Here is a 115,343-nt window from a genome sequence, read left to right on the forward strand (position 1 = left end):
TCCACACGTACCCATCCCGAACACGACCGTTAAGCCCTCCAGCGCCGATGGTACTTGGACCGCAGGGTCCTGGGAGAGTAGGACGCCGCCAAGCACACATAAGACACTATCGATGAAATTCGATAGTGTCTTTTTTTTGCTCGAGAGCTTAAACATAAAATATTTTCTTAAATTTAGTACCAAGTACTAGTACCAGATGATATAATAAGGATACTAACTGTAAGGAAGGTGAACAGGATGTATCAATCAAAGGCGAAAATCACGGCAATAGGCACTTATGTACCGGAGAAAATATTATCTAACGAAGATCTCGAAAAAATGGTAGATACTAATGATGAGTGGATTGTACAGCGTACAGGCATGCGAGAACGAAGAATAGCTGCAGAGAACGAGTATACGTCTGATCTGAGCTATAAAGCAGTTTCAGACATGATTAAACGCTACGCTGTTGATGTAACGGATGTAGATATGATTCTGGTTGCCACTAGTACAGCTGAGTATACTTTTCCGAACGTCGCTTCCCGAATTCAACAGCATTTTAATATTAAACAAGCAGGTGCTATTGATCTAGGCTCAGCTTGTGCTGGATTTGTTTACGGATTGCAGCTGGCTGATGGAATGGTATCCAGTGGTATTCACAAGAAAGTGCTTGTAGTTGGTGCTGAGACTCTTTCCAAAATCACAGACTATACAGACCGATCTACCTGTATCCTCTTTGGGGATGGGGCTGGAGTTGTGTTGATCGAAAGAGATGATGAGCATCCTGGCTTTATAGCGTCGATGTCCGGCACCCATGGCAGTGGTGGAGGTCATTTATATAGAAGAACATTTGCTACCGAAATTGATGGGATGAATATTGAGAAGGATGCATTTCTTGTTCAGAACGGACGGGAGGTCTACAAATGGGCAGTACGTCATGTACCTGAGGCCTCTAAACAGCTTATTGAGCAATCAGGGCTGCAGCCGGAGGATATTCATTGGTTTGTACCGCACAGCGCGAATTTAAGAATGATTGAATCCATTTGTATGAAAGGTCCGATTCCTATTGAGCGTACGTTGACTAGTGTGGAGTTTAGAGGAAATACCTCGGCTGCCTCGATCCCCTTGGCAATTCAGCTCGGACTTGATGATGGGCATCTTAAATATAATGATAAGATGTTATTGTTTGGATTTGGTGGAGGCCTAACGTATGCAGGAGTCATTATGCGCTGGACCGTACCGGATAGCAATTAAGAGATAGGAATGGGGAGATTGTCCTCATTCCTATCTTAGTCTTACATAATTAATTTGAGTATCCAGAGACCTGCAATGAATTTGCAGCATGAGTAAATAAAATCTATTATGAAATAATGACATATCCCTCACTTATCTTTTGGAATGTATCTTCATCCGCGATAATAAATAACTTAGCTTGTTCTGGAATGATGGCGTTAGGTCTTCTTATAATACTAGTATCATCATGATCAGCAATCAACAAGGCCCCCATTGCTTTTATATCCTCGAAGGCGTCATTGTATGTTATCCATTCTTTCTTTTTGTTAATAACATATATTTTCTCGCCACTCTCTGTGCTGAGCAGATTCATAAAAAGCTTGGAAGAACCTTTATGTACACTTGCATGGGCGATCAGATAGGAGATAGACTGCTGTGAAAGGATGAGCTCATCTACCTTCGCATGCCTAAAGTTCATAAGGTGATTCTCCTTAAGAATCTCTGCTATGGTGTATATATGGCGGTTCACTTTCTCACCGTAGCTTTCGATTGTTGTGGCAATCAGCAGTGTCTGTCCATCTGCATATTTGGCCGGCACTCCTTGAGGAGAAAAGATAATAACCGCTTTTGATTTGGCCACGTTTGCACGATCAAGTGTCTCGTATTCTGTCGGCTCGCCTTGTATGTAATGGATTTGACTATGGTCTATGGGACTCGAAGGAAGATCAGCGATAAGAACGATGTTATGAACACTGTCGCTGTTCAGCATTTCCTTAATGGTATCCTTGATCTTATCGTCAGACCAGCCAATAATGACATAATGATCCTCACCTCTGTAATCCATTTTTCCTTCCTCCTTCATTTTGATCCATTTAATAAATCGTTCAGAAATTTTAGCGATGAGTGTCCCGATGAGAAAAAGCCCTGTAAAAATAACAATCGTACCGAAAATCATCCCAGGTGTGGTTTCAGGGAAGTAGTCCCCATAACCGACCGTTGTGGTCGTAACAATAACCCACCAGAGTCCTTTGATATAGGTAGAGAATTTCTCAGGCTCTAGAATATGAATGATAATCGGGCTAATGAAGAAAAAGGAGAGTGTAAAATAGAGGAGCGTTATATTGCTCATTTTAAACATTTTCTCGAAAGCCTTGCGCCAAAAAAGCATAGCCCACCTCATTTTTAATTTATGTAACGCAGCTGGATTATGGCATTTATTTACGAGTTAAACAAAACTGAGTTCCACTACATTCAAAATATTTACAGTGAGTTCTATTATATAAAACTTCTTGCCGCTCGGCTATCTAAATCATTTCCCTGAAAAAAGAGCACATACCGGCAGGTCGGCATGTGCTCATCATATGAAATCGTTATGTGTCTGTTAAGCAACACGTATAACTACTCGGATAACATGGGGGCTTTACGGTGCTGTGTTCCCTGCTCGTAGCTGTAAGCGAGCTTGATGAGCTTACCTTCATCATAGGCTCTGCCAAGGAATTCAATCCCGACAGGAAGTCCGTCCTTGGTGAAACCTGCTGGAACCGTGATGGCGGGGAATCCAGAGAAGGCGCTAAGCCGGTTATTACCGCCGGCATTTTGAGGCTCACCTATTACCGCAGCAGCCGCAGCTGTACTAGGATACACAATGGCATCCAGGTCATGGTCTGCCATCACTTTTAGAAGAGAGTCCTTGGCCAGCTTCGTTCGCTTCAGCACGATATCTTTATACTCCTCGGTTTCCAATGTTTCACGGGCATCGCGGGACTTCATTGATTGCTCTTGGTCTAAATCATAATTGCCGGATGCAATGATCTCAGACAAGGTGGTGTATGGAGCATCTTCACCAAGTCCTTCAAGGTAATCATTAAGCTGGAATTTGAACTCATAGCTGCTGAGACTTGGATACTTAGAGAGCTCGGCCAAATTAGGGATCCGGATCTCTACAGCAGTAGCGCCAAGCCCTTCAATTTCATTAATTGCATTATAAATAATGGAGGAAGTTTCTTGTTCCGCATCACTGCTGGTGGAGAAGAGCTCAGAAGCTACGCCGATGCGAGCGCCTTGCAGGCCTTGTGGGTCCAATTCATCGAGATAGCTCTCTGGTATTCGTCCGACGCTTGCTGCGGTGCTTACATCCTCAGGGTCATATCCTGCAATAGCATCCAGCATGATCGCAGCGTCTTCAACGGTGCGTGCCATAGGTCCGCCTACATCCTGTGTGAGTGCAAGCGGAATAATGCCGTCACGGCTTGCCAGTCCAATCGTTGGACGAATCCCTACAAGACTATTAAAACTGGAAGGGATACGGATCGAGCCTCCGGTATCTGTGCCTAAGCCTGCAGCTGCAAAGTTGGCGGCAATCGCAGCACCCGTTCCCCCGCTTGAACCGCCGGGATAGTGATCAAGTGCATAAGGGTTTAAGGTTTGTCCACCGAGAGAGCTGGATGTTGTGATGCCGAAGGCAAATTCATGCAGATTTGTTTTGCCCAAGATGATTGCACCGGCTTCTTTCAATCTGGCGATTTGCTCTGCATCTTCATCGGGAACAGAATCTTTGAGGCATAGGCAGCCTGCTGAGGTTGGCATATCACTCGTATCATAATTATCTTTGACCAGAATCGGGATTCCATGAAGATCACTGCGAGGTCCTGTACTTGTACGTTCCTTATCGAGTTCAGCTGCGATATCAAGAGCATCCTCGTTAATCGTGAGCACTGCATTTAGAGAAGGACCTTGATCGTCATACTGTTCAATCCGATCCAGATACATTTGCACAAGCTGGACGGAGGTCAGCTTGCCTTGTTCCATCGCTTTTTGCATATCTGAAATGGTAGCTTCCTCTACTTCAAAAGGCTGTATGTATTCTAATACACGATCATAGATAAGCTGGACATCTGAAACGGTGAGTGGGGTTCTGGGAAAGAAGGATTCTTTGCTGTAGCCTGTCATAATTCCAGCTTGAGCTACAGCACTAATCGCATCAGCATAGGAGCTGTTCTGAGGGATATCTTTAAATGTATGATCCGCTGCAGGCAAAGAGAGCCAATCCTGAATCGCTTGGGCTGCCGCTTGTCTTGATATCACGGTGCCGGTAGCTTTCTCCAAGGTAAAAGGAACGCCCGCCGTCTCTGCAGCCCGTTTCATTTGATCGTAAAAATAGGTGGTGCCAGCCGGCTTGTTAGGGCTGATCTCAGCAGAGGAAGTACCAATTGAATTCGTTCCATCTGCTGCTGATACTGTATAGGCTGGAAGGAGGAAGGAGCTGGTGAGGAGTGCAGCTGCAAGCAAGGCTTGTCCACTTTTTCTCCACCGATGTAACGGCTTGTCCACTTTCATATAAACACTCTCCTTGTAAGTTAATCTTGAACTCAGAGTCGATAGCATATCCTAACTCGTGTAAGTTAGATCATATTTAATGTCATAAATTCTTACAAGTACAGTGGACATCGAATAAAGCGATTACATCACTTGTTTACTGGATAATGCTCATTATTTTGATTGAATATATCCATGAAAATAAATTGAGTAAGGAGTCATAAGACTATTATCATAGAAGAAATGTTATGTTACATGACATAATACGTAGTGCTAACGCTCCTCGTTGGTCTCTCTCGTATACATCTACATCTATCTAATATGTTAAAAGAGCTGGGTCCTCTCACTTTTTTTGGTTTTCTATTTCTTACTCCACTCCGTATTTTGAATTCTCTTCGTGTCATCGTTCATAATGAATGTTCTTGGTATGTAAGGGCTTGTTCTTTCGCAGGTACTTTAAAGGAATGATATAATGAAGGATGTTATAGAAAGGAGAGTTCCATGAAAGTACTTGTTCTAGCCGAAAAACCTTCCGTGGCAAGTGAGATTGCCCGTGTAATGGGAAGCAGAGAGAAGCATAAGAGTTATTTTGAAGGACCTAAATATGTAGTAACTTGGGCTTTGGGCCATCTGGTCGGACTGGCTGAGCCTGAGGATTATGATCATAAATATGCAACTTGGAATCTGGCTGATCTGCCGATTCTACCGAAGCAGACGAAGCTGAAGGTACTGCGTGAAACCCAGCATCAATATAAATCTGTACAGCAGCTAATGAAGAGACAAGATATCAAGGAGCTCGTCATTGCAACAGATGCTGCCCGTGAAGGTGAGCTATTGGCCCGCTGGATTATGCAGATGGCGCATTTCAAGAAGCCTTTTAAACGCTTATGGATCTCGTCTCAGACGGACAAAGCCATCAAAGAAGGGTTTGCGAATTTGAAGCCGGGTCAGCAGTTTGATCGGTTGTATGAATCCGCACGCTGCCGTGCTGAGGCGGACTGGATGATCGGTCTGAATGTCACCCGTGCCCTTACGGTCAAATATAATGCCCAGCTGTCTGCAGGACGTGTCCAAACCCCGACTCTCGGCATGATCATGAATCGGGAAAAAGAAATAATGAACTTCCGCTCAGAGGAATACGAAACGTTGTCTGCTGATTTTGGCAGCTTCCAAGCGATGTGGCGAGCGCCTCAGGGAGACTCTCGTATTTTTGATAAAGCCCGGACAGAAGAGCTTAAGCGCAAGCTTGAAGGACGCTCTGGCAAAGTTGTTCAAGTGAAAAAAAGCGAGAAGGTTGAAGCCCATCCGCTGGCATATGACTTGACCGAGCTGCAGAGAGACGCCAATAAGCGATATGGTTTCTCAGCGAAACAAACCTCTAATCTTCTGCAGAAATTGTATGAGCAGCATAAGCTTGTCACTTATCCACGGACAGACAGCAGATACTTGCCCTCGGATATGACAGAGACGTTCAAGGAGCGCCTGGAGAGTGTAGCGGTAGGCCCTTACAGTGGATTAGCAAGACCGCTGCTTCGTACCAAGCTTCCAATTACGAAGCGTGTGGTGGATGACAGTAAAGTGAGTGACCATCATGCCATTATCCCTACAGAGCAAACGGTTCTGCTCAATCAATTGTCTACGGAGGAGCGCAAGCTCTACGATCTGATTGTAAGGCGATTTATAAGTCTGTTCTATCCGGCAGCAAGATATGATGCGGTGCAGGTTAAGATTGAAGCAGAGAATGAAGCTTTTATTGTGAAAGGAACAACAGTCAAAAATCACGGCTGGCGTGAAGTATATGGCGCAGAAGGTTACAGCGATGAGGATGAGGAGACTTCAGAGGATGCCTCCGATTCAAGAGGAACGGGGCAGGATCTCCCTGAGCTTCGCGAAGGGGAGATCATCAAGATACAGCGATGTATCATTAAATCTGCCCGTACAATGCCCCCGAAACGCTATAACGAAGCAGCATTGCTGGCTCAAATGGAGAAGCATGGTCTGGGTACACCTGCGACCAGAGCTGATATTATCGAGAAGCTTGTCAGCAGTGACACCATTGAGCGTCAGGGCAATGTGATGCACCCAACCGGCAAAGGAAAACAGCTGATTGAATTGGCAGCACCACAGCTTCGTACACCTGAGCTTACTGCCAAATGGGAGTCAGAGCTGGAGCGCATCGCCAAAGGACAGGGCTCTCCTGAACCGTTCTTAAACGGAATTCGGAAAATGGCTGATGAACTTGTACGCAGTGTCAAGAATAGTACCACGGAATACAAGCCGCATAATGTATCTAACAGCCATTGTCCAGATTGTGGTACAAGACTGCTAGAGAAGAAATCCAAGCGAGGCAAGTTCCTGGTGTGTCCTGCGGAGGATTGCAGCTACAAGCGATCGGCAGAGAAGCGTTTGTCCAACCGGCGTTGCCCGCAATGCCATAAGAAGATGGAGCTTAAAGAAGGCAAGGCAGGAATGTATGTGCAGTGTCTGCCATGCGGCATCACGGAGACCGTGGACAAGGACAAGCAGCGGGTTAATAAACGTGAGCAGCAGAAGCTCGTTAAGCAGTTTGAGAAAAAGGAGCCAATTGGCTCTAACCTCGGTGATCTGCTGAAAGCAGCACTGGAAAAGAAAGAAGGCAAATAAGCAGTGTGAGGCGGAATATGAAGTGTTCGTATAATGCGCCTCCGAAGATGACAATCTATGTCTTAGGGGGTGAGCGACACATGCCTTATCATAAACCGCTGAAAATTAAAAACCAGCAAAATAAGTCTAGTGTGCTAGAGGAAAGCAGAACCATTCGTCCAGCCAAGGCCGCCCACACTCCGCCAAGCTTAAACGGCATTCCTAAGCAGGAATCCTAAGCGGAAACTTGCTCTTTGCAGTGATAAGCTGGCAGCATGAGAACCAGATTCAATATCGAATCTGGTTCTTCTGTATGTTTCAAGCGCAGCATGAAGTTATGTAACGCATAGAATAATGCCCATATAGATACACTAAATTCAGCCGACTACACCTGAGCCTGCCCGCACTCATTGTCACTCTGTTTCTTCAGAAGCTATAATGGAGTGGGGAATGTGATCCCTAAAGAAAGGGGAATTGCCAATGCGGACAGGCATCATTCTATGGTTTGTTTTTATAAATGTGGTAGCCTATCTTGTGATGTCAGAGGATAAGAGAAGAGCACAGAAAAGACGAGACCGGGTTCCGGAAAGAACGCTGTTTTTACTTGCTGCGATCGGAGGTTCACTCGGCATACTGATTGCAATGTACCGGAAGCGGCACAAAACAAGGCATGCCAGCTTTACCATTGGCGTACCTGTTCTTCTCTTCGTTAATGCGATACTATATGGCTATTTTTTGAGCTGAGGTTCGCTTAAGACGCAGTGTAGCTTACAGACAGCTTGTTGATTCAAACAAATCCGTAATCGGTTAAATATAAGTACATACAGAAAGGTGGCGTTCCTCATGACTTTTTCCAATATTCTACTTGCATACGACGGATCAGAGTTAGCGAACAAAGCGTTTGAGCGCGCAGTGGAGTTAGCCAAATTATCTGAAAATACACAGCTGCATATTGTTCACGTATACGATTTCCCGCGGGTATTTATCGGCGAAGGTCTGGCCCCAATCCCGCCATCGGTAAATAGTGATGTATATGAGCTTGCTGAAGAGACTGTAGACGAGCTTAAGAGACGTCTAGTCAATGAGCAAATTGGAGCCAAGGTTGAACTCATTCAAGGGTCTCCAGTGGATGTCATATTGGAGTATGTGAAACAGAACGATATGGATCTCATTGTAATCGGCAGCAGAGGACTGAGCGGAATACGCGAATTTGTGCTGGGCAGTGTAAGCCATCGTGTAGTTCAGGAAGCAGACGTGCCTGTACTCGTTGTGAAATAAACAATATGAAACAGATCATTTGTTCGAGAAAAACCAGTATCTTTCCTGTACTTCATGGAAGCTGCTGGTTTTATTTATGTTTTTAGTTTATTAATATCCGAACATTAAATATGGTAAAGATTAAAATGTTCGTCTTTAAGTTGACATCGGGTGTAGGGGATTGTTAAACTGTTAAAGGTAAAAAGAATAAACTCGAAAATCAAAGAAATAAGTAAACTGTAGAGCAAAGAATCCATTTCAAAATACCGATGTTTGTCGTATTAATGAAATCGATTCGTCCAAAATATAGAATGATCTCGTATAGTACCGGGAATACGGCCCGGAAGTTTCTACCCGAAAACCGTTAATTTTCGGACTACGAGGATATCAATGTTGAGAGCAGCGGGTTGATGCCGGAATTCATGTCCATGCTTTTTCAAAGCCAACATCAAAATCTTTAAGCATGGGGTATCTTGTTTATAGGTGAGCTTGAGCCGCCGCTAAAGACAGGGTCTGGCTTGTGTGGAAGCACATCCATGGTGGTTTATTGTTTCTCCCGTAAGGCTGCAGCTCTGATATCTTCATATCGTCCGGAATCCGTATAGTGTCATCATAACTCGAGGATTTCGGTTTTTTTTCGTCAATTGAAGGTGCTTGTTGATCAAATTCAAGGGAGTGGATATCATGTCAGTGCAAGTTGCCGTAATTATGGGGAGTACATCAGATTGGGAAACGATGAGACATGCCTGTGAAGTGCTGGACGAGCTGGACATTGCTTATGAGAAAAAGGTCGTCTCTGCTCACCGTACGCCGGATCTTATGTTTGAATTCGCAGAGGGCGCGTATGACCGCGGAATTAAAGTGATCATTGCTGGGGCAGGAGGAGCCGCTCATTTGCCTGGAATGGTCGCATCCAAAACCTTGGTTCCTGTGATCGGTGTCCCTGTTCAGTCGAAGGCACTGAATGGTCTTGACTCGCTGCTCTCTATCGTGCAAATGCCTGGCGGTATTCCGGTAGCTACGGTCGCGATCGGCAAAGCGGGAGCAACGAATGCAGGACTGCTCGCTGCACAGATCATCGGTGCATTTGATCCTGAGGTTGCGGGCAGAGCACAGGAACGCAGAGATCGAATCCGCAAAGAAGTGCTAGAAAGCAGTGATACGTTATGATAAATAAGCTAATCAGCGAGAGCATAAAGGTCTTCCCTTCTGGAGCTACGATCGGAATACTTGGAGGCGGACAGCTTGGGCGGATGATGACATTATCAGGTACAGCCATGGGATACCGGTTTATTACACTGGAGCCGACCGAGAATTCACCTTGCGGGCAAGTCGCGCGGCAGATTGTGGCAGGTTACGATGATCAGAATGCAGCACGCCAGCTTGCAGAAGAGTGCGATGTAATCACTTATGAGTTTGAAAATGTGGATGCCGATGTGGCAGCCTTGCTGGAGAACGAAGCGTATGTCCCTCAAGGAAGCAGACTGCTGTATACGACTCAGCATCGTCTTCGGGAGAAGCGTGCCATTGAAGCGGCGGGTGTGCCGGTTGCTCCTTATCGGGAAATTAAGAGTGCGGAGGACATGAGCGCAGCGGTTGAGGCGCTAGGCGTTCCTTGTGTGCTTAAGACCGTAACTGGAGGCTACGATGGCAAAGGCCAGCGCGTGATTCGTGACAGAGAGGCAGCCCTTGCGGCTTACGAAGAGCTGGCGGGCCTTGGCACAGAGCTCGTATTAGAGCAGTTTGTCTCCTTTGACTGCGAAATATCTGTTATTGCTGCACGTAATCCCCAAGGAGAGATTCGGACATTTCCTCCAGCTGAGAATGTGCATGTTAATAACATATTGCACACTTCCGTTGTACCGGCAAGAGTGTCATCAGAGCTCCAGCTCGAAGCGCAGCAGCTCGCAGCTAAGATCGCCGAATCGATGGGAGCCGTTGGGCTGCTGGCTGTCGAGATGTTCGTGACAAGAGATGGACAGCTGTATGTTAATGAATTGGCCCCTCGGCCTCACAACTCAGGTCATTATACGATGGAGGCGTGCAGTACATCGCAGTTTGAGCAGCATGTAAGAGCAATATGCGGTCTGCCGCTTGCAGATACATGCCTGCTGAGCCCTGTTGTGATGGTCAATGTCCTGGGAGAACATATCGAAGCCGTTATTGATCGATTTGCCAAAAAGGATGCAGACGCAGATGAACTGGGCGTCGTGCCTAAGCTTCACCTGTACGGCAAAGCCGAAGCCAAGACCGGACGTAAAATGGGACATATCAACCTGTTATGCCATGATGTGCAGCATGCACTGGATTGGATAGACAAAACCAATATATGGAGGAACGAATAGAAATGATTGAACGTTATAGCAGACCCGAAATGCGGGCGATATGGACGGAAGAGAATAAATTTAAGGCTTGGCTGGAAGTTGAAATTTGTGCCTGTGAGGCATGGGCAGAACTCGGCGTTATTCCCAAAGAGGACGCAGCTGTCCTACGTGAGAAAGCAAGCTTTGATATTGACCGGATCTACGAGATTGAGCAGGAGACACGTCATGATGTCATTGCCTTCACACGTACCGTATCCGAAAGTCTTGGAGAGGAACGTAAATGGGTGCATTACGGTCTGACTTCTACAGATGTGGTTGATACAGCGAACGGTTACCTGCTTCGTCAGGCGAACGAAATTCTTGAGAAGGACATTCTGAACTTCATTCAGATCCTTAGAGACAAAGCGATTGAATACAAGCACACTCCAATGATGGGACGGACACATGGTGTACATGCGGAGCCAACAACCTTTGGTCTGAAAATGGCACTGTGGCATGAAGAGATGAAGCGCAACCTCGAACGCTTCCGTCATGCTGCCGACAATGTCCAGTATGGCAAAATCTCAGGTGCGGTAGGAACGTATGCCAACATTGATCCTTTCGTTGAGGAATTCGTATGTAAGAAGCTGGGCACGAAGCCGGCTCCGATCTCAACGCAAACATTGCAGCGTGACCGCCATGCTGAATATATGGCAACCCTCGCACTGATTGCGACTTCCCTGGACAAATTCGCGACCGAAGTACGTGCACTCCAGAAGAGTGAATTCCGTGAGGTGGAAGAGGCTTTTGCTAAAGGTCAAAAAGGCTCTTCTGCTATGCCGCACAAGCGCAATCCGATCGGCAGTGAGAACATTTCCGGCTTGTCCCGTGTCATTCGCGGACATATGCTGACAGCTTATGAGAACGTAACGCTGTGGCATGAGCGTGATATCTCGCATTCCTCAGCAGAACGCGTCATCCTGCCAGATGCAACGATGCTGCTGAACTACATGCTGAACCGTTTTGGTAACATCATCAAGAATTTGACGGTGTTCCCTGAGAACATGAAGCGCAACATGGCCCGTACCTTCGGTGTTCCGTTCTCCGGACGCATTATGACGAAGCTGATTGATAAAGGCTTCAGCCGTGAAGAAGCGTACGATACAGTTCAGCCTCGTGCGATGGAAGCATGGGAGACACAGCGCCAATTCCGCGACATCGTGGAAGCAACGCCGGCGATTACGGAAGTGCTCAGCACAGAGGAGATCGAGGACGCCTTTAATCCGGCATGGCATCTGAAGCATGTGGATACGATTTTTGACAAATTAGGATTGAACTAGTCCAGCAAGATATCTAAAGGGCTGATACGGCTTAAAAAATAATAAAACGTGGAGTGATTAACGTTATGGCTTTATCCACCGCAGCAGAGCTCATTAACGCACCACTGTTATACAAAGGCAAGGTTAGAGAGTTGTACGATTTGGGTGAGCATTTCCTGATCGTCGTAACAGACCGGATTTCAGCATTTGATTATGTGCTGGAGCCGGCTGTTCCGGAGAAAGGCAATGTACTCAATACAGTTAGTGCTTTCTGGTTTGACCAAACCAAGGAATGGATGCCAAACCACGTTGTCCATACCAATGTAGAAGAACTGGGAGATATCGTGCTGGATAAAGAAGCGCTGAGGGATCGGATTATGGTCACGAAAAAAGCCGAGCGCATTGATATCGAGTGCGTTGTTCGCGGATACATTACCGGCAATGGCTGGAGACAGTATCAATCCTCTGGAACAGTTAACGGGATTAAGCTTCCGGAAGGACTTCGTAAAAATGCGAAGCTGGACAAGCCGATCTTCACGCCGGCGGCCAAGAACGATGTTGGCCATGACGAGGATATCTCCATGGAGCAGATGAAATCGGCGGTTGGCGAGGAGCTTGCACTTGAGCTTGAAGCGAAGAGTCTTCAGCTGTATGAGTTTGCGAGAGACTATTGCGAGCAAAGAGGTATTATTTTGGCAGATTGCAAGTTTGAATTCGGGATCGTGGATGGCGAGGTCATTTTGATCGACGAGATCTTTACGCCGGATGCCTCCCGGTTCTGGGCCAAGGAGAAATACGCGCTGGACATCGAGATCGACAGTATGGATAAAGAGCCGGTAAGAGCCTATCTGGCATCCACGGATTGGGATAAGAACAGCCAGCCGGAGCCGCTTCCTGAGCATGTAGTAGAGGAAACGAGCAGACGCTATAAAGAGATTAAGGACAGGCTGACCCGTTAATTTAAGATGTGGTACATGGGAAGTATTCATAACCCCATTATGGAAACTTAGCAGATAAAAGCTTCATATTAGCAATCATTATCATCATTAATAGTCCAAACCTTAAAAACATTCCTTAGGAGGAACTTCCGATCATGATAAAAGCTACTGTATACGTTACGATTAAACAAAGCGTACTTGACCCTCAAGGCGTTGCCGTACAAGGCGCGCTCCATTCCATGGGCTTCAGTGAAGTAGAAGGGGTACGCATCGGCAAATATCTGGAGCTGACACTGGATACAAGTGATCGTAATGAAGCAGAAGAACGCGTTAAGGTCATGTGTGAAAAGCTGCTCGCAAATACGGTTGTCGAAGACTACCGCTTTGAATTGGAGGTTTAATTCATGAAATTTGCAGTTCTCGTGTTTCCTGGATCCAACTGTGATATTGACTGCTATAAGGCAGTAGAAGAAACGATTGGACAGCCCGTGGACTATGTATGGCATACGGCAACAGACCTGTCTGCCTATGACTGCATCATCGTTCCCGGCGGCTTCTCTTACGGTGATTATTTAAGATGCGGAGCAATCTCCAGATTTGCTCCTGTGATGAACGAAGTAGCCAAGGCTGCAGAGCAAGGCAAATACATTATCGGGATCTGCAACGGATTCCAAATCCTGACGGAAGCAGGGCTTCTCCCTGGCGCATTGCTGCGCAATACAGGTATGAAGTTTGTGTGCCATGACTCCGTACTCCAAGTGGAGAACAACAACACCCCTTTTACAAGCGAGTATGCACTTGGGGAAGAGATTATTATCCCGATCGCGCATGGGGAAGGCAACTATTATTGTGATGAAGAGACGCTTGAGAAGCTTAAAGCAAATAATCAAATCGTCTTTACTTATAAAAACAATCCGAACGGCTCCTTAAATAACATCGCCGGCGTAAGTAATGAGCGCGGTAACGTGGTAGGCATGATGCCTCACCCGGAACGTGCGGTGAACGAAGTGCTTGGAACGACGGACGGCAAACGCATGTTTACATCGATTTTGAACTCCTGGAGGGATCAGCATGACACAGCAAGTATCCGCTAAAGAACCAACCGCAGCACAGATTGCCGAGCATAAACTTTATCAGCAAATGGGCGTATCTGACAGTGAATATGACCTGATCGTGTCCTTCATGGGACGTCAGCCAAACTACACGGAGATCGGTGTATTCAGTGTTATGTGGTCAGAGCACTGTGCTTATAAGAACTCCAAGCCGCTGCTGCGTCGTTTCCCGACAACAGGCGAACGTGTCCTGATGGGACCGGGTGAGGGTGCAGGGATTGTCGACATCGGAGATAACCAGGCGGTCGTATTTAAGATCGAGAGTCATAACCATCCTTCTGCGGTTGAGCCTTTCCAAGGTGCAGCTACAGGGGTTGGCGGAATTATCCGCGACATTTTCTCCATGGGTGCAAGACCGATCGCATCCCTTAACTCCTTGCGCTTCGGCAAGCTGGAAAGCGATCGTGTGAAATATTTGTTTGAACACGTCGTATCCGGTATTGCAGGCTATGGTAACTGTATCGGTATTCCAACGGTAGGCGGAGAAGTGATGTTCGATGAGAGCTATGACGGTAATCCGCTCGTAAATGCCATGTGTGTAGGTCTTATTGATCACGACAAAATTCAGCGCGGAGTTGCTAAAGGGGTAGGTAACCCGGTGTTTTACGTGGGACCTCCAACAGGACGTGACGGTATTCACGGAGCAACCTTTGCTTCGGTGGAGCTGACAGAGGAATCTGAATCCAAGCGTACGGCGGTACAGGTCGGCGACCCGTTCATGGAGAAGCTGGTTATGGAGGCTTGTCTTGAGCTGATTGATACTGGCATCGTGCTCGGTATTCAAGATATGGGTGCTGCGGGTCTTACGTGCTCCAGTGCGGAAATGGCAAGTAAGGCAGGAAACGGACTGGAGCTGTATCTGGACCAAGTGCCTCAGCGTGAAGAGGGCATGACACCATACGAGATGATGCTGTCTGAATCTCAAGAACGCATGCTGTTCGTCGTTGAGCCTAAAGACGAAGCACAAGCGCGTGAAATTTTCGAGCGTTGGGGCGTGATCTGTGCAAAGGTCGGCAAGGTTACAGATGACGGACGACTGAAGCTGTACCATCACGGTGAAGTCGTTGGCGACATGCCGGTAACGGCATTGGTTGACGAATGTCCGGTATATAACAAACCATCCTCAGTTCCTGCTTATTATATTGAAAATGAAAAAATCGACACCCTGCGTTATGAAGAAGTGTCGGACCTGACAGGAGCCTTGAAAAAGGTGCTGTCCTCCCCGACTGTATCCAGCAAAGCTTGGGTGTATGACCAATATGACTATATGGTGCGGACCAGCACTGCCGTTCGTCCAGGATCGGATGCGGCGGTAGTAACGGTGCATGGCACTCGTAAAGGTCTTGCAATGACAACAGACTGTAATGGCCGTTATGTGTATCTTGATCCTGAAGTGGGCGGCAAAATTGCAGTCAGCGAAGCTGCCCGTAACATCGTTTGCTCCGGGGCAGAGCCGCTGGCAATTACAGACAATCTGAACTTCGGTTCGCCGGAGAAGCCGGATATTTTCTGGCAGATGGAAAAAGCGGTAGATGGAATGGCTGAGGCATGTACAGTACTGGGTACGCCGGTTATCGGCGGTAACGTGAGCTTGTACAACGAGAATGCCAAAGGTGCAATTTACCCAACGCCTGTCGTTGGTATGGTTGGACTTGTGCATGATACAGACCACATTACGACACAAGGCTTCAAGAAAGAAGGAGATGTTATCCTGCTGCTTGGGGATACACATGCTGAGCTTGGCGGCAGCGAGTTCCAATATGCGGTTCATGGCTTGACGGAGGGACGCCCTCCACAGCTTGATCTTGAAGTAGAGAAGAAGCTTCAGGAAGTGGTACTGGGTGCTATTCAAAAAGGTCTCGTACAATCTGCACATGACTTGTCTGAAGGCGGACTTGGCGTGGCACTGGCCGAGAGCTGCATCAGCGGCGGTATTGGCGCGAGCGTGAACTTTACTACGGAGCTTCGCGGTGATATTGCTCTATTTAGTGAGAGCCAATCCCGTATTCTGCTGACAGCAGACCAAGCACAGGCAGAGGAACTGGAAGCGTTCGTGAGAAACAGCGGTGTTCCGGTTCAAGTGATCGGACAAGTAACAGGAAGCAATCTTAAATTGGAGTTGAACGGCACATCAGCTGTGGACGAACCGGTAGCGGTTCTGAAACAGGTCTGGGAGGATGTTATTCCATGTCTGATGAAGTAAAGACCCCGCAGTTTTGGACCGGCGATTATTACAACGAGGGTTCGGGCAAAGAGGGACTGTTTGATAAATTGAAAGAGGAGTGCGGGGTGTTCGGGGTGTATAGACACCCCGACGCGGCCTCCTTGTCCTATTACGGACTGCATGCATTGCAGCATCGCGGCGAGGAAAGTGCCGGAATGTGTGTCAGTGACGGCAGTGAGTTTCACTATCACCGCGGAATGGGACTTGTCAAAGAGGTGTTTACCAAGGATCTCATGGCTTCCCTCTCTGGTGATATCTCTATCGGTCATGTGCGTTATTCAACCAGCGGCGACAGCAAGCTGACGAATGCGCAGCCGCTCGTATTTAAATATCGTGACGGCGATCTGGCGGTTGCGACGAACGGAAATATCGTGAACGCGCCAGAGATTCGCAAGGAGCTGGAGCAAGGCGGTTCGATTTTTCAAACGACGAGTGATACCGAGGTTATTGCACACTTGATCGCTCGTTCACCTAAGGATTTGGTTGAGGCGGCAAAAGATGCATTCCGCCGGATTGTCGGAGGCTATGCCTTCCTGATCATGACCAACGATCGTCTGATCGTTGCATCGGATGCTCATGGACTACGTCCACTGACGATGGGCAAACTGGGCGATGCTTATATTTTTGCTTCCGAAACATGTGCACTGGAAACGATCGGTGCGGAGCTGATCCGAGATATTGAGCCAGGAGAAATGCTGGTTCTCGACAGCGATGGGCTGCATGAAGACCGCTTCGAGGAGAAAAAGCACCGGAAAGCGCTGTGTGCGATGGAGTATATCTACTTTGCGCGTCCGGACAGTGATATGAATGGAGCAAATCAGCATGGTGCACGGAAGCGGATGGGCAGCCGGCTAGCTATTGAATCGTTTGTGGATGCTGATGTCGTAACAGGTGTTCCCGATTCCAGTATTTCCGCGGCAATAGGTTATGCTGAGCAGACGGGTATTCCTTATGAGCTGGGGATGATCAAGAACAAATACACTGGACGTACCTTTATTCAGCCAAGTCAGGAGCTGCGTGAGCAGGGAGTGAAGATGAAGCTGAGTGCGGTGCGCCGGGTAGTCGAAGGCAAGCGGGTTGTCATGATCGATGATTCTATCGTGCGCGGTACGACATCACGCCGGATCGTGAACATGCTCCGGGATGCAGGAGCGACTGAGGTGCATGTACGCATAACTTCACCACCGTTCAAGAATCCATGCTTCTACGGGATTGATACCCCGAACCGGGATGAGCTGATTGCTTCTTCCAAATCGATTGAGGAGATCTGCCGCGAGATTAATGCTGACTCTCTGTCATTCCTCAGTCCCGAAGGTTTGATCTCTTCTATAGAAGGAAACCACCAGGATGAATATAAAGGCGGCCTATGCCTTGCCTGTTTCGATAATGACTACCCAACGACGCTGGACTTCAAGGATGCGAAGGCGGGCTGCGGCTGTTAATACGCCGCAGTAATCAATTGCTCCATGAAGAGCCGCCCTACATTTGCGAAGCAAACAGGGGATGGCTCTGATGAAGCAAGGCGCGCAGCGCCAAGGGCACCGCAGTGGACCCGGCACATTTGCCGAAGGCAAACAGCAAGAGGTCCCAGCGGAGCCACCACGCGCAGCGTGCCAGAGAGCTTCCCCGCGAGCCCCAGCGCATCTGCCGAAGGCAGACAGCGGGAAGGCTCAAGGGAAGCAAGGCGCGCAGCGCCAAGGGCACCGCGATGGACCCAGCACATTTGCCGAAGGCAAACAGCAAGAGGTCCCGGCGGAGCCACCACGCGCAGCGTGCCCGAGAGCTTCACCATGAGCCCCACGCATTTGCCGAAGACAAACAGTGGGTAAGCTCGGGTGAAGCCCCCGCGCGCATAGCGCAATCAGCAGTAGAGCGTGTCTGCAAGACGAAAGCGAATCCCAGCACTACAGTAACCATAGCAGGATCCAACCAAACTCCGGTCCGCGATAACATTTTGCGGGTGTCCAGAGGGGCCGCGGCCTCTTTGGGGTCCTCCCTGTCAGGGAGGATTTAGGAGGGTGAATTTATATTTGAGGGACGGTGACCAAGTTGTCAGAAGCATACAAAAATGCAGGCGTCGATATCGCGGCAGGCAACGAAGCGGTTGAGAAAATGAAGAAACACGTAAAACGTACATTTCGCCCTGAAGTTATGACCGATCTTGGCGGATTCGGTGCCTTGTTCGGATTGAACAAGGATAAATACGATGAGCCCGTACTCGTGTCTGGCACAGATGGTGTCGGAACGAAGCTGAAGATTGCATTTGCGATGGATCAGCATGATACGATCGGCATTGATGCAGTGGCCATGTGTGTGAACGACATTGTCGTACAAGGTGCAGAACCATTGTTCTTCCTCGACTATCTGGCATGTGACAAGGTCGTACCTGACAAGATCGAAGCGATTGTAGCCGGTATTGCTGAGGGATGTCATCAGGCTGGAGCTGCGTTGATCGGCGGAGAAACAGCCGAAATGCCAGGCATGTACAGTGAAGGGGAATACGATATTGCCGGCTTTACGGTAGGGGTCGTGGACAAAACGAAGATCATTAACGGCAGCACGATTGCACCTGGCGACACGGTGATCGGTCTTGCTTCCAGCGGCGTGCACAGCAACGGCTTCTCTCTGGTTCGCAAATTGCTGCTGGAGCAGTCGGGATACAGCTTGCAGGATGAGATTGCAGAGCTTGGCGGAACACTGGGCGGTACGCTGCTTACGCCGACCAAGATATATGTGAAGCCAGTCCTCGCACTTCTGGATGAAGTGAAAGTAAAAGGCATGGCGCATATTACAGGCGGTGGATTCATCGAGAACATTCCGCGGATGCTTCCTGAAGGCGTGAACGTGGACATCGATCATGGCTCTTGGCCGGTTCTGCCGATCTTCAAGCTGATGCAGGACAAAGGCAGCATCTCTAATCGCGATATGTTCACAACCTTCAATATGGGAATTGGTCTTGTCCTTGTTGTCAGTGAAGCGGATGCGGAGAACACACTCGCAGTCCTTCGTGCGAATGGTGAGGAAGCTTACACCATCGGCCGTGTGACCGAAGGCAGCGGAATCGTGACCTTTACAGGAGTGGAAGTCTAATGCCTGGCTATCGCATTGCCGTGTTTGCTTCGGGACAGGGCAGCAATTTTCAGGCATTGGTGGATGCTGCAGCGAGCGGTAAGCTGGATGCAACGATTGAGCTGTTAGTCAGTGATCGACCACAGGCTCCAGTAGTGGAGAAGGCGGAAGCCGCTGGAATTGAATGCCATGTGTTTAAGCCTAAAGAGTATGCTTCAAGAGAAGCCTACGAGCAGGAGATTGTCGCCAAGCTGGAGGAGCGCGAGATTGATCTTGTAGTCCTTGCCGGTTATATGCGGCTCTTAACCTCTGTTGTCGTTGACCGTTATGCAGGCAGGCTGATTAACATTCATCCTTCCCTGCTGCCCGCGTTTCCGGGTAAGGATGCCATTGGACAAGCTCTGGATTACGGAGTAAAGATGACGGGGATTACGGTGCACTTTGTGGACGGAGGAATGGACACAGGAGCTATTATAGCCCAGAGAGCCATTACGGTTTCACCGGAGGATACAACAGAGACACTTGCTGCTTCGATTCATGAATTGGAACGTGAGCTGTATCCAGAGGTCGTATCTTGGTTCACCAAAGGGCTTGTCACGCTGGATGGACGCAAAGTTACGATTGCGGAGAATGATGTCAGAAAGTAAGAGGCTGGACTCGGAAAAGTAACATTTTGCGATATTACTCATTTGTTCGCTGCAAGATATGATATTTCTCGGGAAATAAAACAACAATTTTTAGCACCAAAATGGGATGAACAAGAGGAGGATCTTAATCGTGGGTATTAAAAGAGCGCTGGTTAGCGTTTCGGATAAAACGGGTATCGTGGATTTTTGCCGTGAGCTGTCTAATTTGGGTGTGGAAATTATCTCGACAGGAGGAACAAGCAGCCTGCTGTCGAACGAAGGCGTTCCTGTGATCGGGATATCGGACGTAACCGGTTTTCCTGAAATTATGGATGGACGCGTCAAGACACTGCATCCTGCGGTGCACAGCGGACTGCTGGCAGTTAGAGACAATGCTGAGCATCAGCAGCAAATGAAAGATCTGGGTCTGGATTACATTGACCTCGTTGTCGTTAATTTGTATCCATTCCAAGAGACCATTGCGAAGCCGGGCGTTTCTTATGAGGACGCGATCGAAAATATCGACATCGGTGGTCCGACTATGCTTCGTTCTGCAGCCAAGAACCATGCTTTTGTCAGTGTGGTTGTCGATGCAGCTGACTATGAGCAGGTGCTTGCTGAAGTTCGTGAGAGCGGTGATACGACTCTTGAAACTCGTAAACAGCTTGCGGCAAAAGTTTTCCGTCACACGGCGGCTTATGATGCCCTTATTTCTGATTATCTGTCTAATGTCAACGGAGATCCACTACCAGAGCGCTACACCGTGACTTATGAAAAAATCCAGGATCTGCGCTATGGGGAGAACCCGCATCAGCAGGCTGCCTTCTACCGCAAACCGCTTGCACCGAACGGGACACTCACTACTGCAGAGCAATTGCATGGTAAAGAGCTGTCCTACAACAATATCAACGATGCGAACGCAGCACTGCAGATCGTGAAGGAATTTGATGCGCCGGCTGTAGTCGCAGTTAAGCACATGAATCCTTGCGGCGTAGGTACAGGTGAGAATATCTATGAAGCCTACATGAAAGCCTACAATGCAGATCCAACTTCGATCTTTGGCGGCATTGTTGCAGCTAACCGGACAATTGACCGTGATACAGCTGTAAAGCTCAGTGAAATTTTCCTTGAGATCGTCCTTGCTCCGGACTTTACACCGGAAGCACTGGAAATCTTGACCAAAAAGAAAAATATCCGCTTGCTGAAAATGGGTGAGCTTGGCTCTGCGAAGGAGCGTACAAGCCAGTTTGTTGTCACTTCCATTGACGGGGGTATGGTCGTGCAGCAAAGTGACATTCACTCCATCGATGAAGGTGATCTTCAAGTTGTAACGGATCGTGCACCTTCTGCCGAAGAAATGAAGCAGCTGCTCTTTGGCTGGAAAGTCGTTAAGCATGTGAAATCCAATGCGATCGTGCTTGCAGCCGATGATATGACGGTGGGTGTAGGCGCTGGTCAGATGAACCGCGTCGGTGCAGCCAAGATTGCGCTTGAGCAAGCGGGAGACAAAGCCAAAGGGGCGGCACTTGCATCTGATGCATTCTTCCCGATGGGCGATACGGTTGAACTTGCTGCAAAACACGGCATTACAGCCATCATCCAGCCTGGCGGATCGATCAAAGACGAGGAATCCATCAAGGCTGCGAATGAGCATGGCATTGCCATGGTCTTCACGGGCGTACGTCATTTCAAACACTAATCAATAGATAAACAATTGAATAGAGGATTCGAGCGTTATCCGCACAAAAGATCAAAAAGGGGATTTGAACGGACAAGCGGAGCGTGATCAGATCCTTATCTTTACCCAGAAAAAGAAGCTGAGGGCTTAGCGATAACTTGTCGCCGGTCCTCAGCTTTACACTAGATAGAAGCTTTTTTTATAGGATGATATTAAGGAGGAACCTAACCTATGGATATTCTCGTTATTGGCGGCGGCGGCCGCGAGCATGCCATCGTATGGGCTTTGTCGAAATCGGAAAAGGCTGACAAGATCTACTGTGCACCGGGAAATGCAGGAATCGGTCAGATTGCGGAGTGTGTGCCGATTGCAGTGAGCGAGTTCGAACAGTTGACCGCTTTTGCGCTGGAAAAAGAAATCGGATTGGTCGTCGTTGGACCGGATGATCCGTTGGCCGGCGGAATTGTGGATGCATTCGAAGCGAAGGACATTCCTGTATTCGGACCACGCAAAAATGCAGCAGAAATCGAAGGCAGCAAAACGTTCATGAAGGATCTGCTTCGGAAATACAACATTCCTACGGCAGCCTACGAGAAGTTTGGTGACTATGAACAGGCACTCGCTTATTTGCGCTCACGCACGGCTCCAATCGTCATCAAAGCCGATGGACTTGCTGCGGGCAAAGGGGTAACCGTAGCTTATACGATGGAAGAAGCCGAAGAGGCGCTTCGCAGTATAATGCTGGACAAGGTATTTGGTGATGCCGGTACTCAAGTCGTTATTGAAGAGTTTCTGGAAGGGCAGGAAATGTCCATTCTTGCATTTGTGGATGGAGAAACGGTACGCTGCATGCCGGCAGCACAGGATCACAAGCCGGTGTATGATGGAGATAAAGGGCCGAATACAGGCGGAATGGGAACCTATTCTCCGCTTCCTCATATTGATCAAGCCATTATTGACAAGGCCATAGAATCCATAGTCATTCCTACCGCAAAGGCAATGGTAGAAGAAGGACGTCCATTCCGTGGAGTGCTGTTTGCCGGGCTGATGATATCTCCCGATGGAACACCAAAGACAATAGAGTTCAATGCACGTTTTGGAGATCCGGAAACGCAAGTCGTGCTCCCTAGGCTGAAGACCGATCTGCTCGAGATCTTCCTGGCCGCCGTCAACGGAACGCTGGCAGATATCGACATCGAGTGGAGTGAAGAAGCTGCCGTGTGTGTCGTCCAGGCATCGGGCGGCTACCCGGCTTCTTACCCTAAAGGAATTGTTATTTCAGGACTGGATGAGGTATCAAGCGGGGAGTCTGCGCTTGTATTCCATGCGGGAACGGCGAAGAACGAGGCGGGAGAATGGGTAACCAACGGTGGACGCGTACTGGGTATCGTCGGACGTGGTGCCACTATTAAAGAAGCGAGAGCGGTAGCCTATGCAGCAGCGGAAGGCATTGATTTCGAAGGAAAGCATCAGCGGACCGATATTGCGGCCAAAGCACTGGTATAAGTTTCAGCACAGGAATAACTAAACCATAACGGCTTTTTTGTATGCAGAACTTCATTATTGTTCATCATACAAAGAGGCCGTTTTTTTGTGTTGGAAAACAATAGGAAATATCCTCTTGCAAATTCGTTGTGGAGGGTTTATGATAAGGACATAGAAATTATCTTAAATTTAAGATATTATAATTTGAAATGTTTTACAAAGCTTAGCAGCTCAGATATAGATTGGAAATGTATATACCAAAATTCATTAATGGAGTGGAGGAAATTAACATGTTACAAACTGCAGGGATTCACCATATTACCGCTTTTGTGAGCGATGCTCAGCGCAATGTCGATTTTTATGCCGGTGTGCTCGGACTTCGCCTGGTGAAGAAGACCATTAACTTCGATGCACCGGAAGTATATCACTTCTATTTCGGAGATGAGAAAGGAAGTCCGGGTACAATCATCACCTTCTTCCCGCAGGCTGGTGCACGCAAAGGTGCTGTCGGAGGCGGGCAAACGGGAGTAACCGTATATGCAATTCCACCGGGCAGCATGGATTTCTGGAAGGAAAGACTGACTTCATTTGATATCCGTTTTGAAGAAAAGCATCGTTTTGGCGAGAGCTATATTCGGTTTCTGGATAACGCAGGACTTGTCCTTGAGCTCGTTGAACGTGAGGCGGGGGATTTGAATACCTGGTCCTTCAATGGGGTTCCGTCAGATAAAGCGATCAAAGGCTTTGGCGGTTCTGTATTGTTCAGTCTGGCTCCGGAGCAAACGATCCGGGTGCTCGAATATTTCCTTGGGCTGACGAAAGTAGCTGAAGAGGAAGGATGGGTTCGTTTCGAAGGAACAGGAAATTTGGGTAATATTATTGATATCAATAAAGTGAAAATGGCTCCTGGACGCGGCGGCTCTGGGACAGTCCATCATATTGCCTGGCGTGCCAAAGATTTCGAAGAGCATGAAGCTTGGCGGAACATGGCCGTAGAGGCTGGACTTCATCCAACAGGCATCATTGACCGTCAATATTTTAACGCTGTATATCTCAGAGAACCGGGCGGCATCCTGTTTGAGATCGCCACAGATCCTCCTGGGTTCGCAAATGATGAAACACCTGATAAACTGGGTGAGAAGATCATGCTTCCATCCTGGTATGAGCCTCACCGTGAAGCAATCGAAGCAAATTTGCCGGACGTCATTGTCCGTAATATTGAAGGAGGAACTAAAGTATGAAGATGAAGCATATCTATCGTGAAGGCAGCAACCCCTCAGCACCAACGATCCTATTGCTCCACGGCACAGGAGGAACAGAAACCGATCTTCTTCCGCTTGCAGAGCTGGTATCTCCAGAGTCCAATGTACTTGGGGTGAGAGGAAACGTAAGCGAACACGGAATGCCCCGATTTTTCCGCCGTCTGGCTGAAGGGGTATTTGATATAGAGGATCTGATCTTCCGTACACGAGAGCTGCATGAATTCCTGGATGAAGCGGCAGAGCAGTACGGCTTTGACCGCCGCAATATCGTGGCCATCGGCTACTCTAACGGTGCCAATATTGCAGGCAGCCTGTTGTTCCATTACGCGGATTCGCTGCGTGGGGCGATACTTCACCATCCCATGGTACCTCTTCGGGACGTTGTGCTTCCGGATTTGGCAGGTGCTCCGGTATTTATTGCCGCAGGAAAAAACGACCCGATGTGCGCTCCGCAGGAATCGGAAGAGCTTGAAGAGCTCCTTACCGGCGCCGGTGCCGACGTGAAGATGCATTGGGAGAATAACGGTCACCAGCTGAGCCGTAATGAAGTCATTGCTGCCGCTGCCTGGTTCAAGGTTCAATTCAAAGCTTAAAATATTAATCAAATAAATGATGGTGTTAAACGGGGAATACGGAGTCAGTCACGATCATTGTGACTACTCGCGTATCCCCGTTTTTTTGCGGTATAGAAGCGGGGTTATTCCTGTCCACTTATTGAAGATTCTCGTAAAATCACTCTTCCGAGGAACAGCTCGAAGATCTCATTGGCAAACTGAATGCACTGGATCAATAACAAGCACCAATGATGTGAAGATGATCAACTTCATATTTGTTATAGAACATCGTCTATGTATAGACGGTGTTTTTTTATGTATCTTTAGCGTTTCTTTAACGATTCTTTAGATTGGCTTGAACGTAAATTTAACGCGGGTCTGTAAGATATGAAATGTCAAGAAGTTATCCTAAATCAGAAAGGATGGAGATTATACGGATGCTCATTCAGTTCAATCCTGTCATTGTTATTCAGAGCATTGAGGTTCATTTTGGAGATCCCGGATATGAGTAGCTCGGTGTTTAAGCATGACGAGGCAATGCGATGGGGAGGCTTCATCAAGTCCGTCTACAGTGCAGATCGAACAGTCAGTGATGCGAACGCACTCCTCGAGATTGAACTGCCGAACTGGAAGATCATCGCGGGGATTTCAATTGAGCCTTCTCTATTCAAATGGCATTCCGAAGAATGGGTTGGCTGTGTTATGGAATCCTTGACCGACCCTTCCCGTAAGGGAATCGTGTATCGGGGAACGGAGACAGACCTGGAGTGGATTGATGATTTTGAATTCTTCCTGCTGTCCTACACGGAACCTGGAGGCGTTGGCAAGGTGGAAGAAGGGTTCGCCAGAATGTACCGCTCCCTTAAGGTTCACCTGCTTGAAGGAGACAAATCCCTGCTCATGACAGAGTATACCCAGAATCTCCAAGCAAGCAGCCTGACTGTTGCGGGGCATAGCCTCGGTGGAGCATTGACTGTACTGACGGCGTATGCGGCCGCCTTTTGCGGGATGGAGACAGAGGTATACACCTTTGGTTCTCCCATGGTCGGAGATCGGACTTTTACGTCCGCCTATGAGAAGTTGGTCCCCAGTACATGGCGTATCTATAATGCGCCGGATATTGTGCCAAAGCTTCCTGCTAGTGAGCTTGGATTCGCTCAGCCGGAAGTCGGCATCCAGGTAAACTCCTTAGATATTCCTGGGAGCGGGCGAGGACTGGCCGAGTACCACAAGATGGATACGTACTTAATGTGTATTTCTCAGCAACAGACTAATGATTCAAACTCAAATAATGAGAAGGTGGGATAGGTTATGCCAATTTTTTATCCAGACAACGACAATAGAAAGAGAAGATTGATTGAACTCGCTACGGACACTGAAAATTTCTTGTATGATGCAACAGCGAATTATAACGATTTTAAAGCTCTGTGTACTCAAGTCAATGCTCAAATCGTAAGTGTGTATCAGGAAGCCGGATTGAAGCAGCCGGATATCAGCCAGATTAATGTCATCAAGCAGGCAGATCCTTCTACGGATATTAACACGGAGGAGACGGTTGTTGCGATTGCAGAAGTCATTGTTGATGTAGCCGGGTTCATCGGTTCGGTTAAATATCTAGCTCCAGCGGCTACCAAGATGCTGGTCAGAGCAGGGCTTATGACAGAGGAAACGGCCGCTAAGGTCTTGACCAAATTTACGGTACCACTCATCGACAGAGAAGTAGAGATTACTGCGGGAGACCTGGCAGGGAGCATCCTGGGGGGGATCGCCGGAGGCGTTGCCGTTGCTGGAATTGATCTGGGTATCGATGCGATCGAAGGCTCCATTGCCAAAAACAAATTAAGAACAGGGCTGCATCAGATTTACCCGATGAGACAAACGGCAAAAATGTCACTTGATCAGACCAAAGAGCTGAAAAACTCCATTCAATCCGTGAAGACGACGCTGGATGCAATTACGGGTGCAGGCATCGAGCTGAATGAACAGATCATCACCAATCTGATTACGAAAGACGTGCTGCCAAGTGTGCAAAAAGCACAGGCTATTACGCTTGATGTAGTCAACGCTGAACTGAGCGGACTGGACACTGACCGCAAATCCTGGACAAATGAGGATACGAATTAATGTCGATCTTTTTTCCGGACAATGAGAAGCGGCAGGCGAGACTCATTGAGCTATCTTCGGATACACAGAACTTCTTGAATCAGTTAAAAAATAACTATGCCGAATTTACGCTGCTTAACCAGGAGATTAATGCAAAGATAGCAGATTTGTATACGCAGCATGGTCTGACTGTTCCCGATATTACGAGCTTCGATATCCTGCAGGCAAGCGGAGCGGTTCATGATGTCTCAACAGGCGATACAGCTGTAGGGATCACCAATATTTTAGTGGATGTAGCGAGCTTTCTTATCACCGTGCAATATCTTGCTCCAGGAGTAACCGCCATGTTGGTCGATTCGGGCATCATGGCAGCGGAGACGGCTGCAACGGTGCTTGGCTCTGTTCTCGGTGTCGAGATTGCTGTCGGAACACTTGCAGGCGGACTCATTGCTGGAGTCATTGCGGCGGTTGTCGTTGTAGGTATCGGGCTAGCCATTGATGCGATCGAAGGGGCCATCCTACGAAGCAAGCTGCGGCATGGTATACATCAGATGGATCAAGTGCGCGGTTCATTGAAGCTCTCTCTCGATAAAGCCATCATCATGGTGGAGTCCATGAAGAGCATTCAGCGGGCTCTGGATTCTCTTCAGCAGAGCAATATTGAGATCAGTGATGCAGTTGTGCGCAATATTGTGCAAAAAACAGTGGAGCCGGCTCTGGCTCAGGCCGATGCTGTGACACTGCAGAACGTCATTGCTGAGCTGAATCAGCTCGATCAGCAGCGTGGATCATGGACAGCAGAAGACGAAGTACCTTCGGAATCTCCTGGGCCTCATAAGGTCTTCTTGATAGCCAAAGCCCCTGAAAGTACACTGCCTGCTATTCCATCGGATTTGAAGCCGACATGCTTGGCTTCTCCAGATACGCTTCAACCGAATGCGATATATCCGATCATTAAATCGGACGGTTATACCTACTGGCCGCTGAGCTATATAGATAATCGGGTAGGAATGGCAGTCGTGGCGTTCGATCCAAGCGGACATCTGGTGAAGCGATGGGATAAGATCGGGGCTAGATACATCGTAGACATTACGGCAGATCCAAACAGCAATTCAATAATCTTCAAGGGTCAGGCTAATCAATCGTTTAGCATGCCTTGGTCTGAGCTCGGTACGCTGTAATTGCGTAATTTGATTATCAAAGCCATCATTGGATGTTTATATTATCTAGAGTTAAAGACACTCTTCTTCAATATTGAGAAGGGTGTTTTACTTTTTTAATAAAAGGAACACTTGTTCCTAGTTTGGTTTACATTTACAATAAGGGTGTATTCCAAGTTATTTATAGGAAGAGGAATTAGAGATGCAAAGAAGGAATGTAGTCTACTCCTTAATTATGGATGATACCTGCTCTAAGGTGCTCATGGTTCAAAACATGGATAACGGACGCTGGTCACTGCCCGGCGGGGCGGTAGAAGCGAATGAAACATTGGAGCAAGCTGCAGTTAGAGAGGCAAGAGAAGAAACAGGCCTTTTCATACAAGTAGGAGAGCTTGTCGGGGTAAGTGAGTGCATTATTGAAAAACGCGGCGAGCATGTTCTGTTCTTTACTTTTCTCGGTGAAGTGATCGAAGGAGAACAGCAAATCACATCACCCGAGGAGATTGGGGATATTGCCTGGATTGATATTGACACTGCGGAGCAGCTAATGCCATTGCCTTCTTATAAAGGAGGACTTAAGGAGATAGCTGCAAGGCAAGCAGGAATTACATACGTAGACGAAGGAACGGCTTAGGCGGCTTGAGGAACAGATGATTTAAATCTAGAATAGATTAGATTCTTTGGAGGAGACGGGATTACAATGAGTGTCTTTGCACAAGCACAGGACAATTTAAGAGCAGCAAATCAGATACTAGGTCGGTCCGAATCTATGAAGCCGTCGTGGATTATGGGGTCAGGACGCTGCGAGAGCTCAAGGTGTGGTGTGGACAGCATGTTCAGGAGGGGCTTACCTTCTGGAAACCCCGTAATTAGAAACTATAGATTATAACAGAACTTCTAATTCACTCTAACGTCTAATGATATAGCCGATCTTCAAGCTGTGGTCAAGCATTGAATAGGCTGGAACATATTATAAGGCAGAGGATGAAGAGACGAAATGAAGCCGACCGTAGCAGACATGATGAAGGCTTATGCTGAAGACGCTGTTGAGTTAGCTGAGAAGCTGGGTCAGAAGCTTGATTACAGTGAAGATAGCATCAAGAGCCTGGAAGGGATATTACAACGCTATCATGAAGAATTGCCCCGAGGTGTGAGAAAGATATTTAGAAGGGGCCCTTCAGAACACGAGAAGATTCAGATGTCCAAGGCTTGGGGCGGTTATTTGGGAGAAACGATCATCAAACACTTGGGGGGAGAATGGCAGCAAAGCAGTGTATCGGAGGATACGATTGCTCTTGTCGTGAGCAAGGTGATTAACGGAGAAGACTATCCTCATGAGATCTATCCTCCATCTAAGGTATACCGCAGAATAATAAACGGTCCGGAGGACAATGTTTGGCATTATTACCTTGTGCTCAAAGAGGACTTGAGCTGTGATCCAGCCCAGTCAGCCGAGTCATGTCAAGAACTCTGAAAGAGAAGCAAATAGGATCCTGAGGAGAAATGACGGATTTATTCTTATGAAATCTCTCCTGAGGGAGGGGCTGTTAATAACCTGATGCCCAAGCTGTGCCTATGGCTTGAAACGAATGCTTGTCTGCTCTTTTGATGATCTAAATGATAGCTTGGTCAGTATACATTCGGAGTAAAGTAGATAATGACAGCTATAGGCACAGCAACAATTGATGGCATCTCAGTGACCAAGTTGATTTTATATTTGCACTGTGTTACGCTTACATTACATGACAACCACATATTTTAGAAGCATCGTTTAATGGATTGTTACTGCTTATGACAGGCAAAACCTAAACTGATGGTGAAATGACAGGCTCCTTGGCGGAGTGTGCTTTTACCTTGAGTTTAGGTTTTTTTTGTTTTCTGACCTCGGATGACAGCCGGCGTATTCGGGAGTCTGTCTACGAAAACAATCAAGCCTGTGTACTATTCATGTCCTAAATTGAATTTTTTATCTATATTTCGAAATTTCTATATTTATATCACATAGAAGAGAGGTTGTTAATGATGACATTAGCCAAAAAAGGATTTCCGGAAAATTTCTTATGGGGCGGAGCAACCGCAGCGAACCAGCTTGAAGGAGGTTATAACCTAGGTGGCAAAGGTCTCTCCACCGCAGACATGATTGCCCATGTTCCTAAGGAGCTTCGTAAAGGTGGCCATGCCATGGATATTACTTCGGACCGAATAGAACAGATCCTCGCTGGAGAGATTGAAGAGCGTTTTCCCAAGCGTCATGGAATTGACTTCTATCACCGTTTCAAAGAAGACATCGCACTGTTTGCTGAAATGGGCTTCAAGGTATTCCGGATGTCTATTCACTGGGCCCGTATTTTCCCGAATGGCTATGATGAAGTACCGAACGAGGAAGGGCTGAAATTTTATGATGAGGTGTTTGATGAGCTGCATAAATACGGCATTGAGCCGCTCGTAACGCTGTCCCATTATGAAACACCGCTGGGTCTGACGCAAAAATATAACGGATGGGCCGGACGTGAAGTCATCGACCATTATGTGAGATATGCGGAAACGGTATTCAAGCGCTATAAAGATAAGGTGAAATACTGGCTGACGTTTAACGAGATTAATGTCATGCTGATCAGCCCATATACGGGCGGCGGTATTCTGGCGGACAAGGTGGATAACAAGCTCCAAACGGCCTTCCAAGCGCTGCATCATCAGTTTGTGGCGAGTGCCTTGGTGACGAAGCTGGCCCATGAGATTATTCCTGGCTCCCAAGTAGGCTGCATGCTGGCTCGTATGGAGACCTATCCGAAGACCTGCAATCCAGAGGATGTAAGACTTGCTCAGCAGGAGAATCAAATCAACCTGTTCTTTACTGATGTCCATGCTCGTGGTAAGTATCCAAATTACATGGCTCGTCACTTTGAGGAGAATAACGTGGTTATCGAGCGCCAGCCGGGCGATGATGAAATCCTGCTCAACAATACAGTGGATTTCATTTCCTTTAGTTACTACATGAGTGTGACGAAATCCGCTTCTGCAGACCAGGAAGAGACAGCCGGAAATCTTGCCGGCGGCGTGAAGAATCCTTATCTTGAGGCTTCCGACTGGGGCTGGGAGATCGATCCGATCGGGCTTCGAGTTACACTCAACAATCTATGGGATCGTTACAATAAACCGCTCTTTATCGTGGAAAATGGACTTGGCGCATATGACAAGGTCGAAGAGGACGGCTCCATTCATGATACGTACCGGATAGATTACCTCAGAAAGCATATCGAGCAGATGAATGAAGCAATTAAGGATGGAGTAGATCTGATGGGCTTCACAAGCTGGGGGCCGATTGATCTGGTCAGCATGTCTACATCTGAAATGTCCAAGCGCTATGGCTTTATTTATGTCGATCTGGATGATGCAGGCAACGGTACACTCGAACGCTCGAAAAAGGATTCCTTTGAATGGTTCAAGAACGTTATCGCTACTAACGGCGAAGTGCTCTAAAGAAGATTTCGGGTGATAGAATGAACAGCCCGGCTTCTGTGCAGGATATAACAATCGAGAGAGGATTGAATAAATATGACAACTCCATTTCCGAAAGACTTTCTATGGGGCGGTGCTGTAGCGGCCAACCAGCTGGAAGGGGCCTATAATCAAGATGGTAAAGGACTATCTGTACAAGACGTGCTGCCAAAGGGTATATCAGCGCCGAGAACGGAAGAACCGACTTCAGATAACTTGAAGCTCGTAGGGATTGATTTTTATAACCGATACAAAGAGGACATCAAGCTGTTCGCTGAAATGGGCTTCAAGGTATTCCGCACATCCATTGCCTGGTCGCGTATTTTCCCGCAAGGAGATGAGCTTGAGCCGAATGAAAAAGGCCTGCAGTTCTATGATGAATTGTTTGACGAGTGCTTGAAGTATGGTATTGAGCCGCTGGTCACCATCTCTCATTATGAGACGCCGCTGCACCTGTCCAAGACATATAACGGCTGGGTTAACCGCCAAATGATTGGATTCTATGAACGCTATGTTAGAACACTGTTTGCCCGCTACAAAGGAAAAGTGAAATACTGGCTCACCTTTAACGAGATCAACTCTATTCTGGAGGAGCCATTTATGAGCGGAGGCATCTTTACTCCGAAGGAGCAGCTCTCCAAGCAGGATTTGTATCAGGCGATCCATCATGAGCTGGTAGCCAGTGCCTTAGCCGTGAAGATCGGACATGAGATGATGCCAGAGGCCAAAATCGGCTGCATGGTGCTCAGTATGCCGACTTATCCGCTCACGCCGAACCCGGATGATGTGGTTAAAGCGATGCATGCAGAGCAAAGAAATGATCTGTTCGCCGATGTGCATGCCCGTGGCTATTATCCTAAATATATCAATCGTTATTTCAAGGAGAACAATATCAGCATTCAGTTTGAAGATGGCGATGCTGAAATTTTGAAGCACACGGTGGATTTCATATCCTTCAGTTATTATGTGAGCATTTGCGAAACAGCCGATCCGGACAAGCGGAATGAAGGTAAAGGCAATTTGTTCGCAGGTGTGCAAAACCCTTATCTGAAAGCAAGCGAATGGGGATGGCAGATCGATCCTCAAGGTCTTCGGGTTACACTGAACAAATATTATGACCGTTATCAGAAGCCATTGTTCATTGTTGAGAATGGACTTGGGGCTATTGATGAGCTTGTTACGGACGAGCAGGGGAATAAGACCGTGATTGACGATTATCGAATCCAGTATTTGAACGATCATCTTGTTGAAGTCGGTAAAGCGATTGAGGATGGGGTCGAGGTCATGGGCTTCACCTCCTGGGGATGTATTGATCTGGTGAGCGCATCTACTGCCGAGATGAAGAAACGTTATGGCTTCATCTATGTAGACCGCAACAATGACGGTACAGGCAGTCTCGAACGGTATAAGAAGAAATCATTTGATTGGTATAAAGAAGTTATTGGTACAAATGGAGCGAGTCTTACAGATCCGGCTGCCGAAAAGTAATTACCGAATAGTGGCACCTTCGGGAATGTTAAACGCTTTCATAAAACCGTTGTCATTTGGCTGCTGATATGGTAAGATAGGCCTATAGCTAATATATTACTGGATTGTTACTGTTAAATCAGGCAAAACCAGAGGCGGGGCTGCAACAATGCTCTGCTTTGGTTTTGCCTTTAATTTTTTGCCAGTACAAGGTGATGTGAACAGATGAAAATAGCGAAGGTGCTGAACAACAATGTTGTGACGGTCATCGATTCAAGTGGTAATGAGCAGGTTGTTATGGGGCGGGGGATCGCCTTTAAGAAACACACAGGAGACTCGATTGATGAATCTCTTATTGAAAAGGTATTCTCACTTGAAAGCAAGGAAGTATCACAGAAACTGAAAACGCTTCTGTCCGATATTCCTGCGGAATATGTGGAATGCTCGGATGAGATTATCCGTTATGCGGAAACAGTACTTGGCGAGAAGCTTCATGAGAGCATCTACATCTCGCTGACGGATCATATTCATTTTGCCATAGACCGTCATCGGCAGGGCATGCAGCTGCGGAACGCACTGCTGTGGGAGATCAAACGGATGTACCGCAAGGAGTTTGCCATTGGTCAGAAGGCGCTGAATATTATTGAAGAAACGCTCGGCGTTCTCCTGCCGGAAGACGAATGCGCATTCATCGCAATGCATCTTGTAAATGCCCAGATGAACGGCGAGATGAGGGAAACGATCAGCATTACGAATATCGTCAAGGATATTCTAAACATTGTAAGACGAAGCTTTGTGATTGAGCTGGATGAAGATTCACTCAGTTACTATCGGTTCTTAACGCATCTGAAATACTTTGCACAGCGGGTCATAGCAGGGACCGCGATTGAAGGGAAGGAAGAGGATAACCCGCTTCACGACCTGGTCAGCAAGCAATATCCTGATGCTTACGCTTGTGCCATGAAGATTAACGATTACACCCGAAAAATTTATGGACGGGTATTATCAAAGGAAGAAATATTATATCTGACCATTCATATTGAGCGGATCGTCAGAAACGAACAGCCAACCGAATAATACGGGATTGTTACTGTCGTACAGGCAAAACCTAAACGTTGAATCACAGATAAGTTGATCTTGTCTTGGTTTCAGTGTTTAGGTTTTTTTCTTTCCTATTCTAAGTGCAATACGAGCTTTTCACTTATTACATTTCCTAAAAGGAGCAATTCATCATGGATAAACAACAATTGTCCAAAGATATATTGAAGCTGGTCGGCGGTGAAGAAAATATCGATCAAGTAACGCATTGTATGACCCGTCTTCGCTTTAACCTGAATGACAATAGTAAGGCAGATAAGAAGACACTCCAAAATACCCCGGGTGTCATGGGTGTTATGATCAACGGGGGTCAGTTCCAGGTTATCATTGGTAACGAGGTACCTAAAGTGTACAACGCACTAGTCGGCAATATGAGCAAATCACCCGATGCGGGTACGAATGCATCCAGCGAAACAAAGACGAAGAAAAATCCGCTGAGTGCTTTGTTTGATTTTATTTCCGGCGTATTTACCCCGATTCTTCCGGCGATTACCGGAGCGGGGATGATCAAAGGGATTGTCGCACTGCTGGTCACACTGGGCTGGATGTCCGAGACAAGTTCGACGTATCAAATCTTGTCGGCAATTGGGGACGGAGCGTTCTACTTCCTGCCGATTATCTTGGGGATTAGTACTGCCCGCAAGCTGGGAAGCAACATGTACATTGGTGCAGCGATCGGGGCTTCTGTACTCCATCCGACGATAACCACCTTGCTAGGAACAGGTGAAAGTATAACCTTTGCCGGACTTCCTGTTGTGGCAGCCACCTATTCTTCATCGGTGATCCCGATCCTAATTGCGGTGTGGCTCGCCTCCTATGTTGAGAAAGCCGTAGACAAGGTTACCCATGCATCACTTAAGCTAATTGTTGTTCCTACAGTTACGCTGCTCGTCATTGTACCTGTGACGCTTATTGCCGTAGGTCCACTGGGTGTTATTATTGGTAATGGCTTGACGGATGGTTTCTCCTGGCTGTTCGATAACACGGGTCTATTTGCCGGACTTATTATTGGCGGAGCTTTCTCGCTGCTGATTATTACAGGCATGCACTATGCACTTGTACCAATCATGATCGGTTCGATCGCAACATTGGGCTATGATTACCTGATTCCGATGATGATGGTAGCGAACTTTGCCCAAGCCGGCAGCGCGCTCGGCGTATCGCTCAAGTCCAAAAACAAACAAACGAAATCACTCGCAATGTCGACGAGTGTTACGGCCTTCATGGGAATTACGGAGCCCGCGATGTACGGGGTCAACATGAAGTATAAAAAACCGTTTATCGCGGCCCTGATCGGGGCAGGCATCGGCGGTGCCTTCATGAGCTTGTTCCATACGAAAGCTTATGTTGTCGGCGGCCTTGCCGGTTTGTCCGGTATTCCCATGATTCTGGGTGAAACTTTCGTATATGCTGTTATCGGTCTTCTAATTGGTTCGGCTGCAGCTGCAGTCCTCACTTATATTCTTGGATTTGATGAAGAGATCGCGGTGGAGACTCCGGAAGCTAAAGAAGTGAATACACAGGGCGCCAATGCTTCACAAACTTCTGTGACAGCTGATGAAGGAGCTGCAGCTTCCGTGTCTGTGAATGAGGAAGAAGTAAAAGCAGAAGATCAGGAAGTTTACAGTCCAATTACCGGCGAAGTCAAACCGCTGAGTGCAGTGAATGACCCTGCGTTCTCTGAAGAGATTATGGGTCAAGGATTTGCCATTCAGCCATCCGAAGGCCGGGTTGTCTCTCCGATTAACGGAACGGTCTTCTCTCTGTCCAAGAGCGGTCATGCGATTGGTCTTGTGAGTGACAGCGGAGCGGAAATGCTGATTCATATCGGTATCGATACAGTGAAGCTGAAAGGCCAGTTCTTTAGTCCGAAGGTTCAAGCTGGAGCGAGGGTATCCGTGGGTGATCTTCTGATGGAGTTCGACAGGGAAGAGATCGAAAAAGCAGGCTACGAAACGATTACACCTGTCATTGTAACCAACATGCACCAATACGGAGCGATCCAATCCGCAGGAAAAACAAACGTCCGTGAAACCGAGCTGATCTATACAGCCAAGGCACTGAAATAATGAAAAAAGTGATTTCGTTACTCGAAGAGAGATTTGAAAAGGATTTTTGAAGAAAGCCCAGCTGATTGCAGCTGGGCTACTTCTACACACCCTACTTAGTGAGATTTTTGGATGAAGAACGACTTTTGACGAAGTCAACCGGAGTGATTCAGCCAAAAACCGAATGCTCGATTCAGCCAAAAACCGAACGCTCGATTCAGCCAAAAACCGAACGCTTCAGAACGCCTCTTACTCGGCTTCCTTGATCGCTTCAGCAAGGATTTTACGGAAAGAAACTTCCTCATGATCCTCAAATCCTTTAAATATAACATCTTTGATATCCTCGTGGTTAAAGAAGACATTAGAGTCTTCTGTTAAATTGCCGTGTGGATAATAACATGCCACATAGTCCCATGTACTCTGAGACTCAGTATCATTTTGCAGCCGGCCATAGATCATCAGCTTCTGCTTCCATTCCTTAATGCGTACTACAGAACCGATCGGCAGCAGGTCTTGTTCATAGTTAACAGTCATGATCGTTCCTCCTTTGCAGGTCAATGCTCTTATTTAACCATAATGACCCATAGACATGCAAAAGAAGCTGCTTGTTATTTCATTCCTATCACATCAGCCATTGGAGGATTAGCCGCTTCATCTTAATAGATGCCCAAGCTATTGGCCCAGTTCCCATACCAGGAATAATTAACTCTTCGCTCTTGTTCAATATCACTTAGCTTGTACTTCACTATACCGTCTCGACCGACAAAGATCGGTTTATTGGTATTGATCTCATAGAAACGAGCCCAAATGGCCGGCGCACTCGGATCACTAACCACCACAACATCATCCGTAGTCTTTACTACTTTGATACCGGTGATTTTTACGGCTTTGAGCCAATCTTCCGCTGCCTTGATACTATTTGCAATTGCCGTAGTAGAGGCTCTAGTCTTGAGGAATTTAACGATGTTCACACTTTCCTGTGCGCTAAGAGAAGGAACCTCATAGGATCTTGCTCCAGCCGGCTTTAGTGTTGAGGAATCATGCTGTTGTCCCCAAACGGTAAGTTTACCGTTCACAGACACCTGAATTTGCAAAATTAAGTTGATTCCCTTGGATACAGCACTACTGGCTCTGCTGGCTAACGTGCTGTCCACAAAGGAAAAATCGCCTTTTTTGTTAGCGACGTCATCGAGTAGAATCATAACGTTAATCATGGCGTTGTCATTAAATGTAATGTGCTTGTGATAACCGGAGCTGTTGTATATTTGCGGCCAGCCTCCATTCGCATATTGCATGTTTAGCAAGAAGTTGATTCCACGGATCGCAGCAGCAGAATATTGAGCATTGTTGGTTTTTTGGTATTCCGCGGCCAATCTTCTGATCTCGGTATAAGTTGCCTTATTATCAATCGTAGATTTGGACCATTCTCCGCTCGTCGTGCTGTAATCCTTTTTCCATCCGCCATCGGCTTGCTGATATTTGAGTATGTCGGAAATACTTGCCGTTTCTCCCGAACTCGCTAGAACAGTAGAGGAAGGCGGAATCAGGAGAGTGATAACGGAGAATATCAGGGATAATGCCAAGAGAGCTGGAATCTTCTTGAACTTTGCCAACATAACAGTCATCTCCTTATTAATTACTTAATGTAAACGTTTACAGTCTTGTTGCTTATTATATCGGACGACCACATGATTGTAAATAATTTTAAAAAATGGATTGAATATCCTGATTATTTGCAGATAACCTGATGTTCACCAGCATTTGAATAGCAAATAAACACAAAAAAGCACTTGTTTAAGTAACCGGAAAAGTACACACGTGTGGTGTATCGTTTAACCTTGGTCACTTAAAAAAGTGCAATAAGAGTGCATTAAAAGGGCTAAATGCTCTCTTCTAGATCAATTGTGCTAAATGGATTGCTGAATTATATGGATTGAGCGGCAATCCGTTCTTAAGGCGGTTAACAAAATCGTTATTCGCCAGCAAGGGACGGCCAAATGCAGCCAAATCGATGACACCTGAACGGATGGCTGTCACAGCAGAATCGGGAGTCAGATTGCCAACTCCGATGATATAACCTTCCCATCGACTCCGCACGAGCTCGTGAAATGTCAGACCTTCCCATATCGGCTGGGAGAAATGGTTTGTAGATGGATGGATGACTTGCAGACCAACCTCGTGAAACATCTCGATGTATGACTCGATCTCAGCGATAGGGTCTAACCATCGGAAACTGGGCTCATCGTCTTTCAATTCAGAGAAGCGTAGAACGACACGCTCCATACCGATATCCTCACCAATGGCAGAGAGTATTTCTCTCATTAGTCTCAGACGCTGAGTCCTGTGACCACCATAACCATCCGTACGTCGATTTGTGGATTCCGATGCAAATTGATCGATTAGATAGCCATGGGCTCCGTGAATTTCGACCCCGTCAAAACCGGCTTGTATAGCATTATTAGCTGCCTGTTTAAAGTGATGTACGGTCATACGAATATCTTCATTCGTCATTTCCTTAGGCATAGCGTAAGGTTTACGCAACCGATGTACAAGCCCCTCAGCACGCAGAGCAGAGGGGGCAAGGGGTGGACGGCCCCCTGTTAAATCAGGATGGGTCAGCCTGCCGACATGCCATAGCTGTGCTATAATGGTGCCGCCTTTTTCATGTACTGCCTCCGTGACTTTGCGCCAAGCACTCACTTGCTCGCTTGTATATAATCCAGGTACTCCAAAGGTCCCTTTTCCTTGGATTGTCGGTATAATGCCTTCTGTGATGATAAGGCCTATTCCGTCTTCCGCTCGGCGTTGATAGTAAGCAATGACATCCTCACCAACCGTACCCGTAACATCATTGGCAAATGAGCGCGTCATTGGAGCCATTACAATCCGTGTTTGTAGTTGCCAGGGCCCGATTCGAACGGGCTGTAACAATTCGTTATTTATCATATCCACGCCTCTTCTTTCAATTGATATAATAAATAATTTTATATAATATCGATGTTAGGTACTATAGAGTTTTAAAGTTAATATGGAGTTCGAATCTTTAAATTCATTTCATTTGATGAATTATACCTTGAATATAAAGGAGTATGATTGATGGACGATCTGGACAAGCAAATCTTGCTGCGGTTGCAGGAGGAAGGGCGCATCTCTATGACGGATCTAGGAAAGGCCGTTTCCTTATCACAGCCTGCCGTTACGGAGCGAGTACGCCGCATGGAAGAGAACGGAATTATTGATCACTATCGTGCAGTCATTACCCCAGAGAAGATCAACAAGCAAATATCCGCATTCATTCTGTTCTATACTAAAGGATGTGATAACTTCGTCAGTTACTGTAAAGAAGCACGCGATGTCGTTGAGTTGCATCGAATCAGCGGACATCAGTACAATTTTCTTGTCAAACTGGTTACCGAATCTTTACTAACCTTGGAGAGTGCAATTAATGAGCTTGGAAAATATGGTGACTCAACGACCATGATCGTACTCTCATCACCAATTAAGCAAGACCAGTTAATCCCTTAAGGATCTTTAGGCTGTCGAGAAATTCTCGGCAGTCATTTTTATTTCTTTTTCATTCAAGCACGGGATGGATTTACTAAATGAATTATTTTTATGCTTTACACCCAAAATAAAATTTAGTAAAATTAAATTGCAAACAATATAATTTATAACAATATAACAACAGCTATATTCTAAAATTAAAATTAAAATTAAAAGGAGAACATGAAAATGAAAACATTGTATGAAACAACGGTAATCAATACAGGAGGGCGTCAAGGCATTGTGCAATCTCCGGATAACGTATTTCTGCTGGAGGTTGCTGCACCTCCGGAGCTAGGCGGCAAGGATACAACGGCTACCAATCCTGAGCAGCTGTTCGCGGCTGGATACAGTGCCTGCTTTAATTCAGCACTTGAGTTTCAATTGAAGAAGAACAATGTACAAATCGAGAAGAGCACCGTGTCCGCAACGGTATATTTAAAAACAGATCCGGCAGATAACGGTGTTAAGCTTGAGGTGGAGCTGGATGTACGAATCGACGGTTTGGATGAGGAGACAGCTCGCAAGTATGTGGAGCTTGCTCATGATTATTGCCCGTACTCCAAAGCCATTAAAGGAAATGTCAATGTAACGGTAAGCATGGGGTAAATGAAATTCACGCGATAACTCACAATAAAAAAAGCCAGTATGCTCCATACGAATGGGGCGGGACTATACCTTGTTTATGAGACAGGGTACAGTCCCGGGCATACGGGCTTTTTTCTTTTTTTTAGCGGTCATGTAACTGCTGATGCAGCTTCCGGACCTGCTCGGCTAGCTCCGGCACAGGGCCATCTACTACGGTATCACGAATAACTTCGTGAATAGGGAGGCTCAGCACCCGAGATGAGCGGGCGCCCATATCATTCAGCCACATGGACAGCTGAGCTGAGGAACTTGCATAAACGATCCGTCCCAAGCCAACCCATCCATGGGCAGCAGCACACATTGGACAATGCTCGCCAGATGTATATACGGTTGCTTGGCTTCGTTCTAGTGGGTCCATGTGCTCTGCAGCCCAGCGTGCTAATGCAAATTCGGGATGCTGGGTAGGGTCACCGCCTCCCACATGGTTACGTTCCTCGGCAAGTACGGTGCCATCAGCGGATACAAGGACGGAACCGAAGGGCTCGTCACCTGCTTCAAGAGCGGTTCCTGCTAGCTCTATGCAGCGTTTCAAATGTGCAAGATCTGTATCATTGACCATGGCTGTTCATCTCCTGTTCTCTATTGCTATACTGTCAGGCTATCATGATTATCGGTATCTTGAAAATAAGATCCCCAAAAATATGGTCTGATTGGAGTTCGATTCGCTGGTAAAAATAAGTACAGATGAGGAGGGCATGCCGCGCAGGAAAGTGGTACAATACATAGAAATGATAGCTGATAGCTAAGTCATAGACAGAGAAATGCTGCGTAAGAGAATTCTTTTCATATCACCCATCGTTTGATGAGTTGTGGAATGGATTCGAGTACATGCCTTGCGCGTACCAAATTCAAGCGGAGTGTGGAGAGAATGGAACCAGTAGAGACATCAAAAAGTGGAAATGTCCCTGTTGTGGGAATGGAAGATATCGTCAGAGCACACCATGTGCTGAGAGAGGTTATCGTACGTACACCACTCCAGCGTGATGCTGTGTTATCTGCGAAATACAATTGCGAAGTTTATCTAAAGAGAGAAGATTTGCAAGTCGTTCGTTCATTTAAAATCCGTGGTGCTTACAACATGATCCGGAGTCTGTCCCAGGAGGAGAGAGAACGGGGGATTGTATGCGCGAGTGCTGGGAACCATGCGCAAGGGGTTGCTTTTTCATGTAATGCCTTGGGAATTCAGGGCAAGATCTTTATGCCAAGCACAACACCGAGTCAGAAGGTTAAGCAGGTAAGACGTTTTGGAGGAAGCAATGTGGAGGTCGTGCTTACAGGCGACACTTATGACGATTCCTATGAAGCGGCCATGCGTGTATGCAAGGAGCAGGAGCTTACGTTTATTCATCCTTTTGATCAGCCGAAGATTATTGCAGGCAATGGAACGATTGGGATGGAGATCATGGAGGATCTGGACACCCCCGCGGATTATGTGTTTGTGACTATTGGCGGTGGTGGACTCGCGGCAGGTGTAGGTGCGTATATCAAAACCGTTCATCCGGAAACGAAGGTCATTGGCGTAGAGCCGTTAGGCGCAGCTTCCATGACGGAGGCCATTGATCAGAAGCAGGTCGTTACCCTGCAGCAGATTGATAAATTTGTGGATGGTGCAGCGGTTAAACGTGTGGGTGATCTCACCTATGATATCTGCAAGAACGCACTGGATGATATCTTAAAGGTGCCGGAGGGCAAGGCGTGTACAACCATTCTTGAATTGTATAACGAAAATGCCATTGTGGTTGAACCGGCGGGTTCCTTGTCTGTTGCTGCACTAGCGCAGTATAAGGATCAGATTCAAGGAAAAAAAGTCGTCTGCATCATCAGTGGGGGCAATAATGACATTGACCGGATGCAAGAGATTAAGGAACGTTCGCTCATGTATGAAGGGCTCAAGCATTATTTCATGATTAACTTCCCGCAGCGTGCGGGGGCACTCCGTGAATTTTTGGAGGATGTGCTCGGTCCAAATGATGATATCGCCCGGTTTGAATATACGAAGAAGAATGACAAAGAGAACGGTCCGGCCCTGGTCGGCATTGAGCTGATGTACACCGAGGATTACGAGCCGCTCATCGAGCGTATGAATCGAAAAAATATTCAATATACCGAGCTGAACAAGGATCTTAATCTCTTTAATCTCTTGATCTGATATATTTTAGGTGATAAAAATAGAGCCCCGCTTACAATCGTAAGCGGGGCTTCTTGTGCTGCACATTAGCATTCTATCCGTTCGTTCCGACATGCTCCTCGAGCCAATCTTTTACCTCAGAGGTTTGCTTGAACTGATGATCCTTCAGTACGTTAACGAACTGCTTCAGCAGCTCGTGCAGCTGACTGTTGTTATCATTCGGGCGACCGGCAATGAACGTGTAGGCTGTTTTGGCATGGGGTCTGATCGCTCCATTGTCTTGGAAGAGAGGGGTATTATTCATCCCGTAAAAAATAACGTGTCTGTACAAGTCATATTGATCTTCCATTTGCCGTGTGCGATTAGAGTTCGGATAGTTATTAACAAATCCTTCGAGCAGTAACGCACGATTGACAAGCTCCTGATACCCGATCGCAAGAGCGGCATCCTTACCCAGCTGTTTGCGAGAGAGCTCTGACTGGATGCTGATGTAGGCAGAAATATCCTCTTTGACATCCTCCTCGTAACGTTCAAAAGCAGAATAATCCATCGTCAGGAAATACATGCCTTCAGCGGTAATGACCTTGTATCCGTAATTTTTAGCCTGTGTCAGCAGGTTTTTCACTTTTTGAGTTTTGGCCTTTTGGATCAGCTGGTTCATGGTGTCGTTTTCTTTGAAAAAGGTCTGCAGCTCCTCTTGAACGTCCTGCGGGTACAACTTCTTATCAATGGACGGCATGGCTTTGATCCGTGCATTTTCTAAATAGAGCACCATAAGCGTCGCATGATGGGGAGATGCTTTTGATATATTTTTATTCAGATAAGTTGCAGCTTCCGGCAGACCGTTCGGTTGTTTAAGCAAAGCTCGAAACTTGTTCAGGATAACGGACGACTCCGATGAAACTGCCTCAGCAGCTGCAGGTGCTGATGTATTTGCTTGCGCGGTATTTTGGGCGAAGGCGGGGCTCCATCCGGCAGGCAGCAGCAATGCTGCACTGCTTAACACAGCCATCCATTTTACGGTGGATTTCCGGTTGTTCTTATGCCGAAGTATCGTGTTCTTCATAATTATACCCTCCTAAAAATGATGGATAGATTTACATACATGGGTTACCTAAAGTATTTACCCTAATTACCCGAGGCCCACCTGCTCTAGTTGAAATGATGTGGCACAATAATGATCGAATTGCACACAATGGTCTCTACTGATTCAGCAAGCGAGCCAACATTTGGCCCACGCAAAAAAATAATTTTCTTCTGACTTGTAAATATGGAACATTATCCCACTATTCTGCGTTATAAGATTGCTGACGTGAAATGAGCCGCATAAGTTGCAAATGGAGCTGATGTTTTTTAATTTAATGGGAAGCTGGAGGAAATGATGATGAAGAAATGGGTATCCTCGGTTGTGATTGCTGCACTGGTATCCGCGGGCGTTGGTCATACGCCAGGTATGTTAAACGCGGCGACTGCCATCCAAATTTATATCGATAATGAAAGACTTCCGTCTCCCCAAGCGCCTGTAATGAAGGGCAATCGGGTTCTCGTTCCACTGCGCTCGATCTTTGAAGGGCTGGATGCGAATGTAATATGGAACAATAAGACGAAGACAGTTACAGCGACAAAAGGAGACCAGACGGTCTCCATGACGATCGGATCGAGCTATGCCACGATCAGTGGAAGCAGAGTCACACTCGATGTTCCGGCGTCGATCATCAAAGGCAGCACTATGGTGCCCATCCGCTTCGTGACGGAGGCACTTGGTGAGGAAGTGCTGTGGAACTCCAGTGCCAAACGTGTAGATATTATTACGAGCAGCAATGATCTGTCTTCTTCCACTGTAACGACCAGGGTCGGTACACAGTACGGGGATGCAAGAGATATCAGCGTGGAGTTTACCCCTTCGCAGAACGAAGGCGGGGTGCATGAATACCGGGTCATACTGGTCAAAGCCTCAAACAGTGGAAGCTTTAATCTGAATGAAGCCAGAAATGTATCTTATACGAGCTACACCCCCGTATCGAGAAAGATGGCAAGCTTAGTGTGACGTTGAAAGAGAACACACTGGATGCAGCGGGTCAAAAGATACAGTCTGGCACGGCTTACAAGGTCTATGTGCTGACCGTGGGGAATGATGCCTCTGATTTCTCCTATGTGCTGTCCTCGGCTAAAGATCCGATTACGATGAATGCCAAGCCGGCAGTGGCTGCAGCCTCAGAGGTTAAGATACGAGATATCGCGAATCATGGGGACGGAAGAGATATGGAAGTCAGCTTCAAGCAGCCGGGTACGACATCGGATATTACCAATTACCGCATCTTTGTCGTTAAGCAAAAGGATGCTTCATCCTTTGATGTGAACGCAGCCAGCAGAGCAGCGAACAGCTATTCTACACCCGTGAATAAGTCGAGCTCATCAACGATTACGACGACGTTGTCTTCAGGCACACGTGATTCATCGGGAGAGATGATCAAGAACGGCATCCCGTATGTCGTCTACATCTATTCGGCCAGCTCGAACACGAATAATAAGCAGCACAAGCTGTCTGGTGCTTCCTCTGCGATTACACTCGACAGTGCGACATTGACGGCTCCATCCATCACGGCAGTCAATGATGTAAATGATTATGGCAATGGCCGGGATATACAATTGTCCTTCAATAGAGCAGGCAATGAGGCCAAGGTCGGTTTTTATAGAATATATGTGGTTAGGAATAATCAAGCATCGTCTTTTAATATGACTGAAGCGAATAAGCTGGGCTCGGACCGATACTACGATATCTCCAAGACAGGTAACAATGTCACCACCACCTTGCCTGAAAAACTGAAGGATACCAGCGGTAATACAATCCGAGAAGGAGAGACGTACCGAGTCTTTGTTGCATCCATGGGCAATCAGCAGGGGGGATACTCCAATCTGCTCTCTGGTGCCTCGGCACAGATTACCCTTGTGAACAACTCGGTAACGAAGCCGATCAGTGGACTTGCGGTGAGTGATATTCAGGATTATGGGGATGGCCGTGACCTCAGAGTGACGTTTAACAAATCATCGAATGAAGCAAGTGTGGATCATTATCGCGTATTCGTCGTGAAATCGGGGAATGCAGGGGCTTTTAATTCATCTATTGCAAGCAGCATGAACAGCTCAAGATATACACGTGTAAACAAAACAGGCGGTAATCTATCTGTAGCCTTGTCTGCTGATGCGAGAGATACGGACGGTTCCACTATTCGCAGCGGAGTAAGCTACCGCGTATTCGTTCTTGCGGTCAGTAACAGAGGTGACAGCAAGCTGAACTCTCTGTCCGGTGCTTCATCTGTGATCCAGCTATCGGCGAGCAGTGCTCAGCCGGCTTCCTCGGTAGAGGCGGTCGTGAATGGAAATAGTGGCGATGGACGCGATGTCACCGTGAAGTTCAAGAAGGCTTCGGATGAAACCGGATTGTCTCGTTACCTCGTCATGGTTGTTCGGGCTGATGAAGCGAGCAGGTTTGATCTGGCATGGGCAAATCGGGTGGACTCGGGGAATTATACAGCAGTGGCGAAGAAAGGGTCAGATCTGTCACAAGTGCTGAACGAGAATACCAAGGACGTCAGGGGTGACCGTCTCACTCCGGGAACGAATTATAAGGTGTTTGTGTTGTCGCTAGCAGATGGAAAAGTACGCTCGGAAAATGCTTTGTCACAGCCATCTAACACGTTCGTAATCAATAAAGCACCTGTCGCAGTGGACACTGCCGTCATAACGAAGGTGGAGAATAAGCCTGCTGAGAATCCGGCTATAAAGGTGGATTTCAATAAGGCAGGCAATGAAGCCGGATTGTCCTTCTACGCAGTCATTGCGGTGAAGGCGGCGAATGCAGATCAATTTACGCTGGAGCAAGCGAATGCATTGCCAAGAAGCCAGTATACCGCGGTTTCCAGAACGGGAGACAACCTGAGCGCGGTGCTTGATACGTACGCGCTGGATGCAGATGGCAGCACATTGAAGGCGGGCGTTACCTATCGTATCTTTGTATTATCCGTAGCTGATGGAGACAAGGCAACTGTGAACAGCCTGTCGAGAGCAAGTGACACGATTGTAATGGAGGAATTGCCTGCTGCAGCTGCACCTCAATCACAGAGCACATCAGGTGAACACGGAGAAGACTCGGCTGCTAAGGATATATAATGGCTGCAGTTTAGGAGCATGACGGAAGTAGGAAGAAGCTCGAATTGCGATTAGCGGCAATTCGAGCTTCTTTGGTATGTTATCCACATGTTAATAAACCCTAGAGCATCCCGCAATGGCTGAGGATTCTCTAGGGTTTGTGTATGAATTATTCAGCCCTTCTTTTCCTTCCGAAGATCGGTTTAACGAGCACAAGTCCGATGGCTCCAATAGCGATGAGGGCAATGGCAGACAGCTGAATAGCGGGAAGCATATTGCCGAATATGTAGCCCAGAAGCAAAATGATGACCACGACGATGAGATAATTGATGATGGATTTCAGATTAAATCCAGCGCGTCTCGGTGACCGATGGGTCTCTTCATCCTCCGGTGCATGATTAAAAGAGAGGAGAATCTGAATTAATACAATCGCGCCACCGGCGATGAGGGCTAATGTAAACAGGCTGATACTCGTATAGGTTGATGGATCTTGGCCCGCTAACGAAGTCACCTGCCCGATGAGTCCCATTAGCAGAAATACCATCGATACCGCAGCCCAGGCAATCATGAGATTGAATTTAATTCCTTTGGTATTATCTGTATTTTCATTATTATTCTTATCCGCATCTTTAGCTGAGACGGTGGAGGAGGCTTTCGAATTTGCAGCGGGTGCTGCTCCCAGCGCATATTTATTCTCTTTTTCTTTAATATACTTGTCCGGTTTACCGCCGAATAATTGCTTCAGATTAGTGCCCTTACGTTGTGCTTCTAAGATTTCCTGTCCCATGCGGAGCAGCAGCTCCTCGAGCTCGAGCTCAGGAATGCGCGAGTTCCTGACCTGTTCCTCGATCAGGGCATAGAACTCCCTGGAAGGAGATGTCATCTGACCAATGACCGTAGTTTGCCGATTCCTGATCAGCATGATTTGTTTGCTGCGATTCATTACTTTATTGTCCACTCCTCTGTCCTATATCCGTACATCATATGAATAAAGTATACGGGAGTAAGGTGGAATTAGCAAAGTTAGGTGTAGGCTTATTCTTTATAGAACAGCTGAGTATGATGAACAGCTACATATATTATGGCAGCAATGACGGCAAGACAGAGAAATACACTTCCCAGGTGATGTTCAATCCAGTGGAACATGAGCTTCATGTGATATCTTCCTTTCCTGTAATCTTCGATTGCTGCTTGTTATTATTCCGAATCAGAGCTTGGATTAATCCGTCTCATTAAGTTTTATGAGGCCAATTCAGGGTCAGAGCGGGAGTGTATAGCCAGTTATCTCCTGTCACACACTATGTCGTGTGCTTATCTAAGAGCAGTACGCATATATAAGGAGGGTTTCGATCATGACACAGAACGATGCAACGAGACAGTATCTGTTAAACAGCCAGTCGAGAGGAGTCAAGGATGAGGTTGTGAAGGCAGAACATATTGAAGAAACAACGAGTCGTAATGAGGAATTTGCATGGGCTCATCAAGTGAGCCGTTCTGCAGAGACCCAGCGGGTGAAGGGAACAGCCCAGATCAGTGCTGAGATTGCGAATGTAGCACCCGTCTATCGGACAATAGCGGATACGGAGTTTGGATCAGATGATGAGGGAGTAATACCGCGCGGGGAGACTGAAGCGGAGCCTGTGGAATGGAAGGGCAAATCAGAAACCCATGCGATGTTTCGCCGGAGCTATGAATAGGCCATAGAGAATTCCATGGAGTGGATTGACTTTCGGTAAAGAATGGTGCTACACTATCTTCAACTAATTCACATTAAACTTATCGGAATTAATTGAAATATAGTTTGGTATTCGTTTAGGTGTTACTTTTTACTGGGAGGAAGTCATATGGAACGACAAATTGGCATTAAGCATGGGGAAGAGGAAATAGCAGCAACGATCCATTATCCGGTGGTATCCGAAATCTCAGAAGGCAAGAAGCCGGCACGAGTACCGCTTATCGTTATTTGCCATGGGTTTGTTGGCAATCGTATTGGTGTTGACCGTTTATTTGTCAAAACGGCGAGAGAACTGGCGGAGGACGGGAACCTGGTGCTTCGGTTTGATTATATCGGCTGTGGTGAGAGTACAGGTGAATATGGCGCTGAAGGGCTGCAGTCGATGATAAATCAGACGAAGAGCGTGCTTGACTATGCCCTGGATTGCTGTGATGTCGATCCTCAGCAGGTGACGCTGCTAGGTCACAGTCTCGGAGGAGCTACAGCACTTCATACCGCAGTAAGGGACAAGCGAGTAACCAAGCTTATTCTGTGGTCTGCTGTAGGGTATCCTTTTAATGATATTATAAAAATAACAGGCCGTGACAAATACGACACCTCTGTCAAAGAGGGGGCGGCAGATTATTTAGGCTATCGCTTTACTCCGGCATACTTTGAATCGCTCGCCGATTTCCAGCCGTTTCAGGAGGCGCTTAAATTCTCAGGTGATGTGCTGGTCATTCACGGAACGAGCGATGATACAATCCCGGTCGATTACGCCTTTTTATATCAGAAGGTATTCTGGATGCGCAGCGAGGGTCGCTGTGATAAGGATATTATTTTTCAAGGAGACCATACCTTTTCATCGGGGCCGGAACGTGAGCAGCTCATCAAGCGTACCCGTGCGTGGTTAACAGAGCAGCGTAATGCGAGCCAAGACTGGCAGCATTGGATGATCTAATGGAAGAAATAAATGTTTCAGTACTGAATGAATCAACTTTATTTCGTCCACCTCTAGATGTAAAATAAACACATACACCCATTCTACCTGTGTCTGGAGGCTTGGCAGCGATGACTTTACCTGCATTGTTTATTGCGCACGGTTCACCCACCCTCGTCATAGAGGACAACAACTACACAGCGTTCTTGAGAGAGCTTGGTGCCAGCTTACCGGTCCCGAAAGGTATTGCCTTATTCTCCGCTCATTATGATGAGCCGGTACAGTCACTGTCTGTAGATGAGTTTCATACAACGATGCATGATTTTTACGGATTTCCTAAAGAAATGTACAAGATTGAATATCCTGCCCCGGGCGATCCGGAGCTGTCGATGAGGATTGGCCAATTGATGGCAGCACAGAATCTGCCCTACAAGCTCGTTACAGGAAGAGGACTTGATCACGGTGCCTGGGTCATTCTTCGGCATATGTATCCGGAAGCGAATATTCCGGTCGTCAGCTTGTCTGTCGATTCCATGCGGTCAGAGCAGGAGCAATACCGTATCGGCTGTATGCTGGAGCCTTTAAGACACGAGGATATATTAGTGATTGGCAGCGGCGGGCTGGTACATAATTTGAGGAAGCTTAGTCCAGATTCAGAACCTGCAGCGTGGGCTGCCGAGTTTGATGAATGGCTCACAGTGAAGCTGGACGAGTGGAATCTTCGAGACCTTTATGATTACGAGAAAAAAGCCCCGAATGCCCAAGATGCGGTCCCTTCTTATGCTTCCGAGCATTTTGCACCCTTATTCTATGCGATGGGAGCAGCAGACAAGGAACGCAGAGCACAGAAGCTGTTTCAAGCCTATCAGTACGGCAGTTTGAGTCTGAATTGCTGGCAATTCGGTTAACTTATAACGAAGTTAAAGGCATTCCCTAATGGAAGAGACGATCTTCCCCCAGGGGATGCCTTTTATTGTTTATATACGAGCAACCGGCAGGTCCTAAGATTTAAGCTCGAAGAACTCACAGTCCTGCCGCTGATGATAGGCAATATCGCTGACACTGGATTGAATGACAATGGTCATCTCATCATAGCGGATAATAACACCGCCGGAGTCGATCTGCTGGTTATCTTTAAAAACGCGAATGCGTCTTTTGCGAGTCATGGCTTCTTCAAAGTCAAGGTTGGTAATTAAACGGCGATTCGTAGCCAAGGGGTTGTCACACCTCCATCATGGATTAAATGCCCATAGAAGCGGGCCGTGAAGAGAGTATACCACGGAAGCGTGCCGGTATGAACGGTCATAGCAAAAAGCAGGTCCCCGATAAACCTGCTCTCCATGTTTTTTCGATGGAGGAAGATTTGTCGGGCGGCCTGCCCTGTTACTATATCATCTATTTCGGGGCTTAGGTGTGCTGCGTCTTCGTGTTCACTTTTGCCACCGGGTCCTTACGATGTCTAAACTTGTTGTACATTCCGCGGATATAAGGGATTACCCAGTTATCGAGACCAATCTTAGCTGCATTGTATCCAGCGACAACGATGAAGATCTGCAGAAGTACCAGCTGTGCATTCGTGCTCACCGTTCCCGAGAAGAGGAACGCAAAGTTCATGACCATCGCCATTAGTGCAGCAAAGGTAGTGAAGCATCCAAGCAAGAGGCCTACACCGACCAAGAATTCACCGAGCGGTACGAGGAAGTTAAACAATTCTACGTTTGGAAGGGCAAAGCCTTCAAGAAATGCACCCCACCAGCCCTGAACTGTAGCACCCTCACCTGTCGATTTCTCGATTGCTCCTGTCAGGAATCCTGTAGCATCAAAGCCTCCGCCCGTCAGCTTCTGCCAGCCGTGAGTCATCCAGTCATATCCGAGATATACCCGAAGTACGGTCAGCAGCCACATTGCAACCTTGTTTTCTCTCAGCCATGTTGTAAACATATAAACCACTCCATCCTTTTTTTGTGAGGAATCGTAGGATTCCCCTTGTCTGAAGATCATTCGTTAATATCAAGATAGATTGAGCGATAGAAGTTAATGCCTTTATCTTTGTACACTCTTTTGCTCGTTCTATCTATAAAAGTGATCACTCTTTTGATGTCTTTATCTTAAAACATATCCCATCGTATGTTTGTGATAAAAATCACAATATATCAAAAAAAACGCCTATTTCCATGAATCTCATCTGATCTGAGCAATTTCTAGCAGGAAATCAAAGACATTTCGCTCGAATTTGTGATTAAATGGTAGAAAAGCATGCTGCTACTTTCCCTGATGATGAAGGAGGAACACACTTACGTGCAGATCGTAGAAAAATGGAAGCCCTCATTATACATCTTATTCTTACTCATCCTGCTTACAACCGCTTGCTCATCCAATAGCACCCCGGAAGCTGAGCCGTCAGAGCCGGTAGTGGAGACGCCGGGGCCCGCTGAGGAGTTGACAGAAGAGCCCGAAGCGGAGCCCGAGCCTGAGCTGGCTTATGCTGCTCCGTTAACAGGTATTCGCTCTGCAGAGCCTGTCGATGAAAGACCTCTTGCGGTAATGATCAATAATGCCCCGGCAGCAAGACCCCAATCCGGGCTTAGTCAAGCCGATCATATATATGAAGTGCTGGCTGAGGGGGGCATTACCCGGCTGATTGCGATCTTCCAGAGCGGAGGAGCTGCCGAAACGTTAGGTCCAATCCGCAGCATTCGCCCGTACCTCATCGAGCTTGGCGAGAGCTATGGAGGTATACTGGCACATGCGGGAGGAAGCCCGGCTGCCTACTCGATACTGCAAAATGAGGGGAAGCCATATCTCGATGAAATCTCGAATGGCGGACCTTATTATTTCCGCAGCAGTGACCGCAAAGCACCGCACAATCTGTATTCTTCTGTCGATCAGCTGCGAGAAGGCGCAGAGAACCGAGGATACTCACTAGAGAACAACGCACCCGTATATTCGTATTTGGAGCAAGGAGCGGAGGTAAGCGGAGAAGCAGTCCGTTCATTTGATATTTATTATCTGAACGACAGCTATACCGTAAGCTACGAATACGACAGTACTAGGCAGCAATATTTAAGAAGCGTGAATGGTACTGAGGATTTGGATGCAAATGATGGAACACGCTTAGCTGCTTCAAATATTGTTGTGCTGTCGACCTCACATCGGGTGCTGGATGATGTAGGCAGACTCGCCCTTGATCTGTCATCCGGCGGTGAGGCGATGCTGTTCCAGCAGGGCCAGCTGATTCGTGCAGAGTGGAAAAAATCCTCAGGGGACATCATTCGGTTCTATAAAGACGGGAAGGAGCTGCCGCTCGTTCCGGGAAAAAGCTTCTTCAGTATTGTGCCAGATTCTCCGGCACTTGAAGAGCATATTACATTACATTAACCACATAGCCAGATCATCATATGATGATCTGGCTATTTTTCTTTTTACACATCTAATGGTTATATCTAGGAATATCAAGGATATAGATGGAAGCTATGTGAGTCATTTGGATAATTGAGACATGATCAGGTCACTCTACATGAAGATGGCAACGTAGAATTATGAAAATTGTTCGGTTTTTGTGTAAACGCGGTGTAAAGTATGTTAAGATATCAAATGTTGTCATTTCATTTCATTACATTACATTTCACGCAATCTTTCTGTGAAGGGGATATAAGAATGGCTTTGAAGAAGAAGAAGGATATATTTTTTGAGTCACTGGAGAGTATGGCCGATACGGTCGTACACGCTGCGGATTATTTTGCCCAGCATGTCGGAAGCCTGAACAACATGGCTGAATTCACGAATCAATTGAAGAAGTATGAGTCTGAGTGTGACAACTACACACATACGATCATCAAAGAACTGAACAAGACGTTTATTACGCCGATTGAACGTGATGATATCATGGCGCTCGCTACGACGCTGGATGATGTGATGGACGGTATTGAGGCAACGGCATCCCGTTTCTACATGTACAATCTGACAGAACCGGATCAATATATTGTGCAGTTTGCTGAAATTATTCGCGAGTCTGCTTACGAAATTCAAAAAGCGGTACATTTGCTCTCTCAGAAAAAGCTGCTCGCTATTCGTGAGCATACAATTCGGTTGAACGATCTAGAGAATCAAGGGGACGAGCTTCTTCGTATTTGTATTAAGAACCTGTTTGATACCGTTACGGATCCAATCGAGCTGATTAAACGCAAAGAAACTTACGAGCGTCTCGAGACGACAACCGATGCTTGCGAGCATGTTGCCAACCGTCTTGAATCGATCATCATGCGGAACTCGTAAGGAGCATAATAATTATGGAAACTACGATATGGGTATTAGGAATTGTTATTTTCCTGGCGCTGGCCTTCGATTTCATTAACGGGTTCCACGATACGGCGAATGCCATTGCAACATCGGTATCGACGAGAGCTCTGACACCGCGCCGGGCTATTATTCTTGCAGCCAGCATGAACTTTATCGGTGCGCTGATGTTTACAGGGGTTGCGAAAACGATCGGGGGCAGTGTAGCAGACCCCACCAAGCTGGATAACGGGATCAATATCGTAATTGCGACGCTTATCGCTGCGATTGCGTGGAATTTGATTACCTGGTGGTTCGGACTCCCGTCCTCTTCATCTCATGCACTGATTGGGGCGCTTGCGGGTGCCGTGTTTATCGGTGAAAGAAGTGAGCTGAATTGGGCAGGATTTGCGGATATTGTAAAAGGTCTGATCTTCTCTCCAATCATTGCCTTCGTCATCGGTTATGTTGTGATGACCATTCTGAAATGGATCTTCGCCAAGCGCAGTCCGCATACGGTCAACAAGGGCTTCCGTACCATGCAGATCTTCACAGCTGCACTCCAATCCTTCACACACGGTACGAATGATGCGCAGAAAGCGATGGGGATTATTACATTCGCTCTCGTTGCAGGTAAAGTTCAGGATACGATGGAGGTTCCACTGTGGGTTAAGATCGCGGCAGCAACAGCGATGGCCGCAGGTACAGCAGTGGGCGGCTGGAAGATTATCAAGACTATGGGTACTAAAATATTCAAAATTGAGCCGATCAACGGTTTTGCAGCGGATTTCTCAGCGGCATCCGTCATCTTCGGTGCAACGCTGCTGCACCTTCCGGTCAGCACCACACATGCGATCACTTCGGCGATCCTCGGTGTAGGCTCGGCTAAACGCTTCAAATCCGTGAAATGGTCGCTGGCAGGACGTATTGTGGTAACCTGGTTTATCACCATTCCGATTTGCGGTTTTCTTGCCGGCCTTATTATGTGGTTATTCTTCTAAGCACTTCGTTTTTTATAAATAGATGTACAATAAACAGAACCCGGATCACCGCGAAGCTGTGGATTCATTTCGCGTTGTTGCCGGGTTTTCCGTTTGCTCCATGTGGAAAATGTTTATAACTCTGTGAATATGGGGACATCTAAGGGTAATAAAAGTCATATAAAAAAGTTATCCACTTGTGGATAGATAAATCAGCTATAATTATACAGTCCGTGCTTGCTTCTCTTTCAACGATGTGGGTTTGAACAGAGATGAGGAAGCAGGGCTTTTTTGTTCCGTAATATTTGTGATAGAGAGGGAAAGGCGTGATGCCCCATTATTCGGACGATGGCAATAACCCATGATCATAAAGTGATCAAAGAGTTACATCTGCTTGATATTCGTATTGAGGATTATGATTTTGTGTGGACAGATTTCAGTGCTCCGACAGAAGAGGAATCCCGGCTGCTAAAGGATTATTTTCATTTTCATCCACTCGCTGTTGAAGATTGCCTGCATGTCCTTCAGCGCCCTAAGCTGGATTACTATGGCGATATTCAATTCATGGTGCTTCATGCAATCCGTGAGGAGGAGGAGAAGGCGCACGAGGTGGATCTGTTTCTTGGCCCGAACCTGCTGGTATCCTATCATCATGAGCCGCTTGACGAACTGAATCAGGCCTGGGAGCGTATCGGGGGAGAGGCAGAGAGGCGCACCATCTGGAGCAGAGCGCCCATTGCGGCCGCCTATACAGTGATGGATAAGCTGGTCGATGGTTACTTCCCGGTCTTGTTTGCCATTGAGGATGAGCTGGCCGAGCTGGAAGGAAGGAGCGGTAACGCCCCGATGGATGAGCTGGTCAATCACGTATTTCTCATTCGAAGCAAGCTGCTTCGTTTGCGCAATACGATCGTGCCCATGCGAGATCTCTTGTATCGAATTGTCAACTCACAGCATATACAGGGGCAGAGCCGAAGTGATCATAAGCTGTATTTTATTGATATCTACGATCATCTGCTGAAGCTGACAGATATGCTGGACGCTGACCGGGAGATGACGGCAGATCTGCGGGACAGCTACATTTCGCTGAACTCGAATCGAATGAACAGCATTATGAAGACGCTGACAGTCATTACGACCTTGTTCATGCCCCTTACACTGATTGCCGGCATCTATGGGATGAATTTTCATTATATGCCAGAGCTCGGCTATCGATATGGATATACAGCGGTCATCGTGGTGATGCTCCTGCTGGGCAGTGGAATGATGATTTGGTTTAAGAAGAGAGGCTGGTTTAAATAAGTAAATCTTGCTCCATTCAAAAGTCGCCTTAACCTAAATAGAAGCACCCCGCGCTGAAGATCCAGCTGCGAAGGGTGCTTTATGAGGTGTTCTGCATCAGCCGGCTTGAATTATCTCCTTCTCTTTTTGGAGGATGAGGGAGAGTAGGGCTTGGAGGACGAAGTTTTGCGGCGTTTTTTGCCCGTGGAAGTCGTCTTCCTGCGTTTACGCTTCTTCCTCGGACGGTAGTAAGAATCGTCGTAAGTGGGTGATGTGGACTCTGCTGCTTTATTTGCTGCTGCAGCAGCTCCAAAGGGGAGTAGCCCTGCAAACAGCTTCATCATCGGGGCCATCTGCTGGACTCCGTTGACAACCTGCTGAACCTTCCCCATCCCATTAACGATCCCGTCAATGCCGCCAATTCGGTCAAACAGACCTTTCAGATTGCTCAGGTTATTCCCAATTCCGCCTAAATTGCCGAGCAGACCTCCCGTTGTGGCCGCTGCCTCGGTTTCGGCTGCCTGCTGTGTCACCTGATTCGCAGGATATACAGGAGCCTGCTGCTGAGGCATCGCATAAGGTGCTTGCGGCTGAGCAGGTACTAATGCATAGGGTTGTGCAGTGGGAGCCGGCGCAGGCGCAGACGGCTGGTTATAGTGTGGAATCCCAGGATAGGGTGAATACTGATTAGGGTCCGTGAATGCCCGAGCTTGCCGGCTGCGTCTTCTGTAGTGTTGTTGAGACATCGGTAGATCACATTCCTTTGCGCATGGTTTAGTATAGTGTATGTTGATGAGGTGCTCTGCGTTTAAGAAAATGCGAGATTTTACGGGATATTGGCGGATTTGGGCTCCGGCCCAAGCGGTTGTACCACATAAGAAAAGAGAAAACCTACGGATAAAAAAGTACGGATATTTACCGATAAATAGAGTAGAGTCAACAGGATTCGATCCACAGGGGAACGAATTAACATGAAGTCGGGGTATCGATATGTCCATGACTTCTCATATAACAGGAGCAAAAGGTATCACAATTCATTGCAAACCTGTGCATTATGGTATAATGTAGTTTGGCGTCGGTGTGCTGATCTTACCAGCTGTGTATAACGATGAAGGCTCGGGATGATTTTATTCTGCATCGCGTGAAAACGGTAATGCTTGAAATACCAATAACGTGTAGTTACAATGAAATAGTATTCATAGTAACCTTAGGGGATGATAACATGCAGCTGAAGAAGCTAAATGATAAAAGTATAGATCAATTATTTGAAGCCATTTTGACACTTAAGGACATCGAGGAGTGCTATGTATTCTTTGACGACCTGTGCACGGTGAACGAGATTCAGTCCTTGTCTCAGCGTCTGGAAGTGGCCCGTATGCTGGGTAAAGGCAATACGTACAATCAGATTGAGTCGGAGACGGGGGCAAGTACGGCCACCATTTCTCGTGTTAAGCGCTGCTTAAATTACGGAAATGACGGCTATAAGATGGCGCTGGAGCGCCTGGGACGCTAAATGATGATGAAGCCGGGAGTTCTGATCATCAGCCATGGATCCAAGGATTCGGGCTGGACTGAGCTTGTGGATCATGCCGTCATGCAGCTGTCACTGCCTGAAGGAGTGCCTGTTTACGCTTCTTTTCTGGAGAATGTAGAGGGAAGGCTTATTCAGGATGGAATTGATGAACTTGAACAGAAGGGTGTAACAGATATACTCGCTGTTCCTTTGTTTATTTCAGCGGGAAGTACGCATGTAGATGAGATTGAATATGCCCTTGGAGCCAAGCCTGTTCCAGAGAAGGAAACGGATCTTGAGCCTTTTCGGGTGAAGTCACGTGTCCATTATGGACATCCGCTGCATGATGATCCGCTGCTAGCTACGATGATCTGGGACAAGCTGAAGCCCTATTCGCAGGAGCCTTCTGAGGAAGTTATTCTGCTGATTGGACACGGCAGCCGTCACGACGAATTTCGGCAGCGATGGGAGCAGGGCTTCTCTACGCTCGCTCGTCTGGTTAAGGACATCAGTGGAGTTTCTCAAGCGGATTACGCACTATTGAATCCAGATCATATCAAGGATACGGCTGCTGGCTACATAGAACAAGGGTACCGGGTTCTAGTGATGCCGCTGTTTTTGAGTGCAGGGTATTTTACGAATGTAGAGATACCGAAGCGGCTGGATGGAATTCATGTCGAGTACAGTGGGGATCGTACGCTCTTACCGCATCCTTTGCTGCATCAGTGGATTGAGGAGCAAGTGGACGATATGCTGAGAGCCTTGGCGGACGCATAGCAGGACATAATTCTATCGTGATTGTTATTTATATTCGGTTATTATTGGAAATGCATATGGAATACAATAGAATAAGGAATAGAGGCCTGGCCGTTTGTCCTAAAAACAGTGGTATGATGCGAACTGAAATAAAGACGACGGCCGGTTTTTTGTTGTATAATAAACTATTGGATGTAAGAAACAGGTTGAGTTAGACATTAAGCGGCCGTGTTTTTGGGAATAGTAAGAAGATGAATTCATTTCATAATCGCTGTCGCTATGATACTATTTCTATCGTTTGCTCGGATTCATTTTATAACGCGGTATTCAGGGTATTACGAACTGGAGTGAAATTATAAGATAAGTGCCCAAGGCTGGTTGTATGGGATCATTGGGATATTTGCTAAAAGTGGGTGGCGTAAGGATCATGACTATGAAAAAGGCGAGATTAATCTATAATCCGACGTCAGGTCGGGAAGAGGCGAAGCGAAGACTCGCGTCAATATTGCAGCGTTTGGATGAGGGCGGAATTGAAGCATCCTGTCACGCAACGACGGGCGAAGGGGATGCGACTAGGGAAGCATCGGAAGCGATTGATCGCGGATACGATATGATCATTGCTGCAGGTGGAGACGGAACGCTGTATGAAGTCATTAATGGGATGGCAGGTAAAGAAAATCGGCCGCCGCTGGGCATTTTTCCGCTGGGGACGACCAATGATTTTGCAAGAGCGCTCGGAATCCCAAGGCATTGGGAGGATTACTGCGATATGGTGATCCGCCAGGAGACACGTCCTGTCGATCTGGGTCTTGTGAATAATCGTTATTTTATCAACATTGCCGGTGGTGGAACGCTGACAGAGCTGACCTATGAAGTACCAAGCCGTCTGAAGACCATGATTGGTCAGCTAGCTTATTACATGAAGGGCATGGAGAAGATGATTAATCTTACCCCGCAGGAGCTCTACATCAAGGCCAGGGGGCAGGAGGACATTCATGATGAATTCATGCTGTTCCTGATCGCCAATACGAACTCGGTCGGTGGATTCGAGAAGCTGGCACCGGGTGCGACGATTGATGACGGATTATTCGATGTCATTGCACTGAAGAAATGTAATCTGGCGGAGATGATTCGCCTTGTAACGATGGCGCTCCGCGGAGAGCATCTGGGTGACAAGAAGGTCATTCACTTCCAAACAGACTATATGGAGGTTACCTCACCGGGTGAAGTGCTGCTTAATCTGGACGGAGAGCTGGGCGGGTCCCTTCCGGCAAGCTTCAGAAATATGCCCCATCATATCCAAATCTACAGATAGACTGAGGCAGGTACTTCGAGTAATGTGAAATCTGATTCAGTATACAGCTGAATTGTTAATGGAGTAATAACTGGAATTCAATTACATTTTAAATCGAGAAAATCAACAAATGAGAGGAATTACGCAAAGATGAACAACAACCGCAGCGGTCGTGGAAAAAACCGCCGGAGCAGTGAAGTAAAGGCTGGAGCAGCGAGTCCAGGAGCAGGTAAGGCAAGTGGAGGACGTCTTCAAGGGAAGGATCATCGTGCCGGGAAGACAGGTAACAAGCAGACTGAAGTAATGTCAAGAACAGGGGTGCGGCCGCAAGGCGAGGCATCTTTTTCTGCTGACTATGGACAGTCCGGTGGGAGTTCGCGACGTTCGGAGATCGGACGTGGAGAATCGGCAGGGAGCTCTGGAAGTTCGGAGAAGAACGGAAGCCGTGCTTCTAGTAGAAGCAGAGAGAAGAACAACGACCGCGGCACGGGAAGACATCAGCAGGCATCACGAGATATTGCCGCAGAGCTTGGACTGCCTGTCGCTAAGAACGATGAAACGGTTATTGATATCATCGGGATGAATCATGATGGTGAAGGTGTTGGCCGTGCAGACGGTTATACCTTATTCGTTGCGGGAGCACTCCCGGGTGAGAAGGTCCGTGTAAAGGTACTTAAGACGAAGAAGCAGTATGGTTATGCGAAGCTGCTTGAGATTATTACCGAGAGCAAGGACCGCGTCGCTGCACCGTGTCCGATCTATGATCAATGCGGCGGCTGCCAGCTGCAGCATATGAGCTACGAAGGACAGCTGGCATGGAAGCGCCAGATCGTCGTGGATAACTTGACGCGGATTGGCAAGCTGAATGTGATCGATGGACAACCCGATTATCCACAAGTGGATAACTCCGCTGCAGTTATGGAAGATACTCACAGTGCTGGGGACAAACCTGTGTATGAAGGCATTCAAGTGCTTGAGACATTAGGGATGCAGGAGCCATGGCGTTACCGGAACAAGGCACAGGTGCCGATGGGTGAAATCGACGGTGGTCTGATCGGTGGCTTCTATGCCAAGGGCAGCCACCGCATCGTGGACATGGAGCGCTGTATGATTCAGCATGAGCATAACGATGAGGTCGTGGAGCAGGTTAAGCAGATTGGCCGCAGTGTCGGAATTAGAGCATATAATGAAGAAACAGGCAAAGGACTGCTTCGCCATGTGGTCGTGAAGAAGGCATTCCGCACCGGCGAGATCATGCTTGTGCTCGTCACGAATGGAGACAGTATTCCCCATGTGGAAGCTTGGATTCATGGAATCCGAGAGCAGATCCCTCAGGTGACGAGCATTTGTCAGAACGTGAATACGAAGAAGACCAACGTTATCTTCGGTGACGTTACCCGCGTGTTATGGGGCAGTGAGGTCATCTATGACTATATCGGAGACATCAAGTTTGCCATCTCTGCACGTTCCTTCTATCAAGTCAATCCGGTACAGACTGAGGTGCTGTATGGCAAGACGGTAGAGTATGCCGGGTTGACGGGGAAAGAGACCGTCATCGACGCCTACTGCGGAATCGGGACGATCTCACTGTTCCTTGCCCAGCATGCTGAGCATGTGTACGGGGTCGAGATCGTGAAGGAAGCGATTGAGGATGCGAAGAAGAATGCGGATCTGAACGAGATCACGAACGCCACCTTCGAGGCCGGCCCATCCGAGGATGTCATTCCGAAGTGGAAGGAGCAAGGAATCACGCCTGACGTCATCGTCGTCGATCCCCCGCGCAAGGGCTGCGATCCAAGACTATTGGATACGATTCTGGAGATGCGACCGGAGCGTGTGGTGTATGTGTCCTGTAATCCGTCGACCCTGGCCCGCGATCTGCGCGTCCTGGAGGATGGCGGGTTCAAGACGGTGGAGGTTACGCCGGTGGATATGTTCCCGCATACGAGTCATGTGGAGAGTGTGGCGGTGTTGGTTCGGAAACTTGTAGATAATGAATAAAGTCATGCTATTCGTAATAAACTCGTGCTAAAAATCGAATAAAGACGTGATAAAAGAGAGGAAGGGCTCAATGGAGAAAGGAAAAACCCAGATCCATCAAGCCTTTCCTCTGTTTTTATATCAAGACATTATTCAGGTTATAATAAAGTCGTGATATAAAAAGTGGGGTAAAAAAATGAGAAAAACACGGTTTTGTAGCAAGACTTTATTTATTCGCCCAACGGTGGAATGCGGGTTTGTGGCCTGTTTTTTAGCAAGGGTTTATTCATACTGAACATAGTAGGGACGAAAAAAGGAGAAAAGTTTATTTTCTCTTTTTTCTTTGGACAAAAAAGGGGGTAGGGGGCTGAAACTCAACATTTATAATAAAATCGCTACTCCTTGACATGACTCAGTTAGAATAAACTTTTTTGCTCTCTACCTCTCCTCAAGCCTATCCTATCAAGGATTTTTGAAAAACTATTCTTCACTATTATTAATTTTGTTGATAGAAAACAAAGTTAATTAAATATGAATAACGAGAAAGCACACTAAATTCAGGGTGCTTTTTTTGTTGCTATTCCATGCAAAAGATGCATATAGGAAGAGAAGAGGAAGTAAAAGAGAAGAGATGCTTTAAGGTGAGGGAAAGGTTACCCCAGGCCAGGATAGTAGCTTTTATATAAAGGAATACGGTATGCTATTAATGAATGAAATGTAAATTTTTAACTTGGACGGATGGTGGACTATGCTAACAATAGAAGAGTACCTCTCTCGAAGAAAAAAAGAAGATCAATTAAATGAGTTTAGTTTAGAAGCTCGAATGGAGAATATGAAGACTTGTGTAAACTATGTATTTGAATATTTTAATCAGTACTTAGATGTTACTAAGATGGAAGAACAGACAGTATTAAATGATGAGCGGCTTGAGAAATATAAGAAGACCATTGCTCAATATGATATAGAAATACAAGAATGGTTGATTAATATTTATGACGAATATAACAAACAACTGAACCGTTCCATTATCAGCTTTCTGAAAAAGGATGAGCTATTCTATCTTTACAGTTCAGATAGCGAATTTAGGAGTTCATCTTATGAGTGCTATGCACAGCTTGTTAAGAAGAATCCATTTTTAAAAGATCAGACAGAAATGCTATTTTTGTTTATAAAGGATTATCATCAAGTTCAAAGTCAACCGAATGACACTTCAAATAGAATATTGATCTCTGATGAAGTCGACCTATGGATTGATAAAACATGGAAAAAGCATAAGATTGATGTTTTTGCCTTTTGTTCCGATTGGGTACACAGGTTTTACGATAATGAGACTCTTTGGCCAGTTAGCCATAGGATTAAAAGTAAAGATAGTTGGCGGAAATATGAGTATGATATCAAGCAGAAGAGCAACTTGTTTAACCTTAACTTGCTTTACAAAAGAGTATCAGATAAACCATTTATCAAAGGAAAAAAGCAATACTTAGAAATGGTAATGATGTACTACTGGCTTCACGATTTGGTTGGTGATGAGGAGGATTATTGGCAGGAGTATTTAAATAAATGTTTAAATCGAAACAATAGCCGCTCTCAGTTAACAGAAGATGAAAAGTAGAATTTTTAGTATCATTTACCATATAAAATTTAAAATGATTTCATATCTGTTAATAATGGATATAGTCACTAATGAAAGAGGTTAACTATGCATCTACATCTGCTTAGCAAAGTTTGAAGTGGTAAATTTTCTCCTAAATGTATTGAATATTATTTATACAATTTGCAACATTCTGTTACTGTTTCGATTTTATAAGCCTTCCTATATGCCTTAGTTATATTAGCTCAGGACAATTTGAAATAAAATGTCCAACAAAAGGAGAGACATCATTTATGCTTAGCACAATAAAAATTATGATCGGATTGTCTTTAATACTAACGATGGCAGGATGCTCAGAAGGGAACAAGGAGATTTCTGGTGATAATCAGTCTCCATCACAAACAAGATCTACTGAAGCCCATAACACTTCAAAAACTTCTTCAAACAATGATGATAGAATAACCTCTTTTGAAAATCACGTTAAGAAGATTAAAGGATCTGATAACATTAAGAGCATAGATTGGTCAAATGAAACGGAACGATATGTTTATATCAAAGAATCGGATGCAGATAAATTTGAAGTCTACTATGGGGATTTTAAGCAGAATAAAGAACAATTGGTTGTGAAGCATAACTATAGCAGCAGTGATTCTACAGTTTCTATCAGCCCTAAAGGAAATTATTTCTTATTAACACGATTGAAGGATCAAAATCCTGAGAGGTATAATTCTAAGCTATATTTTGCAGAGGATCTACAAAGTTCAATGACACTTTTCAGTATCGGTCTACCTATATGGGATAAAGAGGGGAAGTTGATACGCTCTACCGAATATATTGATAAATACCCAACTTCTTACCAAAGTCTGATTTCTGTTGACACTTTTAAGTCTAAACCTGAGTCTAATGATCCGTTTGAGAAAACAATAGATGTCGTCAAAGGTAAGCCGTACAACAAAACGAAAGTCATATTTAATATAGTGAAGGTGAAAAATAATCTGATTTCTTATGAAGAAATCAATCTTGAAACTAAAGAAACTCAACAAAAAGAAATGAAATACTAACATATAAATATAAATTAGGAACTTGAGGTGCACTTTTACTCCCTTCTCTTAATTAACATATAGAGTTACGTATCCTGAGCTGACGAAGCGTTAAATTTATAATAAATTCTCAGTGAGCAACCCCAGTCTGTATTGAATAAAGTTGTAAAAAGAAAATAAAGTCATCTCAAATGAAAAAAATCATATAAATAACAGTTGTTTTTTTGAAATAGGGTGATGCTACTGGATCAGCGAATAAATTTTATGATGAGGTAGTTAGTATACTCTCACTCCTAAATGGGGATATTTTCTTTAGATATTCTTATAAGGGAGTGATTCATTATTGAAATTACGTTAAACAATACGGATATATTTGATGAGCATCTTGATGAGAAGTTTAAGTCTGTAATCGTTACTTATATGGCTGATGTTAGCAAAGAAAAGATATACAGATTTGTCGTTAGTTTTCATGTGAACTTATTGAATGATCCGAGATTTGAAAAGATAGAATTACCTCAAGACAAAGTGAGAAAGAATACAAAAAATGATAGAATTAATGATCTATTGGGAGTTCAACTGAGTAGACTGGAACAAGTTCTTTCTGAACAAGGAATTGTTGTATATAACAGAACAATTCAGGGAACCTATTTGGATGCTGAAAATATAATCGAGATTAAAATTACAGAAGATAATATCACCGAACAAAGTGATTTAAATGAGAGGAAAAGTAAAAGCAAGCTGAAGGTTCGCTCTATTGTTCCAAGCCTACCATTTACTCAAGAAACTGTATCGAGACTCGCATCAGAGAGTTTGAGTAAATTATTTGTTGATTTGATGGGAGTTATTAGGAATAAAAAAATAATGTCCGAGATATTAGGGATAGAGCCTACAGAAGATGAGAATGAACTTTTTAAATCATTTTTTGTTCAATATTATGATCTATGGCTTCCTACTGATGAAAGGAGAAAAGAATTACTTAATAAATTCCAAGAAAAAAGTATATTAGTTCTGAATAGATATTCGAATAAGCATAATTAGTGAAATGAATCTTGTATTACAACTAAATCAATTTCTAATACGATGTAGATATTATAATTATCCCATTAAGGAAGATAGGACTTTACAGATTTCACGCACCAAGAGGACTGGGAAAGAAGAAGTTTACAGATTTCACGCACCAAGAGGACTGGGAAAGAAGAAGTTTACAGATTCCACGCACCAACAGGTCTGGAAAAGAAGACTTTACAGTTTCCAAAATAAGCCCATCCGTTGTACTTTATACGGATGGGCTTATTTTGATTAAGATATCATTTATGGTGAAAACATGCCTTTTCGGAAGTTTTTCAAAGTATGTCATGTTTAACGGATCTTTTAGAAAAGGAGGTATCTATATATTCAGGCCGATCCTGTTATTTAATGTTATAATATGATATATATGTTTAAATATTATCCACTTAATGGGTTAGGTGATGACATCATGAATGAGCTTGTAAAGGTTGTTGTTGAGAATACGACTTTTTATGGGATATCTGAACTGTACAAAGCAAATCAAAGGCGACTGGGATAATAGGAGCGACTCGTGAATGTTTTGTGTTTATTAATATGCGGAGGTATATATGTGAGAAATCCAGAGGATACAGTATATAGATTAGTAGATGCAAACAGAAGATATTATGCGGAGGTACTTGGTAAGTATTTAGAAAAGAAGCATGGAATTGAAGGGGATTGGAGAAGTAAAGCTGGGTGGGCAGATATAATAAGTACATACTTTAATAGTAAATGTATATATTGCGGGTATGAAGAAACTGATTCAGATAAATTACAAAAAGAGCATTTGGATAGCATAGCAACTGGTGGTTTGGACATTAAGGGTAATGTAGTTCCAGCATGCAGCTCATGCAATTCTAAAAAAAAAGATAAAAATTGGATAGAGTATATTAATCAAAATTATGACCTTGAAGTTGCAAATGAAAAGATTGAAGTAATAAATAGTTATAGGAACAAACACTGTAATTGGCTGAAACTAATGAATGATGAGAGTGTGAAAGATTATATAAGGTTGATTAATTTGAAAATAACTCAAGCAGTAACTACCGCTCATAAGTGGATTACACATGGTATACATTCTGATTTGTATGATTATTTATACCACATTACAACACGATCCAAATGGGAAGAGGATCAGTTGTATTACACTGCAAACTACAAATTAAATGATTTAGATGGTACAGTTTTTTCTTATGAATTTCAACTTTCTCATTATATAGAGCACCATTCATTAGATTCATTAATTAAACAAACTCAAATCCCCCTTAAATTACTCTCAATAAAAAAGTCAGTATTACAAAATAGTACATCATTTGATTTTGAAGGTGATAGCTTATATTTTTGTCCAGAAGGGATTTCAAAAAAGTGTTTTCAAGAAACTGATTTAGCATTTTCAAGCTTTAAGGATATTACTAACGCTCTTCAAAGATTGCCAAATTCCTTGACTTCGTGTGGGAACTCATTTCCAGGATATGAGATCATTGATGGAAATTATAGTTGCTAATAATTGAGTTCGAAATAATCATGGTTTCATCTACACCATTTCTCCGAGGATAGGATAAGCCTTAAAAAGTATTGAAAGAGTATTAGCAAATCAAGATCGAGAAGCAGACAGGTTGAAAAGTAACAAGATCGATAATAGGTGCTTTGAATGATAGGAGCGATGCTTATGAGAATCGATGAATTTATTAAACATTTCACGAACCATCCCATTCTTTTTATTGGTACAGGAATGAGCTTGAGGTATTTGGAAAACTCTTATACTTGGGACGGTCTTCTGAGATACATTTCAAAAAAACTTAAAGGAACTGAGGAATATTATTATGATTTGAAGTCAAGGCATGAGGTAAATGGAGAATATAATTTTCCTGAGATTGCAAAAGAACTTGAAAATGAATTTAATATCATATTAGTGACAGATCGCAATGGTGTGTTTAAAAATATTAATGATTTGTTTTACAGTAATATGGAGAAGGGCATCAATATTAGTCGTTTTAAGTTATTTATTGCATCATTGCTCAAAGATTTTGAGATTAGGGTTGATAAGATAGAGGAAGTAAATGAATTAAAAAAAGTAAGAAAGAATATTGGTTCAGTTATTACAACAAATTATGATGGTTTTATTGAAGACATCTTTGAATTTAAACCTCTAATTGGAAATGATATTTTATTAAGTAATCCTTATGGATCAGTTTACAAAATTCATGGTTGTGTTGACGATCCAGGTAAAATAATAATTACAAGTAGTGATTACGAACGATTTGATAAAAAGTACGAGCTAATTAGAGCTCAACTTTTATCATTATTTATCCATAATCCGATAATTTTTTTAGGTTACAATATTGGCGACGCTAATATTAAAAGTATTTTAAAAACCATATTTACATATATCAATCCCAATACCCCTGATGCAGAGAAAATTCGACAAAACTTTCTGTTAGTGGAATATGAGGAAGGTTCGCAAAATGTTCAGGTTGTAGATCATGACATTGATATGAGTGAATTCGGAACAATTCGTATAAATAAGATTAAAACTGATAATTTTCTTGAAATTTATGAGCATCTTGCAAAGTTGAACCTTCCGGTGTCAGCAATGGATATAAGAAAGGTGCAATCAGTTGTTAAGGAAATATATGCAGGGGGAAATATTTCAGTAAGTATTACTGAAGATATCGAAGCATTAAAAAACGGAGAAAAGGTATTAGCTATTGGTTCGATAAAAACAATTAAGTATGAGTATCAAACGACTTCTGAAATAATGGAAAATTACTTCAAGATTACTGATGAGTCAAATAATCAATTGTTAAAGTTGATTGATAAACAAAGAATCCAAGCCACACAATTTTTCCCTATATTTGGATTTGGTTTAATCCAAACAGATCTAAATAGCTATGAAAGATTAAAGGGGATACAACTTGAAAAAATAAGAAAATTGAATGAAAGTACAATCATATATCGAAGTATGCATACTACTATTCAAGAAATAATAGCGGATGAAAGCATACCTCAGACATCTAAAAACAACAGTATTATTAGTGCTATTTTTGATGGTAATTTGTGTCTAATCGAAGTCGAAGATTTTTTAAGAAATTATTCCAAAAAGAAAGCTACTGATTACAGAAGACTTCTATGCGTTTATGATTTTGTGAAATATGGTATTGATGACGAGGAAGCGTTGAGATTTTTATCTGAGCCAATATCAGTAGTACAGTAACTAATTAGGGACTTCTATGAACAGTTTCATTCGACCTATTCTGATTAAACTGAGGAATTGTTTAATGAATGAGAAAGCGATAAAAGAATAAACTATCTTGATACAGAATGTTTCGATATTAGAGATAAAAAGCTAATATGTCCCGATTATTTTATTTCTATACCTGTTACTTTGTATACAAATAATAATTTCTGTTCACATCCCTAAGTAATTGGCCTTTACCCAAATAATAATGAAGGGAGATTATAAATGGGGAACCTCAACAGAGCAACGTATTTATACTTTTTTGATTCAAAGTATTTGATAAATAAAGATGATTATAAATATAATAATAAATTTAATGATGAAATTTCTGAAGCATTATTTAGAACAGAAGAGTCAATAGACAACATAGGGATCCTTAAAGGTGCAATAGTATTAGAACAATTATGTAAAAAACCGACATATATAAAAGGAGGGGGGAATCATATAACAAGTTCTTATTCGATTGATGAGAATTTATATTATACTTTGTTACTTAAATTAACTGATAGTCTAACTGGAAATTGGCATACCTTTTCAAGAAGTAGATTCCTGAATCTTTGTACTAATACCGTCCCATACATTGAGTGTGTTGTTATTACCAATATAACACTTAATCTTGCAAAAAAAATTGATAATCAACTTAGTGATCTTGAGTATTATATAGGCGGTTCTACAATGGATTATCAAAATCCCTTACATGTCATTTTGTTTAATGAATACTTAATGCACTCGGTACGTATTGTCAATAACGAAATTTGTTATGTAGATGCGGCGGACATCAATAACTGGGAGATTTACTATCCTAATTATACTTTGAAATTCGTAGATGAATTTGTATTTGACAATAATATACGTGACATATGGAGAAATAATCTATCGACTGGTGGATTGGATGCGGTTAAAGTGTTTTTTAACAAAGGACGTGATTATCATCATAATAAAGTAGGACTTGCACTTATGCGTGCAGTATTTGAAGGAAAGATTGATAAAGAATTCGAGTTAGAAATAAACTACCCTGACGCTGAAAGTGCTATTGTTATACCTCGAAAAAAACTTGAAAATTATGCTTTAGACCTTACTCATCCTGATGGAAGAACTAAGGCTAAGTATTTTAAGGAGGCATTATCAATAGAACAGACCGATTGGCGTTATATGGAAGAGCAAATTAGGCTGGGAATACATGAGGCTGAGGTATCTGGCATAAAAATAGACGAACACGGTATTAAATATTATGCAGACATTGGAGTTTCTGGACGTAATGGTGTAAATAAAGTAATAAGAACTGCGTGGATTATTCGTAAAAACGAGCCTATTCAACTAACGACATTATATCCCTTAGACTTTAAAGAACAGTTTGAAGTGAATTATGACATAAGACCACTATTAGCAGTTTCAAAAGAGGATGAAAAGGAGGGGGCAGATAAATGGAGTGAAGTGTATCGCTTAGCTAATCAATTGGGCGAAGTGTATTTATCTGAGTGTGTACCTACTCCCGTATTTATAGAAGGATTTTCCGGTTATGGCAGTGAGGGATTGCTTGGATGGGCATATATTAATATTTACGATTTACAGCATGAATTTATAAAATGGTTGGAATTTAATAGGTTGGGACATGTATATGAAGATTATTATCGAATAGTTGTCGATAGAAAAGGGTGTTATGAAAAATCCGTTGCTTTCGCTGAAGGGGTTTGTAAAGTGCTGAGAGCCAATGAAATAGATTGCGAAGTCATAAAACATTTAGATTAATGTAATTGAGTTGGCTAAGCTGAAGTTATCATATACAAAATGAATTAATAGTATCAATATTGTTGTGTGGGGAGTTGCTAATTGTTCAAAAGAAAATTGTAGTATATGGATTAGATGTTTCTGTTGATCCGAAAAAGTGTGCTTGGGTTTGGATTGATTATGAGGGAAAGAAACAAATTGGAGAGCCAGGAGTAAATAATCTAATAACATCCTTAAACCAACATTTAGACTATACTATTTACTTTGGGATTGAAGCTCCTATGTGGATACCTGTTTTAAAAGAGACCGATACAAAGATGTCCTTTCGTTTTGTAGAGGAAAAAAATCGTGAATGGTATCATGACAGCGGGGCGGGGGCCAGTGTGAAATCTATGGTGTTATGGGATTTCATTAGGATGGGTCTGAGTAAAGAAATTGAAAAGATTGATTTACGACCATTTGAAGGTTTTGCTACTGGATGTTATAAGCCTACAAAAGAGCTGTATTCAACTATAATGTCAACTTTCAAAGATAGTGAGAAAAGATTAACAGAGGACACTATAGATGCTTACATAATTGCCCATGCTCGTTGGACAGACTTACTACAATGTGATGAGAAAATTATTGATTCTTATTATGAGAAACTTATTAAAGATAAAAGTAATTTGTTAGGAAGTTTCAAATCGCTTTGGGATGGTTTAGAAGGCGATAAAATAAAATATCCAACTATATATGGGTACAAGTTTCAATGGCATTTAAGAGAGGCCGTGGTTGGTAAAGATATATCCTTTTCTGGAGATGATCTAAGAATCCACCGCAAAACAAAGGAAATAAAGATTAAGATGAAGTTAGAGAAGAAATATCGATCTTTGAAATTCTCTATTTCCTCAAGTGATTTCCTTTACATAGAAGATATTATATTATTAAGTTAAACATCAGGAGGAAACGAAATAGGGGAGCCAACTGAAAAATCTATCCTCTCAAACGAAAATAAAGATAAAGATATGGAATACGTTATTTTCGTTGAGGAGTTAAAAGAGAGCACACTTGCGTTTAAATTTAAAGAAACTGATAGTAAAAAATTTATCTCTTTGAAGAAACCCTACTTGGAAAAAGTTAATATTCAACCCTCTCTCAACTAACCTTTACTATGTCTCCAACAATTTCAGGTTGCAACTCAGCAATTAAAGTCTGCAACTGTGCCGAACGATTTTCAGGATTTATTTCTGATTTTCGCTCGGTTTTTTCGTATGCTTTTACCCAAGCTAATCTCATTTTAATGATTGAATGAATAGGGTCTCCTATCTATAGTTCTAAAGTCATTCCCTTCCAAACTGGATAGGGACAGGGTGGGCATGTGAGTGAATATGAAAATAAGGGTGTATTGCTGTCAATTGGAGTAGTATAGTGTCATATCCTTGCAGGTAATGATTGTTCATTTGTCGAATTATTAATTTGATTTATCAGATAGGAACATGAAAGCATTTAATAACGGAGGGGTTATTTTTGGCAGAGTCTGCTTCTTTCACACTCGAAGATATTAGTTTTGAAATCGTAAAGACTGAAGAGTCATCTTTCAAAAGTGGTGATTCAGGATTTATTATCTATTTTAAAATTTTTAACAGTGGTAAGAAATCCATGAAAATTAAGTTTAAAGAAATTAGCTATGTAAAAAAGGACAAGGAGCAAACTGAAGTCGATAATTTTTTAAATGGATTACTCTCCAGGGAAGGAGCGATTAAATCTGACTCATATAAAAATGCAGGTCTGATTTTTTACAAATCTCATTTAGACACCATTCGTTCGGGAGACTCCTTGTTCATTGAATTGCTTGATGAACAGAGGGGGAAAAGTTATGATCTGAGGTTTCGTGCAAAGAAAAAGAATCAAATTACAGTAGAATGGGTCGCTCAGAAAATAGATGTGATTGAAATAGAGAAGTCAATTACACCAATTCAGATTCAAACAAAACTTAAAAAGAACCTTCAACGATTAGAACCACTGGAAGAGAGATTAGGTGTTTATTTTGATAATCTATCAGTTAAAATAAGTTCTGATTTTAATATCAAAGTATTAGGTGAGATATTTGCATCAAACGGATCAACAATAAGTGAGAGTATTAACATTACGCTTATTATTTATGATGTTGATGGAAATGTAATTGGAACGGAAGAAAAAAGCATTTACTGCGATGATTTTTATGGCTTTGACGTTTTTGAACTGGTTGTTTATGAAGAAGATATTGCTCTAAAGGCTGACAAAATTAGATTGTTTCCAAAGAAACGTTGAGGAGAGCAAGATGATAAAGCTTATTAAAAATTTACGACAGGATTTTATACGGGAAGCAATAAACTCACCTGTTTTATTATCTGACTTAGCAAGTATGGAAAAATATATTGCAGAGAGCTATCAAGAACGATCAGTTATCGAGTTACTTCAAAATGCAGATGATGCAGGGGCAACAAATTTCTATATTCATAAAATTAATAACTATGTGATTGTTGCAAATGATGGTCGTTCGTTTAATTCGAATGATGCAATTGCTATTTGTAGAAGTGGCTCTTCATCTAAAAAAAGAGACGGAAGAACCATTGGCTATCGTGGAATAGGATTTAAGTCAGTAGTTAACTTTGCAACTCGTGTTCATATTTTAAGCAGTGAAGTGAAGATGACTTTTTCAAAAGAATTAACTTCAGAATTATTGAATAGTGATGTTGAAGTTCCATTAATTCGAATTCCTCATGAATTTAATCCGATAGATAAAAGCATTGAGGGAATAATGAGGGAATTAATTACGGCAGGTTACAGAACTATATTTATTTTTGAAAAGATATATTCACATATATTGGATAGTGAACTTAGCAATTTTGATCCAAGTTCGTTAATTTTCTTGAAGAACATTACTAATGTAATGTTTGAAAATGATCATAATCAACAATGTACAAGCATAAGCTCAAAACGAATACAAAAAGAGAATAAACAAAATGTGCAAATTAAATGGGATGGGACTGTTGAAAGTTGGTTCGTTGTTCATGGCACGGAGGAAAGTGATGCGGCTGTAGCATTTCTAACTAATGAACATGGCAACATCATTCCAGTTGATAACCACCGTGCAGTAGTTCATGCATTTATGCCAACTAAGGAACTCGTAGGATTTCCCATAAAAATTAATGGTGATTTTTCTACAGACCCATCACGAACTAAAGTCACTTTAGATGATTTTTCCAATTCCACAACAGAAAACTGTTTAAAAATAATATTGGATCTTGTTAAAGAAACATTGAGTGGTCCTCAACAACCATATTTTTTAAGTGGTATTTTTGAAGTCTTATCTATATTGAAAAATGATTATATTCAGTTTAATTCAAATTCAAATAGATTTAAGGATAGGTTTTTAGGGAGATTCAAAGAAGTATTTAATAATAGCCCTTGGTTTCAATATAATAATAAATTTTATGATACTAAACAACTTCGTGTGAATTCGGAATGGCTAAATTATATTGATTTTCAGGAAATCTGTAAAAAAACAGGTATTGTACCTATTAGCAAAGAACTTGAAGCCGAATTTCCTTGTTTAATACAGTTTTCTAAGTCTCTAAACGTCAGGGAGCTTTCATTAGAAGAAATTCTAAGTCAGCTTATGACTTATATTCCTTCACTAACAGGCGGTGTGGAAGTCTTTACAAGAAGCATAGAGCAATATAGATTTTCATTGGATAGTACTAAAATTGATCTTATAAAAAAAGCAAACCTTGTAAAATTTATAACAGGTTTTGTTCCTTTTGAAAAGGTTAGTAGTAAACATATAATTGATAATGAGTATAATGAACTTTTACTTAATAGATTGTTAGACATAAATGATATGAAATGGTTTATTAAGAAGTTAAATATACATATCGATGGTTTCCAATTAGGGAGTGATAACGATATTGAATCCAAAATATCAAACCCCTATGAGAAAATTAATAATAGTCTGCTTAACTCAACAGGAGTAAATAATAGTAGTTCCAGTGACATCCAACCTGCAGATAATACATTTATTGCAAATGGTGAGATTAAGCACTACAGGACTTCTATTTCAAAGTGGCGGAGTGCGGAAAAAAATTTAGCAAGTTGTTTAGAAAATGACGATGGAGTTTTAAAGGTTATCGATGTTAGTAAAAGTAATTTAGGATATGATCTTGAGGTTTATACACCCAAAGGAACATTATGTATTGAGGTCAAAAGTGTAAAAAAAATGGGCGAAACGATTTCTATTACAAACAACGAGTATTCAACTGCTAATCAATTAACTGATCAATATATGATTGCTATTGTAAAGCAATCTGATGATGAAATAGAGGTGTGTTTTATTTCCAATCCAATAAATATGCTGAGTTTAACAAAACGAGTAACTCAATGGGAATGGATAGCTGATGAGTATTCGGGTCGAAAAATGATTTATAAGTATTAATCGCAATCGAAAAATCAATAATATTCATCGGCTAAGCGGAAGAAACGCAGACTAAAGCCTATAAACGGGTTAGTCTGCGTTTTTTGGATTTTTGAGAAAACTGAAGATTGTAAATATGACATGTTGTACATTTTGCTCGAACGAAGCTGGGATGCTGTTTTCCCATATGATCATGACATAAGCACGCTTTGTATCGAGTATTATCTAAAAATCCAGGTATACAGTATGTAGTGAAAGCTTAAATGCCAGTTTTGCGTTTATTAGAAGCCTTGTAGATCCCGTATAGTGTTTAAGTGGCAACTATTATTAACAAAAACTATGAAGGTGTACACAACGATACTCTATCGGACGTGCTACTAAAGAATAATTTTCTTGTAAACAGCATGGAATTGAACGACGAAGCCATGGGATTACTAATCAGAATTTATTGCTGAAGCTGATTGGAAATCAAAGAGAAGGTTAGTGAACTTTATGAATTATCTGAGTTAATTGATTAATTAAAGTAAGCATTATAAAGTAAGCAAAAGAGGGGGCAAATTAGATTTGCTCCTTTCTTCATATTCCTGTTTAATTAGTTCCGATAATTGTTAGAGGTGAATCATACTCGCTTCTTCTTCGATCATGTATAATTGGTTAATAGGATTGAAAAGTAATATTACAGAGTCGTTGAATGATAAATGAAGATATTTCGATAGGAGAACAGACATGAGTGAGAAAGTGACTTCACAGCAGATTAATGCAGTATTATGGCAAGCGGCGGATACATTCCGTGGAAAAATAGATTCCAGCACATATAAGGACTATATCCTGACGATGCTGTTTATCAAATATTTGAGTGATGCGTACAAAGAGCATGTTGAAGAATATACCAAACGTTATGATGGCGATCAGCAACGAATTCAACGTGCATTATCCAGAGAGCGTTTCGTATTAGACGAGCTATCTACTTTTGATTATTTATATAGTAAACGGACAGATGCGGAGATTGGTGAAATCATCAATAAAGCGTTGGAACGATTGGAGAATGAAAATACAGGAAAACTACGTGGCGTATTCCGTAATATCGACTTCAACAGTGAAGCGACGCTTGGAAAAGCAAAAGAAAGAAATGCGATACTTCGTGCAATGTTGGAGGATTTCAACAAACTTACTTTAAAACCATCGGTTGTCGGAAATGAAGATGTCATTGGTGATGCTTATCAGTTTATGATTGAACGATTTGCTTCGGATGCAGGCAAAAAAGGAGGAGAGTTCTTTACACCTTCGATGGTATCAGAGCTTCTTGCTCGATTGGTTAAGCCAAAAGAAAATGATCGCATCTATGACCCAACGTGCGGATCAGGTTCCTTGCTGATTAAGGTGGCAAATCAAGTCCCAAATAAAAAGGTTGCCATCTATGGTCAAGAACGGAATGGACAAACACACTCGTTAGCTCTCATGAACATGTATTTGCATGGCATCGATGACGCTAAAATTGAATGGGGCGACACATTGTCTAATCCACTCCACTTGGAAGATGGTAAATTGATGAAGTATCAGGCAATCGTTGCAAATCCACCGTTTTCTCTCGACAAATGGGCAATGGGCTTTGCAGGTGAAGGGAATACAGACGAAAAGTTCAAAATGGAAGCAAGTCTCGATCAGCATAGAAGATTTGAGTGGGGCGTACCTCCTTCATCCAAGGGAGACTATGCTTTCGTTCAACATATGCTTTATTCATTAGCTGAAAATGGACGGATGGCAACTATCCTACCGCACGGAGTTTTATTCAGAGGAGCGAGTGAGAAGAAGATTCGAAAGGAAATCATTGAGTTGAACCTTTTAGATGCAGTTATAGGGCTTCCAGAAGGACTCTTCTTTGGTACACCTATCCCTGCTTGTATTATGTTATTTAAAAAGGATCGCAAACGTAAAGAAGTTTTGTTCATTGATGCATCAGGTGAAGGAAACTATGAGAAGGATAAGAATCAAAACAAGCTTCGTGATGAAGATCTTCAAAAAATCATTAAAACGTATGAAAGGTTTGAAGCCATTAAAAAATACTCATACGTTGCTTCAAATGAAGAAATCAGGGAAAAAGACTTTAATTTAAAGATCTCAAGTTATGTGGAGACGTATGAGGAACAAGAACAAGTAGATTTGAAAGCAGTAAAAGAAAATATTATGAGTATAAAGCAGGAGATTCAAAAGGTGGAAGCGCAAATGGAACAATATCTTAAAGATTTAGGCTTGTTATAGGGGTGGATCATTATGGAGCAGGATGTTAATATTAGCGGCTGGAAAAAGGTAAAGCTACAAAAGATTATTCAATTAATTTCAGGTCAGCATATAGATGCAAGTGACTATAATACTGACGGAGTTGGCGTTCCTTATTTGACAGGTCCCTCTGACTTCAAAACAGGAAAGATAATCACAACCAAGTATACTGAAAAGCCTAAGACTATTTGTAAAAAGGGAGATATACTAATAACGGTTAAGGGCTCTGGTGTTGGGAAAACAATAATATCAGACGGTGAGTATTGCATAGGCAGACAATTGATGGCAATTAGGTCGAGTGATGAATTGAGATATGTCATTTACTATAATCTCAAAAATATGGAACGACAGTACAATTCGGATTCTACTGGATTGATTCCTGGAATATCCAGAGAAACCATTTTAAACTCAATTATTTATTATCCAACGGAAAAAAGTCAAAGTGAAAAAATAGGTCAAATTTTGCTTTTGTGGGATAAGGCGATTCAGCTAAAGGATTTGCTAATTGGGCGAAAAAAAGAACAAAAATTAGGGTTAGTGCAGAAATTATTGATGGGTCACATTCGTTGGAATGATAGAGCGAATAATTCACAAGAGGAAATTCATAAGAGACTTGACATGTTAAATTCAGATCAGGTTCCAGTGGGTTATAAAAGGACAAAGTTTGGTTTGATTCCCAATGAGTGGAATCTTGTTAAGTTAAGCGACGTAGTCAAGCCAGTCAGCCGTAATGTTGCTAAACCGAATCATGGCTACTGGCGGTTAGGGATACGAAGTCACGCTAAAGGAACGTTTCATGAATATATAGAAGATCCCAAGGCTATATCGATGGACACGTTATACGTAGTAAAGAAGAATGATTTAATCGTTAACATAACCTTTGCTTGGGAACATGCAATTACTGTTGCAAACAATGACGATGAAGGGAAATTAGTTTCTCATAGATTTCCCACTTATGTATTTGATCAAAGGGCGGACCCTCAATTTTACAAATACTATGTAGAGCAGGCTAAGTTTAAATATTTATTACAAAACGTATCTCCAGGCGGAGCGGGAAGAAACCGAGTATTGAATAAAACAGATTTTTTGAATCTTAATATCATCCTACCACCACTTATAGAACAACAAGCAATTGCAAAAATTTTAGGTACACTGGATCGAGAGATTCGATGTCTATCAATGGAACGTGAAAGTTTAATACAACAAAAAAAGGGTCTTATGCAACTCTTGCTAACAGGAAAAGTACGGGTAAAGTCCTAACCTTTGCCCTTTTCCTCTAATCCCTACTTCGGAGGTGTGAACATGGAACGACCGAGTAGTTATGATGAACGTAATATCAGCCAACAACCAGCACTTGATGTGGTACAGGGCTTACAATATAAAATCCTAACACCTGAGCAAGCTGAATCAATACGTGGAAGTCTCTATGACGTTTTGTTGAAAACGGTATTGGAAGAGAAGTTGAAAGAGTTCAACTCTTATGAGTATAAGGGTGTTACTTTTAAATTCAGCCAAACAAATATTCAACAAGCCATTCGGGATTTAGATGAGCCATTGACTGATGGACTTGTAAAGACGAATGAGAAGATCTTCGAAACAATCATGTTGGGAAGGAGCTACCCAGAGTATCTTCCAGATGGTTCGAAAAAATCATTCACCATTCAATATATCGATTGGGATAAATTCGAAAATAATGTTTTCCATGTCGTTGAAGAGTTTTCAGTTGAGAGGATGGATGGAAGAGGAACGGTTCGCCCAGACATAGTTCTTTTCGTTAATGGAATTCCGTTTGCTGTTATTGAATGTAAGAAGGCATCAATCTCGATGGAACAAGGCATTAGCCAGATGATTCGCAACCAGGGGAAGGACTATGCTCCACAGCTCTTTAAGTATGTTCAGATCGTCATGTCAACGAACAAAAATGAGACGAAGTATGCAACGTGTAATACACCGAAGAAGTTCTGGTCGGTCTGGAAGGAAGAGAAAGAAGAGTGGTTGCAATCTCTACTGAATGAAATAGTTGAGAACCGCATGCCAACGATGCAAGATAAAAATATCATTTCACTTTTCCATCCTGAACGTTTGATAGAGTTGACTCGGTTCTTTACTCTATTCGATAAAGACGTTAAGAAAGTCACACGTTATCAGCAATATTTTGCGATTAAAGAGATTATCAATACCATCCAAGAACGTGATGAAAATGGGAATCGTCAATCAGGTGTGATATGGCATACGCAAGGTTCTGGTAAGAGTTTAACGATGGTAATGTTAGCAAAGTATATTCTTTCCGAGATGAATGAGTGTAATCCCAAGGTGATCATTGTTACGGACCGTGTGGAACTGGATAAACAAATACATAAGACGTTTAATCACACCAGGCTAAAAGCAAACAGGGCAACATCTGGCTCTCATTTAGTGGAACTTATTGATGATAATAATTCAGACATTATAACTACCTTGGTTCATAAGTTCGATACTGCCTCAGTAAAACATAAGCCTGTAGAATCCAGAGATATTTTCATCTTAATTGATGAATCGCATCGTACACAATATGGTGAGCTACATATCAAAATGAAAAATGTATTCCCTAACGCTTGTTACTTGGGTTTCACTGGGACTCCGCTTATGAAGAAAGAAAAGAGTACGATGATTAAGTTCGGTAAGTTGATTCATACCTACACAATTTCAGACGGCGTAAGAGACAAGGCAATTGTTCCACTCCTATACGAAGGGAAGATGGTTGACCAGACCGTCAATCAGAAGGCAATTGATACCCGTCTGGAGATGATCACTCGTAATTTAAACGATAAGCAAAAAGATGAAGTGATGAAAAAGTGGAGTCAGTTCGAAAGAATTGCATCCTCCAATCAACGGATTAGTATGATCGCTTTTGATATTAATCAGCACTTTTTAGACAATTACAAGACGCAAGGTAGTCAGTTTAAAGCCATGCTTGCGACCAATAGTAAGATTGAAGCGATCCGATATTTGGAGGCATTCGAGGAGTTTGGCGACCTTATTTGTGCAGTGGTTATTTCACCTCCTGACCAACGAGAAGGGCACGAGGTTGTTGATGAGGTTTCAAGAGATAAGGTCCTCAACTTTTGGAATAGAATGATGAATCGCTATGGTGACAATGAAACTTATGAAGATGCAATTAAAGAAGACTTTATCGATGGAGATGAGATCGAACTATTAATTGTGGTTGATAAGTTTCTTACTGGTTTCGACGCACCAAGAGCTACTGTTTTATATATCGATAAGCCAATGAGAGAACATACGTTATTACAGGCGATTGCCAGGGTCAATCGTTTGTATGATGGCAAAGATTATGGATTTATTATCGATTATAGAGGTTTATTGGATCGATTGGATCAAGCACTGGAGATGTATTCAGGTGCGGGATTGGAGAAATTTGATCCAAAGGATTTGCAGGGGGCTATTTACGATGTGATCAGTATTATTGGATCACTGCGTCAATATTACTCTGATTTGCTTCAAATTTTTGCTCCGATCAAGAATAAGCAGGATACAGAAGAATATGAAGTTTGGCTGGAAGATGAAGAACGTAGACAAGAGTTCTATGGTATTCTCTCGAAATTCGGTCAAAACCTTGGTATTGCATTAGAATCGGAGAAAATTTATAACGCATTACCAGCAGATGAATTGAAGAAATATAAGAGAGATCTGAAATTTTATCAGGAGCTTCGAAGAGCGGTTAAGCTTCGGTATTCAGATTCTATAGATCATAAAGAGTATGAAGCAAAGATGCAGAATCTAATGGATCATTACATCTCTGCTGAAGAAGTCATTCGAATCACCAACCCAGTAGATATACTTAATGAGAAAGCATTTGAAGAGGAATTGGAGCGTTTGGACTCCAAACGTGCAAAAGCAGATGCCATTCGAACTCGTCTAACGAAGAGCATCAATACAAAGTGGGATGAGAACCCTGCATACTATAAAAAATTCTCGGAACGAATTAAGGAAGCAATTGATGCGTATAAACAACAACGTATTTCTGAAGCTGAATATTTGCAGAGAATGAATGATCTTAAGAAGGACTATCAGCAAGGTGAGCCTGTTGAAGAATATCCAGATAGCATCAAGAAGAATGCGAATGCCCAGGCTTTTTACGGTGTGACCAAAGGCATCGTTGAAGAAGTTAAGGAATCCAGGGCATCTTACAATCACTTAGGTGAGTTGGCATTAAAAATGGAAGATATTATCCGTGCTTACACCAAGGTGGATTGGTATGATAACATGGAAGTCCACAATCGTATTGCTCAAGAGTTAGATGATCTTATTTTTGATTTTTCGAAAGATCATAACATGAGTCTGAGTTATGACCAAGTGGATAAAATTATTGAGCAAATTAAAACGGTTGCTTTACGTCGGTACTAAGGTAGTGAAAATATGGAGAAACATCAGATCGTATATGCCAATCGAACGATCGAATTTGTAATTGAACGAAAGAAAGTTAAAAATGTGAATCTTAATATAAAGCCTGATATGACGATAATGGTGTCTGCTTCAGAGAAAGTTCCACTTAATTTTATTTATGATTATGTAAAAGGTAAAGGTGCTTGGATTTTAAAAAACGTAAAGACTTTTGAAAACGTACAGCCTTATAAACAAAGCGAGCGAGAATATGTCAGCGGTGAATCTTACAAGTATTTAGGTAAGCAATATCGTTTGCGGGTGGAAAAAACTAATGAAGAAGAAAAGGTTAAGTATTACCGAGGGTTCATTATTCTGATGGTTAAGGATCCGAGTAATCACACTCGGAAAGTCAAACTTATGGATGATTGGTATCGAGAGAAAGCAACTAAAATATTTGAAAAATCATTAAATAAGCAGTACCCATTGGTGCAAAAGTACGGTATTCAGAAACCGAGAATTGATCTACGTGTCATGAAGGCAAGGTGGGGATCAGCTCTTATTGAATCGAATACTATCCTACTTAACTCTGAATTGATCAAAGCGCCTAAGCATTGTATTGATTATGTAGTATTGCATGAGTTAATACACTTCCAATATAACGATCACAAAGATAGTTTTTATAATATGCTCTGTTCGTTAATGCCCGATTGGGAAAGACGAAAGGCGATGCTGGATGATGAAATTGTAAGAGAATTGTGAAAAGGAATGGTTTTCAATGGGAGGATATAGTGGAGGGAATTAAGAGAAAGTGTGCTTTATGTGAAAATGAATCTGATTTGATGCAAAGCCATATCATACCAAAATTTGTTTTTAGATATCTAAAGAAAGCCTCTTTTACTGGAAGGTTGAGAAATGTATCGACTCCCAATAATCCTCTACAGGATGGGGATAAAATGAGTCTTCTATGTGCTCAATGTGAAAGCTTGTTTAACGCTAATGAAACTCAATTTGCTAATCAAGTATTTTTTTCCTTTAAAAAGGATGGGTTTAATGGTTTATCTTACGATGTTTGGCTTCATCAGTTGGATGGGCTACACTTAGTTGGACAGAAAAATTAGGGGCTAGTAGAATGAAACTATCACAATTAGGAGCGGATCTACTATGCCAAGAGAAAGACGTACATTGACCGCAGAATTCAAGAGACAAATGGTTCAGTTATTTGAGAACGGGAAATCAAGAGCAGCTATTGCGAAAGAATATGAGCTTAGCCCATCTGCGCTAGATCGCTGGATTAAACAAGCAAACACCTCGGGTTCTTTTACTGAAAAGGATAACCGAACGGCAGAAGAGAATGAACTCATTGCGCTTCGTAAAGAGCTTAAGCAACTTCGAATGGAAAATGACATTTTAAAGCAAGCCGCGCTGATCATGGGACGAAAGTAAAGATCATTAAACAAAATAGTGATAAATACTCGGTATCAGCAATGTGTAAAGTCCTGAAAATCGCTAAAAGTACCTTTTACTATGAAGCGAATGAGAAAGAAAACGAAGGTGAAAATACCCTCATAGAAGCAATTGTTGAGATCTTCCAAAACAACCGCAAAGTCTATGGGACACGGAAGATAAAAACGAAACTCAAGGAGCAAGGTTATACGGTTTCTAGGCGCCGAATTGGACGCATTATGAAAGAGCAAGGTCTGGTGTCCACATACACAATCGCCCAGTATAAGCCGCATAAAACGGCTCGTAACGATGAAAAAACAGCTAATGTATTGAAGCGTGAGTTTGAACAAACGGAGCTAAAGCGCTTTGTAGTCAGCGATCTGACGTATGTGAAAGTACAGCACAAATGGCATTATATTTGTGTTCTGATTGACTTATTCAACAGAGAAATCATTGGTCACAGTGCAGGTCCACATAAGGACGCTGCTCTAGTTTCTCGCGCCTTTGCCACAGTAGAAGGCGATTTAAATGACATTCAATTGGTTTCACACAGATCGTGGAAGTGAGTTTAAAAACCAGACCATGGATGCATTGTTGAGGACCTTTAATATTGGTCGTTCACTGAGCATGAAAGGCTGTCCTTACGACAATGCCGTTGCTGAAGCCACCTACAAAGTAATGAAAACTGAGTTCATTAATCAAATGAATTTCCAAAGTCTTCACCATCTAAACGTGGAATTATATGATTATGTGAACTGGTTCAACAGACACCGGGTTCATGGCTCACTTGGTTACATGACACCGGTTCAATACAAAGCTTTAGCCCTTAAAAAAGTTGTCTGATTTGTTGCTGACAGTCCAATTTAGAGCTTATGCAAAGTACGGTAGATGTTAACAGCGAGACAAACTGGTTGAGGCTTTTTGTAAGAAATAACATGAAGAATAGAAGTCCGTTAAGACATCTTCTAATGTTACAGTTTTTGGACTTGGATGTTGCAGAACTATTTGATTGTACTTCAACAATTGGAAGGATTACTATTACGACTAATCGAAAACCAATGTTTGAGTTAAGTGAACGAAAGAGAGAATTTTTAAAGTTGATCCATGATAATCAAGAAGCTACGAGAGCCGAACTAAAAGAAAAGGGAAAAGGTCTTCATACATGGATTTTTTCTCATGATAGAGAGTGGTATGAAGAGGTGACACCCAGGATTAAAAAAAGAAAAAACAGACGCGAGGTAATTAATTGGGATCGAAGGGATGAAGAGTGCCTAAAGCTCACCGAATTAGCTGTTGAAGCGCTCTTAAGCGTTGAAGGAAAACCAATAAGGATTATTCCAGCCAACATAAGGAGGGCAGTGGGAGTTAAAAGGTGGTTTCTTCATAAAAAACTGACTAAGACAAGGAAGTATATAGAGGAGGTTACAGAGGATATAAACAGTTATCGGATAAGAAAAATTAATTGGGCAATAGATGATTTAAAGAAGAGACAGGGAGAAGCAACGGTATATCAAGTTCAGTTACACGCTGGATTTGGTGGTAGTAACAAAGAAATAAAAAAAGTAATAGAGGAGATATTAAAATAAAAGAGAAGATATTGGGATTTTCTTGGAGGCACACATGAGATATAATCTGGAAAATCCCAATTATCAGTTATTCAATAAGATCCGTAACGAGTAAATGTAATACCGTATTTTTCATAGGATATGTTTCTTAGCGGTTCTAACATTTCTTCTGATTGAGGGAATCCAGATCTACCCCAATGGTTCATAAAATCATCCATTTCTTTATCGAATGCATCAGCAATTCGTTGTTGTATACAATCCATTGCTTCAGGAGCTTTCTCATACATATAAAAAGAATCAAATCCATTGGTTTCAAGCCAATTGCAAATTGAGATATGGGATTGAATTTGGGAAGTATTATTTGTAATAGACCTGTTGATACACTCATTAAATATTTCTGGAGGTGTGCTTGTTGTTCCGTTGTTCAAGAAAATTATACCTCCTTTTAAAGTATGATCATTAAGTATATTTTTAGTTGATTTAATCTGCTTGGATGCAGACTTAATTGCATCTTGTATTGGTTTCCGGAAAATATTTATATATAAATTGTATTTTTCTTTTGAAATATTTTTATGGTTTATTTCAATATTTTTTTTGCTCTGATCCTTCAATAAATCTGCTAATTTAATCCTAACTGATTCGTTGAACAGCCGTTCTTCTTCGAGTATTTTTAATTCAAAGATATAATTATCGATAATGTAATCAGCATTTTTCAACATTTCTTTACTTTCATATTCAAGTCGTTTTCCACCAGCTCTAATAATAACTTTATCCATAAACTTTTCAGTTATTTTAGGTATTAGTATTGGAGGACTATCTTTAAAGCCAATCCAATTGTCAGTTTGAACAAGCAATATAGACTCACCATTCTTAGCTTTGAGATACTGTTCAAATAGCTCTGTGGTTGATTGAATTATTTTTTCTTCAATTAGAATATCTTTCCGAACATCAGATATCTTAATCCAATTCTCCTGATGCAATTTATCCATTGCCCTCTTAAATGCTGTTTCTTTATCGCTATCCCCAATTAGAATACATATATCAGCGATATTCCAAGGGTAGTACTTTCTATGATTCTCATTTGGGTGAGCTTTCAGAGTGAATATATAAACATTAATTTTCATACTTCCTCCGCAACATATGATATTTAAAGAGAAGGTAAGGAGATAATACCATGATTATACTATTTAACCAATACAAAGAATTTAATGGGTGATTCTGCTTTTCTTGGTTCACTCATAGTAGTAAGCTTTCAATGAAACTTTTATTTCTTCTTTCAACCGATAAAGAAAAAATACATAGCTTATACATGATAACATCTCCTTCTTTTACCAAAGTCTTTTAACAGATTATAAAATCCAGTTCAGATGCGTGCTGTGAATTCGTATTCATTAATCAGGAAATGAGGTATAAAGTCACATCAAAATGGCGATATTTGTTCTGATATTCTATTTAGGAGTGATTTTTTTGACATATGTTCTACAAAACACGGATATTTTTAATGAAAATATCGATGAAAAATTTAAAGATGCTTTTTTAAAACATCAGGATGACTACAATAAGGATGAAGTATATAAGCTAATTATTAGTTTTCATGTAAACTATTTAAATGATCAGAGTTTTGAGGAAATAAGTTTACCGGTTAAAAGTAAGATAAGCAAGAATACAAGGAATGATAAGATCTATGACTTATTGAGTTTTCAATTAGACAAAATCGAACAAATTCTTTCTGAACATGGGATTATTACATATAACACAACAATTCAAGGAGTGTATTTAGATAAGGAGGACATCATAAAAATTGAAATTAAAGAAGATAAAGTTGAACAAAAATATGAAGGTGATCGAAAAAATAATAGACGGCTGACAATGCGTTCTATCGTACCGAGTTTACCCTCTACTTGTGAAATCGCATCTAAACTCGCAACGGAAAACCTGAACAAAATATATAATGATTTTATGAGTGTAATTAGAAATAAGAAAATTATGTCTGAAATATTGGGGATAGAAGAAACTGAAGATGATAATCAATTGTTTAAGGTTTTTGTAGAACAATATGGTGATTTGTGGCTTGCTACTGAGGAGAGAAAAAGAGAATTACTGACTAATTTTCAAGAAAGAAGCATGATTATTCTCAGAAAGTATTCGGATAATCACTGAAAAATTAATGATTGAATTAAATCATCTTGATCCTTATCCCTATTTCCTACTATGTAGATAATGAATAAAGTCATGCTATTCGTAATAAACTCGTGCTAAAAATCGAATAAAGACGTGATAAAAGAGAGGAAGGGCTCAATGGAGAAAGGAAAAACCCAGATCCATCAAGCCTTTCCTCTGTTTTTATATCAAGACATTATTCAGGTTATAATAAAGTCGTGATATAAAAAGTGGGGTAAAAAAATGAGAAAAACACGGTTTTGTAGCAAGACTTTATTTATTCGCCCAACGGTGGAATGCGGGTTTGTGGCCTGTTTTTTAGCAAGGGTTTATTCATACTGAACAGAAACACTAATAATTGAGGTGTATTGGCGTATACAGACGGAGCGGGAGAATTCCCGCTTCTTTTTTTGACTATAAGTTCGATTTGGGGCGGCTATTGATAGTCGCCCTTTGTCGTACCCCACCAAGTGCTGATAAATGAGTCATTGCATCTGAGCCGATGTTAAGGCTTGCCATACCCGCCTGAAATTTTTGCGAATATCATCTGTACGCACAAAGAAAGCCCCAACCAGATCGGCGGGGCAAAGTAAGTAGCGTGATGATTCTATTATTAACATGAAGTCTGCTACGATACTTAGTTCTCTACCCTGTTAAAGATTTTTCTGTAAATACTCAACAAATTTTCCCACATGAAAACCATCTATAAAAGAGTGATGCACTTGAATGGAAAATGGTATATAAACTTTTCCGTCTTTTTCATGATATTTTCCCCAATCAAACATCGGATTGGATTTATTGCTTTTACCAGCGAGTGTATGCGAAAAATGTGTGAATTGGACCCATGGTAAAGATGAGAATTGATAAACATCATTTGCAACTGGCCCTGTAATATACTCTTTTTGATTCTGAATAGCTTCTTTTGCAATCGCAATATATTCTTCAATATCAGCCGTCATAGGAACATTTACTACCTTAAACAGTTCTGTCTCAGCATTCAAGTAAGTAAAAGATGTATGAATGGTGTCGTAGAGAACAACTTCATTATCTAAAAATCGGTACCGAAATTCTTCAATATCATTTGCACACCTAGTAACAGTATGTATAAAAGCCAGTGTAAACGACCATTTGTTTTCTTTCACTTTTGATAAAAAGTTCGTAATATCCAATTCTAAACAAACATTATATTGCGGTTGAAGTGCATTCCTGAAAATTTCACAATGAAGCCGTCTTTTCCAAGTGGATGTATCAATTATTTTGTATGGATTTTCTTGTTTGGACATAATTATGCTCTCCTTTTTATACCGTATACTTGCTCTCCTTTTATTCTATACAATAAATTTTCTTTCGCTATCCTGTCCGTTCGTTCAAAAAGTAAGTCTTACAATAAAGTTTTACAGAGCCGTTAGATAAACTGCTTAGAAAGTAGCCCTAATCTTAAATCTCACTCTCACCCATAGTCCTCAGAGGTGTGATAAACGATGTTGTTTTTACCCTAGATCCCTCCGATCAGCAAAATCTGTCATGTAGCGAACGGTCATGCGATGATTAAGGTATCTAATGGATATCATTAATCTTTGCAATGAATTCCGGATTCGGGAGTGTGTTACGCTTGAAGCAACATTTAAGCGTAATCCAACAAGGGTGGTGTTATCTTGCTTCAGGTTTCCTTACTCGATATCCTTCAAGCCCATCGTCGAATTCGCGACCTGGTGAGGGAAACTCCGTTGATCCGTTCGGAGGTGTTATCTGCTCATGCGGGAGCCGATATATGGCTCAAAATGGAAGGGCTGCAGACGACAGGCTCTTTCAAGCTGCGCGGAGCGTACAACAAAATACTGTCGTTAACGAATGAAGAGAGGAGACGGGGGGTCGTTACGGCTTCCTCCGGGAATCATGCTCAAGCGATTGCCTATGTGGCTTCCAGGCTGAATATATCCGCTTTAATTATTGTGCCCGGGATTACACCGGAGACGAAGAAAGCCGGCATCCTTCGATACGGCGGGGAATTGATCGTTTATGGCGACAAATATGACGATGCCGAAGCGCATGCATTGGAATTGTCGCGAACGACGGGAAGAACGCTCATCCACGGCTCCGAGGATAACGAGATTATTGCCGGGCAAGGGACGGTCGCGTTGGAGGCATTAATGCAGATGCAGGACTTCGACGCGATCCTGGTTCCCGCAGGCGGAGGGGGGATTTTGTGTGGGACGGCGGCTGCTGCCAAAGCGATCAACCCCCGCATTCAAGTTATCGGAGTGCAAACCGACACCTCTGCACCGTTCTATCATTCCTTTAAGGCTAAACAAATGATCAATGTCGAATTCGGTACGAGCATCGCGGACGGTCTGTACGGCGGAATCACGCAGGCAAATCTGGAGATGGCGCTGCAGCTGGTGGATGATTTCGCTCTTGTTCAGGAAGATCAGCTGTCAAAGGCAATTTATTGGATGGCGCGAGAGCACCATGCCATGATAGAAGGCGCGGCGGCGGTCGGCATCGCTGCGCTGCTGTCGGATGCCGTGCCGAACCTTAGAGGCAAGAAGATTTTGACCGTGGTGACCGGAAGCAACGTGGACAGCAAGCTGTTCACGGACATCATGCATAAGCACGAGTACGCGTTCTAGGAAGGACTGCGCGAATTCCAGGATTGCTGCAGCTGTTGGCAGAAGGACTGGAGCGTAACCTCCGACACCCGCTGCTTCAGGAAGATCAGCGAGGTTTGAATATCGTGATCGGAATAATAGAGCGGAATCATATCGCCATTCTCCAGATCTTCCTTAATAAAACTTTCGCTGATCAGACCGATGCCCGTCTTATGCAAGACGGCGCGGCGTATTAACTCTTCGCTCTCGCTCTCGATAATGGATTTCGGCGTGTAGTCGATCTGGGACAGGCAGTATTTCACTTCTTCGCCGAAGATACCGCTGTCCTTATAGGTAATAAAGGGATAATCCACGAATAGTTGTTCCCGGCTGCTGCTCTCCAGGCTCTCGCTTGCCGCTACCAGAACCATTCTCTCCTTGTCTAACGGAACGACCTCCAAGACGGAGTTGCTGCAACCGCCCGCAATGACGCCCACGTCGGCCTGGTTTTCGCAGATCAAGCGGATCGTCTCCTTGCTGTCCGACGAGATCAGCTGCATGTTCACGCCGGGATGCAGCCGGAGGAAAGATCCGATGAAGAGCGAGAGATGATGAGTCCAATAATATTCGGGAGCCGCGATATTCAAGATGCCTTGTGGATGGTTCAAGCGTCGGACCGTATTCTCCAGCTCCTCCATAACCGCGAACAATTTGTCCGTATGATGCTTCAACTGTTTGCCCGCTGATGTGAGGAAAGTTTTCTTGCCTACCCGATTGAACAGCGCATGTCCGATTTCTCTCTCCAGCACCTGGATTTGCAACGTAATAGTCGGCTGAGTATAGCTAAGAATCGCTGCCGCTTTCGTTAAATTAAGTTCTTCTGCCACCACGTGAAAGGTTTTTAAATTTCGAAGCTCCATTATATCCCTCTTTCTCCTGTCTGCTATTGCTGTACGCGAATCATAGTTTAATTTTATGGTAATCATTAAAAACCGTAATGATTCGATAGATAGCTTAAATGCTAGAATTAATGTTATAAATACTAACATGACTATTATATAATTGTAATGGGGAGGAAAACCAATTGAAAAAGATGCTGTTCGTTCTTACTATTATTAGTCTAGCGTTTGTATTCGGATGCGGCAATAACGAAGCGAGCACAGAAGCGGGGACTGAAGAAGACAAGGCAGGCTCGGGCAATAAACTGGTTATGGGCACTTCCGCTGACTACCCGCCTTTCGAGTATCACGAGACGTCCAACGGCAATGACGAAATCGTCGGATTCGACATCGATTTGGCGAAAGCGATCGCGAAGGAAATGGGCAGGGAGCTGGAAATTCAAGATATCGGCTTTTCGGGCTTGATTCCTGCCCTGCAGTCCAAGCGCGTGGATATCGTCCTCGCAGGGATGAACCCCACGGATGAACGGAAGCAGAGCGTGGACTTCTCCGACAAATACCTGACGACAGAATTCGCCGCCGTGTACATGAAGGAGAAGCCGGTTACACAGTTCGCAGACCTTAAGGGAAAGAAGATAGGGGTGCAGCTCGGCACAACCCAGGAGCAGGCGGCGAAGGATGCCGGTCTTGAAACGGTGTCTCTGGATAAATATCCGGACTTGATCCAGGAATTAAAGTCGGGCCGTATCGATGCCGTATTGGTTGAAGATACCGTTGCGGCGGAGTCCATCGGATCGGATACAGCGCTGGATTACAAGATTGTGCCCGAAATTGCGGGACTTGATATAGCGGTCGCGCTTCCGAAGGATTCGGAATTGACCGGCGAGATCAATGAAGCAATCAAGACGCTTATCGATAACGGAGAGGTTGATAAGCTGAAGGATAAGTGGTTGAAGCTGAAATAACACATACAAATTCGTTGCTCCAAAGGGGGTAGGTACTAGCATGGATTTGCAGTTTGATAGAATTATTCCTTCCCTTCCATATCTCTTGCAGGGGATTGGTGTAACGATCAAGTTTTCTTTGTTGTCGATTCTATTTGGATTTATCGGGGGAACCGTGCTTTCCTTGCTCAAAATATCCTCAATTAAAGCTTTGAAGATATTTGCGGACTTCTATACGTCCATCTTCCGGGGAACTCCGCTAATCTTGCAGCTAACGATGATCTACTTCGCCACCCCGCAACTGCTGGGATATGACATTTCCGCGCTGCAGGCGGGAGTTATCGCGTTCTCGCTGAATTCGGCAGCATATACCTCAGAGATTATTCGTGCCGGCATCATGGCGGTCGACAAAGGGCAAAGAGAAGCCGCCTTGTCACTTGGAATCCCCTATCGAAAGATGATGCAGGACATCATACTTCCGCAAGCCTTGAAAAATATTTTGCCCGCCCTTGTTAATGAAGGGATCGCCCTGCTTAAGGATTCGGCTCTTGTCTCCATCATCGGCGCGGCCGATCTGATGCGTCGGGCGAACATTGTAGCAGCGGAGAAATATTTGTATTTTGAGCCATTGATCATCGTCGGTCTCATCTACTACACAATGGTGATGACCATGACGTGGCTGGCACGCCGGCTGGAGAGGAGGCTTCGCAGCAGTGATTAGAATCGAGAATGTACATAAGTCGTTCGGGAAGCTTGAAGTGCTGAAGGACATATCGATGGAAGTTCAGCAGGGAGAGGTCGTTGCTCTAATCGGGCCCTCGGGCTCGGGGAAATCCACCTTGCTGCGTTGTATCAATTGCCTGGAGATGCCAACCGATGGACGAATCTATATCGGAAGCCAAGACATGACTTCGCCTCGCACGGATATTATGAAGATGCGGCAAAATATCGGAATGGTGTTCCAGCATTTTCATCTCTTCCCCAACAAGACGGTCTTTGAGAATATTACCTATGCCCCGATAACGGTGAAGGGAATTCCGACAGCTGAAGCTGCACGTAAGGCAATGGAACTGCTTGAGAGAGTCGGATTAACGGACAAGAAAGATATCTATCCTTCGAAGCTGTCGGGAGGACAGAAGCAGCGGGTGGCAATTGCGAGGTCGCTGGCGATGGAGCCGGATATCATGCTGTTCGACGAACCGACGTCGGCTCTGGATCCGGAGATGGTCAAGGAGGTACTCGAAGTTATCAAGTCGTTGGCGCAGACGAAGATAACGATGATGATCGTCACGCATGAGATGGGCTTCGCTCGCGAGGTCGCGGACAGGATCTGCTTCCTGGAGGATGGGCGGTTAATCGAGGAGGCGTCTCCACAGCAATTTTTCTCTAACCCGAAGAGCGAACGGGCGAGAAGCTTTCTGGAGAAGGTGCTCTAATAGCCGAACCTTAGCAATAGCGATGAACTGCGGCCCCTGGAACAAGTCGATTGACTTGTTCCAGGGGCCGCTTCGTGTGCGATTGGCGGCGCAATCGACCGCGCCTCCAGATAGGGAGAGACCCATACATATGCGTATGGGCCTGCTTAATTCCTGTGATGACTTGTATTGGCGTGTTATAAGATCCGGCTGCCGAACAAGGAGCAGATCAGTTCGACCGCAAGCGTCACTGTTTTGTTGTTCTTGTCCATCCTCGGGTTCAACTCCACGATGTCCGCCGAAGTGACGATACCCGCCTCGCTCAGAAGTTCGACCGCAAGATGAGCTTCCCGATACGTAACTCCTCCTCGAACGGGAGTGCTGATTCCGGGAGCCTCGGACGGATCGAGGCTGTCCAGGTCAAAGCTTAAATGAACGCCGTCGGTTCCCTTCGTGACGATGCCGATCGCCTCTTGAATGACGGTCATCATGCCCTTGCGGTCGATATCGTACATCGTATAGCATTTGATCCCTTGGTCGCGGATAAAGCTTTTCTCTCCCGGGTCTAGATCCCGGGCTCCGATAATGACGACGTTCTCGGGTTTGATTTTGCCGACTAAGCCGCCGATTTCTGTTAGCCTTCTATCGCCGTGACCAAGCGAGGCAGCGAGGGACATGCCGTGGATATTGCCGCTTGGCGTCGTCACGTTCGTGTTCAGATCCGCGTGCGCGTCGAACCAGATGACTCCCAGATTAGGGCGATGAGACGCAATGCCGGCGATCGAGCCGATGGCGATGCTGTGATCGCCTCCGAGAACTAGCGGGAAATGACCGTTCCGCACGCTGTTCGCCGCGACGGAGGCCAAGCCCTCATTTACGGCGACGACCTCATCGAGATACTTCAGCTTGAGATCATGAATTTGGGTTGTCAACGACTCCGGACAGGCGATAGCTTGTTCTGTAAATAGAAGTCCTTGAGCGTTAAGCTTGCGGGCAAGCATGGAGCTGATCATATGAGGCGCGGATCGTGCGCCTTGCCGCGATGCCCCTAAATCAAACGGGACGCTAATCAAATCGATAGTTTGTGTCAAGGTAAGGAAAGATGACATGAGAGTTCCTCCTTATGATCTGTACTGGGCTTCGTTAAGATAAAATATAGCACATGCCGACTTTGCAAAGTCATTAGGAGTTGTAATCATTACTATTATCCATCCCAATGATTGAGCCGGGAGCTGCCATGTTACAATGGACGTAACCGATCATAAAGTACAAAGGAGACTAGCTATGAGCCTGACGAATCCAATCATCGAACGAACGGAACGCTATGGGGCCGCCAATTACAAGCCGCTTCCGATCGTCATCTCGAGCGCCGAAGGGGTCTGGGTAACCGATCCGGAAGGCAATCGTTATATGGATATGCTAAGCGCCTACTCTGCGCTCAATCACGGGCACCGACATCCGAGAATCATCCAGGCGCTTAAGGATCAGGCAGACCGGGTGACGCTGACCTCGAGAGCGTTCCACAATGACCGGCTGGGGGAATTTTACGAGAAGCTGTCCGCGTTAACCGGCAAGAACACGGTGCTGCCGATGAACACGGGGGCCGAAGCGGTCGAAACCGCCTTAAAGGCAGCACGCCGCTGGGCTTACGAAGCGAAGCAGGTGCCGATGGACCAAGCGGAGATCATCGTCTGCGAGAACAATTTCCACGGCCGCACCATCAGCATTACCTCATTCTCCTCCTCCGACGAATATAAAGCCGGGTTCGGTCCATTCACTCCGGGCTTCAAGATCATCCCTTATGGCGACGAGGAGGCGCTAAGGAAGGCGATTACGCCTTACACGGCCGCGTTCCTGGTGGAACCAATTCAAGGAGAAGCGGGAATCGTTATGCCGCGGGACGGTTTTCTGCAAGAAGCTTTCCGGTTATGCCGGGATAACGAGGTGCTGTTCATCGCGGACGAGATCCAGACCGGCTTGGGAAGAACCGGTAAGCTGTTCGCCTGTGACTGGGAAGAAGTAACGCCGGATGTCTATATTCTGGGCAAAGCGCTGGGAGGCGGCGTTATGCCGATCTCGGCGGTCGTAGCGGACCGTTCTGTCCTCGGGGTATTCAATCCGGGTTCGCACGGATCCACCTTCGGAGGGAACCCGCTCGCTTGCGCGGTTGCCGTCGCCGCGATAGACGTTCTCCAGGAAGAGAATCTGGCTGATCATTCGGAGGCGATGGGAAGGTACTTGCTTGAGGTATTGAGAGAGATTCAGAATCCGGTTATCAAGGAGGTTCGGGGCCGAGGGCTGTTTATCGGAATCGAATTGACGGAGCTCGCCCGGCCCTACTGCGAGAGACTGAAGGAGCTGGGGCTGCTCTGCAAGGAAACGCACGAGACGACGATCCGCCTGGCTCCTCCGCTCAACATCACGAAGGAGCAGCTGGATTGGGCGATTGAAAGGATTAGAAGCGTATTTTAATAGCTGCAGCCTCTGCAACTGGATAGCGCGGTTTCATTCTCGGAGCGGATTCTCACCCTCGTGGTGGTCTGATTGTGGAAATGAGCAGTTCTGAATTGATGAAGTTCAACCTGGTTGGTTTATTTATGGCTTTCGTCAATTGAGTGCGTGAAACGCACGAAATCAGGACCACCCGTTGGGCGGGTGGTCCTGATTTGTTTAGAAGCCCTTAGCTTTAGTTACACGGGTGTTCCATAGACCCCATCTCCTGCTCGCGGCAGAGTTTTCCTTAATTTTATCAGTGAGTGAAATTTATAAATTGACGGGTTTTCCCGAAGCTGAGGAAACAATGCTAACATAACCCACACATGTGGAGAGTGTAGCGGTGTTAGTTCTTGAAGGGATAATTAATTCTATATTTTTTTATAGTGATTTGAAAGATTCTCGATTCGATCTTGGATCATTTGTTTCAATGAAACAGGCTGTATGGATCTTACATAAGGTCCAAATCTCATAAAATAGTCGGCTATAAATGTCTCTTCTCCTGGTTGATAGAAACCCCGTATAACTGTGTTATTGTCACTCTCTATTCTCATCGAAGGATAATGTTCTTTATAAAAGATTTCTCGAGCTTCTTCTGAAATCTCGACTTCGAATTCAATACTGTTCTCAGCACGATAAATTTCTAATGAGCGACTGACGAGCTCTTCTATGGAAAAGGGAGTTTCGATGTCCTCTTCTTCAATGGAAGTTATTCTGTCGCACCTGAATATTCTATATTTATTCGTATCTAACTCTATACCAGCAGCATACCATTGACCAAACTTGGCGGAAATTTTGAAAAACTGAACATGGTAACTTTTTTCCTGATTGTTTTTTGTGTACTGAATACGGCAGCTGTTCTCGTGAAGTATGCTTTTTAGTATTTTGTCTAAGAAACGACTCGCATGATGGTGCTTGTACATCTCAAATTGCAGGATGTTTTTCATTTTGTGAATCTGCTTGATTTGTTCATTAGAAAGACAGCTTTCAAATTTCTCGTTTAGTTGATTGACACTTAAATGAAATGGCGTTGATTCATAGGCTTCTAACGTCAGCATGGCAAAATACAGAGCGTACACTTCATCCATCGTGAAAATAATAGGCGATAATAATCTGTTTTTTAAAATACCATATCGTCCATGTCTGCCTTGCTCCGAATAAATGGGCATACCCAATTGCTCTAATGAGCTAATATCACGCAATGCCGTACTTTTGGAGATATCGTATTGATCCATTAAGTCACTTAGATTAAAGAACTCTCGGCCATTCAAGTATCTAATCATGTCATTTAATCTTTCTGATTTATTCACCGTAAATCTCCTTATAAAGGTGTCAATCGTTGATACCTTTATATTTTATAATAAGCTCGAGGTAAACATCAAATGGCCTTACGTTATGATCTAAAAAGGAGACGGTACTATGAGTGCAACGCTAGAAGTAGCTATTTTCTTATCTATGAATGGGAAAGCAAAAGAAGCGATTGAGTTTTACAAACAACATTTAAATGCAGAGGAATTGTTGCTGGTAACCTATGAAGACCTAGCAAAACGTGACAGCTCGATGCAGCTTACGGATGAGAATAAGCATTATGTTAGTCACTCCGTCTTATCCATTGGAAAAACAAAAGTCATGATCGCAGAAGATCCAATGGATGCTACAGAAAAATATGTAGTTGGCAACAACACCTCATTGTGTATTCAAAGTGCTGATTTAGAAGAAATTGAACACTTTTATAAGAGTCTGACTACAGATGATAGGGTAAGAATCATTGTTCCTTTGTCCAGCAATGTATTTAGCAAAGCATATGGCATTATTGAGGATCCGTTCGGTATTCACATTCAATTCATGTACGATGATAGACTAAAATAAAACATTTGTTGGTTAGATCTCAACAAAAAAAGGACGCTAAATCCATTGCGATTTAGTGTCCTCCTATTTTAGGCTATAAATTTGCCATGAGACGTTTTTTGATTAATTCATAATCATCCTTAGTAATACCAGGAGCAAATTCTTCAGGTAATTCCTCTAAGTCTGGAATGGGTGCGCCTTCCGGAGTACCAATCTTCACTTCAAGCGGCTGCCCGTTTTCGGGATTTGTTCCTTTCCAGATCATTCCGATATCCCTATAATCTGTTTCGCTCCATGTGTATAGTACATTGCTCAAGCCTTTTTCAATGAATGGTTTGGAATAATCGAATTTAGAGTTATCGAGATTAGGAACGGGAAGCATTTTCGTCAAATCTACTCCTGTAGCAATTTCGATCGCTTTCGCATAGGCGAGGATATGTGTCCCTCCACGAACGAGTAAATACCCAATCATGGTTCTAGCCACTGGGTGATCCGTCATCTCATAAACTCTCATTTTATGTGTACGTGCACCAACCTCAAGAAAAAAGTTATGTGTTAAATCTAAAACCAAATTTCCACTGTTAAAAACATTATCACCTGTCCAAGGTCTTCCCATGGAATCACCAGGTATTGCGGTTTGAGCTGTAGAAATAAAATGGTAGGTATTTCTTGCATCCTTCCCATTTTGAAGTGGAGTGATATCCGGATCACCTGGAAAAGTATTACCTACCGATAACAAATTAATCGCATTAGAGACAAGCTCTACATGACCAAATTCTTCGGCTGTAATGCTCGCCACTAAATCATAGAAGGGTTTTAGCTTTTTTTTATTTCTGAAGTTAAAAGACTGAAACATATAGTTATTTAGGGTGGACATCTCCCCAAACTTGCCGCCCAAGAGCTCTTGTACTGCGGCTGCAGCATTCATATCGCCGTGTGCGGGTACAGGAAGTTCAATTGCTAATTTATTGATTCTTTTAAACATGATTTCCCCTCCACTTTCCTTTTGTTAACCAGGAAACACCCAAATAATTTGCTGGGTACGAATAAAAAAGGGAGTTCCGTTAGATTCGACAACAATGTGATCTGGCAATACATCTTTCAATAAGCCGCGAACGCTGCCTCTTACGGTTTGAACGGTAACCACATTACCAACGATCGTTGATAAGGTCTGATAAACATAGGGATCATAAAAGCTTAACAGGTTGTTATTTGTCATTTAGATCCTCCTTTTCCAGTGTGCTTCATAGTGAGTATACGTTTATCCATTTGAAATAAGACTGAAAAACAGTTTATTTGACTCTTTTTGTTGGGGAATAGCACATGATAAAAGCGAGGAGTGAAACCTTATGACTCAAGAAGAGGTATTAAGCGACGGAAACGTAAATCATATCGTTCGTATAGGCTTGTCTTTCAGAATGAGAAGGCCGCAGCACTCATTGATTTTTTGACATGGCTGGCCCAGGTCCGCGCCTGTGGGATATTGCATATACCCTTTACACGTCCGTACCGCTGGGTCGTTTTACACCTGACTTTTCTTCTGAAACGATGGAATTAATACGGTATCAGCGTGAAAAAGATGCGCAAGAGCGCCGGCGCCGAATACAATTGTTTTTTGAAGCTTATGGATTACCCGTTCCTAACAATATGAAGGAGTGGATTATTGATCGATTGGTTGTACTATGTGATACGATAAGAAACTTTGCAGCTAACGGAAATCAAGCCTTTCAAAAAATGATGGATGAGGGACATCTGGCACACTACGAGAATGAGATTCAATTTATAAAAAAACATTATGAAGATTGGATATAGAGAAGAAGGGAAAATAGCGAAGACCGCAGGAGATAAAAAGGTTGAAGTTATTAAGGCATAGTTGTTAATGCATAATAGAATACGGATATGAGAAGACAGTACTGCATGTATGCGGGCTGTCTTTTTTTTGGGGAGTATGCCTCCATTTCCCGCTCAAGCAAAGTGAGTTTCGAGTTACCTTGAAGTATATCTGAAAAAAACTAAGTTTCACCTTTAATTTGGAGTAAGAATTCCTTGTCACAAAATGGTATTATCTGGGTTGGAAGGAGGTTGATCACATCTAATTATGTAAGCGCTTCACATGAATGATAAAAATTTATTGTGGGGGGAAGGCTTCGAATGAAAAAATCATTAAAGCAGGGCATTTCCGGGTTACTCGCAGCGGCTCTGCTTCTTCCGGTCGGCTTGTTTACTCCAGCAGTCAATGCGGCGGAACTAGCGGCATCTGATTCACCAGTTGTATATCAAGAAACATTCCAGAATGGCCAAGGCAAGGCAACTCAATCAGGTGGTGCCCAGCTGGAAGCTGTAACAGGCAAGCCGTTTGATGGCAATGAGGATGGAGCAGCTCTGAAAGTTAGTGCCCGATCCAATAACTGGGATGGCGTGGACCTTGCATTCGGTGACCTTGGCTTGGAAGTTGGCGAAGAATATACGGTAACTGCTTCCGTCTATGTGGATGCGGATGCTAACCCACCGGCGGCGGGGCAGGCTGTTCTGGAGGTTGTAAGCAATAAGGGCGCTGAAGGAGAAGGATACACAGGGATTAATTCTTCCAACTTTAAGGAAGGACAAGGCATTACACTATCTGCCGATCTCTCCGTTACTAGTGTGGACAAGACTGCTCTGCGAATCAAGTCTGATGAAGCCGGTAAGGAAGTTTCATTCTATATTGGGGATATCACGATCACCCAAGAAGAAACACCTGCCGAGCCTACAGTAGTCCTTAACCAAAGCTTTGAAGATGGAAATACGGGAGGCTGGGGCAAGCTGTCCTGGGGATCGAACGGGGATACTGCGGTCGTAGAAGATGCAGCCTCTGAAGGTACGAAATCTCTGAAATTCTTTAACCGAGTTGATGAGAAGGCGGTTCCTGCCCTCGTACTTACGGACATGATGAAATCCGATCGTAAGTATGATATATCCCTCAAGGTTAGACTCGGTTCAGGAGAAGGTCAGTTCCATCTGGCTTCCAAGATCGATTCTGAAATCTTAGCGGATAATGATAAATATCCTTGGATTATCGGCAACAAGACTGTAACCGCTTCCGATTGGACACTGTTTGAAACCAAGGGCTATGAAGTTCCTTCTAGAACAAATGAGGTCATCATCTATGTTGAACCCTCCAGCAATACTTTAACCTCGGATATTTACATTGATGAAGTCATGATTACGGATGTGACCCCGGGTCAAACTGCACCTGAGGTTGTCGATCAAACGGGTATTTCCGCTGACTTTGAGAATGGTTTGGATGGATTCAAAGCACGGAACGGCCGTGAAACGGTAGTTCTCTCTCAGGATGATAATCATACACCGGATGGCAAGCAAAGCCTGCTTGTTACGACGACGACACAATATGACGCAGCCTTAGTTGATGCGGCTGGCAAAATGGCAAAGAATCACGAATACGAGCTGTCTGCTTGGGTGAAAATGGCCCCTGGTGAGGCACCCACAACACTTCGTATCAGTGTTCAATATGCCGACAGCGGCTATGCGAATGTATCACAAGATGCAACCGTTACCGATCAAGAATGGGTACACTTAACAGGTAAGTATACGCTCACCACGACCCCAAGCGTACTCAATGCTTATATCGAAACAGCAAACGACGACGGCGGCAACCGGACCTTCTATTTAGATGACTTTTCTCTAAAATATTTGGGGCCTGTAGCTGCTGCACCTCCGATTCAAGATAATCTCCCTAACCTCAAAGATACCTACACCGATGAATTCCTGATGGGCAACATTGTGAATCCTGCTACCTTCGACGAGACTCGGCTCAAGCTTCTGACGAAGCATTACAATGTCGTCACGTTCGAGAATGATATGAAGCCGGATTATGCCTATGATACAAACAGAGCATTCGATTTCACCGCTGAAGATGCGCTTGTTAAGCGAGTACAAGATGCAGGCCTTGATATCCATGGTCACGTGCTTGTATGGCATGCACAGTCACCTACATGGCTGCATACGGCAGCGAGTGGTGAGCCGTTAAGCCGTGAAGAGGCGCTAACGAATCTAAGAACACATGTGAAGACGGTCGTTGAGCATTTTGGGGACCAAGTCATTTCCTGGGACGTTGTCAACGAAGCGATGAACGATAACCCTGCGAATCCAACCGACTGGAAGAATGCACTACGTAATTCCGGCTGGCTTCAAGCCATCGGCCCTGACTTTATTGAGGAGGCATTCCTTGCGGCAAAAGAAGTCATTGACGAAAATGGCTGGGATATCAAGCTCTACTACAATGACTACAATGATGACAACCAGAATAAATCTACCGCCATCTACAGCATGGTTAAAGAGCTGAATGAGAAGTACGCGGCAGATCACCCTGGTGAGAAACTGATTGATGGCATCGGCATGCAAGCCCACTACAATTTGGGTACTCGGATCGACAATGTCAGAATGTCACTTGAGCGTTTCAGTTCTTTGGGTGTAGAAGTGAGTGTCACCGAGCTGGACATTATGGCAGGCACCAACTCAGTCATGACTGAAAGCGAGGAGAAGCAGCAGGCCTATTTGTATGCTCAATTGATGGATCTCTACAAGAAGAACAGTGAGCATATTCCACGTGTTACCTTCTGGGGATTGAATGACAGTACGAGCTGGAGAGCTGAGCAGAATCCAACCTTGTTCGACAAGGATTTTCAAGCCAAAGAGGCTTACTACGCAGTAAATGATCCTGAAAAGTACTTGGCGGAAAATGCACCGGAAGAGATTGAATACAAGAAATCAAGTGCTTCCTATGGAACACCGATGATGGATGGTTCCGTAGACAGCGTATGGAGCAATGCTCCAGAATTGAAGCTGGATACGAAGCAAATGGCATGGTCAGGTGCTACAGGCACAGCCAAGGCACTCTGGGATGACAACAACCTGTATGTGCTTGTTCAGGTCAGAGACGATCAACTGAATAAGTCAAACTCGAATGTATGGGAGCAGGACTCTGTAGAAATATTCGTCGATGAGAATAACGGCAAAACAGCGAGCTACCAAGAGGATGATGGACAATACAGAGTGAACTTCGAGAACTTAGCCTCCTTTAATCCTGCGGAGATCGCTGAAGGTTTTGAATCCGAAGTTACTGTATCGGGTACCAACTACACCGTTGAAATGAAAATTCCATTCAAAAAGGTAACACCTGCGAACAATGCCAAGCTTGGCTTCGATGCGCAGATTAATGATGCAAAAGACGGCACCAGAATCAGCGTGAACGCATGGAATGACCCATCCGGGCAAGGTTACCAGGATACGTCCGTATTCGGTGAGTTGACACTGACAGGGAAGCCTTCTCCCGGCGGTGACAATGGCGGAGGCAACAATGGCGGAGGCAACAGTGACGGGGGCAACGGTGGATCCAACTCAGGTACCACTCCGCAGCCACAGCCACAGCCACAGCCTCAACCGGGGAATGGCTCTGTTATTGTACCCGTAATCCAAGTCGAGAATGGAACAGCCACAGCAATCCTTTCAAGCGACAGCCTGAATAAAGCTATTGAAAATGCCTCTTCAGGTGCAAATGGCAAGAAGCAGGTGACGATCGAAGTGCCGAAGCAGGCAAATGTACAATCTTATGTTGTACAATTCCCGACCTCACACCTGCACAGCAGCAATAATGTGGAGTATGTCCTTAAGACAGACCATGCAACACTTCAAATTCCGTCCAACATGCTGTCGAATACCACAGAACAAGCAGAACAAGTCGCTATTCAAATAAACAAAGGCTCAGCAGATCGCTTGAGCGCAGGTGATCGTGCTAATGTAGGCAGCCGTCCGGTGATCGACCTAAGCGTAACAGCTGGTAATCGTGTCCTTGCCTGGAACAATCCTGCTGCGCCAGTAACAGTATCTATCCCGTACACATCTGCCGCACAGGAACTTGTCAATGCACATCAAATCGTTATTCTAAACATTGACAATCAAGGACAGGCAGCTGTCGTACCGAGTGGACGGTATGATGCTAAATCCGGCTCCGTTGTGTTTAAAACAGCACAATTCGGAACCTATGCTGCAGCCAATGTAACCAAATCTTTTGCCGATATGCAAAAGGTCCTGTGGGCAAAACAAGCCGTTGAAGCGATGGCTGCACGCGATATGATTAAAGGAATCTCTGATGACAGCTTCGCTCCTGCAGCTTCGATCACGAGAGCAGATTTTATCACCTTGCTCGTTAGAGCACTTGAATTGAAGAGTCCGGGTACCAACACGGCATCCTTCAGCGATGTACAGCCTGCCGCATATTATGCCCAGGCCGTGGCTATTGCCAAAGAACTGGGAATCACAGCTGGATTTGAAGATAACACATTCAAACCAAGCAGCAGCATTTCCCGTCAAGATATGATGGTGCTTACAGCAAAAGCCCTGAAAGCAGTAGGTAAGCCGGTTACGAGCAACGGAAATCTCGCTCCTTATTCTGATGCAGCTATTATTTCCGGTTACGCCATGGATAGCGTAGCTTCCCTTGTAGGCAGTGGAATTATCAACGGCAAAGATGGCAAGATTGCCCCATCCGAAACCTTGACACGTGCTGAAGCAGCGGTGGTTCTCTACCGGATTTGGAACATGTAAATGAGAAGTTGAATGATTTCAGTTGATTTTCAAAAGAAGACTTCCCCCGTAGAGATGATCTGACGGGGGAGTTCTTCTATTTAAGTCAGGTGAACCGCTGCCAGGCTATACCTAAATTCGCCTTGCTATAGGTACTGAGGAGGGGATATCAGATGACAAGAGCAAGAATGTTATTAAAGCCTGTTTTGGTGACAATGGCTGCTCTGCCTTTCGTATTTACAAGTGGTTTCGGTTCGTGGTCGGATGTTTCTGCAGCTCTAACTCAAAAGGAGGGCCATAAAGTGATGTATGTTGGAGAAACCTATACTGTGAAGATGGGGGACAAACAATCAGGTGCAAGTTATCAATGGAGCAGTGACCGTAGTGCTGTGGCATCCGTGGATCAAAACGGAGTTGTTACAGCACTCTCACCTGGTTCGGCAACGATTACTTGCTTAATTACTAATAATGGGAAAACGACGGTTCAACAAACCAAGATTGTGGTGAATAACGCATCCAAGAAACCATCTCCAGAACCGGGAAAGGTCACTGTTGACGAGAATGGATTCGATTCTAACGGAAGAATGGTAGCTTATTTCGGATCGCCTGTTATTGACGGCAATATGGATAAGGTATGGAGCAGAGCGCAAGTGATTACGCCAAAACATGTATCAGACAATCTCGACACTTCTGCCGAGTTTAAGGCGTTATGGGATGATCATGCGCTGTATATTCTTGCTGAAGTGAAGGACAAAGATTTATCGGTACAATCGGAAACACCTTATATGCAGGATTCCGTAGAGGTATTCCTTGATGAGTACAACAATAAGACACAAGAGTATGGTATGGACGATTTGCACTATCGGGTGAATTATGAAAATTTTCAGTCTATTGATAATGGCAATCGCGAGCAGATTTATTCTTGTGCGAAAAAGGTGGAAGGCGGATATATAGTCGAAACAAGAATTGCACTCCGATCGAAACCGGAAAATGGAACCGTGATGGGCATTGAACTGCAAGTGAATGATGCTAAAGGATCCGAACGAATCGGCAGCATCAATGTCTTTGATTCATCAGGCAACGCATGGAATGATACAGGAAGGTTTGGAGAAGTTTTGCTTACTGGCAAGACCAAGGAGGATATCAGCGGTGTGAATCCGTATGACCTCCTGAATTTGGTGAAGAGCACGATAGAGATGGATTTTAAACGATATAGAAATGCTAGTGTCGTACAAGATGCCATAATGAAGGTCGTTTCAGAAAATGTTCTAGACAACAGTAAGCTAAATCAAGATCAAATCGATGATCAGTATGCTGCTCTCAAGCATGCAATCAGTAAATTGGAAATGACAGAAGAAGCGGCAAACGAGAAATATTTCGAAAGAGTTCCAGATGAATATCGGATGCAGAGTGAAGAACCGGGAACGATTCAAAGTTTAACGTACAAAGCACCTAATGTAGAGAACGGCACAGACGACAAGCGAGTGAATGTATACCTTCCTCATGGATACGATCCTGCGAATACAACGAAGAAATATAACGTCCTATATTTAATGCACGGCGGCGGGGAGAATGTAGATACGATCTTTGGAGGACCTGGCCAGACGAAAGAGCTGAAGATTATTATCGATAACATGATTGCCAAAGGAGATATTGAGCCTCTTATTGTAGTGACACCTTCCTTCTATGGCGGGACCAATGACACGGCTACATTCCACGAGGAATTGATTAACATTGTGCTTCCTTTGGTGGAGACTGAGTATAATACCTATTCGGAATCAGCCAGTTTGGATGATTTAAAGGCTTCCAGAGCGCACCGGGCATTCGGTGGATTCTCCATGGGTTCTGTGACGACCTGGAATACTTTTGTGCATGCGCTTGATTATTTCAAATATTTCATGCCTTTAAGTGGTGACAGCTGGGTCGTGGAACAGAGAGGCGGGGGCATTAAACCCATGGAAACGGCAGAATATTTGGCGAAGGCTGCGACAGATGCCGGATATGGACCGAAGGATTTCTACGTATTCAGTGCTACAGGCAGTGCAGATACGGCTTATCCAAACTTGAAGCCTCAGATCGATGCCATGAAGCAGTTAACCGATGCCTTCATCTATTCCTCGGATAAGGAAAAAGGGAATTTCTACTTTATCGCAGCTGACGGCGGCACGCATGCTTGGTATTGGGTGAACCAGTATATTTATAACATCTTACCGGATTTGTTTGAATAAATAGATTCATTGAAAAAAGAACCCTCCAGGAGTAGTTCATGTACGGGTTATTTGATGCTTTGAAGACTTCATCACATTACGGTATGATTGAAGCCTAAGAGCAGAATCAAGGCCGCCTATTGATGGGATGCGTTTGTTAAGAGAATATAGGAGGAACATGGACATGTCCTGGAGTAAATTGAAGCAGCAGCTGGAAAGTTTCCTCTCACCTGCGTTAGTTGGAAGAGTGGAGTACCGTGCGACCAGCTACCGTTATTCATCTAATAAATCTGGAGATTGCTATATCGCTGTAGATAAAAAGAATGTCTTCAATATGAGTGATACAACCAGCTCCATCCGATGGTATCAAACAGAGCAGGAAATAAAGAGTGACCCAGAAGTGCAAATTCCCATCAGCAATGAAGAAATTGAAGGGGTAAGAACAAATACCCAAGGAACCGTCCCGGAGGATCGTCTCGTCGTCATTGCACGAAGCAGAAAAATCACGGTGCTTGCGAAAGAGCTATTGTCAGCACAGACCTCATTAAGTAAATCCAATTTTGTCGTTACAGCGAATAAGTTCTTATCTACTTCTATAGAAGACAGCCTGGAGAGTAATGATATCTTATTGAATGTACTAGCCTTAGTGGATCGGCGTCTTGGCAAGAAACGAATCTTAAACATGGCCGAGAAGATCAAGATAAAGCATCCTATAGTTCAGTATTTTTATGAGCTGCGGCGTAGTACGTTATAAGAAAAGAAAGATAGTAAGTCAGCTTCGTAACACGAAGAGCAGCCAATGATATGGACTGGACTTCCATTGTAAGTCGTGTCTAACAAATGGGGTGCAGTTCAATAACACTTGGCTGTTTTTTTATCACTGCCAGATTAACCTGCCTGTAATATATGCTATACTGGATCATAATTCAAAAAAAGAGGTCCCCAATCATGGCACGTTACAAGGAAGAGCAATCCAAGCATATTCGGGAAGCGCGCAGGATTCAAATCCTGAATGCCGCGCTGAGGGTTTTTGCGGAGTACGGGGTAGAGGGCACGAAGATGAGCATGATCGCTAAGGCTGCTGATCTAAGTCACGGTCTGATGTATCATTATTTCGAGTCTAAAGAAGAACTGCTTACACATAGCCTCCTCTGGGCAATGGAAGGTGCTGATCAATTGATCGAGGAGGTCCGGGCTTCGTCAGCGAATCCGCTGGACAAAATAGCGCACTTTACCCGTTCAGCCATCTCCGCAGGAAGTCATGATGTATTTCGTATGATCCAAAGCTGTATGAAGCATCCTGATCTTGATGAAGAGACAAAGAATCTGATCAGCCAGACGAGTGAGAAATATGTATCGTTATTAGTACCTATCGTTATTGAAGGACAGAATCGCGAAGAGATGATTAAAGAAGACCCTGAGATGCTGGCTAATCTTTATTTGACCATATTGTCTGGACTGATTGCTGACGATGTGAATTGGCTTCATCAAAATTTGGACTGGAATATACGTATGCTGCTCAGAGTGATTCAAAAATAACAAATCCGCTACATACCTGATTATAAACGAACGAAGCCCTTCTGCGATCCGAGAGGAAAGCGGAAGGGTCTTTTTGTTCCTTCAGAAAATTTGATTGACAATTATTGGAATACATCTTAGTATAATTATTGACTGATCAAGTCAATCAATAATTATTACACTCCAAAAGTGAGGTGTTTGACGGATTGAGATCGCTTGCTCCGGATTTAGGCCGAGGATTTATGCTGCTGCTGATCGTGATTGCTCATGCCCCCGTATTTTTATTTATGGCGAAGCCATTTACGCTGACTCGTCCACTCGGAGAGCATTGGCTGGATGACATCGTTAATTTGGTTGGATTGCTGTTCGTGGATAACCGTGCATATCCGATGTTTGCCGCATTGTTCGGTTACGGATTGGCTGCTATGGCAGCACGCCAACAGGATAAGGGTGTACCTGTAACAGAAGTGAAGCGCTTGTTACGACGTCGTTCGTGGCTGCTCATTGTTTTTGGATTTATACATCTTGTCTTTATTGGAGGAGCGGATATCCTTGCCGTGTATGGCATTTCTGGTCTTATTCTAGGATGGCTGCTGTTTAAGCCGGAGCGGATACAACGAAGGGCTATAATCGTGATCGGTCTAGTGTACATGGTTATCATTCCGATTGCCTGGGTAACGGTATATCCGATATTGACGGGGGAAGAGCTGGGCATGGGATACACGCCTTCCCACACTTATCTGCTTCTCGTCTCGGAGCACTTCATTGCTTTTCCCGTGATGATATGGATCAATCTGCTGCTCTATCCGATGCTGTTCATCATCACCATAGGAGTTTGGTCTGCCCGCAAACGGTGGCTGGATCATCCTGAGCGCTTCCGTACCCAGTTGAAACGAATCACCATCGGAGGAATCAGTATATCGCTGATCGGGGCACTTCCTTACGCTCTGACTGGTGCGAACATGTGGCATCCGGAATCTGGACTAATCAGCTGGTTTGTAATCGTCCACATCATGACGGGTGTTGCAGGCGGGTTAGGATATACCGCTCTTATTGCGCTGTTCAGCATATCAGCCCGCGGCACTGCTCCTAGGATAACGCAGGCACTTGCATCCGTAGGCCGACGATCGCTTACATTTTACATCTACCAGGAAGCGATGCTTGTCCTCTTGCTATCCCCAGTCGCTCTGGGACTAGGAGGTGTGCTGGATAGTGCGGGGGTGTTTGTTATTGCAGTCTTGATCTGGTTCTCGGGTGTCTGTCTCGCAGTCTGGCTGGAAAAAAGGGGGTGGAACGGCCCTATCGATGCTTTAATGAGAAGACTCATCTATCGAGAACGAAAAGGATTAGACAGAAGCTGACGAATCGGAGCAGCTCTTCCCTCCATAATAACCAAAAGATAAATTTCCGGGTTCGCTATAGCTTTTAGCTATAACTAGATATTGCTTTTAAGTCTTATACAGGATATAAACCTCCATGCTAGAATCAAAGCAATCAAAAACGACATAGGCGATCTAGAGGGGGACTTTTATCATGTGCAATAGATTTCAAATCGTAGGCAGTTTGCTTCGTCCGAAGGACTTATTAGAATATAAGCATCAAATCGAGCATCGTGATGATATAACGTATCCCTTTTACCAAGACTTTGAGGGATATGAGCAGTCAGAGTCCGCAGCGATTCAAGCTGTAGTCGATAAGGAGATTGCTAACAATATATCTGTTATTACGGATGGAGAATACTCCAAATCGATGTGGCATCTGGATTTCGTCTGGGGCTTCCAAGGCATCAAACGTTACATCGCAGATCACGGGTATTTCTTCAGAGATACCGATGGATCTTCGAAATATGAGACACGCAGAGATATTGGACTCCGCATTACGGGTGAACTGAGCGCTAAGAACCATCATTTTATTGATATTTATAAGAAGCTTCAAGCGCAGGCTGGCGATCGAGAAACGAAGCTGTGCGTACCCTCTCCATCTCATATCTTTGGTGAGCTGTCCTGGTCGGATAACATTGGCGGTACTGAATCCGTGTATAAAGACAGACAGGAGCTTAAGAAAGGATTGGTTAAGGCTTATAAGGAATTTGTTGAGGAGTTTGCTGCGGCGGGCGGTAAAATTCTGCAATTCGACGATTGCTTGTGGGAGCTCTTCGCTGATGATAACCCGAACTCCCCATACACGGGCGAGAACATCAATCAAGAGGAAGTGCAGGCTCTCGCTTCCGAATTTATTGATATCAACAACACGGTCATTGACTTCGGTCATAGCCTGGGCCTCAAAATGTGGACGCATAACTGCCGTGGTAACTATGACTCCCGTAATATGGGCGGCGGCTCCTATGCGAAGATTGCGAATCTGTTCTTGAAGCAGCTCAAATACGACCGTTTCTTCCTCGAGTGGGATGATGAGCGTGCCGGCTCCCTTGAGGCGCTTGCGGTATTCCAAGATAAGCCGAATACGGAGATTGTACTTGGCCTGCTGTCTTCCAAGACGAATACACTGGATGATGAAGAGCGTGTCTTGAGAATGCTGGATGAAGCCTCCAAAATTATTGATAAGGACAGACTGCTCTTGTCTCATCAGTGTGGGTTTGCGTCCTGCGATGGCGGAAATGAACTGACTGAAGATGAGCAATGGGCGAAGATTAAGCAAGGTCAGCGTATTGCAGAGCAATATTGGGCAAATTAATATTTGAAATAATATAAAGCAAAGAGGGAAGCGAAGATCCCATTCAGACTGTCGGCGAGGTAATTGCAGGCAGTCTTTTTCTTGTGATCAGAGGTCTGCGATTATTCTGCTGTGGAACTTCCAGGACCTGATCATTTGATTTGTTAAACATTTACTGTAAAATCAATGGATGCGATCGTTTGATAAAAAGTGCTCAAACATGCTATAAGTGTAGAAGAAGCACGAACAGCTTGCTTTTTAATATAGGGATAAAGATTTGTCCTGTTACTATAGAGAGGTTTTAGATATGACAACGAATTTTTGGCGTGATTTGCCACGTCCTTTTTTTATTCTGGCACCGATGGAGGATGTGACGGATGTCGTTTTCCGCCATGTCGTGAGTGAAGCGGCAAGACCGGATGTATTTTTTACTGAGTTTGCGAACACCGAGAGCTATTGTCACCCGGAGGGGAACCACAGTGTGCGTGGGCGGCTTACTTTTACGGAGGATGAACAGCCGATTGTAGCCCATATCTGGGGAGATAAACCGGAATATTTTCGTCAAATGAGTATCGGTATGGCGAAAGAAGGCTTTAAGGGGATCGATATTAATATGGGTTGTCCTGTAGCGAATGTAGCGGAGAATGGGAAGGGAAGCGGACTGATCTGCCGTCCCGATATTGCAGCTGACATCATTCAGGCGGCCAAAGCCGGGGGACTGCCCGTATCTGTAAAAACAAGGCTCGGTTTCAGTAAGGTTGACGAATGGCGTGATTGGCTGACTCACATCCTGAAGCAAGACATTGTTAATCTATCCATTCATCTGCGGACGAGAGAGGAAATGAGCAAAGTAGACGCCCACTGGGAGCTCATTCCAGAGATTAAGAAGCTTCGTGATGAAGTGGCACCGGATACGCTTCTGACAATTAACGGCGATATCCTGAACCGTCAAGTCGGCTTACAGCTTGCTGAGCAATACGGGGTGGATGGTATTATGATTGGACGTGGTATTTTCCACAATCCATTTGCCTTTGAGAAGGAAGCAAGAGAGCATAGCAGTGAGGAGCTGCTTAACCTGTTGCGGCTTCATCTGGATCTCCATGATCAGTATTCTGCTATGGAATCCCGTTCTTTCAAGCCCCTTCCTCGTTTCTTTAAGATTTACGTTCGTGGATTTCGAGGAGCAAGTGAATTAAGAAACAACCTCATGAACACGAAGTCAACGAATGAAGCGCGAGCATTGCTTGATGAATTTGCAAGCAAGCAGCATGATGAGGCCGAGCAAGAGTAGGACTTCCCTGATGAATATTTTGCCGTAATCAGTGGCTGTTGGTGACTAGAACGATACGATGATTACGGGCCCCCTATACAAGGTATTATGGTATGATAAGTTAGTTGAACAACAAACGTATTTAGATATATCAAGTGAGGAGCCCTTCTGGATGAAGGGCTTCTGTAACGTTTATTTTGGCAGGGGTAATCTATTATAGGAGATGTCTGATCAATTATGATAAAAAAAGAACTCGCACACATACGTAAGCAGTTTAAAATGGACCACGAAATGCTGAAGCTATACGAAATTCTTAATGTGTATATTATGAAGGAAAGCAATGAAATCTACCATTACGAGCGTCAGCCGTTTGAGATGCTGGATCGGGAGAAGCAGGAGCTGCACATGGCTAACTTCAAGAAGCTGCTGACCGGTGAACTGGATCAGAAGCTGTTCGAGTTAAAGTTCCAGGAGGAAGCGGAGGAACCGACACGTGATCTCCTTCATCAAGCGCTGGTGACCGGGGATCCGGATGAATGGACGGATCTGATGATCCTGCTCGTGGAGAGAATGATGGCCGATACCCATTATAAGCAAGATACAGTGATTACTTTTGTTCGGGGGCAGTACTACCGGCCGACGAAGGAAAGAAATGAAGAGGTCGAAGAGAGCGAGAAGAATGAGGTCTTTGCGAATTCATTTATTTTATGCAGTGTGAACTCCACAGAGCAGCAAAAGAAAACACTCATGTTTGATTATGTCGAGCGGGAATATAAGTATAATGTCTTCGTTGATCCCATCATCAAATTGAACACGCCGGAGCAAGGCTTTTTCTATCCAAGCGTGACCGATAATTATTCAGACGTGAACCGTGTCCTCTATTCCTCAGGGAGAGCAAACGAACCAAACTACCAATTCATCGAGGAAGTCTTGAAGGCCGAGAGAACGGTGACGGCACAAGAGGAACGTGCGATCTTTGAGGATATCGTGAAGGAAGTCGCCGGAGAACAGCTCGATGCCGCCACGATTGCTCATGTCTATGAGGAGATTCATCAGGTCATTGAGACAAGCGATCAGGAAGAGCCGCCAAGGCTGGATTATAAAGATGTGGAACGGATGCTGACTTCGAGCGGTGTGGAGAATGTGACAGCAGAAAAGGTAGAGCTTGCGTTCGAAACGGTCGTTGACGATAAAAATTATGAGCTTAAAGCGAGCAGCGTTATGCCGAAATTCACCTCCAAATCGATTAAGATTGATACGAAGGTAGCTACCATTTCAGTGAGCCCGCAGGATCTAAAGTATTTGAAACAGGTAAGTTATCGCGGAAAAAGATGCATCCTCATTGAAGTTGACGAAGATGCCGTCATCGAAGGATTTACTCTGGCTACGGAGAATTTGATAGAGTAAGATGAACAGGAAGGCAGTGTAAACGATGAATTTTGAATCTGTCATGCAGGAGCTTGAAGCTCTCGGCAAGGAACGACTCAAGAAGATGTACATGTCTAATGGCGCCCATGAACCATTGTTTGGTGTGGCGACAGGCGCGATGAAGCCCATGGCGAAGAAGATCAAGATCGATTAGCCCTTGGCTGAGCAGCTGTATGCGACAGGAAACTATGACGCGATGTACTTTGCGGGAATCATTGCAGATGCAAAATGCATGACAGAAGCGGACTTTGAGCGCTGGATCGATGGAGCTTATTTTTACATGCTGTCTGATTACGTCGTTGCAGTCACCCTCGCTGAGACCGATATTGCACAAGAAGTGGCTGATAAGTGGATTGCAAGTGGAGAAGAGCTGAGAATATCAGCAGGATGGAGCTGCTATTGCTGGCTGCTCGGCAGTCGCCCAGACGTTCAGTTTGAGGAGAGCAAGATTGCCCGTATGCTGGACATGGTGAAAGAGACGATTCACGAATCTCCTGAGCGGACCAAGTCCTCGATGAACAATTTTGTCTACACAACGGCTGTGTCCTACGTCGCGTTTCACGATAAGGCGGTCCTCACTGCACAGGCCATAGGCCCTGTTGAAATGAAACGGGACAATAAGAAGCCGGCGATCTTGCTCGCAGCCGATAATATTCAAAAAGCGGTGGACAAGAATCAGCTTGGCTTCAAACGCAAATATGTGAGATGTTAGACATCCCATTCCCATAAGACATTCGAGGGTATCCCTCGGGTGTCTTTTTTTTCGTGCGGATAAGTAAAGTCAGCTCATAGATGAACAGTTTGATGACTGGAAAATAAGGGTAAGGGGTGGTGAGACTACAGGGACAGGAGGCGCTGAAATGAAAAAAAGAAAGTACGAAACCAAGCATATGGCAGGGGCATTTCTAGCCGGAGCTGTATTGTTTTCGGGATTTTCTCTGGCCGCAGCAAGTCCAGATCTTACCTTGGACAGCCTGAAGCAGTCGGCAGCGAAGCTAAGTGTATACGTTAATGGAGAGGACAAATCCTCTGCAAATGGAGAGTACGATAATGCAGGAACAGCCGCACCGGAGTACATCCTTCATAACGACACAACCTATGTACCCGTTCGGATGGTATCTGAGCTTGTCAATCAGCCAGTATATTGGGACGAGGAGTCTCATTCGATATCATTAGGCGTGCCAGCGGTTCCGTTATTTAATGCGGAGGGAGAAGAAGCAGGCTTTGCCACATTAGAGCAGACGGATGAGGGAGTCATCGTAAATGTGACCGCAACAGGGCTTACGCCAGGAAAGCATGGATTCCATGTACATGAGAATCCCGTACAGGGAACAGATTTTGAGACGGCAGGCGGACATTTTAACCCAACAGACAAGCATCATGGCCTGGAGCATCCAGAAGGAAGTCATGTTGGAGATATGCACAATCTTGAAGTAGGACAGGATGGTATGGTAGAAGCAGAGATGCTGCTGCCGGAGGCTACGCTTGAAAAAGAGGATGCCCATTCTGTACTCGGACGCTCCCTCATTATTCATGCAGGAGAAGATGATCACATGACTGATCCGTCAGGGGATTCCGGCGGGCGTGTACTTGGCGGAAACATTCCGGAATAATATCTCCTGGGATGTTAATTTTCCAAGAGTTAAGGCAACAATAATAAAGATGAGCCATGAAGATTTCGCGCCTCGTTCTCCTAATGGAAGCAGGCGCTTTGTTGTATGGATCGGCAATTGCATCATATTCTAGTATGGAATGGAGAGACAATGATGAAGCTGAAGGATAAAGTAGCGATTATCACGGGTGGTGCGAGCGGTATTGGTGAAGCGACCGTGCGTCTTTTTGTAGAGGAAGGAGCGAAAGTGGTCATTGCAGACTTCTCGGAGCGAGGCGGGGAGTTGTCTGCTGAGTTGAATGCGAGCGGGCATGAAACGTTGTTCGTGAAGACCGATGTAACGAAGGAAGAAGAGATCAAGAACATGATCAATCAAACGGTGGAGAAATATGGCAAGCTGGATATTATGTATGCCAACGCCGGTGTGGCGGACGATGCCCCTGCTCACGAGCTGTCTTACGAGAAATGGAAGCGCACCATTGATATTAACTTATCAGGCGTCTTCTTATCCGATAAATATGCAATTGAGCAGTTTATTAAACAAGGCGGGGGTGGAGCGATCGTGAACGCAGGATCTATTCACAGCTTTGTGTCTCTACCTAATCCAACAGCCTATTCTTCTGCCAAAGGCGGAGTTAAGCTGTTAACTCAAAATTTATGTACCGCCTATGCCAAGGAGGGCATTCGCATTAATGCTGTATGTCCCGGATACATTGAAACTCCTCTGCTAAAAGAAGTGGATGCGAAGACGAAAGAATATTTGGCTTCACTTCATCCGCAGGGCAGACTTGGAAGACCGGAAGAGGTTGCCAAGGCTGTATTGTTCCTGGCTAGTGACGACGCCAGCTTCGTTAACGGTACGACCCTTCTTGTGGACGGAGGATATACAGCGCATTAAATTTGGTAAGGCGGAATAATAAAAAACCTAGAGTACACCTCCTAAGAGAGAGCTCTAGGTTTTTGGTATGGTTTTTCAGCACTTAAATGGTGATCGTGCATGGATTGGGGATCGCGGGTATGATAAAATTTTAAAAGAAATGTCTGCTCACATCTTCGATAGCATATGGGGGAACAACATGAATATTACTGAATTTCAGCATTGGGTGAAGGATTATTATCAACAGCGGCAGTGGTCAGATCTAAATATTTTTGTTCGAATCGGGTTTCTTGCTGAGGAGACGGGAGAAGTAGCTCGCGCCATTCGTGCACTAGAGATCGGACGAGATCGTCCCGATGAGATGGAAGGCTCATATGAGCAGAATAAAAAGGAACTGACAGAAGAGCTGGGCGATGTGCTGGGGAATCTAATTGTGATCGCCAACAAATACGATATATCTCTCGAAGATATACTAGAAGCGCATAAAGAGAAGCTTCAAGCCCGTTACGCATCTAAATAATAGGAATGGAGAGT

At 44.1% G+C, this 115,343-nt stretch carries 97 protein-coding genes, 1 rRNA gene, 3 pseudogenes and 1 riboswitch; of the genes and pseudogenes, 83 read left to right on the top strand and 18 right to left on the bottom strand.

The genetic code is table 11. The annotated features are described in order from the left end of the window. A 5S ribosomal RNA gene (gene rrf / locus BLW49_RS19785) occupies positions 1–94 on the top strand; the annotation flags it as partial. 143 nt (positions 95–237) lie between these two features. After that, positions 238–1,233, top strand: coding sequence for a ketoacyl-ACP synthase III (locus tag BLW49_RS19790; protein WP_090726426.1), 996 nt, complete (start codon positions 238–240; stop codon positions 1,231–1,233). Between the two features lie 106 nt (positions 1,234–1,339). On the opposite strand, the gene BLW49_RS19795 is transcribed toward BLW49_RS19790, so the two are convergent. After that, complete coding sequence (locus BLW49_RS19795; RefSeq protein WP_177178805.1) at positions 1,340–2,341, bottom strand: ion channel; 1,002 nt, start codon at positions 2,339–2,341, stop codon at positions 1,340–1,342. Positions 2,342–2,610: 269 nt separating this feature from the next. Then, the gene (locus tag BLW49_RS19800; protein WP_076312464.1) at positions 2,611–4,548 is read right to left on the bottom strand and encodes an amidase family protein; all 1,938 of its coding nucleotides are present in this window, start codon (positions 4,546–4,548) and stop codon (positions 2,611–2,613) included. A gap of 480 nt (positions 4,549–5,028) precedes the next feature. On the opposite strand from BLW49_RS19800, the gene BLW49_RS19805 reads away from it, so the two are divergent. The 28 genes from BLW49_RS19805 to BLW49_RS19935 all read left to right on the top strand — a co-directional run bounded on the left by BLW49_RS19805 (position 5,029) and on the right by BLW49_RS19935 (position 36,371). Then, on the top strand, positions 5,029–7,170 hold the full coding sequence (locus BLW49_RS19805; RefSeq protein ID WP_090726428.1) for a DNA topoisomerase III: 2,142 nt from the start codon (positions 5,029–5,031) through the stop codon (positions 7,168–7,170). A gap of 80 nt (positions 7,171–7,250) precedes the next feature. Beyond that, positions 7,251–7,388, top strand: a complete 138-nt coding sequence (locus BLW49_RS28895; protein ID WP_177178806.1) for a hypothetical protein — start codon at positions 7,251–7,253, stop codon at positions 7,386–7,388. 241 nt (positions 7,389–7,629) lie between these two features. After that, the gene (locus tag BLW49_RS19810) at positions 7,630–7,893 is read left to right on the top strand and encodes a DUF1294 domain-containing protein (protein WP_076312462.1); all 264 of its coding nucleotides are present in this window, start codon (positions 7,630–7,632) and stop codon (positions 7,891–7,893) included. A 99-nt stretch (positions 7,894–7,992) separates the two neighbouring features. After that, positions 7,993–8,427, top strand: coding sequence for a universal stress protein (locus BLW49_RS19815; protein WP_076312461.1), 435 nt, complete (start codon positions 7,993–7,995; stop codon positions 8,425–8,427). 276 nt (positions 8,428–8,703) lie between these two features. Continuing rightward, a riboswitch (purine riboswitch) is annotated at positions 8,704–8,805 on the top strand. Between the two features lie 285 nt (positions 8,806–9,090). Beyond that, positions 9,091–9,576 carry a 5-(carboxyamino)imidazole ribonucleotide mutase gene (gene purE / locus BLW49_RS19820; protein ID WP_076312460.1) on the top strand — a complete coding sequence of 162 codons (486 nt, stop codon included), beginning with the start codon at positions 9,091–9,093 and terminating at the stop codon, positions 9,574–9,576. Further along, the gene (purK, locus tag BLW49_RS19825; protein ID WP_090726430.1) at positions 9,573–10,751 is read left to right on the top strand and encodes a 5-(carboxyamino)imidazole ribonucleotide synthase; all 1,179 of its coding nucleotides are present in this window, start codon (positions 9,573–9,575) and stop codon (positions 10,749–10,751) included. The genes purE and purK overlap by 4 nt, the downstream gene beginning before the upstream one ends. A gap of 2 nt (positions 10,752–10,753) precedes the next feature. After that, positions 10,754–12,049, top strand: a complete 1,296-nt coding sequence (gene purB / locus BLW49_RS19830) for an adenylosuccinate lyase (protein ID WP_076312458.1) — start codon at positions 10,754–10,756, stop codon at positions 12,047–12,049. A gap of 56 nt (positions 12,050–12,105) precedes the next feature. Next, complete coding sequence (locus BLW49_RS19835; RefSeq protein WP_076312660.1) at positions 12,106–12,987, top strand: phosphoribosylaminoimidazolesuccinocarboxamide synthase; 882 nt, start codon at positions 12,106–12,108, stop codon at positions 12,985–12,987. A 134-nt stretch (positions 12,988–13,121) separates the two neighbouring features. Next, a complete protein-coding gene (gene purS / locus BLW49_RS19840) occupies positions 13,122–13,367 on the top strand; it encodes a phosphoribosylformylglycinamidine synthase subunit PurS (RefSeq protein ID WP_047912782.1) in 246 nt (81 codons plus the stop codon). Positions 13,368–13,370: 3 nt separating this feature from the next. Then, complete coding sequence (gene purQ, locus BLW49_RS19845; protein ID WP_076312457.1) at positions 13,371–14,060, top strand: phosphoribosylformylglycinamidine synthase subunit PurQ; 690 nt, start codon at positions 13,371–13,373, stop codon at positions 14,058–14,060. Next, positions 14,038–16,281 (top strand): phosphoribosylformylglycinamidine synthase subunit PurL, encoded by a 2,244-nt coding sequence (gene purL, locus BLW49_RS19850; RefSeq protein ID WP_090726432.1) that lies wholly within the window; start codon positions 14,038–14,040, stop codon positions 16,279–16,281. Before purQ ends, purL begins: the two co-directional genes overlap by 23 nt. Further along, positions 16,266–17,744, top strand: a complete 1,479-nt coding sequence (gene purF / locus BLW49_RS19855) for an amidophosphoribosyltransferase (protein ID WP_047912785.1) — start codon at positions 16,266–16,268, stop codon at positions 17,742–17,744. The genes purL and purF overlap by 16 nt, the downstream gene beginning before the upstream one ends. A 43-nt stretch (positions 17,745–17,787) precedes the next feature. Continuing rightward, positions 17,788–18,096, top strand: coding sequence for a hypothetical protein (locus BLW49_RS19860; RefSeq protein ID WP_143042141.1), 309 nt, complete (start codon positions 17,788–17,790; stop codon positions 18,094–18,096). Positions 18,097–18,351: 255 nt separating this feature from the next. Continuing rightward, on the top strand, positions 18,352–19,392 hold the full coding sequence (purM, locus tag BLW49_RS19865; RefSeq protein WP_047912787.1) for a phosphoribosylformylglycinamidine cyclo-ligase: 1,041 nt from the start codon (positions 18,352–18,354) through the stop codon (positions 19,390–19,392). Further along, positions 19,392–20,018, top strand: coding sequence for a phosphoribosylglycinamide formyltransferase (purN, locus tag BLW49_RS19870; protein WP_047912788.1), 627 nt, complete (start codon positions 19,392–19,394; stop codon positions 20,016–20,018). The genes purM and purN overlap by 1 nt, the downstream gene beginning before the upstream one ends. 130 nt (positions 20,019–20,148) lie before the next feature. Beyond that, the gene (gene purH, locus BLW49_RS19875) at positions 20,149–21,696 is read left to right on the top strand and encodes a bifunctional phosphoribosylaminoimidazolecarboxamide formyltransferase/IMP cyclohydrolase (RefSeq protein ID WP_090726437.1); all 1,548 of its coding nucleotides are present in this window, start codon (positions 20,149–20,151) and stop codon (positions 21,694–21,696) included. Between the two features lie 210 nt (positions 21,697–21,906). Next, positions 21,907–23,181, top strand: coding sequence for a phosphoribosylamine--glycine ligase (purD, locus tag BLW49_RS19880; protein ID WP_090726438.1), 1,275 nt, complete (start codon positions 21,907–21,909; stop codon positions 23,179–23,181). A gap of 269 nt (positions 23,182–23,450) precedes the next feature. Next, positions 23,451–24,401: a ring-cleaving dioxygenase gene (locus BLW49_RS19885; protein WP_090726440.1), complete on the top strand. Its 951-nt coding sequence runs from the start codon at positions 23,451–23,453 to the stop codon at positions 24,399–24,401. Continuing rightward, entirely contained in the window at positions 24,398–25,015 is a 618-nt protein-coding gene (locus BLW49_RS19890; RefSeq protein ID WP_090726442.1) for an alpha/beta hydrolase, read from the top strand. The genes BLW49_RS19885 and BLW49_RS19890 overlap by 4 nt, the downstream gene beginning before the upstream one ends. Before the next feature lie 465 nt (positions 25,016–25,480). Beyond that, on the top strand, positions 25,481–26,284 hold the full coding sequence (locus BLW49_RS19895) for a lipase family protein (RefSeq protein WP_177178807.1): 804 nt from the start codon (positions 25,481–25,483) through the stop codon (positions 26,282–26,284). A 3-nt stretch (positions 26,285–26,287) separates the two neighbouring features. After that, positions 26,288–27,100 (top strand): hypothetical protein, encoded by an 813-nt coding sequence (locus BLW49_RS19900; RefSeq protein WP_047912793.1) that lies wholly within the window; start codon positions 26,288–26,290, stop codon positions 27,098–27,100. Next, positions 27,100–28,260 (top strand): hypothetical protein, encoded by a 1,161-nt coding sequence (locus BLW49_RS19905; RefSeq protein ID WP_090726446.1) that lies wholly within the window; start codon positions 27,100–27,102, stop codon positions 28,258–28,260. Before BLW49_RS19900 ends, BLW49_RS19905 begins: the two co-directional genes overlap by 1 nt. Before the next feature lie 181 nt (positions 28,261–28,441). After that, positions 28,442–28,873, top strand: coding sequence for an NUDIX hydrolase (locus BLW49_RS19910; RefSeq protein ID WP_090726447.1), 432 nt, complete (start codon positions 28,442–28,444; stop codon positions 28,871–28,873). Between the two features lie 363 nt (positions 28,874–29,236). Continuing rightward, positions 29,237–29,713 (top strand): hypothetical protein, encoded by a 477-nt coding sequence (locus tag BLW49_RS19915; RefSeq protein WP_047912796.1) that lies wholly within the window; start codon positions 29,237–29,239, stop codon positions 29,711–29,713. A 548-nt stretch (positions 29,714–30,261) separates the two neighbouring features. Continuing rightward, positions 30,262–31,719: a glycoside hydrolase family 1 protein gene (locus BLW49_RS19920; protein ID WP_090726733.1), complete on the top strand. Its 1,458-nt coding sequence runs from the start codon at positions 30,262–30,264 to the stop codon at positions 31,717–31,719. 75 nt (positions 31,720–31,794) lie between these two features. Beyond that, positions 31,795–33,225, top strand: a complete 1,431-nt coding sequence (locus tag BLW49_RS19925) for a glycoside hydrolase family 1 protein (RefSeq protein ID WP_090726449.1) — start codon at positions 31,795–31,797, stop codon at positions 33,223–33,225. 204 nt (positions 33,226–33,429) lie between these two features. Beyond that, on the top strand, positions 33,430–34,281 hold the full coding sequence (gene licT / locus BLW49_RS19930) for a BglG family transcription antiterminator LicT (RefSeq protein ID WP_090726451.1): 852 nt from the start codon (positions 33,430–33,432) through the stop codon (positions 34,279–34,281). A 155-nt stretch (positions 34,282–34,436) separates the two neighbouring features. Further along, positions 34,437–36,371, top strand: a complete 1,935-nt coding sequence (locus tag BLW49_RS19935) for a beta-glucoside-specific PTS transporter subunit IIABC (protein ID WP_090726455.1) — start codon at positions 34,437–34,439, stop codon at positions 36,369–36,371. 228 nt (positions 36,372–36,599) lie between these two features. Here the strand turns inward: BLW49_RS19935 and BLW49_RS19940 are convergent, their stop codons facing one another. The 3 genes from BLW49_RS19940 to BLW49_RS19950 form a co-directional block, all read right to left on the bottom strand. After that, positions 36,600–36,884, bottom strand: coding sequence for a DUF4176 domain-containing protein (locus tag BLW49_RS19940; protein ID WP_090726457.1), 285 nt, complete (start codon positions 36,882–36,884; stop codon positions 36,600–36,602). A 122-nt stretch (positions 36,885–37,006) separates the two neighbouring features. Further along, a complete protein-coding gene (pelA, locus tag BLW49_RS19945; protein ID WP_081872609.1) occupies positions 37,007–37,966 on the bottom strand; it encodes a pectate lyase in 960 nt (319 codons plus the stop codon). Positions 37,967–38,243: 277 nt separating this feature from the next. Beyond that, a complete protein-coding gene (locus BLW49_RS19950; protein ID WP_090726459.1) occupies positions 38,244–39,296 on the bottom strand; it encodes an oxidoreductase in 1,053 nt (350 codons plus the stop codon). A 150-nt stretch (positions 39,297–39,446) separates the two neighbouring features. Between BLW49_RS19950 and BLW49_RS19955 the strand changes: the two genes are divergently transcribed. Further along, positions 39,447–39,875 carry an Lrp/AsnC family transcriptional regulator gene (locus BLW49_RS19955; protein ID WP_047912803.1) on the top strand — a complete coding sequence of 143 codons (429 nt, stop codon included), beginning with the start codon at positions 39,447–39,449 and terminating at the stop codon, positions 39,873–39,875. 207 nt (positions 39,876–40,082) lie between these two features. Further along, entirely contained in the window at positions 40,083–40,502 is a 420-nt protein-coding gene (locus tag BLW49_RS19960) for an organic hydroperoxide resistance protein (protein WP_047912804.1), read from the top strand. A gap of 121 nt (positions 40,503–40,623) precedes the next feature. Here the strand turns inward: BLW49_RS19960 and BLW49_RS19965 are convergent, their stop codons facing one another. Beyond that, on the bottom strand, positions 40,624–41,100 hold the full coding sequence (locus BLW49_RS19965; RefSeq protein ID WP_047912805.1) for a nucleoside deaminase: 477 nt from the start codon (positions 41,098–41,100) through the stop codon (positions 40,624–40,626). Between the two features lie 309 nt (positions 41,101–41,409). Here BLW49_RS19965 and ilvA point away from each other — a divergent pair, with 309 nt between their 5' ends. Beyond that, complete coding sequence (gene ilvA, locus BLW49_RS19970; protein ID WP_047912806.1) at positions 41,410–42,690, top strand: threonine ammonia-lyase IlvA; 1,281 nt, start codon at positions 41,410–41,412, stop codon at positions 42,688–42,690. Between the two features lie 73 nt (positions 42,691–42,763). Here ilvA and BLW49_RS19975 read toward each other — a convergent pair whose 3' ends face one another. Next, positions 42,764–43,735: a hypothetical protein gene (locus BLW49_RS19975; protein ID WP_076312443.1), complete on the bottom strand. Its 972-nt coding sequence runs from the start codon at positions 43,733–43,735 to the stop codon at positions 42,764–42,766. A gap of 312 nt (positions 43,736–44,047) precedes the next feature. Between BLW49_RS19975 and BLW49_RS19980 the strand changes: the two genes are divergently transcribed. After that, positions 44,048–44,716: a copper amine oxidase N-terminal domain-containing protein gene (locus BLW49_RS19980; RefSeq protein WP_090726461.1), complete on the top strand. Its 669-nt coding sequence runs from the start codon at positions 44,048–44,050 to the stop codon at positions 44,714–44,716. Further along, positions 44,713–46,839 carry a hypothetical protein gene (locus BLW49_RS19985; protein ID WP_090726463.1) on the top strand — a complete coding sequence of 709 codons (2,127 nt, stop codon included), beginning with the start codon at positions 44,713–44,715 and terminating at the stop codon, positions 46,837–46,839. The genes BLW49_RS19980 and BLW49_RS19985 overlap by 4 nt, the downstream gene beginning before the upstream one ends. 148 nt (positions 46,840–46,987) lie before the next feature. Here BLW49_RS19985 and BLW49_RS19990 read toward each other — a convergent pair whose 3' ends face one another. Further along, entirely contained in the window at positions 46,988–47,761 is a 774-nt protein-coding gene (locus tag BLW49_RS19990; RefSeq protein WP_090726465.1) for a DUF1129 family protein, read from the bottom strand. Between the two features lie 409 nt (positions 47,762–48,170). On the opposite strand from BLW49_RS19990, the gene BLW49_RS20000 reads away from it, so the two are divergent. The 3 genes from BLW49_RS20000 (at position 48,171) to BLW49_RS20010 (ending at position 50,380) form a co-directional block, all read left to right on the top strand. Continuing rightward, positions 48,171–48,515 (top strand): hypothetical protein, encoded by a 345-nt coding sequence (locus tag BLW49_RS20000; RefSeq protein ID WP_047912809.1) that lies wholly within the window; start codon positions 48,171–48,173, stop codon positions 48,513–48,515. A 147-nt stretch (positions 48,516–48,662) separates the two neighbouring features. Then, complete coding sequence (locus tag BLW49_RS20005; protein ID WP_047912810.1) at positions 48,663–49,493, top strand: alpha/beta hydrolase; 831 nt, start codon at positions 48,663–48,665, stop codon at positions 49,491–49,493. Between the two features lie 110 nt (positions 49,494–49,603). Next, entirely contained in the window at positions 49,604–50,380 is a 777-nt protein-coding gene (locus BLW49_RS20010; RefSeq protein WP_090726469.1) for a DODA-type extradiol aromatic ring-opening family dioxygenase, read from the top strand. A gap of 93 nt (positions 50,381–50,473) precedes the next feature. On the opposite strand, the gene BLW49_RS20015 is transcribed toward BLW49_RS20010, so the two are convergent. Beyond that, the gene (locus tag BLW49_RS20015; RefSeq protein WP_047912812.1) at positions 50,474–50,686 is read right to left on the bottom strand and encodes a hypothetical protein; all 213 of its coding nucleotides are present in this window, start codon (positions 50,684–50,686) and stop codon (positions 50,474–50,476) included. Between the two features lie 193 nt (positions 50,687–50,879). Further along, positions 50,880–51,413 (bottom strand): DoxX family protein, encoded by a 534-nt coding sequence (locus BLW49_RS20020; protein ID WP_090726471.1) that lies wholly within the window; start codon positions 51,411–51,413, stop codon positions 50,880–50,882. Between the two features lie 357 nt (positions 51,414–51,770). Between BLW49_RS20020 and BLW49_RS20025 the strand changes: the two genes are divergently transcribed. The 4 genes from BLW49_RS20025 to corA all read left to right on the top strand — a co-directional run bounded on the left by BLW49_RS20025 (position 51,771) and on the right by corA (position 56,029). Continuing rightward, positions 51,771–52,850: a DUF3048 domain-containing protein gene (locus BLW49_RS20025; protein ID WP_256209853.1), complete on the top strand. Its 1,080-nt coding sequence runs from the start codon at positions 51,771–51,773 to the stop codon at positions 52,848–52,850. Positions 52,851–53,129: 279 nt separating this feature from the next. Continuing rightward, positions 53,130–53,747, top strand: coding sequence for a DUF47 domain-containing protein (locus BLW49_RS20030; RefSeq protein WP_047912821.1), 618 nt, complete (start codon positions 53,130–53,132; stop codon positions 53,745–53,747). A gap of 14 nt (positions 53,748–53,761) precedes the next feature. Further along, the gene (locus tag BLW49_RS20035) at positions 53,762–54,748 is read left to right on the top strand and encodes an inorganic phosphate transporter (RefSeq protein WP_076312434.1); all 987 of its coding nucleotides are present in this window, start codon (positions 53,762–53,764) and stop codon (positions 54,746–54,748) included. Between the two features lie 315 nt (positions 54,749–55,063). Next, positions 55,064–56,029 (top strand): magnesium/cobalt transporter CorA, encoded by a 966-nt coding sequence (gene corA, locus BLW49_RS20040; protein ID WP_047912823.1) that lies wholly within the window; start codon positions 55,064–55,066, stop codon positions 56,027–56,029. Positions 56,030–56,139: 110 nt separating this feature from the next. On the opposite strand, the gene BLW49_RS20045 is transcribed toward corA, so the two are convergent. Beyond that, complete coding sequence (locus BLW49_RS20045; protein ID WP_047912824.1) at positions 56,140–56,754, bottom strand: hypothetical protein; 615 nt, start codon at positions 56,752–56,754, stop codon at positions 56,140–56,142. 476 nt (positions 56,755–57,230) lie between these two features. Between BLW49_RS20045 and BLW49_RS20050 the strand changes: the two genes are divergently transcribed. From BLW49_RS20050 to BLW49_RS20145, 21 genes and pseudogenes are all read left to right on the top strand, one after another. Next, complete coding sequence (locus BLW49_RS20050; RefSeq protein WP_047912825.1) at positions 57,231–57,521, top strand: YerC/YecD family TrpR-related protein; 291 nt, start codon at positions 57,231–57,233, stop codon at positions 57,519–57,521. Positions 57,522–57,524: 3 nt separating this feature from the next. Continuing rightward, complete coding sequence (locus tag BLW49_RS20055) at positions 57,525–58,298, top strand: sirohydrochlorin chelatase (protein WP_047912946.1); 774 nt, start codon at positions 57,525–57,527, stop codon at positions 58,296–58,298. 412 nt (positions 58,299–58,710) lie between these two features. Then, a complete protein-coding gene (locus tag BLW49_RS20060) occupies positions 58,711–59,592 on the top strand; it encodes a diacylglycerol kinase (RefSeq protein WP_047912947.1) in 882 nt (293 codons plus the stop codon). Between the two features lie 129 nt (positions 59,593–59,721). Then, on the top strand, positions 59,722–61,572 hold the full coding sequence (rlmD, locus tag BLW49_RS20065; protein ID WP_090726472.1) for a 23S rRNA (uracil(1939)-C(5))-methyltransferase RlmD: 1,851 nt from the start codon (positions 59,722–59,724) through the stop codon (positions 61,570–61,572). A gap of 727 nt (positions 61,573–62,299) precedes the next feature. Next, entirely contained in the window at positions 62,300–63,163 is an 864-nt protein-coding gene (locus BLW49_RS20070) for a hypothetical protein (RefSeq protein WP_090726474.1), read from the top strand. A gap of 272 nt (positions 63,164–63,435) precedes the next feature. Further along, on the top strand, positions 63,436–64,203 hold the full coding sequence (locus tag BLW49_RS20075; RefSeq protein WP_090726477.1) for a hypothetical protein: 768 nt from the start codon (positions 63,436–63,438) through the stop codon (positions 64,201–64,203). A gap of 459 nt (positions 64,204–64,662) precedes the next feature. Then, on the top strand, positions 64,663–65,220 hold the full coding sequence (locus BLW49_RS20080; RefSeq protein ID WP_143042142.1) for a hypothetical protein: 558 nt from the start codon (positions 64,663–64,665) through the stop codon (positions 65,218–65,220). 580 nt (positions 65,221–65,800) lie between these two features. Then, entirely contained in the window at positions 65,801–66,733 is a 933-nt protein-coding gene (locus tag BLW49_RS20085; RefSeq protein ID WP_218145898.1) for an HNH endonuclease signature motif containing protein, read from the top strand. A 165-nt stretch (positions 66,734–66,898) separates the two neighbouring features. Continuing rightward, positions 66,899–68,443: an SIR2 family protein gene (locus tag BLW49_RS20090; RefSeq protein WP_090726486.1), complete on the top strand. Its 1,545-nt coding sequence runs from the start codon at positions 66,899–66,901 to the stop codon at positions 68,441–68,443. A gap of 249 nt (positions 68,444–68,692) precedes the next feature. Continuing rightward, positions 68,693–70,216 carry a DUF6883 domain-containing protein gene (locus BLW49_RS20095; RefSeq protein WP_090726488.1) on the top strand — a complete coding sequence of 508 codons (1,524 nt, stop codon included), beginning with the start codon at positions 68,693–68,695 and terminating at the stop codon, positions 70,214–70,216. Positions 70,217–70,290: 74 nt separating this feature from the next. Then, positions 70,291–71,127: a hypothetical protein gene (locus BLW49_RS20100; RefSeq protein WP_090726490.1), complete on the top strand. Its 837-nt coding sequence runs from the start codon at positions 70,291–70,293 to the stop codon at positions 71,125–71,127. Positions 71,128–71,701: 574 nt separating this feature from the next. Then, positions 71,702–72,484, top strand: coding sequence for a hypothetical protein (locus BLW49_RS20105; protein ID WP_090726492.1), 783 nt, complete (start codon positions 71,702–71,704; stop codon positions 72,482–72,484). A gap of 10 nt (positions 72,485–72,494) precedes the next feature. Beyond that, positions 72,495–74,648: a sacsin N-terminal ATP-binding-like domain-containing protein gene (locus BLW49_RS20110; RefSeq protein WP_090726494.1), complete on the top strand. Its 2,154-nt coding sequence runs from the start codon at positions 72,495–72,497 to the stop codon at positions 74,646–74,648. A gap of 705 nt (positions 74,649–75,353) precedes the next feature. Beyond that, positions 75,354–76,886: a type I restriction-modification system subunit M gene (locus tag BLW49_RS20115; protein ID WP_090726496.1), complete on the top strand. Its 1,533-nt coding sequence runs from the start codon at positions 75,354–75,356 to the stop codon at positions 76,884–76,886. Between the two features lie 12 nt (positions 76,887–76,898). Continuing rightward, positions 76,899–78,164 (top strand): restriction endonuclease subunit S, encoded by a 1,266-nt coding sequence (locus BLW49_RS20120; RefSeq protein WP_090726498.1) that lies wholly within the window; start codon positions 76,899–76,901, stop codon positions 78,162–78,164. A 42-nt stretch (positions 78,165–78,206) separates the two neighbouring features. Further along, positions 78,207–81,308, top strand: a complete 3,102-nt coding sequence (locus tag BLW49_RS20125; RefSeq protein WP_090726499.1) for a type I restriction endonuclease subunit R — start codon at positions 78,207–78,209, stop codon at positions 81,306–81,308. Positions 81,309–81,320: 12 nt separating this feature from the next. Next, positions 81,321–82,046, top strand: a complete 726-nt coding sequence (locus BLW49_RS20130) for a M48 family metallopeptidase (protein ID WP_090726501.1) — start codon at positions 81,321–81,323, stop codon at positions 82,044–82,046. 29 nt (positions 82,047–82,075) lie between these two features. Further along, a complete protein-coding gene (locus BLW49_RS20135; RefSeq protein WP_143042143.1) occupies positions 82,076–82,405 on the top strand; it encodes a hypothetical protein in 330 nt (109 codons plus the stop codon). A 43-nt stretch (positions 82,406–82,448) separates the two neighbouring features. Then, a pseudogene (locus BLW49_RS20140) lies at positions 82,449–83,573 on the top strand (IS3 family transposase). 26 nt (positions 83,574–83,599) lie between these two features. Beyond that, positions 83,600–83,734, top strand: a pseudogene (locus tag BLW49_RS29400) (TnsD family Tn7-like transposition protein); the annotation flags it as partial. Continuing rightward, complete coding sequence (locus BLW49_RS20145; protein WP_371264601.1) at positions 83,717–84,316, top strand: TnsD family Tn7-like transposition protein; 600 nt, start codon at positions 83,717–83,719, stop codon at positions 84,314–84,316. The pseudogene BLW49_RS29400 and the gene BLW49_RS20145, both read left to right, overlap by 18 nt. Before the next feature lie 71 nt (positions 84,317–84,387). Here the strand turns inward: BLW49_RS20145 and BLW49_RS20150 are convergent, their stop codons facing one another. Then, positions 84,388–85,419: a hypothetical protein gene (locus BLW49_RS20150; RefSeq protein WP_090726506.1), complete on the bottom strand. Its 1,032-nt coding sequence runs from the start codon at positions 85,417–85,419 to the stop codon at positions 84,388–84,390. Positions 85,420–85,762: 343 nt separating this feature from the next. On the opposite strand from BLW49_RS20150, the gene BLW49_RS20155 reads away from it, so the two are divergent. Next, complete coding sequence (locus BLW49_RS20155) at positions 85,763–86,455, top strand: hypothetical protein (protein ID WP_090726508.1); 693 nt, start codon at positions 85,763–85,765, stop codon at positions 86,453–86,455. Between the two features lie 653 nt (positions 86,456–87,108). On the opposite strand, the gene BLW49_RS20160 is transcribed toward BLW49_RS20155, so the two are convergent. Further along, positions 87,109–87,738: a chloramphenicol acetyltransferase gene (locus tag BLW49_RS20160; RefSeq protein ID WP_090726510.1), complete on the bottom strand. Its 630-nt coding sequence runs from the start codon at positions 87,736–87,738 to the stop codon at positions 87,109–87,111. A 372-nt stretch (positions 87,739–88,110) separates the two neighbouring features. Here BLW49_RS20160 and BLW49_RS20165 point away from each other — a divergent pair, with 372 nt between their 5' ends. Beyond that, positions 88,111–89,085 carry a threonine ammonia-lyase gene (locus BLW49_RS20165; RefSeq protein ID WP_256209857.1) on the top strand — a complete coding sequence of 325 codons (975 nt, stop codon included), beginning with the start codon at positions 88,111–88,113 and terminating at the stop codon, positions 89,083–89,085. On the opposite strand, the gene BLW49_RS20170 is transcribed toward BLW49_RS20165, so the two are convergent. Then, the gene (locus tag BLW49_RS20170) at positions 89,082–89,963 is read right to left on the bottom strand and encodes a LysR family transcriptional regulator (RefSeq protein ID WP_076312429.1); all 882 of its coding nucleotides are present in this window, start codon (positions 89,961–89,963) and stop codon (positions 89,082–89,084) included. The two genes, BLW49_RS20165 and BLW49_RS20170, sit on opposite strands and share 4 nt — an antisense overlap. 173 nt (positions 89,964–90,136) lie before the next feature. Here BLW49_RS20170 and BLW49_RS20175 point away from each other — a divergent pair, with 173 nt between their 5' ends. From BLW49_RS20175 to BLW49_RS20185, 3 genes are read left to right on the top strand one after another with little or no spacing between them, the layout of a single operon-like run. Then, complete coding sequence (locus tag BLW49_RS20175; protein ID WP_256209879.1) at positions 90,137–90,907, top strand: transporter substrate-binding domain-containing protein; 771 nt, start codon at positions 90,137–90,139, stop codon at positions 90,905–90,907. 40 nt (positions 90,908–90,947) lie between these two features. Then, a complete protein-coding gene (locus tag BLW49_RS20180) occupies positions 90,948–91,607 on the top strand; it encodes an amino acid ABC transporter permease (protein WP_076312428.1) in 660 nt (219 codons plus the stop codon). Then, the gene (locus BLW49_RS20185) at positions 91,600–92,322 is read left to right on the top strand and encodes an amino acid ABC transporter ATP-binding protein (protein ID WP_076312427.1); all 723 of its coding nucleotides are present in this window, start codon (positions 91,600–91,602) and stop codon (positions 92,320–92,322) included. Before BLW49_RS20180 ends, BLW49_RS20185 begins: the two co-directional genes overlap by 8 nt. A 176-nt stretch (positions 92,323–92,498) precedes the next feature. On the opposite strand, the gene rocF is transcribed toward BLW49_RS20185, so the two are convergent. Further along, positions 92,499–93,410, bottom strand: coding sequence for an arginase (gene rocF, locus BLW49_RS20190; protein ID WP_090726515.1), 912 nt, complete (start codon positions 93,408–93,410; stop codon positions 92,499–92,501). A 175-nt stretch (positions 93,411–93,585) separates the two neighbouring features. Here rocF and BLW49_RS20195 point away from each other — a divergent pair, with 175 nt between their 5' ends. Next, complete coding sequence (locus tag BLW49_RS20195; protein ID WP_090726517.1) at positions 93,586–94,773, top strand: ornithine--oxo-acid transaminase; 1,188 nt, start codon at positions 93,586–93,588, stop codon at positions 94,771–94,773. 392 nt (positions 94,774–95,165) lie between these two features. Here BLW49_RS20195 and BLW49_RS20200 read toward each other — a convergent pair whose 3' ends face one another. Further along, positions 95,166–96,104 (bottom strand): helix-turn-helix transcriptional regulator, encoded by a 939-nt coding sequence (locus BLW49_RS20200; RefSeq protein WP_090726520.1) that lies wholly within the window; start codon positions 96,102–96,104, stop codon positions 95,166–95,168. Positions 96,105–96,213: 109 nt separating this feature from the next. On the opposite strand from BLW49_RS20200, the gene BLW49_RS20205 reads away from it, so the two are divergent. After that, entirely contained in the window at positions 96,214–96,663 is a 450-nt protein-coding gene (locus tag BLW49_RS20205) for a VOC family protein (RefSeq protein WP_090726522.1), read from the top strand. A 73-nt stretch (positions 96,664–96,736) separates the two neighbouring features. On the opposite strand, the gene BLW49_RS20210 is transcribed toward BLW49_RS20205, so the two are convergent. Together BLW49_RS20210 and BLW49_RS20215 are read right to left on the bottom strand one after the other, a co-directional pair. Next, the gene (locus BLW49_RS20210; RefSeq protein ID WP_076312422.1) at positions 96,737–97,627 is read right to left on the bottom strand and encodes a manganese catalase family protein; all 891 of its coding nucleotides are present in this window, start codon (positions 97,625–97,627) and stop codon (positions 96,737–96,739) included. Positions 97,628–97,651: 24 nt separating this feature from the next. After that, on the bottom strand, positions 97,652–97,861 hold the full coding sequence (locus BLW49_RS20215) for a YuzF family protein (protein WP_090726524.1): 210 nt from the start codon (positions 97,859–97,861) through the stop codon (positions 97,652–97,654). Positions 97,862–98,094: 233 nt separating this feature from the next. Between BLW49_RS20215 and BLW49_RS20220 the strand changes: the two genes are divergently transcribed. From BLW49_RS20220 to BLW49_RS20280, 13 genes and pseudogenes are all read left to right on the top strand, one after another. Continuing rightward, positions 98,095–98,454, top strand: coding sequence for a hypothetical protein (locus tag BLW49_RS20220; RefSeq protein ID WP_090726526.1), 360 nt, complete (start codon positions 98,095–98,097; stop codon positions 98,452–98,454). Positions 98,455–98,793: 339 nt separating this feature from the next. Next, entirely contained in the window at positions 98,794–103,245 is a 4,452-nt protein-coding gene (locus BLW49_RS20225; RefSeq protein ID WP_090726528.1) for an endo-1,4-beta-xylanase, read from the top strand. Between the two features lie 152 nt (positions 103,246–103,397). Further along, positions 103,398–105,452 (top strand): sugar-binding protein, encoded by a 2,055-nt coding sequence (locus BLW49_RS20230; RefSeq protein ID WP_256209858.1) that lies wholly within the window; start codon positions 103,398–103,400, stop codon positions 105,450–105,452. Between the two features lie 163 nt (positions 105,453–105,615). After that, positions 105,616–106,185, top strand: a complete 570-nt coding sequence (locus BLW49_RS20235; RefSeq protein WP_090726529.1) for an SF0329 family protein — start codon at positions 105,616–105,618, stop codon at positions 106,183–106,185. 194 nt (positions 106,186–106,379) lie between these two features. Continuing rightward, positions 106,380–106,970, top strand: coding sequence for a TetR/AcrR family transcriptional regulator (locus BLW49_RS20240; RefSeq protein WP_076312418.1), 591 nt, complete (start codon positions 106,380–106,382; stop codon positions 106,968–106,970). 185 nt (positions 106,971–107,155) lie between these two features. Further along, the gene (locus tag BLW49_RS20245; protein WP_090726530.1) at positions 107,156–108,310 is read left to right on the top strand and encodes a DUF418 domain-containing protein; all 1,155 of its coding nucleotides are present in this window, start codon (positions 107,156–107,158) and stop codon (positions 108,308–108,310) included. Between the two features lie 172 nt (positions 108,311–108,482). Next, positions 108,483–109,643: a cobalamin-independent methionine synthase II family protein gene (locus tag BLW49_RS20250; protein ID WP_090726532.1), complete on the top strand. Its 1,161-nt coding sequence runs from the start codon at positions 108,483–108,485 to the stop codon at positions 109,641–109,643. Positions 109,644–109,929: 286 nt separating this feature from the next. Continuing rightward, positions 109,930–110,913, top strand: coding sequence for a tRNA dihydrouridine synthase (locus BLW49_RS20255; RefSeq protein ID WP_090726534.1), 984 nt, complete (start codon positions 109,930–109,932; stop codon positions 110,911–110,913). A 216-nt stretch (positions 110,914–111,129) separates the two neighbouring features. Then, positions 111,130–112,299, top strand: coding sequence for a DUF4317 domain-containing protein (locus tag BLW49_RS20260; protein ID WP_090726536.1), 1,170 nt, complete (start codon positions 111,130–111,132; stop codon positions 112,297–112,299). A gap of 25 nt (positions 112,300–112,324) precedes the next feature. Continuing rightward, a pseudogene (locus BLW49_RS20265) lies at positions 112,325–113,032 on the top strand (DNA alkylation repair protein). Positions 113,033–113,180: 148 nt separating this feature from the next. Next, on the top strand, positions 113,181–113,933 hold the full coding sequence (locus BLW49_RS20270) for a superoxide dismutase family protein (RefSeq protein ID WP_090726538.1): 753 nt from the start codon (positions 113,181–113,183) through the stop codon (positions 113,931–113,933). Positions 113,934–114,086: 153 nt separating this feature from the next. Beyond that, positions 114,087–114,830: an SDR family NAD(P)-dependent oxidoreductase gene (locus tag BLW49_RS20275; protein WP_090726739.1), complete on the top strand. Its 744-nt coding sequence runs from the start codon at positions 114,087–114,089 to the stop codon at positions 114,828–114,830. A 178-nt stretch (positions 114,831–115,008) separates the two neighbouring features. Further along, on the top strand, positions 115,009–115,329 hold the full coding sequence (locus BLW49_RS20280) for a MazG nucleotide pyrophosphohydrolase domain-containing protein (RefSeq protein WP_076312410.1): 321 nt from the start codon (positions 115,009–115,011) through the stop codon (positions 115,327–115,329). Positions 115,330–115,343 lie beyond the last annotated feature (14 nt).

Origin of the sequence: Paenibacillus sp. PDC88 (genome assembly GCF_900106725.1) — a bacterium.
Classification (GTDB): domain Bacteria; phylum Bacillota; class Bacilli; order Paenibacillales; family Paenibacillaceae; genus Paenibacillus; species Paenibacillus shunpengii.

Bases quoted from the DNA above. Each gene is read 5' to 3' on its own strand.
- BLW49_RS19790 (WP_090726426.1), top strand. From the start codon at position 238: ATGTATCAATCAAAGGCGAAAATCACGGCAATAGGCACTTATGTACCG.
- BLW49_RS19795 (WP_177178805.1), bottom strand. From the start codon at position 2,341: ATGAGCAATATAACGCTCCTCTATTTTACACTCTCCTTTTTCTTCATT.
- BLW49_RS19800 (WP_076312464.1), bottom strand. From the start codon at position 4,548: ATGAAAGTGGACAAGCCGTTACATCGGTGGAGAAAAAGTGGACAAGCC.
- BLW49_RS19805 (WP_090726428.1), top strand. From the start codon at position 5,029: ATGAAAGTACTTGTTCTAGCCGAAAAACCTTCCGTGGCAAGTGAGATT.
- BLW49_RS28895 (WP_177178806.1), top strand. From the start codon at position 7,251: ATGCCTTATCATAAACCGCTGAAAATTAAAAACCAGCAAAATAAGTCT.
- BLW49_RS19810 (WP_076312462.1), top strand. From the start codon at position 7,630: ATGCGGACAGGCATCATTCTATGGTTTGTTTTTATAAATGTGGTAGCC.
- BLW49_RS19815 (WP_076312461.1), top strand. From the start codon at position 7,993: ATGACTTTTTCCAATATTCTACTTGCATACGACGGATCAGAGTTAGCG.
- purE (WP_076312460.1), top strand. From the start codon at position 9,091: ATGTCAGTGCAAGTTGCCGTAATTATGGGGAGTACATCAGATTGGGAA.
- purK (WP_090726430.1), top strand. From the start codon at position 9,573: ATGATAAATAAGCTAATCAGCGAGAGCATAAAGGTCTTCCCTTCTGGA.
- purB (WP_076312458.1), top strand. From the start codon at position 10,754: ATGATTGAACGTTATAGCAGACCCGAAATGCGGGCGATATGGACGGAA.
- purS (WP_047912782.1), top strand. From the start codon at position 13,122: ATGATAAAAGCTACTGTATACGTTACGATTAAACAAAGCGTACTTGAC.
- purQ (WP_076312457.1), top strand. From the start codon at position 13,371: ATGAAATTTGCAGTTCTCGTGTTTCCTGGATCCAACTGTGATATTGAC.
- purL (WP_090726432.1), top strand. From the start codon at position 14,038: ATGACACAGCAAGTATCCGCTAAAGAACCAACCGCAGCACAGATTGCC.
- purF (WP_047912785.1), top strand. From the start codon at position 16,266: ATGTCTGATGAAGTAAAGACCCCGCAGTTTTGGACCGGCGATTATTAC.
- purN (WP_047912788.1), top strand. From the start codon at position 19,392: ATGCCTGGCTATCGCATTGCCGTGTTTGCTTCGGGACAGGGCAGCAAT.
- purD (WP_090726438.1), top strand. From the start codon at position 21,907: ATGGATATTCTCGTTATTGGCGGCGGCGGCCGCGAGCATGCCATCGTA.
- BLW49_RS19885 (WP_090726440.1), top strand. From the start codon at position 23,451: ATGTTACAAACTGCAGGGATTCACCATATTACCGCTTTTGTGAGCGAT.
- BLW49_RS19890 (WP_090726442.1), top strand. From the start codon at position 24,398: ATGAAGATGAAGCATATCTATCGTGAAGGCAGCAACCCCTCAGCACCA.
- BLW49_RS19895 (WP_177178807.1), top strand. From the start codon at position 25,481: ATGAGTAGCTCGGTGTTTAAGCATGACGAGGCAATGCGATGGGGAGGC.
- BLW49_RS19900 (WP_047912793.1), top strand. From the start codon at position 26,288: ATGCCAATTTTTTATCCAGACAACGACAATAGAAAGAGAAGATTGATT.
- BLW49_RS19905 (WP_090726446.1), top strand. From the start codon at position 27,100: ATGTCGATCTTTTTTCCGGACAATGAGAAGCGGCAGGCGAGACTCATT.
- BLW49_RS19910 (WP_090726447.1), top strand. From the start codon at position 28,442: ATGCAAAGAAGGAATGTAGTCTACTCCTTAATTATGGATGATACCTGC.
- BLW49_RS19915 (WP_047912796.1), top strand. From the start codon at position 29,237: ATGAAGCCGACCGTAGCAGACATGATGAAGGCTTATGCTGAAGACGCT.
- BLW49_RS19920 (WP_090726733.1), top strand. From the start codon at position 30,262: ATGACATTAGCCAAAAAAGGATTTCCGGAAAATTTCTTATGGGGCGGA.
- BLW49_RS19925 (WP_090726449.1), top strand. From the start codon at position 31,795: ATGACAACTCCATTTCCGAAAGACTTTCTATGGGGCGGTGCTGTAGCG.
- licT (WP_090726451.1), top strand. From the start codon at position 33,430: ATGAAAATAGCGAAGGTGCTGAACAACAATGTTGTGACGGTCATCGAT.
- BLW49_RS19935 (WP_090726455.1), top strand. From the start codon at position 34,437: ATGGATAAACAACAATTGTCCAAAGATATATTGAAGCTGGTCGGCGGT.
- BLW49_RS19940 (WP_090726457.1), bottom strand. From the start codon at position 36,884: ATGACTGTTAACTATGAACAAGACCTGCTGCCGATCGGTTCTGTAGTA.
- pelA (WP_081872609.1), bottom strand. From the start codon at position 37,966: ATGTTGGCAAAGTTCAAGAAGATTCCAGCTCTCTTGGCATTATCCCTG.
- BLW49_RS19950 (WP_090726459.1), bottom strand. From the start codon at position 39,296: ATGATAAATAACGAATTGTTACAGCCCGTTCGAATCGGGCCCTGGCAA.
- BLW49_RS19955 (WP_047912803.1), top strand. From the start codon at position 39,447: ATGGACGATCTGGACAAGCAAATCTTGCTGCGGTTGCAGGAGGAAGGG.
- BLW49_RS19960 (WP_047912804.1), top strand. From the start codon at position 40,083: ATGAAAACATTGTATGAAACAACGGTAATCAATACAGGAGGGCGTCAA.
- BLW49_RS19965 (WP_047912805.1), bottom strand. From the start codon at position 41,100: ATGGTCAATGATACAGATCTTGCACATTTGAAACGCTGCATAGAGCTA.
- ilvA (WP_047912806.1), top strand. From the start codon at position 41,410: ATGGAACCAGTAGAGACATCAAAAAGTGGAAATGTCCCTGTTGTGGGA.
- BLW49_RS19975 (WP_076312443.1), bottom strand. From the start codon at position 43,735: ATGAAGAACACGATACTTCGGCATAAGAACAACCGGAAATCCACCGTA.
- BLW49_RS19980 (WP_090726461.1), top strand. From the start codon at position 44,048: ATGATGATGAAGAAATGGGTATCCTCGGTTGTGATTGCTGCACTGGTA.
- BLW49_RS19990 (WP_090726465.1), bottom strand. From the start codon at position 47,761: ATGAATCGCAGCAAACAAATCATGCTGATCAGGAATCGGCAAACTACG.
- BLW49_RS20000 (WP_047912809.1), top strand. From the start codon at position 48,171: ATGACACAGAACGATGCAACGAGACAGTATCTGTTAAACAGCCAGTCG.
- BLW49_RS20005 (WP_047912810.1), top strand. From the start codon at position 48,663: ATGGAACGACAAATTGGCATTAAGCATGGGGAAGAGGAAATAGCAGCA.
- BLW49_RS20010 (WP_090726469.1), top strand. From the start codon at position 49,604: ATGACTTTACCTGCATTGTTTATTGCGCACGGTTCACCCACCCTCGTC.
- BLW49_RS20020 (WP_090726471.1), bottom strand. From the start codon at position 51,413: ATGTTTACAACATGGCTGAGAGAAAACAAGGTTGCAATGTGGCTGCTG.
- BLW49_RS20030 (WP_047912821.1), top strand. From the start codon at position 53,130: ATGGCTTTGAAGAAGAAGAAGGATATATTTTTTGAGTCACTGGAGAGT.
- BLW49_RS20035 (WP_076312434.1), top strand. From the start codon at position 53,762: ATGGAAACTACGATATGGGTATTAGGAATTGTTATTTTCCTGGCGCTG.
- BLW49_RS20045 (WP_047912824.1), bottom strand. From the start codon at position 56,754: ATGTCTCAACAACACTACAGAAGACGCAGCCGGCAAGCTCGGGCATTC.
- BLW49_RS20050 (WP_047912825.1), top strand. From the start codon at position 57,231: ATGCAGCTGAAGAAGCTAAATGATAAAAGTATAGATCAATTATTTGAA.
- BLW49_RS20055 (WP_047912946.1), top strand. From the start codon at position 57,525: ATGATGAAGCCGGGAGTTCTGATCATCAGCCATGGATCCAAGGATTCG.
- BLW49_RS20060 (WP_047912947.1), top strand. From the start codon at position 58,711: ATGAAAAAGGCGAGATTAATCTATAATCCGACGTCAGGTCGGGAAGAG.
- rlmD (WP_090726472.1), top strand. From the start codon at position 59,722: ATGAACAACAACCGCAGCGGTCGTGGAAAAAACCGCCGGAGCAGTGAA.
- BLW49_RS20070 (WP_090726474.1), top strand. From the start codon at position 62,300: ATGCTAACAATAGAAGAGTACCTCTCTCGAAGAAAAAAAGAAGATCAA.
- BLW49_RS20075 (WP_090726477.1), top strand. From the start codon at position 63,436: ATGCTTAGCACAATAAAAATTATGATCGGATTGTCTTTAATACTAACG.
- BLW49_RS20090 (WP_090726486.1), top strand. From the start codon at position 66,899: ATGAGAATCGATGAATTTATTAAACATTTCACGAACCATCCCATTCTT.
- BLW49_RS20095 (WP_090726488.1), top strand. From the start codon at position 68,693: ATGGGGAACCTCAACAGAGCAACGTATTTATACTTTTTTGATTCAAAG.
- BLW49_RS20110 (WP_090726494.1), top strand. From the start codon at position 72,495: ATGATAAAGCTTATTAAAAATTTACGACAGGATTTTATACGGGAAGCA.
- BLW49_RS20115 (WP_090726496.1), top strand. From the start codon at position 75,354: ATGAGTGAGAAAGTGACTTCACAGCAGATTAATGCAGTATTATGGCAA.
- BLW49_RS20120 (WP_090726498.1), top strand. From the start codon at position 76,899: ATGGAGCAGGATGTTAATATTAGCGGCTGGAAAAAGGTAAAGCTACAA.
- BLW49_RS20125 (WP_090726499.1), top strand. From the start codon at position 78,207: ATGGAACGACCGAGTAGTTATGATGAACGTAATATCAGCCAACAACCA.
- BLW49_RS20130 (WP_090726501.1), top strand. From the start codon at position 81,321: ATGGAGAAACATCAGATCGTATATGCCAATCGAACGATCGAATTTGTA.
- BLW49_RS20150 (WP_090726506.1), bottom strand. From the start codon at position 85,419: ATGAAAATTAATGTTTATATATTCACTCTGAAAGCTCACCCAAATGAG.
- BLW49_RS20160 (WP_090726510.1), bottom strand. From the start codon at position 87,738: ATGTCCAAACAAGAAAATCCATACAAAATAATTGATACATCCACTTGG.
- BLW49_RS20170 (WP_076312429.1), bottom strand. From the start codon at position 89,963: ATGGAGCTTCGAAATTTAAAAACCTTTCACGTGGTGGCAGAAGAACTT.
- BLW49_RS20175 (WP_256209879.1), top strand. From the start codon at position 90,137: ATGCTGTTCGTTCTTACTATTATTAGTCTAGCGTTTGTATTCGGATGC.
- BLW49_RS20180 (WP_076312428.1), top strand. From the start codon at position 90,948: ATGGATTTGCAGTTTGATAGAATTATTCCTTCCCTTCCATATCTCTTG.
- rocF (WP_090726515.1), bottom strand. From the start codon at position 93,410: ATGTCATCTTTCCTTACCTTGACACAAACTATCGATTTGATTAGCGTC.
- BLW49_RS20195 (WP_090726517.1), top strand. From the start codon at position 93,586: ATGAGCCTGACGAATCCAATCATCGAACGAACGGAACGCTATGGGGCC.
- BLW49_RS20205 (WP_090726522.1), top strand. From the start codon at position 96,214: ATGAGTGCAACGCTAGAAGTAGCTATTTTCTTATCTATGAATGGGAAA.
- BLW49_RS20210 (WP_076312422.1), bottom strand. From the start codon at position 97,627: ATGTTTAAAAGAATCAATAAATTAGCAATTGAACTTCCTGTACCCGCA.
- BLW49_RS20215 (WP_090726524.1), bottom strand. From the start codon at position 97,861: ATGACAAATAACAACCTGTTAAGCTTTTATGATCCCTATGTTTATCAG.
- BLW49_RS20220 (WP_090726526.1), top strand. From the start codon at position 98,095: ATGGCTGGCCCAGGTCCGCGCCTGTGGGATATTGCATATACCCTTTAC.
- BLW49_RS20225 (WP_090726528.1), top strand. From the start codon at position 98,794: ATGAAAAAATCATTAAAGCAGGGCATTTCCGGGTTACTCGCAGCGGCT.
- BLW49_RS20230 (WP_256209858.1), top strand. From the start codon at position 103,398: ATGACAAGAGCAAGAATGTTATTAAAGCCTGTTTTGGTGACAATGGCT.
- BLW49_RS20235 (WP_090726529.1), top strand. From the start codon at position 105,616: ATGTCCTGGAGTAAATTGAAGCAGCAGCTGGAAAGTTTCCTCTCACCT.
- BLW49_RS20240 (WP_076312418.1), top strand. From the start codon at position 106,380: ATGGCACGTTACAAGGAAGAGCAATCCAAGCATATTCGGGAAGCGCGC.
- BLW49_RS20250 (WP_090726532.1), top strand. From the start codon at position 108,483: ATGTGCAATAGATTTCAAATCGTAGGCAGTTTGCTTCGTCCGAAGGAC.
- BLW49_RS20255 (WP_090726534.1), top strand. From the start codon at position 109,930: ATGACAACGAATTTTTGGCGTGATTTGCCACGTCCTTTTTTTATTCTG.
- BLW49_RS20260 (WP_090726536.1), top strand. From the start codon at position 111,130: ATGATAAAAAAAGAACTCGCACACATACGTAAGCAGTTTAAAATGGAC.
- BLW49_RS20270 (WP_090726538.1), top strand. From the start codon at position 113,181: ATGAAAAAAAGAAAGTACGAAACCAAGCATATGGCAGGGGCATTTCTA.
- BLW49_RS20275 (WP_090726739.1), top strand. From the start codon at position 114,087: ATGAAGCTGAAGGATAAAGTAGCGATTATCACGGGTGGTGCGAGCGGT.
- BLW49_RS20280 (WP_076312410.1), top strand. From the start codon at position 115,009: ATGAATATTACTGAATTTCAGCATTGGGTGAAGGATTATTATCAACAG.